The organism is Pseudoalteromonas sp. A757, assembly GCF_004103285.1.
Classification (GTDB): domain Bacteria; phylum Pseudomonadota; class Gammaproteobacteria; order Enterobacterales; family Alteromonadaceae; genus Pseudoalteromonas; species Pseudoalteromonas galatheae.
This window is the reverse complement of the sequence record NZ_QNQN01000064.1, coordinates 1-115,343: the sequence shown is the minus strand read 5'-3', so window position 1 is coordinate 115,343 and position 115,343 is coordinate 1. Positions and strand designations below refer to the sequence as shown.

101 protein-coding genes, 1 tRNA gene, 1 other RNA gene and 2 pseudogenes (1 of these 105 running past the window's edge) are annotated in these 115,343 nt (G+C 43.0%); 28 read left to right on the top strand and 77 right to left on the bottom strand.

What is annotated here, in order from left to right; all coding sequences use genetic code 11:
• The 8 genes from DRB05_RS08150 to DRB05_RS08115 form a co-directional block, all read right to left on the bottom strand.
• Positions 1-867, bottom strand: the start of a protein-coding gene (locus DRB05_RS08150) for a DEAD/DEAH box helicase (RefSeq protein WP_128726493.1). It extends 2,745 nt beyond the left edge of the window; 867 of the gene's 3,612 nt are visible here — the first part of the coding sequence; the start codon lies at positions 865-867; its stop codon lies beyond the left edge, outside the window.
• A 5-nt stretch (positions 868-872) separates the two neighbouring features.
• On the bottom strand, positions 873-1,862 hold the full coding sequence (locus tag DRB05_RS08145; protein ID WP_205125729.1) for a hypothetical protein: 990 nt from the start codon (positions 1,860-1,862) through the stop codon (positions 873-875).
• A 741-nt stretch (positions 1,863-2,603) separates the two neighbouring features.
• On the bottom strand, positions 2,604-3,197 hold the full coding sequence (cas6f, locus tag DRB05_RS08140; RefSeq protein ID WP_128726491.1) for a type I-F CRISPR-associated endoribonuclease Cas6/Csy4: 594 nt from the start codon (positions 3,195-3,197) through the stop codon (positions 2,604-2,606).
• Positions 3,194-4,216 carry a type I-F CRISPR-associated protein Csy3 gene (gene csy3 / locus DRB05_RS08135; protein WP_128726490.1) on the bottom strand — a complete coding sequence of 341 codons (1,023 nt, stop codon included), beginning with the start codon at positions 4,214-4,216 and terminating at the stop codon, positions 3,194-3,196. Before csy3 ends, cas6f begins: the two co-directional genes overlap by 4 nt.
• A complete protein-coding gene (locus DRB05_RS08130; protein WP_128726489.1) occupies positions 4,216-6,267 on the bottom strand; it encodes a type I-F CRISPR-associated protein Csy2 in 2,052 nt (683 codons plus the stop codon). The genes csy3 and DRB05_RS08130 overlap by 1 nt, the downstream gene beginning before the upstream one ends.
• A 3-nt stretch (positions 6,268-6,270) precedes the next feature.
• Positions 6,271-7,449: a TniQ family protein gene (locus tag DRB05_RS08125; RefSeq protein ID WP_128726488.1), complete on the bottom strand. Its 1,179-nt coding sequence runs from the start codon at positions 7,447-7,449 to the stop codon at positions 6,271-6,273.
• Between the two features lie 81 nt (positions 7,450-7,530).
• Positions 7,531-10,143: a restriction endonuclease gene (locus DRB05_RS08120; RefSeq protein ID WP_128726487.1), complete on the bottom strand. Its 2,613-nt coding sequence runs from the start codon at positions 10,141-10,143 to the stop codon at positions 7,531-7,533.
• 52 nt (positions 10,144-10,195) lie between these two features.
• Positions 10,196-10,507, bottom strand: a complete 312-nt coding sequence (locus DRB05_RS08115) for a helix-turn-helix transcriptional regulator (RefSeq protein WP_128726486.1) — start codon at positions 10,505-10,507, stop codon at positions 10,196-10,198.
• A gap of 202 nt (positions 10,508-10,709) precedes the next feature.
• Here DRB05_RS08115 and DRB05_RS08110 point away from each other — a divergent pair, with 202 nt between their 5' ends.
• Positions 10,710-12,329, top strand: coding sequence for a hypothetical protein (locus DRB05_RS08110; protein WP_128726485.1), 1,620 nt, complete (start codon positions 10,710-10,712; stop codon positions 12,327-12,329).
• Positions 12,330-12,358: 29 nt separating this feature from the next.
• On the opposite strand, the gene DRB05_RS08105 is transcribed toward DRB05_RS08110, so the two are convergent.
• From DRB05_RS08105 to DRB05_RS08080, 6 genes are all read right to left on the bottom strand, one after another.
• Positions 12,359-13,840 (bottom strand): hypothetical protein, encoded by a 1,482-nt coding sequence (locus tag DRB05_RS08105; protein WP_205125728.1) that lies wholly within the window; start codon positions 13,838-13,840, stop codon positions 12,359-12,361.
• Positions 13,841-13,967: 127 nt separating this feature from the next.
• Entirely contained in the window at positions 13,968-14,981 is a 1,014-nt protein-coding gene (locus tag DRB05_RS08100) for a TniB family NTP-binding protein (RefSeq protein WP_128726483.1), read from the bottom strand.
• Between the two features lie 2 nt (positions 14,982-14,983).
• Complete coding sequence (locus DRB05_RS08095) at positions 14,984-16,825, bottom strand: Mu transposase C-terminal domain-containing protein (RefSeq protein ID WP_128726482.1); 1,842 nt, start codon at positions 16,823-16,825, stop codon at positions 14,984-14,986.
• A complete protein-coding gene (locus DRB05_RS08090; protein WP_128726481.1) occupies positions 16,815-17,444 on the bottom strand; it encodes a TnsA endonuclease N-terminal domain-containing protein in 630 nt (209 codons plus the stop codon). Before DRB05_RS08090 ends, DRB05_RS08095 begins: the two co-directional genes overlap by 11 nt.
• Before the next feature lie 131 nt (positions 17,445-17,575).
• An RNA gene (ffs, locus tag DRB05_RS08085) (signal recognition particle sRNA small type) lies at positions 17,576-17,672 on the bottom strand.
• Positions 17,673-17,818: 146 nt separating this feature from the next.
• Positions 17,819-18,697: a DUF3014 domain-containing protein gene (locus DRB05_RS08080; RefSeq protein ID WP_128726480.1), complete on the bottom strand. Its 879-nt coding sequence runs from the start codon at positions 18,695-18,697 to the stop codon at positions 17,819-17,821.
• Between the two features lie 554 nt (positions 18,698-19,251).
• Between DRB05_RS08080 and DRB05_RS08075 the strand changes: the two genes are divergently transcribed.
• A complete protein-coding gene (locus DRB05_RS08075; protein WP_045964207.1) occupies positions 19,252-20,391 on the top strand; it encodes a patatin-like phospholipase family protein in 1,140 nt (379 codons plus the stop codon).
• 37 nt (positions 20,392-20,428) lie between these two features.
• Complete coding sequence (locus tag DRB05_RS08070) at positions 20,429-21,013, top strand: GNAT family protein (protein ID WP_128726479.1); 585 nt, start codon at positions 20,429-20,431, stop codon at positions 21,011-21,013.
• Positions 21,014-21,287: 274 nt separating this feature from the next.
• On the opposite strand, the gene DRB05_RS08065 is transcribed toward DRB05_RS08070, so the two are convergent.
• Positions 21,288-23,258 (bottom strand): monovalent cation:proton antiporter-2 (CPA2) family protein, encoded by a 1,971-nt coding sequence (locus DRB05_RS08065; RefSeq protein ID WP_128726478.1) that lies wholly within the window; start codon positions 23,256-23,258, stop codon positions 21,288-21,290.
• 152 nt (positions 23,259-23,410) lie between these two features.
• Between DRB05_RS08065 and DRB05_RS08060 the strand changes: the two genes are divergently transcribed.
• On the top strand, positions 23,411-24,307 hold the full coding sequence (locus DRB05_RS08060) for a GGDEF domain-containing protein (protein WP_128726477.1): 897 nt from the start codon (positions 23,411-23,413) through the stop codon (positions 24,305-24,307).
• Between the two features lie 33 nt (positions 24,308-24,340).
• Here the strand turns inward: DRB05_RS08060 and DRB05_RS08055 are convergent, their stop codons facing one another.
• The 19 genes from DRB05_RS08055 to rpsB all read right to left on the bottom strand — a co-directional run bounded on the left by DRB05_RS08055 (position 24,341) and on the right by rpsB (position 45,486).
• Positions 24,341-24,688 (bottom strand): hypothetical protein, encoded by a 348-nt coding sequence (locus DRB05_RS08055; RefSeq protein ID WP_128726476.1) that lies wholly within the window; start codon positions 24,686-24,688, stop codon positions 24,341-24,343.
• Positions 24,681-25,988 carry a tRNA lysidine(34) synthetase TilS gene (gene tilS / locus DRB05_RS08050; RefSeq protein WP_128726475.1) on the bottom strand — a complete coding sequence of 436 codons (1,308 nt, stop codon included), beginning with the start codon at positions 25,986-25,988 and terminating at the stop codon, positions 24,681-24,683. Before tilS ends, DRB05_RS08055 begins: the two co-directional genes overlap by 8 nt.
• 84 nt (positions 25,989-26,072) lie before the next feature.
• A complete protein-coding gene (accA, locus tag DRB05_RS08045; RefSeq protein ID WP_128726474.1) occupies positions 26,073-27,029 on the bottom strand; it encodes an acetyl-CoA carboxylase carboxyl transferase subunit alpha in 957 nt (318 codons plus the stop codon).
• A gap of 16 nt (positions 27,030-27,045) precedes the next feature.
• Complete coding sequence (gene dnaE / locus DRB05_RS08040; protein WP_128726473.1) at positions 27,046-30,537, bottom strand: DNA polymerase III subunit alpha; 3,492 nt, start codon at positions 30,535-30,537, stop codon at positions 27,046-27,048.
• Between the two features lie 2 nt (positions 30,538-30,539).
• Positions 30,540-31,133, bottom strand: a complete 594-nt coding sequence (rnhB, locus tag DRB05_RS08035; protein WP_128726472.1) for a ribonuclease HII — start codon at positions 31,131-31,133, stop codon at positions 30,540-30,542.
• Positions 31,123-32,277 carry a lipid-A-disaccharide synthase gene (gene lpxB / locus DRB05_RS08030; protein ID WP_010371362.1) on the bottom strand — a complete coding sequence of 385 codons (1,155 nt, stop codon included), beginning with the start codon at positions 32,275-32,277 and terminating at the stop codon, positions 31,123-31,125. The genes rnhB and lpxB overlap by 11 nt, the downstream gene beginning before the upstream one ends.
• A 72-nt stretch (positions 32,278-32,349) precedes the next feature.
• Positions 32,350-33,123, bottom strand: a complete 774-nt coding sequence (gene lpxA, locus DRB05_RS08025) for an acyl-ACP--UDP-N-acetylglucosamine O-acyltransferase (RefSeq protein WP_128726471.1) — start codon at positions 33,121-33,123, stop codon at positions 32,350-32,352.
• Entirely contained in the window at positions 33,123-33,575 is a 453-nt protein-coding gene (fabZ, locus tag DRB05_RS08020; RefSeq protein WP_010371351.1) for a 3-hydroxyacyl-ACP dehydratase FabZ, read from the bottom strand. Before fabZ ends, lpxA begins: the two co-directional genes overlap by 1 nt.
• Positions 33,576-33,585: 10 nt before the next feature.
• The gene (gene lpxD, locus DRB05_RS08015) at positions 33,586-34,629 is read right to left on the bottom strand and encodes a UDP-3-O-(3-hydroxymyristoyl)glucosamine N-acyltransferase (protein WP_128726470.1); all 1,044 of its coding nucleotides are present in this window, start codon (positions 34,627-34,629) and stop codon (positions 33,586-33,588) included.
• Positions 34,629-35,147 carry an OmpH family outer membrane protein gene (locus DRB05_RS08010; protein WP_128726469.1) on the bottom strand — a complete coding sequence of 173 codons (519 nt, stop codon included), beginning with the start codon at positions 35,145-35,147 and terminating at the stop codon, positions 34,629-34,631. Before DRB05_RS08010 ends, lpxD begins: the two co-directional genes overlap by 1 nt.
• An 11-nt stretch (positions 35,148-35,158) precedes the next feature.
• The gene (gene bamA, locus DRB05_RS08005; protein ID WP_128726468.1) at positions 35,159-37,630 is read right to left on the bottom strand and encodes an outer membrane protein assembly factor BamA; all 2,472 of its coding nucleotides are present in this window, start codon (positions 37,628-37,630) and stop codon (positions 35,159-35,161) included.
• 164 nt (positions 37,631-37,794) lie between these two features.
• A complete protein-coding gene (rseP, locus tag DRB05_RS08000; protein WP_128726467.1) occupies positions 37,795-39,147 on the bottom strand; it encodes a sigma E protease regulator RseP in 1,353 nt (450 codons plus the stop codon).
• A gap of 2 nt (positions 39,148-39,149) precedes the next feature.
• Positions 39,150-40,340: a 1-deoxy-D-xylulose-5-phosphate reductoisomerase gene (ispC, locus tag DRB05_RS07995; RefSeq protein WP_128726466.1), complete on the bottom strand. Its 1,191-nt coding sequence runs from the start codon at positions 40,338-40,340 to the stop codon at positions 39,150-39,152.
• Positions 40,337-41,203 (bottom strand): phosphatidate cytidylyltransferase, encoded by an 867-nt coding sequence (locus tag DRB05_RS07990; RefSeq protein ID WP_128726465.1) that lies wholly within the window; start codon positions 41,201-41,203, stop codon positions 40,337-40,339. The genes ispC and DRB05_RS07990 overlap by 4 nt, the downstream gene beginning before the upstream one ends.
• A 10-nt stretch (positions 41,204-41,213) precedes the next feature.
• On the bottom strand, positions 41,214-41,987 hold the full coding sequence (locus tag DRB05_RS07985; protein WP_128726464.1) for an isoprenyl transferase: 774 nt from the start codon (positions 41,985-41,987) through the stop codon (positions 41,214-41,216).
• 171 nt (positions 41,988-42,158) lie between these two features.
• Complete coding sequence (gene frr / locus DRB05_RS07980; RefSeq protein WP_010371327.1) at positions 42,159-42,716, bottom strand: ribosome recycling factor; 558 nt, start codon at positions 42,714-42,716, stop codon at positions 42,159-42,161.
• Positions 42,717-42,808: 92 nt separating this feature from the next.
• Positions 42,809-43,546: a UMP kinase gene (gene pyrH, locus DRB05_RS07975; RefSeq protein ID WP_010371324.1), complete on the bottom strand. Its 738-nt coding sequence runs from the start codon at positions 43,544-43,546 to the stop codon at positions 42,809-42,811.
• Between the two features lie 139 nt (positions 43,547-43,685).
• Entirely contained in the window at positions 43,686-44,537 is an 852-nt protein-coding gene (gene tsf / locus DRB05_RS07970; protein ID WP_102057110.1) for a translation elongation factor Ts, read from the bottom strand.
• A gap of 220 nt (positions 44,538-44,757) precedes the next feature.
• Positions 44,758-45,486 carry a 30S ribosomal protein S2 gene (rpsB, locus tag DRB05_RS07965; RefSeq protein ID WP_010371318.1) on the bottom strand — a complete coding sequence of 243 codons (729 nt, stop codon included), beginning with the start codon at positions 45,484-45,486 and terminating at the stop codon, positions 44,758-44,760.
• Between the two features lie 279 nt (positions 45,487-45,765).
• Between rpsB and map the strand changes: the two genes are divergently transcribed.
• Both map and DRB05_RS07955 read left to right on the top strand, forming a co-directional pair.
• Positions 45,766-46,557: a type I methionyl aminopeptidase gene (gene map, locus DRB05_RS07960; RefSeq protein ID WP_045964223.1), complete on the top strand. Its 792-nt coding sequence runs from the start codon at positions 45,766-45,768 to the stop codon at positions 46,555-46,557.
• 593 nt (positions 46,558-47,150) lie between these two features.
• Positions 47,151-47,798, top strand: coding sequence for a helix-turn-helix transcriptional regulator (locus tag DRB05_RS07955; protein WP_128726463.1), 648 nt, complete (start codon positions 47,151-47,153; stop codon positions 47,796-47,798).
• Positions 47,799-47,961: 163 nt separating this feature from the next.
• Here DRB05_RS07955 and DRB05_RS07950 read toward each other — a convergent pair whose 3' ends face one another.
• The 4 genes from DRB05_RS07950 to DRB05_RS07935 are packed head-to-tail and all read right to left on the bottom strand — an operon-like array spanning position 47,962 to position 52,929.
• Positions 47,962-49,452 (bottom strand): amino acid adenylation domain-containing protein, encoded by a 1,491-nt coding sequence (locus DRB05_RS07950; protein ID WP_128726462.1) that lies wholly within the window; start codon positions 49,450-49,452, stop codon positions 47,962-47,964.
• Positions 49,449-50,591, bottom strand: a complete 1,143-nt coding sequence (locus DRB05_RS07945) for an acyl-CoA dehydrogenase family protein (protein WP_128726461.1) — start codon at positions 50,589-50,591, stop codon at positions 49,449-49,451. Before DRB05_RS07945 ends, DRB05_RS07950 begins: the two co-directional genes overlap by 4 nt.
• Positions 50,592-50,635: 44 nt before the next feature.
• The gene (locus tag DRB05_RS07940) at positions 50,636-51,856 is read right to left on the bottom strand and encodes an NAD(P)/FAD-dependent oxidoreductase (protein WP_128726460.1); all 1,221 of its coding nucleotides are present in this window, start codon (positions 51,854-51,856) and stop codon (positions 50,636-50,638) included.
• Positions 51,856-52,929: an alpha/beta fold hydrolase gene (locus DRB05_RS07935; protein ID WP_161568678.1), complete on the bottom strand. Its 1,074-nt coding sequence runs from the start codon at positions 52,927-52,929 to the stop codon at positions 51,856-51,858. Before DRB05_RS07935 ends, DRB05_RS07940 begins: the two co-directional genes overlap by 1 nt.
• Positions 52,930-53,098: 169 nt before the next feature.
• Here DRB05_RS07935 and DRB05_RS07930 point away from each other — a divergent pair, with 169 nt between their 5' ends.
• Both DRB05_RS07930 and DRB05_RS07925 read left to right on the top strand, forming a co-directional pair.
• On the top strand, positions 53,099-53,419 hold the full coding sequence (locus DRB05_RS07930) for a 2Fe-2S iron-sulfur cluster-binding protein (RefSeq protein ID WP_128726458.1): 321 nt from the start codon (positions 53,099-53,101) through the stop codon (positions 53,417-53,419).
• A gap of 13 nt (positions 53,420-53,432) precedes the next feature.
• Positions 53,433-54,668: an FAD-dependent oxidoreductase gene (locus DRB05_RS07925; protein WP_128726457.1), complete on the top strand. Its 1,236-nt coding sequence runs from the start codon at positions 53,433-53,435 to the stop codon at positions 54,666-54,668.
• A gap of 52 nt (positions 54,669-54,720) precedes the next feature.
• Here the strand turns inward: DRB05_RS07925 and DRB05_RS07920 are convergent, their stop codons facing one another.
• The 5 genes from DRB05_RS07920 to DRB05_RS07900 all read right to left on the bottom strand — a co-directional run bounded on the left by DRB05_RS07920 (position 54,721) and on the right by DRB05_RS07900 (position 61,215).
• Positions 54,721-55,335, bottom strand: coding sequence for a TetR/AcrR family transcriptional regulator (locus DRB05_RS07920; RefSeq protein WP_128726456.1), 615 nt, complete (start codon positions 55,333-55,335; stop codon positions 54,721-54,723).
• Between the two features lie 28 nt (positions 55,336-55,363).
• Positions 55,364-56,149 (bottom strand): sulfite exporter TauE/SafE family protein, encoded by a 786-nt coding sequence (locus DRB05_RS07915; RefSeq protein WP_240036222.1) that lies wholly within the window; start codon positions 56,147-56,149, stop codon positions 55,364-55,366.
• Between the two features lie 230 nt (positions 56,150-56,379).
• The gene (locus DRB05_RS07910; RefSeq protein ID WP_128726454.1) at positions 56,380-56,982 is read right to left on the bottom strand and encodes a TetR/AcrR family transcriptional regulator; all 603 of its coding nucleotides are present in this window, start codon (positions 56,980-56,982) and stop codon (positions 56,380-56,382) included.
• Complete coding sequence (locus DRB05_RS07905) at positions 56,979-60,107, bottom strand: efflux RND transporter permease subunit (protein ID WP_128726453.1); 3,129 nt, start codon at positions 60,105-60,107, stop codon at positions 56,979-56,981. The genes DRB05_RS07910 and DRB05_RS07905 overlap by 4 nt, the downstream gene beginning before the upstream one ends.
• Positions 60,108-60,126: 19 nt before the next feature.
• Positions 60,127-61,215 (bottom strand): efflux RND transporter periplasmic adaptor subunit, encoded by a 1,089-nt coding sequence (locus DRB05_RS07900; protein ID WP_128726452.1) that lies wholly within the window; start codon positions 61,213-61,215, stop codon positions 60,127-60,129.
• 252 nt (positions 61,216-61,467) lie between these two features.
• Here DRB05_RS07900 and glnD point away from each other — a divergent pair, with 252 nt between their 5' ends.
• Both glnD and dapD read left to right on the top strand, forming a co-directional pair.
• The gene (gene glnD, locus DRB05_RS07895) at positions 61,468-64,086 is read left to right on the top strand and encodes a [protein-PII] uridylyltransferase (protein WP_128726451.1); all 2,619 of its coding nucleotides are present in this window, start codon (positions 61,468-61,470) and stop codon (positions 64,084-64,086) included.
• Between the two features lie 10 nt (positions 64,087-64,096).
• Positions 64,097-64,924 carry a 2,3,4,5-tetrahydropyridine-2,6-dicarboxylate N-succinyltransferase gene (gene dapD / locus DRB05_RS07890; RefSeq protein ID WP_128726450.1) on the top strand — a complete coding sequence of 276 codons (828 nt, stop codon included), beginning with the start codon at positions 64,097-64,099 and terminating at the stop codon, positions 64,922-64,924.
• A gap of 49 nt (positions 64,925-64,973) precedes the next feature.
• Here the strand turns inward: dapD and DRB05_RS07885 are convergent, their stop codons facing one another.
• From DRB05_RS07885 to rpoE, 11 genes are all read right to left on the bottom strand, one after another.
• Complete coding sequence (locus DRB05_RS07885) at positions 64,974-67,028, bottom strand: TonB-dependent receptor (RefSeq protein ID WP_128726449.1); 2,055 nt, start codon at positions 67,026-67,028, stop codon at positions 64,974-64,976.
• 346 nt (positions 67,029-67,374) lie between these two features.
• On the bottom strand, positions 67,375-68,109 hold the full coding sequence (gene pdxJ, locus DRB05_RS07875; protein ID WP_128726448.1) for a pyridoxine 5'-phosphate synthase: 735 nt from the start codon (positions 68,107-68,109) through the stop codon (positions 67,375-67,377).
• A gap of 93 nt (positions 68,110-68,202) precedes the next feature.
• Positions 68,203-68,895 (bottom strand): DNA repair protein RecO, encoded by a 693-nt coding sequence (recO, locus tag DRB05_RS07870; RefSeq protein ID WP_128726447.1) that lies wholly within the window; start codon positions 68,893-68,895, stop codon positions 68,203-68,205.
• Positions 68,896-69,795: a GTPase Era gene (era, locus tag DRB05_RS07865; protein ID WP_128726446.1), complete on the bottom strand. Its 900-nt coding sequence runs from the start codon at positions 69,793-69,795 to the stop codon at positions 68,896-68,898. It abuts the gene before it with no gap.
• Positions 69,785-70,462, bottom strand: coding sequence for a ribonuclease III (gene rnc, locus DRB05_RS07860; protein ID WP_010371291.1), 678 nt, complete (start codon positions 70,460-70,462; stop codon positions 69,785-69,787). The genes era and rnc overlap by 11 nt, the downstream gene beginning before the upstream one ends.
• Before the next feature lie 2 nt (positions 70,463-70,464).
• A complete protein-coding gene (lepB, locus tag DRB05_RS07855; RefSeq protein ID WP_010371286.1) occupies positions 70,465-71,400 on the bottom strand; it encodes a signal peptidase I in 936 nt (311 codons plus the stop codon).
• 12 nt (positions 71,401-71,412) lie between these two features.
• Complete coding sequence (gene lepA / locus DRB05_RS07850; protein WP_128726445.1) at positions 71,413-73,200, bottom strand: translation elongation factor 4; 1,788 nt, start codon at positions 73,198-73,200, stop codon at positions 71,413-71,415.
• A 59-nt stretch (positions 73,201-73,259) separates the two neighbouring features.
• Positions 73,260-73,718: a SoxR reducing system RseC family protein gene (locus DRB05_RS07845; RefSeq protein WP_128726444.1), complete on the bottom strand. Its 459-nt coding sequence runs from the start codon at positions 73,716-73,718 to the stop codon at positions 73,260-73,262.
• Positions 73,715-74,665 carry a MucB/RseB C-terminal domain-containing protein gene (locus DRB05_RS07840; RefSeq protein ID WP_128726443.1) on the bottom strand — a complete coding sequence of 317 codons (951 nt, stop codon included), beginning with the start codon at positions 74,663-74,665 and terminating at the stop codon, positions 73,715-73,717. The genes DRB05_RS07845 and DRB05_RS07840 overlap by 4 nt, the downstream gene beginning before the upstream one ends.
• Positions 74,666-75,274: an RseA family anti-sigma factor gene (locus DRB05_RS07835; RefSeq protein WP_128726442.1), complete on the bottom strand. Its 609-nt coding sequence runs from the start codon at positions 75,272-75,274 to the stop codon at positions 74,666-74,668.
• Position 75,275: 1 nt separating this feature from the next.
• Complete coding sequence (rpoE, locus tag DRB05_RS07830; RefSeq protein ID WP_010371267.1) at positions 75,276-75,857, bottom strand: RNA polymerase sigma factor RpoE; 582 nt, start codon at positions 75,855-75,857, stop codon at positions 75,276-75,278.
• Between the two features lie 296 nt (positions 75,858-76,153).
• On the opposite strand from rpoE, the gene nadB reads away from it, so the two are divergent.
• Positions 76,154-77,755 carry an L-aspartate oxidase gene (gene nadB / locus DRB05_RS07825; protein WP_128726441.1) on the top strand — a complete coding sequence of 534 codons (1,602 nt, stop codon included), beginning with the start codon at positions 76,154-76,156 and terminating at the stop codon, positions 77,753-77,755.
• A 56-nt stretch (positions 77,756-77,811) separates the two neighbouring features.
• Here the strand turns inward: nadB and DRB05_RS07820 are convergent, their stop codons facing one another.
• The gene (locus DRB05_RS07820) at positions 77,812-78,165 is read right to left on the bottom strand and encodes a protein YgfX (RefSeq protein ID WP_345789003.1); all 354 of its coding nucleotides are present in this window, start codon (positions 78,163-78,165) and stop codon (positions 77,812-77,814) included.
• Positions 78,166-78,205: 40 nt separating this feature from the next.
• Positions 78,206-78,457, bottom strand: a complete 252-nt coding sequence (locus DRB05_RS07815; protein ID WP_128726439.1) for a succinate dehydrogenase assembly factor 2 — start codon at positions 78,455-78,457, stop codon at positions 78,206-78,208.
• A gap of 160 nt (positions 78,458-78,617) precedes the next feature.
• On the opposite strand from DRB05_RS07815, the gene DRB05_RS07810 reads away from it, so the two are divergent.
• Together DRB05_RS07810 and DRB05_RS07805 are read left to right on the top strand one after the other, a co-directional pair.
• Positions 78,618-79,529 (top strand): transcriptional regulator, encoded by a 912-nt coding sequence (locus DRB05_RS07810; protein WP_128726438.1) that lies wholly within the window; start codon positions 78,618-78,620, stop codon positions 79,527-79,529.
• Positions 79,530-79,540: 11 nt separating this feature from the next.
• On the top strand, positions 79,541-80,026 hold the full coding sequence (locus DRB05_RS07805; RefSeq protein WP_010606755.1) for a peptidylprolyl isomerase: 486 nt from the start codon (positions 79,541-79,543) through the stop codon (positions 80,024-80,026).
• A gap of 32 nt (positions 80,027-80,058) precedes the next feature.
• On the opposite strand, the gene DRB05_RS07800 is transcribed toward DRB05_RS07805, so the two are convergent.
• The 3 genes from DRB05_RS07800 to DRB05_RS07790 are packed head-to-tail and all read right to left on the bottom strand — an operon-like array spanning position 80,059 to position 81,683.
• Positions 80,059-80,508, bottom strand: a complete 450-nt coding sequence (locus DRB05_RS07800; RefSeq protein WP_128726437.1) for a hypothetical protein — start codon at positions 80,506-80,508, stop codon at positions 80,059-80,061.
• A gap of 12 nt (positions 80,509-80,520) precedes the next feature.
• Positions 80,521-81,348: a DUF481 domain-containing protein gene (locus DRB05_RS07795; RefSeq protein ID WP_128726436.1), complete on the bottom strand. Its 828-nt coding sequence runs from the start codon at positions 81,346-81,348 to the stop codon at positions 80,521-80,523.
• Positions 81,349-81,365: 17 nt separating this feature from the next.
• Positions 81,366-81,683: a DUF440 family protein gene (locus DRB05_RS07790; RefSeq protein ID WP_128726435.1), complete on the bottom strand. Its 318-nt coding sequence runs from the start codon at positions 81,681-81,683 to the stop codon at positions 81,366-81,368.
• Between the two features lie 191 nt (positions 81,684-81,874).
• On the opposite strand from DRB05_RS07790, the gene DRB05_RS07785 reads away from it, so the two are divergent.
• From DRB05_RS07785 to DRB05_RS07770, 4 genes are all read left to right on the top strand, one after another.
• On the top strand, positions 81,875-82,672 hold the full coding sequence (locus DRB05_RS07785) for a crotonase/enoyl-CoA hydratase family protein (RefSeq protein ID WP_128726434.1): 798 nt from the start codon (positions 81,875-81,877) through the stop codon (positions 82,670-82,672).
• 115 nt (positions 82,673-82,787) lie between these two features.
• Entirely contained in the window at positions 82,788-83,156 is a 369-nt protein-coding gene (locus DRB05_RS07780) for a CidA/LrgA family protein (protein ID WP_128726433.1), read from the top strand.
• A gap of 1 nt (position 83,157) precedes the next feature.
• Positions 83,158-83,838 (top strand): LrgB family protein, encoded by a 681-nt coding sequence (locus DRB05_RS07775; protein WP_209319126.1) that lies wholly within the window; start codon positions 83,158-83,160, stop codon positions 83,836-83,838.
• A 17-nt stretch (positions 83,839-83,855) separates the two neighbouring features.
• On the top strand, positions 83,856-84,677 hold the full coding sequence (locus DRB05_RS07770) for a mechanosensitive ion channel domain-containing protein (RefSeq protein ID WP_128726431.1): 822 nt from the start codon (positions 83,856-83,858) through the stop codon (positions 84,675-84,677).
• Positions 84,678-84,711: 34 nt separating this feature from the next.
• Here the strand turns inward: DRB05_RS07770 and DRB05_RS07765 are convergent, their stop codons facing one another.
• Positions 84,712-85,608, bottom strand: coding sequence for a mechanosensitive ion channel domain-containing protein (locus DRB05_RS07765; protein ID WP_128726430.1), 897 nt, complete (start codon positions 85,606-85,608; stop codon positions 84,712-84,714).
• A gap of 201 nt (positions 85,609-85,809) precedes the next feature.
• Positions 85,810-87,188: pseudogene (cysS, locus tag DRB05_RS07760) on the bottom strand (cysteine--tRNA ligase).
• 199 nt (positions 87,189-87,387) lie between these two features.
• On the opposite strand from cysS, the gene DRB05_RS07755 reads away from it, so the two are divergent.
• Both DRB05_RS07755 and DRB05_RS07750 read left to right on the top strand, forming a co-directional pair.
• Entirely contained in the window at positions 87,388-87,882 is a 495-nt protein-coding gene (locus tag DRB05_RS07755; RefSeq protein WP_010371206.1) for a peptidylprolyl isomerase, read from the top strand.
• Positions 87,883-87,940: 58 nt separating this feature from the next.
• Entirely contained in the window at positions 87,941-88,666 is a 726-nt protein-coding gene (locus DRB05_RS07750; RefSeq protein ID WP_128726429.1) for a UDP-2,3-diacylglucosamine diphosphatase, read from the top strand.
• Positions 88,667-88,679: 13 nt separating this feature from the next.
• On the opposite strand, the gene miaE is transcribed toward DRB05_RS07750, so the two are convergent.
• Positions 88,680-89,462 (bottom strand): tRNA isopentenyl-2-thiomethyl-A-37 hydroxylase MiaE, encoded by a 783-nt coding sequence (gene miaE, locus DRB05_RS07745; RefSeq protein ID WP_128726428.1) that lies wholly within the window; start codon positions 89,460-89,462, stop codon positions 88,680-88,682.
• Positions 89,463-89,671: 209 nt separating this feature from the next.
• Here miaE and DRB05_RS07740 point away from each other — a divergent pair, with 209 nt between their 5' ends.
• Complete coding sequence (locus DRB05_RS07740) at positions 89,672-90,271, top strand: Yip1 family protein (protein ID WP_128726427.1); 600 nt, start codon at positions 89,672-89,674, stop codon at positions 90,269-90,271.
• Between the two features lie 202 nt (positions 90,272-90,473).
• Here the strand turns inward: DRB05_RS07740 and DRB05_RS07735 are convergent, their stop codons facing one another.
• The 8 genes from DRB05_RS07735 to pspA form a co-directional block, all read right to left on the bottom strand.
• Positions 90,474-90,818 carry a 4a-hydroxytetrahydrobiopterin dehydratase gene (locus DRB05_RS07735; RefSeq protein ID WP_128726426.1) on the bottom strand — a complete coding sequence of 115 codons (345 nt, stop codon included), beginning with the start codon at positions 90,816-90,818 and terminating at the stop codon, positions 90,474-90,476.
• A gap of 10 nt (positions 90,819-90,828) precedes the next feature.
• Entirely contained in the window at positions 90,829-91,626 is a 798-nt protein-coding gene (phhA, locus tag DRB05_RS07730; RefSeq protein WP_039497094.1) for a phenylalanine 4-monooxygenase, read from the bottom strand.
• A gap of 255 nt (positions 91,627-91,881) precedes the next feature.
• A complete protein-coding gene (locus DRB05_RS07725) occupies positions 91,882-93,060 on the bottom strand; it encodes an aminotransferase class V-fold PLP-dependent enzyme (RefSeq protein ID WP_039497091.1) in 1,179 nt (392 codons plus the stop codon).
• A gap of 190 nt (positions 93,061-93,250) precedes the next feature.
• Positions 93,251-94,273 carry a TIGR01620 family protein gene (locus DRB05_RS07720; protein ID WP_128726425.1) on the bottom strand — a complete coding sequence of 341 codons (1,023 nt, stop codon included), beginning with the start codon at positions 94,271-94,273 and terminating at the stop codon, positions 93,251-93,253.
• The gene (locus DRB05_RS07715) at positions 94,270-95,682 is read right to left on the bottom strand and encodes a YcjX family protein (protein ID WP_128726424.1); all 1,413 of its coding nucleotides are present in this window, start codon (positions 95,680-95,682) and stop codon (positions 94,270-94,272) included. The genes DRB05_RS07720 and DRB05_RS07715 overlap by 4 nt, the downstream gene beginning before the upstream one ends.
• 48 nt (positions 95,683-95,730) lie before the next feature.
• On the bottom strand, positions 95,731-96,132 hold the full coding sequence (gene pspC / locus DRB05_RS07710) for an envelope stress response membrane protein PspC (protein ID WP_128726423.1): 402 nt from the start codon (positions 96,130-96,132) through the stop codon (positions 95,731-95,733).
• The gene (pspB, locus tag DRB05_RS07705) at positions 96,129-96,362 is read right to left on the bottom strand and encodes an envelope stress response membrane protein PspB (protein WP_010371190.1); all 234 of its coding nucleotides are present in this window, start codon (positions 96,360-96,362) and stop codon (positions 96,129-96,131) included. Before pspB ends, pspC begins: the two co-directional genes overlap by 4 nt.
• A 77-nt stretch (positions 96,363-96,439) precedes the next feature.
• The gene (gene pspA / locus DRB05_RS07700; RefSeq protein WP_010371188.1) at positions 96,440-97,099 is read right to left on the bottom strand and encodes a phage shock protein PspA; all 660 of its coding nucleotides are present in this window, start codon (positions 97,097-97,099) and stop codon (positions 96,440-96,442) included.
• A gap of 183 nt (positions 97,100-97,282) precedes the next feature.
• Between pspA and pspF the strand changes: the two genes are divergently transcribed.
• The 8 genes from pspF (at position 97,283) to DRB05_RS07660 (ending at position 105,898) form a co-directional block, all read left to right on the top strand.
• On the top strand, positions 97,283-98,374 hold the full coding sequence (gene pspF / locus DRB05_RS07695) for a phage shock protein operon transcriptional activator (RefSeq protein ID WP_128726422.1): 1,092 nt from the start codon (positions 97,283-97,285) through the stop codon (positions 98,372-98,374).
• Between the two features lie 26 nt (positions 98,375-98,400).
• Positions 98,401-99,984 carry an ABC transporter substrate-binding protein gene (locus DRB05_RS07690; protein WP_240036226.1) on the top strand — a complete coding sequence of 528 codons (1,584 nt, stop codon included), beginning with the start codon at positions 98,401-98,403 and terminating at the stop codon, positions 99,982-99,984.
• 1 nt (position 99,985) lies between these two features.
• Entirely contained in the window at positions 99,986-101,020 is a 1,035-nt protein-coding gene (locus DRB05_RS07685; protein WP_128726420.1) for an ABC transporter permease subunit, read from the top strand.
• Complete coding sequence (locus DRB05_RS07680) at positions 101,007-101,900, top strand: ABC transporter permease subunit (RefSeq protein ID WP_128726419.1); 894 nt, start codon at positions 101,007-101,009, stop codon at positions 101,898-101,900. Before DRB05_RS07685 ends, DRB05_RS07680 begins: the two co-directional genes overlap by 14 nt.
• Complete coding sequence (locus DRB05_RS07675) at positions 101,900-102,907, top strand: oligopeptide/dipeptide ABC transporter ATP-binding protein (RefSeq protein WP_128726418.1); 1,008 nt, start codon at positions 101,900-101,902, stop codon at positions 102,905-102,907. The genes DRB05_RS07680 and DRB05_RS07675 overlap by 1 nt, the downstream gene beginning before the upstream one ends.
• The gene (locus DRB05_RS07670) at positions 102,892-103,653 is read left to right on the top strand and encodes an ATP-binding cassette domain-containing protein (RefSeq protein WP_128726417.1); all 762 of its coding nucleotides are present in this window, start codon (positions 102,892-102,894) and stop codon (positions 103,651-103,653) included. The genes DRB05_RS07675 and DRB05_RS07670 overlap by 16 nt, the downstream gene beginning before the upstream one ends.
• Before the next feature lie 19 nt (positions 103,654-103,672).
• A complete protein-coding gene (locus DRB05_RS07665) occupies positions 103,673-104,701 on the top strand; it encodes an AraC family transcriptional regulator (RefSeq protein ID WP_128726416.1) in 1,029 nt (342 codons plus the stop codon).
• A gap of 69 nt (positions 104,702-104,770) precedes the next feature.
• Positions 104,771-105,898: a nuclear transport factor 2 family protein gene (locus DRB05_RS07660; protein WP_128726415.1), complete on the top strand. Its 1,128-nt coding sequence runs from the start codon at positions 104,771-104,773 to the stop codon at positions 105,896-105,898.
• Between the two features lie 76 nt (positions 105,899-105,974).
• Here the strand turns inward: DRB05_RS07660 and DRB05_RS07655 are convergent, their stop codons facing one another.
• The 7 genes and pseudogenes from DRB05_RS07655 to DRB05_RS07625 form a co-directional block, all read right to left on the bottom strand.
• Entirely contained in the window at positions 105,975-107,885 is a 1,911-nt protein-coding gene (locus DRB05_RS07655) for a SurA N-terminal domain-containing protein (protein ID WP_128726414.1), read from the bottom strand.
• 173 nt (positions 107,886-108,058) lie between these two features.
• Positions 108,059-108,331: a nucleoid-associated protein HU-beta gene (gene hupB / locus DRB05_RS07650; RefSeq protein ID WP_125253533.1), complete on the bottom strand. Its 273-nt coding sequence runs from the start codon at positions 108,329-108,331 to the stop codon at positions 108,059-108,061.
• 216 nt (positions 108,332-108,547) lie between these two features.
• Positions 108,548-110,904 (bottom strand): annotated as a pseudogene (gene lon / locus DRB05_RS07645) (endopeptidase La).
• 421 nt (positions 110,905-111,325) lie between these two features.
• A complete protein-coding gene (gene clpX, locus DRB05_RS07640; protein WP_128726413.1) occupies positions 111,326-112,609 on the bottom strand; it encodes an ATP-dependent protease ATP-binding subunit ClpX in 1,284 nt (427 codons plus the stop codon).
• A gap of 122 nt (positions 112,610-112,731) precedes the next feature.
• A complete protein-coding gene (gene clpP / locus DRB05_RS07635) occupies positions 112,732-113,349 on the bottom strand; it encodes an ATP-dependent Clp endopeptidase proteolytic subunit ClpP (RefSeq protein WP_128726412.1) in 618 nt (205 codons plus the stop codon).
• Positions 113,350-113,681: 332 nt separating this feature from the next.
• Entirely contained in the window at positions 113,682-114,986 is a 1,305-nt protein-coding gene (tig, locus tag DRB05_RS07630; RefSeq protein WP_128726411.1) for a trigger factor, read from the bottom strand.
• Between the two features lie 277 nt (positions 114,987-115,263).
• Positions 115,264-115,340 (bottom strand) — tRNA-Pro (locus tag DRB05_RS07625).
• Between the last annotated feature and the right edge of the window lie 3 nt (positions 115,341-115,343).

Here is a 115,343-nt window from a genome sequence, read left to right as displayed (position 1 = left end):
GGAAGCCCACAAAATACCTCGACCATTGTGATATTGCGCTCTCGCCAACCTTTTTAAAGTGTCACTTTTCTTCGGGGATATTTCTGACAACCTTTCGACTGAATTGTATATAGTTGCCTTACTAAAATTTACCGCGACTTCGCATAACATCGAAATTAAGAGTGAAATATCGCTCCCCAGAGCTCTGTTACCCATTCGGCGCATTGCATCAAGCTTTTTCAACCCAACATTTAAACGAAGCTTGTCATTGACTCTTAAAGAATGTGAAATTAAACCTATAGTACGTACCAGCTCCACAGATATGTACCAAGAAAAAGCATCCTCTTCGTTTTCACTTAAAAGATTAGATGTCGCGCCTCTCTGTGTTAACTCAGATGAACTTTTCCAAAATGTGCTTACTGAGCCTATTACACCATCAAAATCACCTTGTAAAAAATGAGCGTATAAGCTCCATCCAGCACCCTCAGAAGTAACTTGCCTCAATAGTCCTGACGACATGGCTGGTAATCCACTAAGCTGATATGCAGCCCCTGCAAGTAGGCTTACTGGAACGTTTATATTTATCTCGTCACCGGATCTAGCCAACCACTCTAATAACTCAGCTGCTCTCTTATAGCTTCTAAAAGAGTCAAGTGAATTATCACCTTCTACCTCTCTGAATATGTCTGCAACATGTAGCAAATTATAGGCATGGTTTAGTAGTTTCAATGACTCACCTTCTCGCCATTTAATTACTTCTACTTCCCATGAAGTTTGAAGACAGCGAACGAACGACCTAGCTTGAAAAGGGGTTAACTCTCCTTTCTTTGCTAATTTATCACTAACAGATCTTGCAACTTCTAATCGTTTCGCATCTAAACGCGGCATAATTATTATTCCTCAACCCAGAGAGAAGCATACAAATCTGTGATTAACCGTTCACCATTCCTTAAAACAACTTCAGCAACTTGGAGATCATTACCTGCAAGATACTCCTTTGGAACCTCTTTAGATTCAATATGGCACTCTCCTTTCCTTCGCTTCTTACTTGCCTCCCCAACAATAAGAACCAGATCTGTTTTCGGTACAGTGATGGAATCAAAAGCTGAAAGCAACTTATCCATTGAAACAATAGTTTCGGCAAAACCCTCAGGATCAATTTCTTTTAATGCTATTTGAAGCTCCCTTAGACCATTTGGCGGATTTACTTCTTTATTTAACTCGGCCCACACACCTTTACCTTCTTCTCTCTCCTCTTTCCCTTTTTTCTTTGGCCCTAGCATTACATTATCGACAGCACTTTGGTTTAATTTCTTTCTCCATTTCGCCTCACCTGAAATTAAGCGAGCCACTTCCCCATTATCAACAATAGACACACCAATAAAATCTGTTCCTAAACGCCCTATAGTTTGACGCTTCTGATTTGGGTCTCTAACCAATGTGTATAGATATTTCTTAGCATCATCATGAAACCTAAATAAGAAAACAGGAACATTCCAATCATGATGACCAACAAAATCGTATCCTTCAGCTAACAAACCAGCCAAAACTTCACCAAAAAAGCCTTTCAATGTAGTAAGGTGCAATGACGTAGGATAACTAATAGCAGCTTGTTGCTCATCATCTGGGTGAAGGCTTATCCCCATAAAATCATGAAATACATTTCTTGCATCAAGATGCGCCGACTCAAAATATAACTTTAACGCAGAAAGTAACTTGTCATCGGCATCCTTTATTTGCTCCATTAATAAATGGCCATAACCTTTGCTAAAACTGGAGTTCTGCTCCAGCCACTCATCCAAACTGGGCGGAGGGCAATCATGAAGTGACACTAAACTTTCTTCCATACTTATTGTTTTGACATAAAAATTTTGTTGAGGCATTGAGTATGAGTAGCAATAAATCCAGAGTTCATCTTAGCTCTATAGCGAATATCGTGCCCATCCGTAAAACAGTTCAACAGGACCTTTCTAAAGTGGTAAACTAAGTCTTCTTATGAGATCATTTCTACTTTCATACCTACCTTTTTAACACCGTTCATGAAAAAATGCGATTATATTCTTCTACTGTAAAGTTTTGATTTTAATATCCTTGCATGTACTGCTCGAATCCTATCACTCATTTTCCCTACAACTTGAAAAACCCTATTAATAGGCGATAGAAATTAATAAATCAAACCTTTGCATTCAATTTTAAACATCAAAAAGCCCCGGTAAATTCTGGGGCTTTTTAGTTGGCCTCTGCCTTTTCGGCAGGTGTATGTCATACGATGTGGTTGTTTACTTCCAGACCTAATTTCAGCTACCTACTCGGCAGACAAGTATTATTCACGTTCCTTACTTAAATCTAACCAATCTCCAACTACCTATACGGTAGAGCGCTCCTGTTCAGATTCGAGTTGCTCAATTAGTTGATTTCCAGCTACCTATACGGCAGGTCACAACACCACGCTAAACTGGCGACGAATTTGTTTGATTTCCAGCTGCCTATTCGGCAGGTCACTATTAAAGTTAGCTTAAAACTCTATAAATTCCATACTATTAAACCTACTTTTAGCAAATAACCTTTGTTTTACTCTCTGCTCTTAACTCTTTGATATACAGCACTCCAAAAGCTATCGATATCTAAAAGGCTAGTAGCGGAACACTACCTTCGTACTCGTTGTTTGTTGCAAAACCATAGCTGTTATAGGTGCTTTGTATTGAGTCTGTTGGCTCTAACCTTAGATGCAGTACAAAGTCGTTTTGATTGCTTTTGCTGGCGATGGGTATTTTATGAAATGCACTAATTTCTGTGTCGGTTGGCACGTACTGTGGAATGTATTCTTCACCACGTGCTTCAGCTCTGCGTTTTGCGCGTGCCATTCGGCGGCGTTTTTCACCCATAGATAACTTACCTAAGCTTTGATCGCGGATAATCTGTACTTCAGGGACATCGACTGGTACTGGCTTTATGGCCGATATTTCAAACAGCTTGTCGTGGGCCATCATTTCAAAGTAGTTTTGCTGACTTAGGTTTTTAAGTGCGGTTTTATCTTCACTCACAAAAGCTATCTGATTGCCTAAGTGTTTGTCGGTCCATTTAGGAAAGCTTACGCCAATGTGGTTGCAGCTTCGTCTGTTCATAAAACCGTGCAATATGCCAATGCAGCGGCCTGCTAATAAGGTCACATCACAATTTTCTGGCAGGTAAGTAATGGTGAAATATGCTCTGCTCATTCTTTGGTCCTTTGGAATAACCCGCCTTTGATTAAAACTGCTGCTATGTAGTGAATATGGCTGGCTTGCTCTTGGTTTTTTAGCCCGTTTTGCTCCATTTCTTTTACGTATAGCGCGACTTTTTGTAGTAGTGAATAAAAGTCTAAACGGTTGCTTGGTGCGCGTCTGGCTATCACGTTTTTGTAGTCTGCCCCGTATTCGTGAATTCTTAACCGCTTGTTTGCGTCTTCATCGTACCAGTCATCAATCATTTGAATGGCAGCCCCTACCTTTTGAGAATGAAAACAGGCTGCGTCTTTACCCGCTACTTGGGTATAAGCGTAAGTTCTTGCTACGTCATCGTTTTCTGCGAATGATTGGCTTGGGTAAATCTCTTGCCCAAAGTAGGTGTCGAGCTTGGCGGTTACTTCTAAAAAGCAAAAACTATATGGGTCTTCTAGCCCTGTTTGGATCACTTCTGTGAGTGTATGCAGTGCATCTTCAGCCTCGCGCCATTTGCCATCCCAGCGTAAACGGTTGGCTTTGCTAATGCTGATAGGTTCAAACCCTTCGCCAATTATCTCTAAATCTACATTGGGTGATGTTTTGTTTCGCCATAGCCACTCGCACATGAGGATATTTTTGGCATAGCGCTTTGCCAACTCCCCAAAGCCACCGTGTTGCTTATAGGTGCTCATAAACCGCGTTAGCCAGTAACTTACTTTTGGCTCACCACATACGTTAGGTTCTAGGCTGTTTGCTTCTACTCTGAGTGAAAACCGGCAATAGAGTTGTTGCACGGTGGGCGGCACATAACAAAGCTCTATGGTGTGCGGATTACCAAAGGCTAAGTCTTGCGGAGCAAGTTCTTTGGGTGTGACTTCATTTTTATAGGCTTCGGCGAAGCCTGACTTTTGACCTCGGATCTTTTGCCGTTCAATTTGTAGTGGTTCAAAATCGCTTTCAGTCGTTTTATAAAAAAACACCGCCTTACCTGGGGAGAGCGAGCGGGTATATGAGAGCTGGCGCGGGAGTTTCATTAGTCGTACTCAAACTTGGCTTTTTTCATAAGCATAGATGCTTTTTTGCAATGCATGGCCCAAAACCCATGATTAAAAAAATGCCGAACGCCAGATAGCCGAACCGTGACCGCATCTACACATTCAAGCAACCCAATAACAGGCTCAACATAGCAATGTAACTGGGTGATTGAGCCTTGCCTTGGTTTTGGTTCTTCAAGAGCTAAGTAACCCAGTGCAGCTGGCCGCATAGTAGGTCGCAGCGTTAACTGCTCAGCCAGTTCCTCAAAACTGCTTACCTCGATCGAGGTTGGATAAAGCCACGAACCACCTTTAGGTAACGAGCGGATGCGCTCAAACAATGCCAGTGGTTTTGCATAGACTTGGCACCAATCAACTTGATCATATAACGATGGCGGATGGAGCGTGCCACCCGCATAGCGCGATGGAAATGCCGCTTTCAGCAGGTTTTCAGACAAGTCGTTGGCAACAGCTTGATTGTTGGTTTGCACCCTAAACACCAAGTCAAAACATATATCGCACTTAGGTATTTGCATAATTGCTGAACGAAGCGGCACACGCTTTTGACCGTCTTTTTTGAGTTTGTTGGGCTCTGGCAACTGCTTGTTGTTGTGCAATTGATACGAGCGAATATACACAGCCACACCAATCACATGTACGCCACTGCCTAACAGCTTTTGCAGCTTGCGTTGAAATTGATGCCCCAAACCTTCAAGCGCGGTGATTGACGGCATACCCATTAAGTAAGCATTCGGCATTGCCTCGGCGTTGTAGACTCGCAAATTCTGACAATGCACGTACTGAATATGCTCCGCCTCAAGCTCGTCCTCTTGGTTATTTTGATGCGATAGCACATAACTAAGTTGCGCTTTTAAGATAGGCATTAGTTCTGGGTGATAAGCGTAACTCTTTAAGTATTTAAGCCCATTCATTTGCCTGTTTAACTCTTGGCTTAAAACAAGCTCTAACTGCTTGTATTCTTGCGTAGCTAAAAGCTTTACTGGCTCTGGACCAGAGTCATTTATCGCTCCACTTTGCGCTAGTTTGATAAGCTTTTCTAACCATCCGTGAAGCGCTGTTCTTAACGTCTTTGTTGCAGCAATACGTGCCAAGCGCTTTTGCCTCAGCGTATTAAACGGCTTAGACTTTGATAGCACCAGCAAAGCCTCACTTACTGTTTTACTATTTAATGCCGCCACATTAAAAAGCCGTTGCTCGCCTTGGCTGTAGTAGTCGTTAACGGTTGTCACACAGTAAGTTTTGGCAAAGTATTTAAGCACGTTCACTCTACCACCCAATGCGCTTGGCAGCTCTCCCACATTTGCAGGTCGATTGTGTTCAATGATCCCGCGTTTAAGCAAACCGCTGCGCGTTGCCATTTGCAGCGCAGCTAAAACGGCATGACTTACAACGGGCGATACACTCAGGTAGTCATGTTCAATTGGAATGAGTAACTGAAGGGTGTAATTACTAATTTGCTCGGGCAGCTCTTCATGAGGGAGCTGCGCGGCTATTTGCTCACACACTGCAATCACATCTCTTTTTAGCAACCCTAGCTCTCTAAACTGCGCTACCCAAAAACCCTCTTGCTTTGCAAGCAGCTGCGCCAAACACATATATTCACCACGCCAAACAAAGCCAGTTAAAAACAACTTAGCATGATTAATTTTAGCGCTGTCGTGCGACCAGCCAAATTGCCTTGGATAACTGCTACTACTGACTACCCTAAGCCCATCATCAACCACTTGCGCCATTAGCCTTTGGTGGCTAACTCGAATATCGGGGTATTTTAAATTATGGGTGTGATACCACTTTACTTCATCAATACAGGTTTTAAGGTGTTGCTCATCGCGTAGCGCAGCTTTGGCACTACTCACACTCGCTAAATCTTTGATGTCTTTTCGCTTGTAGGTGAGGTTAATTAAAATCACCAGTGCTTGAGGTTCACTCCCTGTAATATCAACATGTTCAGAGTATGGTGCAAATGCGGCTCGTAGCGTTTGGGTAAGCTCTTTACTTGGCGTATTTTGTAGTAGTGTGTGCAGTTCCATTGATCACCATGGTGGTACAAATTGTTGTTGGTTATTAGGCATGTTCGGTGCAAAAGACTGCTGTAGTTCAATAACCTGCCTGAGGTAAAACACGTTATCGCTCGGCTTTAAAAACGTATTCTTTTTAGGTGGTTGAACTGCTGCTAAAAAGCCCTCTTCGTATAACCTAAACACTTGTTCGGTAATTGTGCCAAGAATTACTGCGGCATCGAGCATAGAGAGTAGTAGATCACCTAAGTTTGGGTGTTTTTTCTTAGGGTTTTGCTCTACAAGCTTGGTTAAAAATGCAATGATGGCCAACTGCACCGTGTTGTAGCCTTGCGAGCCAGCGCAGGCTAATTTGCTGTCTTTAAGCAAACTACCGAATACTTCATTAAATGGTGTGTGGTTAAACGGCCTAAGCTGTTTAACTTTCGCAAGTTCAGCGATGTTACTTAGTTCATCCGCAAAGCCACTGGGCCAGTTAGAAAAGAAGTTTACAAACAGCTCGCTAAAATCATGGTCATCACAGCTGATAGCTCGCCAATGACTAAACCAAGCCATAAGCCCAACGAGCTTTGCAACGGCGTTACCTGCAAGGGCATTTGCCAATTTCAAGTCTGCTTGGTTTGCTTTTGCAGCTGGCTTGATTACAGCACTACACTCACACTCTAAAAGCGCCTCAGACGCTCTGTAATCAATTTCAGCATCACATTGCCCACATATTCTAGTTAATTGCAGATTATGCTTATGACAGGCTTTATAGGCTCTTAAATGCCAAAGGTAAGGTATGTGCGCATCTTGCTTTAAACATTCGGTGCAAACAGGAATCCCAGACTTACGAAGCAACTGGCGAGGCACCAATAACCCACCACGAGAAACCGCCGTAATAGCACCAAACTGTGTATTACTACGGAGCCAACACAAGTTAAGCAGCTCAGACGCTTCAACCCCTGCTAACTGCGCGACCAACCGCAGCGCTCGAACCCGAAAATTACTCGATTGCGATGCTTTATACACATCAACCGATTGCAACTCATTTGGAAAAGCCCCTTCAAGCTCGTGATCTTGCGTTACCAACCAATCCCACAAAATATCGGCCATATCAGCAAAACCAAGATAACCATTGTCTTGTGACAAACGAAGCAAGTAGCTTTCAATGGTTTCATCTGGGTAAGGAGTTGTTTGAGAAAGGAATTGCATTTAAAACCTAAACTAAGGAAAACTTAGTTTAGGTTTAGCTGACGAAGCTTCATCAGTCAAAAAAGAAGAGAAAAAATAAAATCAGTAATCATAATCAATATTGTCATTGAACCCAATGGTTTCAACTGCCATTGCCGTCATTTGTAAAAGCTGCTTCATTCCTTGTCGTTTCTCACGGTCAGTCGTATTGATATCTATCATAGCCTCAAGAGTCGAGTAGTATGTTGGCTTAAACATATCCTCCGAACGCGCAAAAATATCAAAAAAAGCATTAATGTCATTTTGCTCAGCAAATAAACCAAAAGCTCCTTTCCAAAAGTCGAGGCCTAAATACTCCATGAACTGATAGTGATTTAATCTTCTTAAATGCTGCGCTACTAGACTTTCTTGAAACCTAAAATGCCCAAATGTTAACTCTTCCGTGGCAGTATTAAATTGTAAAATATCACAAGGCTCAATTAACTCTTCTAAGCAAGATTGGAGTGTTTTAGTATTGAGGTAATGATTCAACTCCTTTACTAAACCAGCTAAAGCCTGTTGAAACCTCAACTGCCTCGTTGAATGTACATGGAAAAGAAAAGCTAGCTTTTCAGCCACTAACATTAAGTTATCAGGTAAATTTTGTTGTCTGCTAATACCTTTAGCTTGATCATAAGTACCTGTTAGTAACTTAATGCGCTCTTCATAAATTTTACTTTCGCTTTGTGGTATGTTTATCCCGCTTTCAGCCAAATGACACACAATTGTGGCTAACAAAGGATTAGTAACTGTAGATTGAAGTGAACTACTTGACTCAACCTTTTTTATTAATTTATCCGCTATTTTCCGATCTGAACACCATGATCTAAAGAACTGATATAACTGTTCTTTCGTAAATGGTAAAAGGCTAATTCCTATAAATTCAATCTCATCTAAGTAGCTCATATTGGGTCTACTCGTAACTACTATTTGAAAACGAGAATAAACACTTGAGAAGGCTTTTATTGATTTGATGAGTACTGGTACTTCGCTATAAACTTCATCAAGTCCATCTAACAATAAAGGTGCCCTATCATTAAGAAATGTCTTTAGAATCTTAATATTCTCAACAGAAGAAATTACACCTTTGTACTCAAGAATTGCTTTTAACAATCCTTCAGCTAATTCTTCATCACTGAAATCTTTTTTAAGGTGTTTTTTTAATATATTTACGTTTTCTGCTAGTTCTATAAGAATACATTTCTTAGCCTGTAGTGTTTCACATTTGCTAGCATACAACTGCAATAAAGTGGTCTTTCCAAACCCAGCACCACCAAATATTGCAATGTTTTCACCAGAGTCGATAACTACTGACGGAGAGATCGAAATAGTACCTTCTCTTTCAGCAAGCCGTCTGTTTTCTGCAACCTGAGTGAAAGGGCTACCCTGGCCAAAAAGAACTTTTTGTATTAACCCGACTTTTTTCGCTTGAACAAGTAACTCTCGAACCTTAAAGTCATCTGTACCACCTTCATTAACCGATTCAAGCGCAGATTTATACTGCGAAATGGGATACGTCACTCTTTCTTCTATTATCTCTTTTGATATGGCAATTTTTATTTCAGGCTTGCTGACAGTCTTATGCTCAGTAGAAGCAACCTCATTGAACTTTTTGGCTATCAATGTACTAAGTTTAGGCGGCAAGTTCTTCGATGATGATTTCCGTAACAGCTCATCTATCTCGACGCTCCACAAATTATTCGCATTAGCAAAGTCGGAACGATTTAAAATACTTTGGATTTCATCCCGCGTCTCAGAATCAATTCTTTTTGAGTAGTAAGCATCATTACTTGCATCAAATATATCTTCTATTAATTCAGCTAACTCCTGCTGACTCTTTTTAAGGTCTTTCATCAAATCTTGATTTTCTGGAGATAGATAAAGCTGCTGTTGATTCAAATAAGCTTTGTAATAGGCTGAAAGGTTTTGTTCAGCAAGACTAAACCCTAACTTTTTTTCCATACAATCGTTAAAAGACTTAAAGTTCTCGAACGTTCCTTCTGTAAACGTCAAATCTCTTACTAGAAAATCCAAATTAGAGAGGAGCAATGAATTTTCTTTTCGCGAACCAAAAAAGAATTCAAGATCACACGCATAATCCGACAATGCTTGAGTTTTGTTTATAAAGAGAGCTTTTTTTAGAGCTGCATTCCCCTGTTCAGCTCTTGTATTGTCGGTAATAATGCATTCAATACCGTTTAGGTTCTTTATCAAATGTGGACAATGAGACATTAATAGCTTGATAATTTGAGGGCCTTCCAGAATATCAACCCCATGGCCTTGCGCAACTTGCTGTATCTCTTCCCTCAAACGGCTATTTAATTGCCCTGGTGTAGCTAATATTACTTTGTCAGGTCTTTTCCTACCGGCTTCAGGTATTTCCAATTCTCGATGTTTACACTGACTTAGTTGCAGTAGTAAATTGTTAATATCAACTTTTTCTTTTGTTCCTTTGTCAGAGTTTAGCTTTTTGGACTGTATTACTGTTAGCTCGTACTTACCAAATAAGTCATCTTTTTTAGCCGCTACAAGATCTACACCAAATTCATATGGCCCGCCATTAAAACTAACATATGTATATCCCAACGCTTTAAATATGGGCATCAAAATATCTTGTGTAAATGCATCTTCGCGAAGAGCATATAAGCTATCCAATAAGTTTTCCTGACTACTCATTTCCTCTAATCCCAACTTTTAAAACGAATATGAATTTAAGTTTTATGTTTCCCTATGCCGTTGAGCGTATCTTTTCTAGGTGCTCAATAATAGCATCTCTATCGCGCTTTTCTAATTGGCTAAATTTGATAATCAATTCAGCCAAATCATCTTCTTCACAATAAAAATAAGCCACAGGCACGCCCAACTCATCAGCAATACGCTTCATCGTAGTAAAGTCTGGTGCATGCTTACCTTTTTCGTACTGGTTCATTCTTGCGCTGGCCGTGTTGGGCTCCATACCTAAAGCAATGCCTAGCTGCTGTTGTGTGTAGCCAGCTGCTTTGCGGGCTTCTTTTAGGCGTAAAGGCGTTGGTGATTCCATGAGTACCTTAGCTACTAACTTCAATAGCTAAGATTCTCTTAGTATAGCGCCCACTTTGGTACTAAGGAATACTTAGTTTTAACTCATGTACTTTCATATACTTTTTTTGCTATATTTTTCATCAAATTATAGTGGGCACAAGGAATGAATAATGCTCGTATATGCACTCAACGAAAATAAACAGTTGGTCCATATTAGTGATGTGAAAAATGGCAAGGCTTGTAATTGTGTATGCCCTGAGTGCGAAAACAATCTTATTGCCCGTAATGCAGGACGTGTAAAAGCGCATTCTTTTGCTCATGAAGTTAAGGAATTAGAAACAAGAGAATGCCGTATGACGGCCCTGCACCTGTTTGCTCAACGGTTTGTTAAAGCGCAGTCATCAATTCTTCTACCTAGTCACGAAGTTGTTATTCAAAATCAAAAATTTATACAACCACCTAAAAGCATCAAAATAAACAGCGCCGAAATAGAGCTGAGCTTAGATAAATTTAGAATTGATGTTGCCTTATTCACTGAAATTGGCCCAATTTACATCGAAGTTAAAGTGAAAAGTCCCTGCACCGAAGAAAAACTAAACTTCTTCAAATCAAATGGACTGATGTCAATGGAGTATGATTTAGCTCCATACATTGGCACCAGTTTTGAGGTGGTAGAAGAAGCTTTATTAACCCCTGAAACAATTGCTGAGTGGATTTACCCTTGGATCGATACCGAGTTTGTAAGAGCGACACTTAAAGCCATAGAAGCACAAAAAGAAGCCGAAGAACGCCAAAGAAGGGCTGAGCGCCTCAAACAAGAGCAAGAAGCTGCCACAGCACTCAAAGCCGCAGAAGAAAGAAAAAAACGTGATGAACAAGAGTGTAAGGACCGCCGCGATAAACTTATTCATGCAATTGAAAACAACCTCAAAACGACTGAGTTACACGGCCATATTAAGCTTCCAAGCTATTCATATATGTTTAAAGCTTCAATCAATGGACAACGTTTTACTTTAAAAGCAGTCCCTTATGAGGGTAAGTTCGCGAGAGTGCAAAATATTCGAGTCTCTAAGATAGCAAAGACCTATGTAAGAGCTAACTGTGATCTGATAAAAAAGAACAACGAAACGAGAGAATTCAGCATAATATTCAGCCTAACTTCTAAAAAACCCAGAATAAAGCTGAAAACTCATGAAAAAGCTATCTGGGCCAAGCCTAATGAGATTACGTTCGACTATGAGTGGCTATCCGTACCTACTGATGAACATCGAAATGACTGGGCAGAACATGAAGCGATTAAGCTACAGCTGCAAGAATTCAGCAAACATGAAGTGAAAGCTAGAATTGAATTAGCAGCTAGCTACTACGCTAATCATGCTAGGTCCGGTTACTCGTATCAAGATTACACGCAATGGCAAAGTTGGTTACGTAAAAACAAGAATGTTCTCTCACCTAGTTTAGATGTCACGGCTTACCCAAAATATAAATCACTATCTAATAGCTTCGGGGCACAATGCCAGCTGTGGTGTTTTGGTCGTTGGCATATATTACTACTAGCCGAAATAGCGGAGATAGTTGACCAAACAAATATTGGAAGCCCAATAAACCCAAATTGGGTTTTTGAAAAACTCGTAGCTAAGTACCCATTGACTAACGAGTATTATGAGCTTCGTAATCTAGCTGAATCTGTAGGCTTACTCGACGAGGTCAAAAGGCTGATGGACCCAATAGAAATAATATATGGCACGTTAAATTCTTTCACCGCTAAAGGTGCTATTTACTCAAACAAAATAGAGTTAAGTCGCAACTACAACCTGAGAATACATGTACAGCCTGTTTGATCACGGACTACCAGAAATCATACTCCTAATCATCCATCTTCCTCCTTCTGATCAATTAACTTATCCGCCACTAATAGTTCATTCAATTGCTCAAAAACAAAGTGGTTACTTGCTAGCTCATCTACAAATTTAATCCATAGCCGAGCATGACTAACGACATTGCCTTTGCTTTTTTTATAAAGAGTACACAGTACCTCTTCAATTCCGCCAGCATTCAAGATTTGATTTATATTCCAAGTCTTATTAGCCAATATCCCCTCAAACAATTGCTCTAAGTCTTTGTCGGTAATAAATTGTGCATATGGGATTAAAATATTAATACCGTTCGTATATGCTGAATTGAAAGAGCCTGAATCGCAGAAATATTTCAAAGCTTGATCTTTCAAAGAAATATTTGGGGCTGACTTTAAGAGCTCATACGTATTTGAAAAACCATCAGCACCAATAATCACTTGAAATTTATCATTTATAAGAGATATTTTAGATGCAAGTTCAGGAACACCGTAAAACAATAGCCCTTCAAAATCCATTGCCGTAATACACTCTTCAATTCGAACTACAGTTGCTCTTTCAATACTCTCCCAAGCTTCAGTTCTGCTATTCAAAAAAGGGATTACTCTTCTCAGTAATTTATCATTTGCAGCCGCAAGCATGCTAGGTAATTTATCCCTTAGTGTTTCACGATAAAGTTCGGGGAATAACCGACTAATAGCGCCTAAAGCTGCTGATAATTTTTGCAACATTTCTGAGTCAAGGTCATTTTCATCTTTAAAGATTCGTTTCAAAAGGATTATTATGAGGTTTCTGGCACTGCTATCTCGCACTCTTCCTAAATACTTTGTCGACGAGAGTACGGTAAATGCTTTTTCTTCATCGCTTGGGAAAGATTCCTCATTTATTAAGCTAAACATATTTTCGACCACCACTTTTCCCCTAACCGGTGACTTTGTAAGCAAGTATGTTGCCGCTTGCACAATATAAGCTCGTGTAAGCTCTGGCGACGGGGTAAATTGATGTCCATCTATTGAAAATGTAGGGTGAGCGCAAACATTTCTGTCATCCTTTATACGCTCTAGATGTGATTTTTCAATATGGGAAATCAGCTCTAAATCATCACATGCAAACCTTAAGATATCCTTTTCAAAACCCAGCATGCTTGCATAATCGTTAGAGTTAATTGCCGTTAGCTTTTTTTCTATGGCTTTGGCGCTAGTATCATTATCAACTGAAAGCTCTTTTACTTTTTCTATCACATCGATGCAGATTGAAATCCATGTCGAGATAACAGCCGCTCTATATGCACCAGCTCTGTAGGCCACTACAGCCTCATAAAAATAATTTTTTACATGTCGGTTTCGTACTTTTTGAACCAAGTCGTCTAAGTCACTAAGTTGCACGGCCATCATATATCCCTTTAAATTATCTAGTATTTTTCTATAAAATAATATTGAAGACTTACCCGCTATTTGAACTATCAAATTCCCCTCAAGAAAAGCGAATCGACCTTTCATTAAGAGGTCTAGTAGTAATTTGCTCACATCAGTTTAGGCTTCCTGACATACCATTTCTTTTTAAACTTTTTGTGTACACCATGTGCGGTTTTGAGTGCCCCTAGTAAAGCCGGGATGCATAGCACTTTCACTTCTTCAACAACTGCACCAACGGTACTTTCTTACAAAACTGGGTATCTATAAATGGGTCTTCATCTTGAGGTCCATCGGGTTTAAACGTGGAATACTGTTCCACCTCACACCCCTCAATTTCATTAACACTCATCTCAAATACATTGTCGAGTTCTGGCCGCCATGCCTTAAACGCAGAACTTAAACATTGCTTGTTGAGCGTTGCTGCATCACAGATGAGTGCTTCAGTAAGTGCTGAGTCTAAGAAGTTTTTCAGCTTTCTAAGGCAGCCATTTGAAATGGCAAAAAGCGATAATGCAATATCCAAATCCTCAAAACGAGGCTTGTCTGAAAATGGCAGTCGATTTGCAAACCCTTTAAGAACACGAATAAATAGTTGAAGCTCTTTTTTCTCTGATATTTTAAAGTAAGGAATAAAGCGGCGAATAAAAATCCGTGATGACCACTGAGGCTCATCGGCTATTTGGTCTATCCAAGGCATGCCGACTAATACAATGGAGATCCCCGCTTTTTCATTGATATATTTAAACTGATTCGCAATGTCTCGGCGCTTTTTACCTAGATTGTTCTCAACAAGCTCTTGAAATTCATCAATAATAATTAGCTCAGTACCTGAGCGTTTTAGTTGCTCAACTAAACTTTCAGCCAACGCGATTTCATTGCCATGTTTAAGTCGTTTACTAGATTTAGCACCAAACTGTCCTAGGTCGTGTAGCAACTGCTTTAAAGTGGATTCAATTGATGGATTACTCGGTATGCGACTCAGCAGTACGGGGACTTTGCGCCGGCCATCAGCAAAGTGCGGAGGGTTGTTATCGTAATAGTGTTTAATCAATGCCGATTTACCACAGCCAGTATCACCACTTAACATCATGCATGGCTTTTCACCCGCAAGGTCGTGATGCAAACGCAGTTTGTCAAAATCATTTATGATGGTCTTTGGTATGGTGTATTCAATAAACACCTCTTTGAATTGATTGAGTTTTGCCTTTTTAGCCTCGGTCAGCATAACTAAAACGCCTCAAGATCTGAGACAAAGTCATCCCAACTATCATCGTCTTGTTTAAGCTTAGTTTCAGCGGGGATTGGTTCAGCTTGCTTTGTTTCAGACGTTTTAGTAATGGATTTGACTTGAGAATTATCTACGCCCTGCGCCCGAGCAATTGCTTTGGTGCCAGTGACTTTGGTTTTTGACCCTACGTTTTTAAGCTGTCGCGCTTCTTCTTTCACTCGCTCATCAATAAATTGCCGCGCCTTGGCAAGCCCCAATAGATCTACTTTGCCCTGAATATAGTCTCTGTGAAACTTAAGATGGATTTTATGCCTGATCAGAGACAAACCCATTGTATAGCCCTCTGAGTCAATGCTTGGCACTTTTATATAGTGCTCTAGCGCATCTAGGTAGACGTATACATACGACAGATCATCTGGGTTTATTTTTACCTTAACCTTTATACTCTTTTTGGGGCTGTATCGCTTGCGATATAAAGAGAGTTCGTCACTGTCGTAGTTAATATGTAGATTTTTAATGCCTCCTTTGCGCAATGTTTTCTCTTTCGCCATGCACATAACAACATCTAGCTTGTCTGTATCTTGCTCTGTTAGCTGAGCTGGAGGCAGTACAGCAAACCCTTTGTTCCAGTCTTCATAGGGAATATATCTAAATCTAGCATCAGCAGATTGATGATAAACATCAACAACCCACTTATGAAATAACATGGTAAAGGTACCAAAACGCAATATGGCATCTTTTTTCGGGTTATAATCATGCCTCGCGAGCATATTTGAGAATGTTTTACCGGGAAATGGCGAAAGCATCATTTCGTTAATGGTTTTAAAAAACTGCTCAACAAAGGGCTTCAGCCAAGGTTTGCCAACAGGGTTATAGCTAATATTTATCCCGACCTCTTCACAAGCAAGCTCTAATGACTGACACCAAAATTCGGCACCATTATCAACCACTAAAGTTTCTATCTTCCCACAACACGACCATTCATTTACGACTTCTGGATAGGTACTTTTAAGATAGCTTTTTGGCTTCATCGCATGACTTATCGCTCTGCGCACAGCATCGTAACCAGGACTCTGAAAACCAAGGTAAAAGCCAACAACGCAGTGGCTATAAACATCAATGAGCAAGGTTAAAGTTGGTCTTCCCAATGGCACATCAAGTTCATCGTCCAATAGAATGAGATCCAGTGGGGTATGGTCTATTTCAACACGCTCAAGCACTCTAGTGGGCCTTTTATGGCTCATCACTTTGTTGTATTCAATGTCGGCTAAGCGTTTACCATAGCGTTCAAGCATCACCTCATACTGAGGTAGGTTATCAATGCGGTTTTTAAACGCTTTATAGGTAAGTGGTTGTAGGGGTTCATCTAACACTTTTTCATTTTCTAAAACGATTTGGTCACAATAAAAACGGTGTGCTGATGCTACATTCGGGATTTCTTTCGTCAGATAACGTGTGAGGGCAATCTCAAAAAATTTGTCTGTATCGGTGCGGGCTTGGCGGTTGCCCTTGCGATGATGCTTTGGGATCAAAGCATGAATGTCTTCTTCGGCTTTGATATAGTCCGCGTGCCAACCAGCAACTGTACGCCACTTTGGTTTTTCTTGTCCTGGAAAATCAGGCATTTCAGCCAGTAGTGGTGCTAAGTTTTTCTGCGTCCAACCACCAACTAAACGCTGTTTAAGCCACTTGATATACTTAAGCCGAGCAAGTGTGGCATCTTGCACTTCCTTGGGTAATGACTCTAAATCACGAGGTTGAGGGTTAGGCTCTTCCGGCTTAGCGGTTTCAGCTAACTTTTTCGGTGCTTCTTCAAAGCTAAACTCGTCTTCAAACTCCATCAGCCCAAATCACCGACTCTAAAGTAAGTTCTGTGTTTAAGTCTGAATTAACACTGCCTAATGACAATAAGCGATAAACCGAGGCTAGCACCTCTCCAATGGAGGCTTTTAGGGTCATCACCAAATCTTGAATAGTGAGTTTTCGCCACTGATTAAGTAACTGAATAATGGAAAGCTGAAGCTCGGTTAAAGACTGAAATCCCGAATAACGATGAAGCAACTTTAAATTGTCTAAAGCTGGATAAACACGAATTTGCTTGTCGGTAACTAATATCAGCTCAATGCCTAATTGTTCTTTGGCAACCAGCTGTTTTTGCGCAAAGCGAGCTCTAAACTCAGGGTTCGCGATTTTACTGTAAGGCTTAACTTCAATATATTTTTGCGGCTTCTCATTATGATTAATCAAAAAGTCAGGCGTATAACGGCAAATTCTGCCCTCAAACTCATATTCAAACCCTAGTGGTTGTGCTTCAAAGGTTTTTATTTCACGAGAGTATTCAAAGTGAAAGCACGCGTCGAATTCTAAGGATGATTCAACTAAGCAAGTGGCTTTGTTCTTTTGACTTGCAAACTTATAGAGATTTTTAACTCTGGAGTGCTTTAGTTTACGCCTGATCATAACCATCACCGAATATGTGGGACAACTTAAAAGTAGGCTATGCAGGGTTATATTTCAATTTTTATGCGGGGTTTTACTACAAATTTGCAGACTTACACTTCAAACAACAACAATGGAGGTTTGGGTGGCAGTCTTACCAGCCACATCCCGGCACACAAGTCATACGCTGTGGCTGCTTCGTTCCCGACCTGACCAGATTCACGTACTATTGTTGCGAGAGGACCAATAAGACTACCATTGAGGGCCTTGTTTGGCGCGGGAAGAATTATCTCGAAGATTGCAGGGGGATGCAAGGGAAAAGTCAAAAAGCTTGGCTAACTGAGTGATGTTTAAACAGTTTGCCAAGCTTTTTTGGATTTTATGAGGCTGTGTGCTTATTTGTTCAACGCAATTTTAATTTCTTCTAGGCGCTTCTTCACTTTCTTCATGTTTTCAGGGCCCATTCTTAAAAACTGTTTTTGCGCTGGAGAAAGTTGCTCCCATTCTGCATAAGCATATTTATAGGTAACTGAGTCTTTTACCAAAGGCAGTGCGGTATCTGGAATGGGTGTTGCCAACAACTCGTCGATTGCGTCAGTTAACGTGCCGTTGAATGCATCTCCTTCGTAGCCTATTTCTTCGTATGCTTCTTCAAATAATGGTTTGTATTGGTGGTATAGTCTAACCACTTGCGCGGTACTCATGGTATCGAACATGGCGACATAAGGTGTGTAACGCTCGTAGCTGTTAGGATCGGTAATAATAATGTCGTCATCAATTACGCTAAAGTCATCTTGCGGCTTCACCACTGGTGAATGGTTTTCTGCCACTTTACCCTTTGCTAGGTTGTCTACATAAACTACCGTGCGGCGGATCACGTCATCGTCTGCCAGCAATTTTACCGCTTGATTAGAGAGATAATTCGATACCGCTTCTTTAATTTCTGTATCACTTTGTGAAAGCGGCGGTAGTGTTACTTCAGGTTCAACAGGTTCTACTTGCTCTGGCTCGATTTGCTCTCGTTGCGGTGGCAAGGTTACTTCAGGCTCAACCACTTGCTCAGGTGGTGTTTCTCTTGCGGTATTGACCAGTGGCGTTTCTGATTGTTCAGGCACAACAATATCTTGCTTTACCTTTTGGTTTTCCGTCGATGGGGTGTCTTTTTGTGCTAGCACAAATACAGCCACAATAATCAACGCTAGTACAACTACTGCGGCAAATAACAACTGGCTGTTAGAAGGTCTTTTATTACCTTCTTGATGATTCTCTGACATGGGGACTCCCTCTTCGTCATTGTTGATACGCGTTAATGTAAAACTATCACCAAATACTTGACTAATAACTTAATGCGCGCTGAAACCCTAAAAAAATGCGTTGTGGTGCAAACTCTGGCTACACCTTGTTCAAACATTTGATCTTAATAAAAATACTTGAGCACCGAACTTAAGTTCAGTACATTGAAGTTAAGCTAAATTGCCACTTTATTAAATACAAAATCGCGCCAATTAGCGACTAAATTAAATCGCTAGTTTGTTAAAATTTGTTTGTGCCACCATAGCGCTTTAGTGCTTAAATTTCAAAATAATAGCCTAATATATTGCGCGGGTATGTGCACTCAGACAACTTGGGTTTTAGCTAGGTTCAACTAGAATAAATAAAACAACCTATAAGCGGCTTAAGGGCAAAGTGGCACTTTACTACTAAAAATAACGCATTTACTGGAGTTATCAACTCTTTGCACCTAAAGCATTACAACATCAACAAAGATAAATAACGCATAAAAAGACCAAATTTAAATTAAGCAAATTTAACAGCAGGATGGCCTCTTTTGAGAAAGCACAGAACGAGTGATAAAAAAATTGCCTTACTACTGACTGGAGGTGGTGCAAGGGCCGCTTATCAAGTTGGGGTATTAAAGGCGCTTGCGCAAAGTATGCCTCGTACTTCTCCCCTCCCCTTTGAAATCATTACTGGCACCTCTGCCGGCGCAATTAACTCAGCGGGGATTGCCTGTTACGCATCTTGCTTTCACCTTGCGGTGAAAAAAGTGGAATATATTTGGAAGAACTTTAGCACCGATATGGTGTACAAAAGCTCGTTTACCGGTGCATACGGCCATTTATTTGCCAATATGATGCGCAGCTTTCAAGCGCAGTACCTTAATCAGCCACCAGCCAGCTTGTTAAATAACTCGCCACTTCGAAAGCTGCTGGCTAATGTGCTTGATTTAAATCGCATCGATCACAATCTACACCGCCATTATCTTGATGCCATCGCGATTACGGTTTCGAGCTATTCTACTGGTAAGTCTGTGGCGTTTTATCAGGCGAACAATGCTGAGCCTTGGCAGCGCTCAAAGCGCGAAGGTGTTCCGGGCACGATTTCGCTCGACTTACTCATGGCGAGTTCGGCTATACCAATGGTGTTTCCAAGCGTGCGCGTTAAGCATCATTACTATGGTGATGGCTCTATCCACCAGCTCTCCCCGCTAAGCCCTGCCATTCATTTAGGTGCGGATAAAATCTTTGTGATCGGTGTTGAGCAGCCTAAACTACCACAGCCGCTCGGTTATGAGCCGCATTTTCCGGGAATGTCTGTGGTCGCCGGTCACCTACTAGACAGTGTGTTTAGCGATACCTTAAATTCAGACATCGAACGGCTCGATCGCGTCAATCGCACGGTAAGTTTGCTACCGGCCAGAGAAAAGCACAAAGAGCTTAGGCGAGTAGATCATATGCTCATCAAGCCAACGGTTAATTTTAATGAAGTCGCAGATCATTATTACGAAGATATGCCATTGGCAATCAAGCTGTTGCTCAGAACCATGGGGGTTAAAAAGCATTCTCCGTCGAGTTTAACGAGTTACTTGCTGTTTGAGCGTACTTATACACAAAAACTCATCGAGCTTGGGTTTGAAGACGGCATGAACCGCTTGGACGAAATGAGAGAGTTTTTGGAACTCAAGTAAGATTTAAACCATACTCAAAATAAGGAAGTAGTAACGCATGTGGCCAACTGATAAACCACTGATAGGACAACATGTCACCCTTGAACCATTATCAACAACACATATTAACGCGCTACAACAGGCAGTAAAAGATGGTGAAGCTTGGAAGCTTTGGTATGCCAATGTTCCCAATCCAGACGATATGGAATGCTATGTTAACACTGCGATAAGTCAAGCATCTGAAGGCAACCTTGCCTATGCGGTAAGGCTAAATAGCAGCAACGAAATCGTGGGAACTACCCGCTATTACAATGCAGATACAGCCAACCGCCGTGCCATGCTAGGCTATACGTGGTACAGCGATAAAGTGCGTCGAACAGCGGTTAACACGGAGTGTAAGTTTTTGCTGTTACAGCAACTTTTTGAAGATTTTGACGCCATTGCCGTAGAGTTTAGAACTCACTTTTTTAATCATGCCTCTCGCAATGCCATTGAGCGGCTTGGCGCCAAGCTCGATGGTATCTTGCGTAACCACCAGATTGGTAGAAATGGCGAGCTGAGAGACACCGTGGTGTATTCGATTATCGCCTCGGAATGGCCCACCGTTAAGCAGCATTTATTGAGCAAGCTCGACAGGGAGTAAAAGCATAAAAGATCGCAGGGTGAACCTGCTCCTACTCTGTGTTGTAGGAGACGCTTTACGCGGCGAGCTGTAGCAACAAAAACAAAACGGAGCACAAGATCGCAGGGTGAACCTGCATCTACTCTGCGTTATAGGAGACGCTTTACGCGGCGAGCTGTAGCAACAAAAACAGAACGGAGCACAAGATCGCAGGGTGAACCTGCTCCTACTCTGCGTTATAGGAGACGCTTTACGCAGCGAGCTGTTAAAAAAGGCACAGATTTAAGAAATATTATTACGGTAGGCCATCGAGTAAAAACTGTTCCGCACGTTCAACGCGGCGGGGTTTCCCCTTTAAGAGTAAAACATCATTAGCGCGTAAAACGGTTTGCTCATCTGGCTGAGCAATTTCTTCGCCGTCGCGTCTTAGTGCAGTAATATCAACGCGCTTGACCTTGAGTTCAAGCTCAGCAATTGACTTGTTAACAGCAAACGCATTGTCAGGTAAAGCAATGGCATGCAAATACTCTAATCGCTCGCCAGTGACTTCATGCAGATCACTGCTGTCTCCAGCAAAAAAACCATGTAAATACGGATAACGATTTTCTCGCTCTTTACTGACGCGACGAAAAATCCTGCGCATTGGCACGCCAGACATGTACAGCACATGAGAAACTAACATCAAACTTGCCTCTAAAGTTTCTGGCACAACTTCTGCGACCCCCATGGCTTTTAACTGCTCCATATAGCTGTCATCTTTCATTCGTACCAAGATCTTCACTTCGTGGGTGCGCCGACGAATGGCATCAACAACTACTTGCGTTTGTTCAAAATCATCAAAAGTAATAATAACCAAGCGCGCTTTATCAATATTTGCTGATTTTAACAGCGTTTTTTGTGCCGCATGACCAAATAACACAGGCTCACCCGCAATTTGCGCGTCTTGTACAATTTGCGGGTTACGCTCTACCGCAATATAAGGAATAGCCTCTGGACGTAAAAATCGTGCAATGGTTTGACCAACACGCGCATAACCGAAAATTACAACATGATTTTTTAAATCAGCTGCGTTATAACCACTTGGAGCTTCCGGTTGCCAGTCTTTTTCTATCCCCAAGATATTGAGGAGATAAGCAGTTTTACTAATGAGATAAGGTGTTAGCGCCATAGACAACACGCCAAGGGTAATCAAAAACGACACTGCATTTTGATCCAACAACTGATGCTTACTGGCAAGCGCGAGTAATACAAAGCCAAACTCCCCCATTTGCCAGATCAAAATACCAGCGCCCCAAGCGTCTTTTTTACGCTCACCCATTAACTGCGCAACGCCAACGATGATCAACACTTTGATCACAAGTACAGCAGCAAGTGCTGCAACAATATAAACAAACTGGTCAAGCACATAAGGAATATTTAGCTGCATACCCACTGTGACAAAAAAGAGCCCCATTAAAATATCTCTAAATGGTCTAATTTCTGCCTCAAGCTGATGTCGATATTGGCTTTCTCCTAACATCATGCCCGCTAAAAATGCACCGAGTGCCATTGAGAGTCCAAACGCGTAAGTGAGCGAGCCCGCGCAAAGAGCAACGACCAAGGTAGACAAAACAAAGAGCTCGTCTGTTCTCACCAATGCGATTTCATTAAATATTCTTGGTAGTAACCACTTACCTATTGCCCATAAGACAAGACACACGACCGCACCCTTTGCAAACGCAAAAAACAGCGCCGATGCCAGCTCTGAGTTACTCGCAGAGGAAATAAGCGGAAATGCGATAAGCAGCGGCACAACGGCAATATCTTGGAATAACAATATACCGATACCGAGCTGACCATGACGTGTATTAAGCATCCCTAGTTCTTTTAATAGCTTGACCACCACCGCCGTAGAAGAGAGTGCAATGAGGCTCGCAATCACAAATGCCCCCTCCCACTCATATTGCATAAAACGCAACACTAGCATACCGATAATCGTGGTCACAATGACCTGTAGACTCCCCAGCCCGAATACCACGTTTCGCATCGCCATTAATTTTGGCACGGAAAATTCAAGTCCTAAACTGAACAGCAAGAATACTATCCCAAGCTCGGCCATAAAGTGAATTTCTTGGCTGTCACTCATCCATCCAATGCCGTGGCTGCCCGCAATTACTCCAGTGAGCAAATAAGCCAAAATAGGCGGCAAGCCAATCCGCTTAAAGGACCAGACTAAAATCACTGCACATAATAGCAAGGCAAAAACCTGCGCGAAGATACTTTGCAATCTGCCTCCTGAGCGAAAAATTGACGGGGAATAAAGGTGGATTTCTTTTTCTTTCTTTTAAATATAGCAAGCGTTTGTTTTTAAGCCAGTTTAAATTTTTGGCATAAAGTTCGCATAATAAACATGTATTGTTGTATTTAAGGGGAAGAAATATGGAAAATGTCCATATTTTGACACAGAGGTTGCCGACCAGAGGCGATTACTTGCCGTTCAATTCTGAACAGTATAGTACGCAAGGCGGTGAACACTACGCACGATTAGTCGACAAACTTCAGACAACGCTCAACATTAATGAGCTGTTGACTATTTACGCGGAGCATGTGGCAAGAATTTCAAAAATTTCGGGACTCCAGTTCCATTGCAGCCTTGGCGTCTTTCAAATGAAGGACTGCGATAGCCAATTTCCAGCCAGTACGTTTGATCTTGAGCTCGAAAAAGAGCACTTAGGACAGCTGGTGTATTTCAGTGAGTTTCCTTTTAGTGAAGCGATCAAGGCAAAACTATCAAAGTTACACGCTTGTTTAATTTACCCAATGCGTAATGCCTTGATGTACAACCGTGTATTGCAATTAGCAACCAAGGACTCACTAACTGGACTTTATAATCGCAGTCAATTTACTGACAATTTAGAAGAAAAGCTCGAGCGTTGTCGTCGTCAACATCGTAATTTTAGCCTAATGCTTTTAGATTTAGATAACTTTAAACAAGTGAACGATGTTCATGGTCATAAAGCTGGTGATGAAGTATTGGTTGAATTTGCGCGCATTTTGCAAACCTCAACGCGTGCGACAGACTCGGTATTTCGGTTCGGTGGCGATGAGTTTGCCATTTTGATTGACGATCCTGCGTTTACCACCAACAAAGTAATTGCAGAGAGAATAATGGAAACCGTAAGAAAATCGAGCATGTTGGCTAAATACACGGTGACCACAAGCATAGGCTTTACACTGGCATCGAGCCATGACACTGCTGACAATATATTTGCTCGTTCGGATAGCGGCCTATACCGCGCCAAAGCAGCCGGACGAAACTGCGCTCGCGCAGTATAAAAAACCACTTCCCCTTTTGCTCAGTGTTATGCGTTAACGCTGAGCACCTTTTCCTAAGTATAGATATGCCATCAGGGCAAGCGCCGCGCCGTTAAAAAATCCATTTATTACCCATGCAAGCGCAAGGAAATCGGGTAACTCTGAAAACATCACTGCAAGCATTGGCGCAAGTAGGCCAAGAATAAAATACATTCCGCCCTTACCATGCCAATACAGAAGTAAAAATACGATACTGATAATGCCAGATGCAGAAGCAAATACTTGATTCAGCCACACCACTTCACTCAGCATAAAGAGTACAATAAACACCACCACAGTGAACACCACCGCATAAGGCGACTTTTGCGCTAACTGTTGGCCAATCTTTTTACTTTCAGTCATCTTTTACTACCCAAATAATGCCAATGTCTTCAGCGTGCTCGGCACTCACAAACAGGCCGTTCACCGCAACCGGAGTATCATTGTAATAGACAACCGCAATAGAATCACGCTCCCAGCTTGGAACGTGCAAATCCTTTAGCCAATGTTTCAAGGTATTAGAGCCAGGTTTGCCCTGTGGTTTGATTTTATCTTTAAGTCTGCCGTAGCGAATGCTAACGATTTCGTCCAAGAAAGGTTTACGGATCCCCTTCCCCATTTGTATAGAAACAGGTGTACTTTTCCCGCTTAGTTCGTTGAGATTAACGGTCTCAATATCATGCTTTTGGCTAGTTTCTGTTACCCAATAAAGTGCATCACGATAACGCCTCACTGCACCTTGCTTAAAACGAATTTCAAGTTGACTGTCTTGGCGTGATGAAAATGCCTGCAGTACGATTTCATCCAACTGTTTTTGACTCGGCATCTCTATGCCCTGCTTTGAAAGCCACAGTCTGATGACATTATCTCTTCTCGCATGCGAAAGTTGCTGTAGTGCCGTAATATTCAACGCAGTCCGACAACAGCATTTTTTTAAGTCTTCTTCACTCACCTCATCAATTATGGCTTGTTGGCGCTGTAAAATATCAATACTACGCAGTGTGTTACCTACAAAACCATTGAATCGAGAGGTAAGTAACGGGATCACCTGATTGCGCAAAAAGTTGCGATCAAACGCATCGTCTGCATTGGACTCATCTGTAATATGCTCAAGACCAAACTGCTGTGCAAATGCTTCAATATCACTGCGACTAACGGCAAGTAACGGACGAATACAATCACGCCCAGATGGCAACTGAATTGTCGCTTTCATAGCTCCAAGCCCGAGTAACCCAGAGCCGCGCTTTAATCTCAGTAAGAAAGTTTCTACTTGGTCATCGGCATGTTGTCCAAGCACGATTGCAAAACCAGCTTTGGCCGCGTCATCTAACGCTTGATAGCGAGCTTCGCGTGCTTGCGCTTCGAGGCTAGTGCGGGCTTTCCGAGTAATGGCAACCTGTTTTGCAATAAAGGGAACATTAAGTGTTTCACAAAGTGATTGGCAAAATTGCTGCCACTGCGTAGCGTGCTGTGACAAGCCATGATTAACATAAACCGCCTGGAGTGCAACGTTATGCTTATTTGCATATTCTCGACAAAGATGGAGCAACACAACCGAATCCACACCGCCAGATAAAGCAATACACAACCCTTTGGCGTCAAGGCTGGAGCTCAATACTGTTAAACTTGACTCTACTTGTTGGTAAATCCGACTATTAATCATTTTTCTACAATCAATAAAAAAGCCGCTATATAGCGGCTTTTTAACTTAAATTAGCATTGATATCAATACGAGCAGAAACCCGTATTAACAATAACCAAATGACATCAGACGCTTATAACGCTGATCTAACATCTCTTCGGTGCCTAGCGCTTCAAGATCTGCCAAGTCACGCTTAAGCTGAACTTTTAGGTTTTTCGCCATCGCATCGTAGTTGCGGTGCGCGCCACCTAGCGGCTCTTCGATGATGTTATTGATAAGGTCTAGCTCTTTTACGCGAGAAGCTGATACGCCCATAGCTTCTGCTGCAAGTGACGCTTTGTCTGCACTCTTCCAAAGAATCGAAGCACACCCTTCAGGTGAAATTACAGAATAGGTGCTGTATTGCAGCATGTTCACTCTGTCACCAACTCCAATAGCTAATGCCCCACCAGAGCCACCTTCACCAATTACGGTACAAATAGTTGGTACTTTGAGCGCCGCCATCACCTTAAGATTACGTGCAATCGCTTCACTTTGACCGCGCTCTTCAGCGCCTACGCCCGGATAGGCTCCCGGAGTGTCGATAAAGGTGATGATTGGCATCTTAAAGCGTTCAGCCATTTCCATTAAGCGTAATGCTTTACGGTAACCTTCTGGCTTTGGCATACCAAAGTTACGCTTGATTTTTTCAGCCGTATCACGACCTTTTTGCTGACCGATAATCATTACTGGCTTGTCATCAAGTCGTGCAACACCACCAAGAATAGCCGGATCGTTAGCAAAAGTACGGTCGCCCGCGAACTCGTCAAACTCGGTAAAAATGCGTTCAATATAATCGCGAGTATATGGACGAAGCGGATGACGCGCTAATTGAGACACTTGCCAAGCGCCCAAGTCGTCAAAAATTTTCTTGGTTAGCTCAACATTTTTGTCTTTTAAGCGGCTGATCTCTTCTTCAAGGCTAAGATCTAAATCGCCAGAGCGGCTAACGTTTTGTAATTCTTTGATCTTTGCTTCCAATTCAGCGATTGGAAGTTCAAATTCAAGATAATTGAGGCTCATGCTCTAAACTACCTGTTTAGTTAAATTCTAATTCTAATTCCTGCGCCGCCAATAGTGATAAACGAGTTAAAAGCTCATCACTCGGCGTCACACACCATTGTGTTCCTAATGTTAACTCTGCTAATGCATCAGGACGCTGATATTTAATTTTTACCGGACACGTTCCAAATTTATATGGTTCTAGCACTTTTTTGAAATTATCAAAGAAGTTCGCGTCAATTTGAGCCATATTTAGCGTCATTTTTATTGCACTAATACGCTTTTCTCGCGCCTGAGCAATGGTAGAGATTTCTCTTGCGGTCATTGTAATGCCACCAGAGAAGTTATCAAAGCTGACCTGTCCAGATATTACCAAGATTTGGTTAATTTGCAGCATTTCTTGGTACATTTCAAACTGTTCAGGAAATAAGCGTACATCAATTCGGGCACTTTTGTCATCTAAAGTGATAAGTCCCCAACGCGCTCCTTTTTTGTTTATCAAGGTACGAGCATTGATAACCAGTCCCGCCGCGGTTGCTACCGTATCACGATTACCGGGTTGTAAGTCAACTAACTTGCCAGAGGTATAATATTTTAATTCTTTGCGATATTGATTAATTGGGTGACCAGTTAGGTAGAGACCTAACGTCTCTTTTTCCCCGTTTAACCATTCTTTATCGCTGAGCGGCGTGGCTTTGATAAAGGCTTGTTCAACCTCCTCTGGCTCAACCGCAAGCAAACCAAATAAGTCGCTCTGTCCAAGTGATTCAGCTTTGTGATGCTGCTCTGCCGACTTCATGGCATCCTTTAGGCTTGCCAGTAAAGTCGCACGCCCTGGCTGATCTCCATCAGGGCCAAGCTTATCAAGCGCTCCTGCGTATATTAGCTTTTCAATCACGCGTTTATTTAGGCGCTTTAAATCAACTCGCGCACAGAAGTCGAATAAATCTTTAAATTCTCCTCCCTTAGCTCGCGCTTCAAGAATAGCTTCAACAGGACCTTCACCTACGCCTTTTATCGCCCCTATACCATAGACGATCTCACCTTGACGATTTACAGTAAATTTATAAACACCGGCATTCACATCTGGTGGTAGCAGCGTCAACTTCATGTTTTCGCATTCATCGACCAAGGTTACGATTTTGTCGGTGTTATCCATATCCGCTGACATTACCGCCGCCATAAACTCGGCAGGGAAATGGGTTTTCATCCATAGCGTTTGGTAAGACACCAACGCGTAAGCAGCAGAGTGTGATTTGTTAAAGCCGTAACCCGCGAATTTCTCTACCAAGTCGAAGATTTTCATGGCAAGTTCGCCTTCGACGCCATTGTTTTTGGCACCATCTTCGAACGTTGCACGTTGCTTTGCCATTTCTTCTGGCTTTTTCTTACCCATTGCACGACGAAGCAAGTCTGCGCCGCCTAGGCTATAACCTGCAAGCACCTGCGCTATCTGCATTACCTGTTCTTGGTAAAGGATGATCCCGTAGGTCGGCTCCAGTATAGGTTGTAGGCTTTCGTGCTGATATTGCGCATCAGGATACGATACTTCCTCGCGACCATGCTTACGGTCGATAAAGTTATCTACCATGCCTGATTGCAACGGGCCTGGACGGAATAGTGCAACCAGTGCGATCATGTCTTCGAAACAGTCTGGCTTCAAGCGACGGATCAAGTCTTTCATACCACGAGATTCCAACTGGAATACCGCAGTTGTTTGTGCGTCTAGTAACACTTTAAAACTTGCGGGGTCATCCAGTGGGATGGCAGCAATATCAATCGGTTCACGACTTTCTCTGCCAAGGCGTTCGTTCGCCATGTCGAGCGCCCATTGCAAAATGGTTAGCGTTCTTAAACCGAGGAAGTCAAACTTAACCAGACCTGCAGTTTCTACGTCATTCTTATCAAACTGGGTAACTGGGAATTTACCTTCTTCGTCGCAATACAGTGCTGCAAAGTCGGTAATAGTGGTAGGCGAGATAACAACACCACCGGCGTGTTTACCCGCGTTACGTGTACAGCCTTCAAGAATACGACATTTATCGATCAGTTCACGGACTTCTTCATCACTGTCATAAGCTTCAGGCAAGCGAGGCTCAACATCAAACGCTTTGGCAAGTGTCATACCAGGGTCGCCAGGTACAAGCTTGGAAATCCTATCTACGAAGCCATAAGGGTGGCCAAGCACACGGCCGACGTCTCGAATTACCGCTTTTGCCGCCATCGTACCAAAAGTGATGATCTGAGATACTGCGTCACGACCGTAGAGTTTAGCTACGTGGTCAATTACCTCATCCCGCCTATCCATACAGAAGTCGACGTCAAAGTCTGGCATCGAAACCCGTTCTGGGTTAAGGAATCGTTCGAATAGGAGATCGAATTCAAGTGGGTCAAGATCTGTGATCTTAAGCGCATATGCCACCAAAGAGCCGGCACCGGAGCCACGACCAGGACCTACAGGGATGCCGTTATCCTTACTCCACTGAATGAACTCCATTACGATTAAGAAGTAACCTGGAAATCCCATTTGGTTAATAACGTCAAGCTCAACCTGCAGACGGTCGTCATACTCACCACGCTTTTCTTTGCGGTCATTTTCGTCAGGAAATAAAAACTGCAAACGTTCTTCTAGACCATCTTTCGACACTTTTACCAAGAAATCTTCAATCGCCAGATCGCCCGTTGGATAATCTGGTAGGAAATATGTGCCAAGCTGTACCGTCACGTTACAGCGTTTGGCGATTTCTACGGTGTTTTCTAAAGCTTCTGGAATGTCGCTAAAGAGCGCTTGCATTTGCTCAGAAGTCTTTAAATATTGCTCTTTAGAAAATCGCTTTGGTCTATTTTTATCTTCTAATGTGTAACCGTCGTGAATAGCAACGCGAATTTCATGGGCATCAAAGTCTTTTTCATGTAAAAACACCACTTCATTCGTCGCCACAACGGGTATATTACGCGCCGCCGCCACCTCCACAGCACCGTGGAGATATTCTTCTTCTTGTGCACGTGAGGTGCGTTGCAACTCGATATAAAAATGGTCGCTAAAATGCTGTTCGTAAAACGCTAGAGTCTCCTCAATGAGCTTAGGATTACCTTTTAAGATAGCTTTACCTAAGTCGCCATCTTTCGCGCCGGAAATAAGGATCAGCCCTTCTTTATATTTTGCTAGCCACTCTTTATCAATAACAGGACGATGGAATACATGGCCGCGAAGATAAGCATCGGAGATCAACAAAGTCAGGTTTTTATAACCCTGATTGTTCTTAGCGAGAACGAGAATTCGGCTTGGTTCATCAGGAAATTGATCTGACTTAAGCCAAAAGTCCGCTCCAATTATTGGCTTAATCCCTGCCCCGTGGGCGCCGCTATAAAAGCGCACCAAACCACATAAGTTCATTTGATCGGTGATGGCAAGCGCAGGCATTGCAAGCTCTTCGGCCCTTGCCACAATTGGTTTAGTCTTAGCTAGACCGTCCACCATTGAGAAGTCACTGTGTACACGCAAATGGACAAACTGCGGGGCTGGCATGCTTACTCCTTCTCGGCCAAAATTCGTTGCACAGGCTTAAAGCTTGTACGATGATGCGGAGTAACCCCGTGTGTTTCAAGTGCAGCAAAGTGGGCTTTGGTTGGATAGCCCTTGTGGCCTGCAAAACCAAACTCTGGATATTCCGCATCGAGTGCTAACATCTCATTGTCTCGGGTGACTTTCGCCAATATGGATGCCGCACTTATCTCGGCAACTAGGCTATCCCCTTTTACAACTGCGGTCGCCGAAACACTCAACTTAGGTAAACGATTCCCATCAACAAATACATGATTTGGTTGAATTTTCAATCCTTCAACTGCGCGTGTCATCGCCAACATCGTTGCGTGAAGAATATTCAAATCGTCAATTTCTGCAACTGACGCTCTAGCAATGCAGTAACATAATGCCTTTTCTTTTATTTCTTCTGCCAATGCATTGCGCTTTTTCTCTGACAGTTTTTTCGAGTCGGTTAACCCTATTATTGGTTTGGTTGGATCTAAAATGACGGCAGCGGTAACAACGTCACCCACCAACGGGCCACGTCCTACCTCGTCAACGCCTGCAATATACTGCACATCAGGACGTTCAATTTGCATCTATTAACTCCATTACAGCCTGAGCCGCTTGTTTGCTGGCATTTAGGCGAATGTTCTCATGTATCTCGTAAAACTTTCTAACAAGCTTACTATTATTGCCTTTTAACATCGGGAAAAGTGCATCAGCAAGTGCGTCAGGATTACACTCTGCCTGTAAAAACTCAGGCACAAGTGGTGCGTCGGCCAATAAATTCGGCAAGGCAAAGTATTTGATGTTAAAGGTAAAAAAGGTATTAAAAATCCAATAACTCTTAGGATTTAGCTTATACCCTACCACCATTGGCTTCTTATATAGCATCGCCTCAAGTGTGGCTGTACCCGAGGCCAATAAAACGGTATCCGCAGCTTGCATTGCCAGTGCTGACTGGCCGTCAAGCATAATCGGGTTCAATTCCGGCGCGACTTCGTTCAAGGCTTCCAAAAACTGTGCTCTGCGCTTTTCGTTTACCAAAGGCACGACTATTTTTAAGTTAGGAATTTTATCGACTAATTTTTTTGCGGTGGCGAGGTAAGTGCGGCTCAATAAGCCAACTTCAGAGCCCCGACTACCAGGAAGCAGTGCTAAAACCGTATCATCTTGACTTAAGTTCAGCTGTGCACGCGCACCTGCGGTATCCGGTTCAAGTGGAATTTCATCCGCCAGCGTATGACCCACAAATGTACAAGGCACTTCATGTTTATCATAAAAGGCTTTTTCGAACGGCAGCAAAGACAGCACTAGGTTAGTCGCTTCAGCAATCTTATGGATGCGCTTTTGACGCCACGCCCACACACTCGGGCTTACATACTGAATGGTTTTAATTCCTGCCGCTTTCAACGGTTTTTCAACACGCAAATTAAAATCCGGCGCATCAATACCGATGAATACATCAGGTGGATTATCAATAAAGTAGTTCACCAACTGCTTTTTAATTTTTAGCAAGCGAGGTAAGCGACCAAGCACTTCGACTAGTCCCATAACAGCCAGTTCATCCATGTCAAACAGGCTTTTACAACCCGCTTGTTGCATTTTAGGACCACCGATCCCGACAAAATTAGCATTGGGGTAATGCAGTTTTAGCGCATTTATCAGGCCAGCACCGAGTATATCGCCCGATAACTCTCCTGCGACCACGCCAATGGTGATATTTTTTTCGTTAGCCATTGTTATTTTTCAGTATAAAAAAACGCCATACAAAATGTATGGCGTAAGTATAACCTGTATTGCGGTTCAAGTTTAGCGGATCAAACCACGATTAGAAGTCGCAATAAAATCAATCATTTGCTGAACTGCTGTGAACTCAGAAGCATCCTCTTTTAACGCTTCTAACGCATCTTCCAAACGCAGTCCCTTACGGAATAACGTTTTGTATGCGCGTCTTGTTGCCATAATTTCATCAGACTCAAAGCCGCGACGCTTTAAGCCTTCGGTGTTAATTGCAACGGGCCTCGCTGGCGTGCCAGTCGTTGTAACAAAAGGCGGCACGTCTTGGTTCACACCCGAGTACATACCAATAAAGGCATGTGAACCCACTTTACAAAATTGGTGTACACCAGAATTACCCGCAAGGATAACCCAGTCACCAATATGTACATGTCCGGCTACACTCGCATTGTTAGCGAAAATCACATTGCTGCCAATGACTGCGTCGTGTGCCACATGGGTGTAAGCCATAAATAGGTTATTGCTACCAATTCGAGTGATCCCTTCGTCTTGAATTGTGCCACGATGGATAGTCGCACACTCACGAATAACGTTGTTATCACCAATAATTAGCTTGGTTGGTTCATCCTTGTACTTTTTATCTTGGCAGGCTTCCCCTACTGACGCGAATTGGAAAATGTGATTGCCTGAACCAATCTCAGATGGGCCTTTGATCACAACATGTGATTCAATTTTACAGTTATCACCAATGATTACGTCATTGCCAATATAACTATAAGGGCCTACAGAAACATTCTCGCCTAGACGCGCGCCTGATTCGATAATTGCGGTAGGATGAATAGCCATTAAAACTCTCTTCTAGCACACATAATTTCAGCTGAACACACAGTTTTGCCTTCTACTTTAGCTTCAGCACTGAATTTCCAGATATTACGGCGTTCTTTTTCGAACTTAACGTGCAAATGCATCGTGTCACCCGGTAGAACAGGTTGTTTGAAACGTGCATTATCAATCGCTGCAAATAAGTATAGTTCATTCTCGCTGCGATTCTCGACCGTTTTAAAACCAAGTAAACCTGTTGCCTGCGCCATCGCTTCTAGGATCAACACACCTGGGAAAATAGGTTGCTCTGGGAAGTGACCCGTGAAAATAGGCTCATTAATCGTCACGTTTTTAATCGCGTGAAGATATTCGCCAGGCTTAAAGTCTACCACTTTGTCAACAAGCAACATTGGGTAGCGGTGCGGAAGAAGTTTTAAAATCTCTTGGATATCAAAGCTGTTTAATTCGTTAGCCAAAATAGCTTCCTTATTCTACATCAGTATCTTTAAGCTGTGCTGTCAGCAGCTCAAGTGCCTTCAGGCGCGACTTAAAGTCAGATAAATTGCGTAAGTGTGCAATAGACTTACGCCACTCTTTATTCGTTTGGTGAGGTAAACCAGAAGAATAGATCCCTGGCTCAGTAATTCCTTTAGTAACCATGCTCATACCAGTAATGACAACCCCATCACAAACTTCGTTGTGACCATTGATTGCTGTCATGCCACCAATTTGGCAGTACTTGCCGATTTTGACACTGCCCGCCAGTACCGTGCAGCCTGCGATGGCTGTACCGTAACCAACTTCAACGTTATGGGCAATTTGGATCTGGTTATCTAAAATGACGTTGCTATGAATAATGGTGTCTTCTAGCGCACCTCTATCAATAGAAGTACTCGCGCCAACTTCGACACGGTCGCCAATAATTACGGTGCCAACTTGAGGGATTTTAACCCACTCGCCTTTCTCGTTGGCGTAGCCAAAACCATCACTTCCTATTACGGCACCTGACTGGAATAGACATTGTTCTCCTATCTGTACTTCATGATAGACGGTTACGTTTGCCCAGAGTTTAGTCTTTGCGCCTATTTTGGCATGTTTTCCAATGAAACAGCCCGGCCCTATCTCAACATCATCACCAATCACAGCACCATCTTCAATTACGGCATTCGCACCTACGCTGACGTTTTCACCAAGCGTTGCAGTATCTGAGATAACTGCTGTACGATGAATCCCTGATGCTGCGCTAGGTGTTGAATCTAGCTTCTGTGCAAGTTTTGCATAAGCTACATAAGGATCAGCGATAATGAGTTTATTACCGGCAAAATAGTCCGCGTCCTTTTCACTCAAGATCACGGCCCCCGCAGTCGTATCTTCAAGCTGACCACGGTATTTGCTGTTGGCTAAAAACGCGATTTGGTCGTCTTTTGCCTGTGCGAGAGTGGCGATATTTCGAATTGATTTATCGCCATCACCTTGCAGCTGAGCACCTAGATACTCAGCAAGTTGAGATAAGGTGTGAAGTTTTGTCATTACTTATTGCTAACCGCTTTTACCACATCGTCAGAAAGGTCGGCTACTTTATCAGGATTAAAGTAAATTGTCGTATCTTTTACTTTAACTTCGTCAAACTTACCTTTTTTAGCAACGGATTCAATCGCATCCACGATTAACTTTTGTACTTTTGCAAGTTCTTGGTTTTGACGTGCTTTAATTTCTTGCTCTAGTGGACGACCTTTTTCAGCAAGTGTCTTTTGCATGCCTTGGATCTTCTCACGAAGTGCTTCTTTTTGCTCTTCGCTCATTGTGGTCGCTTCGCGCTTGAACTTCTCCGCTTCAAAACGAATGTCACCCTGAATTTTTTCAAGCTCTTGACGACGCTCAGCAAACTCCGCTTGTAGCGTTTGTTCAATTTTCGCCATTTGTGGAATTTGCTTATACACTTCCTGCATATCTACGATGCCTACCTTGTGTGCAAATGCGCTACCCGAAGCACCCATCATTAGTGCAGCTGTCATGGCTAGTGTTGATGATTTAATAAATTTTTTCACAATAAAACTCCTTAGAATGTATTACTGATATTGAAGCTGATCGTCTTGGTATCGTCTTCTTCTTCTTTTTTGAGTGGGTATGCAAAACTGATCAGCATTGGACCCATTGGTGAAATCCACTGAATAGATAAACCCGTTGATACTCTGAATCTTGTAGGATCAGAGAAGTCAGAAAGTAGATTGTATTGATCTTCCGTCAAGTTGCTGTAGCGATCAACGTCAAATTCTGTGTCCCATACGTTCGCTGCATCTACGAAGAAACTGGTTCTTACAGAACTGGTGTTATCTTCGTCAAGGAACGGTGTTGGTACGATAAGCTCAAGACCTGCTAGCGCTTTCGCATTACCACCAATACGACCACCAAGACTTAGCGTATCAAACTCAGGGTCACCGCCGATACAGCTACCCGCAGTACCATCTGGTTTAGGTGTGCCCGGAATACACTTAGGCGCACGCTGCACCGCTCGAGGTAGGATTGTGTTTCGGTCGAAGCCGCGTAGTTCTTGCTCTGAAATACGGAAGAACTCTTGGAATGGCAATACTTGCTCAAACCCATTCGTCTCGCCATAACCATTACCATAGCCTAAACCTGCTCTCGCTGAGAATACCCAGCGATGGTCATTACTAATCGGCCAATAGAAGCGTGAGTCATAGTTAATTTTAAAGAAGTTCAAGTCAGAGTTTGGTGTAGTAATACTTAAATTCAAGCTTTGACGAGAACCTGCTGTTGGAAACATACCGCGGTTAATTGTTACACGAGACCAACCTGCACTTAACTCATATTTAGTAAAGTCATAATCTGCATCTGGATCGCTTTCGTTTAAGAAACTCTCACGAAGCACTCGTGTTTGCTCAAAGTCTGAAATTTGCGAAAGGCTTTCTTCTATCCAGCGAATACCAAAGTTAACACGGTTAATCGCATTAATTGGGAAACCAAAGTTAGTGCCGAGGCCATAGCTCGTCGACTTATAATCTACGATACCAAATTCACTCGCATCAAACTTGCTGTAGAAGACACTACTGCCTTGAGACACGCCATCAGGTGTAAAGTAAGGATCGGTATAAGACACACTATAACGCTCTGAACCACGCGAAGTGTTTATATTGAAAGCAACTTGGTTACCAGAACCTAGGAAGTTAGATTCACTGACACCGATGTTAAACTGAAGGCCCGCATAAGAACCATAAGCAACACCTGCTTGGAAACTACCAGCAGGCTGCTCTTTTACTTTGAAGTCAACATCAACCTGATCTTCAACGCCTGGGATTGGCTTGACTTCAAACTCCACCGATTCCATATATGGCAAACGTTGAATTTGCAGCTTTGACCGCTCTAAATTTTGATTAGACAACCATGCGCCTTCAAGCTGCGTCATTTCACGGCGTAATACTTCATCCGCTGTATTTTGGTTACCGTTAACTACGATTCGACGCACATACACGCGCTTACCAGGGTCTACCGATAGCGTTAGTTGTACTTCTTTATTTTCATCATCAATTTCAGGAACAGTACGCACTTCAGCGTTAGCATATCCAAAACGCGCCAAATAGCTTTTAATGAAATCTTCAGTTGCCGTCACCACGGAACCATTATACAGCTCACCGGCTCGAAGCGGCACGATTTCCTTAATCAAGTCTTCACGGCCTAGCAAGTCACCAATAAAGTCAAAACCTTTAACGGTATACTTTTCACCTTCAGTGATATTTGCCGTAACATAAACGGACTCACGCTCAGGGCTTACTGAAACCTGCGTTGAATCGATATTAAAACGTAGATAACCACGGTCTAAATAAAAACTGCGGATCTTTTCTAAATCGCCTTCAATGGTTTGCTTTTGGTAGCGGTCATTAGAAAGGAAGCGCCACCATGGTAAGTCCTGTTGAGACTCAATCAGGTTAAGCAGCTCTTCATCTGAGAACAGCTCATTACCAACAAGGTTTATTTGACGTACAGAGGCGGCATCGCCTTCTTCAAACTTCAGCATCAGTTTCACGCGGTTACGTGGCAGTTCAACAATGCTCACCTCAACCTTAGCGTTATATTTACCAATACTGTGGAAAAACTCCGTTAAACCTTTTTCAATACTATCAAGTACGGTCTTGTCCAACGGTTCGCCTTGGCGAATATTTTGCTGCTCTAAACTCTCGTTTAGCTGCTCGTCTTTGATGTCTTTGTTGCCATCAAATTCGATAGAGCTAATCGTTGGACGTTCTTTAACCTTAAAAATGATTTGATTGCCATCACGAAATACTGCGATGTTGTCAAAGTGGCCAGACTTATATAACGCCTTGATTGTGCGTGAAATGGTAAACTGATCGACATTGTCACCAACGTTGATCGGAATATGTGTCAATGCAGCGCCTAGTGCAACGCGCTGCAGCCCTTCTACTTTTAAATCTTCTACGATAAAGGAGTTTTGCCCTAAGGCAGCAAAACTAGCGCCCAGTAAACTGGTTACTGCAATGTGTTTTTTTATAGGCATTTTATTATCTTTATCCTTTACAACAATTTGGCGCGATACGCTAAGGCTCACTACATCACAACATTCAAACGTTACAGTTTTGTATTATGTTATCCGTTGTATGCTTGAACAATAATGCAAACATTTAAACTGCATATAATGTGCGCTTTTGAGCACCGCACGGCTTAAAGCCGAGAAACATCATTAAATAGTGCAAAAAACGTTAAGGCAAGAAGAAGCGCCGCTCCAATCTTAAACCCAAACTCTTGTGTCTTTTCAGAGACTGGTTTTCTGCGAATTAGTTCAATTAAGTAATACATTAAATGCCCACCATCTAAGACAGGGAGCGGTAATAAGTTAAAAACTCCTAAGTTTACGCTGATAAGCGCTAAGAAGCCTAAAAATGCAACTAACCCGTAACTAACACTATTTCCGGCACTCACCGCGATCCCCACAGGCCCGCTTAAGTTTTTAACCGAGACTTGGCCCGTGATTAAGTTGCCGATCATGTCGAAACTTAAGGCAATCAAGTCGTAAGTTTTACGAATGCCAAGCACCATACTATCTAGGATGCCGTATTGTCTAGTTTCAATATAACCATTTGGCCATTTTTCCATCACAGGCACAACGCCCAAATAGCCTTGTACGACACCTTCTGGTGAAGTTTTTGCCTGAGGTGTTACCGTTAGAGTTTGTGGTTGACCATCGCGCAGAATATCAATGCTTATGGCTTGATTTGCAGATTTTTGAACTCGGCTCACCAGCTGTTGCCACGATACCAATCTGTCACCATTTATCGCAACCAGCGTGTCTTCTACCTGTAAGCCACCTTTGTCAGCAGCTGCACCTTCTTCGATATAACCGAGCTGCAGCGTCAGCGGCGGCCTATATGGCGTAATGCCGACTGAGGTCAGTGGCGCTTCATCTTGCTTTTCTAGTTTCCAATCGCTCAAACGTAGCGTGCGAATCGCCAAACTACCTTTTTCATCTTGTACTTTGGCAACCAGAGATGGTTCACCTAAATGCGCCATCAATTCGAATGTGACGTCTTGCCATGAGTGCACTAGCTCATCATTCAGCGCAATGATGTGGTCGCCTGATTGAAATCCAGCATCCGCCGCGATACTCGTTGGGGCAACCTCACCAACAACAGGTTTTACTGATTGAACTCCTACCATATACATCACTGCCAACACGACAACCGCAAACAAAAAGTTGGCAATGGGGCCTGCTGCTACCACAGCGATACGAGAAAGTACTGGTTTATTATTGAAAGCAAGATGACGCTCTTGCTCTGACACATCATCAACGCGCTCATCGAGCATTTTGACATAACCGCCAAGTGGAATTGCGGCGATAACGTATTCAGTTTGATGTTTGTCATACCACTTAACTAAAGGCTTACCAAAACCGATAGAAAAACGTAAGACCTTAACTCCGGCTTTTCTGGCAACCCAAAAATGGCCATATTCATGAACGGTAACTAAAATACCTAAAGCAAGAACAAATGACCCTAAGTGCCAGAAAAATTCAAACATGGTTACCTCAATGTAGCGATAATTTGCTGTGCTCGATGGCGTGCCGTACGGTCTGTTTCCATAATCGACTCGACGGATTTTAATACGCTTAGCGTACTTTGCTCAAGCGTTAAAGCATTGACTCGATAGATATCGCAAAACCCAATTTTACCCTCTAAAAATGCCGCGACGGCAATTTCATTTGCAGCATTCACTGTTGTTGTTGCGGCCTGACCACTACGGCATGCATCAATCGCTAATTTGAGGTTGGGATAACGATTAAAATCTGGTTTGGTAAAAGTGAAATCAACAATCTGAGAAAAATCTAATGGCTCGACACCGGCGTCGATTCTTTCAGGATAGGCAAGCCCATATGCAATCGGCGTTCGCATATCTGGTTGTCCCATTTGTGCCAGCACCGAACCATCGCGATACTGCACCATAGAGTGGATCATACTTTGTGGGTGGATCACCACCTCAATATCGTCAGCTGAGCAGTTAAATAACCACTTAGCTTCAATAAACTCTAGTCCTTTATTCATCATAGTCGCAGAGTCGACAGAGATTTTTCTGCCCATAGACCAATTTGGGTGCGCAACCGCTTCTTCGACCGTTACTGATGCTAAGGAAGCCAATGAACGCTGTAAGAAAGGTCCGCCAGAGCCGGTTAATAAAATCTTACTAACACCGCTGTGACTTAAGTTTGAAGATTGTCCCGTTTGTATAGTCGTTGGTAGGCACTGATAAATGGCATTATGTTCACTGTCGATAGGGAGTAAAGTCGCACCATGCGCTTTTACTTTATCCATAAACAGCTGGCCACTCATTACTAACGACTCTTTGTTCGCTAGCAGCACTTTTTTACCCGCTTCGACTGCTGCTAAAGTCGGTAACAAACCCGCTGCACCAACGATTGCGGACATCACGATATCCACATCTACGTGACGAGCCATCTCAGCCATTGCTTCAACACCATGGAGTACTTCCGTAGTAGTGCCCGTCAAACGTTGAGAAAGTTGCTGAGCTGCCTGCTCAGAGCTCATAACCGCGTACTTGGGTCGATGACGTGAACAAAGCTCGGCCATTTTTTCCGCGTTTTGCCCTGCAACTAGGGCAAAAACACGATATTGTTCTTCATTGCGGCTGACGACGTCTAGCGTTGATAGTCCAATGGAGCCGGTCGCTCCTAGTACCACCAAGTTTTGCTCGCTCATAGCACAACCGTCCAAGCGTAGCAAAAAGCAAAAATGGGTGCCGCAGCCGTTAAGCTATCAATGCGATCTAGGATACCGCCGTGACCTGGCAAACAACGTCCTGAATCTTTAAGACCTACTTCGCGCTTAAACATACTTTCAAGCAAATCACCAACGGCAGAAAATAGCGCGATAATAATGGTCATTGCAGCGTAGACTGGCCACATATTGAGATCAATTGCGGCGAAGTGACAAAACACTAACACAAAAACAACTGCAGTGATCACGCCACCGACTAGACCTTCAATCGTTTTATTCGGGCTCACTTTAGGCATGAGCTTATGCTTACCTAAGTTTTTGCCAGCGAAGTAAGCACCTATATCAGCACTCCACACTATGCCCAAGACCACCATGATAAGGACTGAACCTATGTGCTCGCCATCTTCATATCCGGCGCTACGCATCACATTTAATGCAAGCCACAGCGGCACTAGTGTCAGTACACCTGCGATGGAGCGCATCATGATCCCTTCATTCCATGCACGCGCTGCTCGTGGATATTTAACCACCAAGAAAGTGGCAACCAACCACCACGCAAAAGCTAATGTAAATACATAATTAGCATCAGCGACTAAGCGCCCCTGCTGCCATAAATCCTGTATTGGCCAATGAGTGTTAAGCAATAGAATTAGCACTGCCATGACACCAACAAAAGTAAAACGCTGACGCTTTTGACAAAGGCCTGCAAGCGCCGACCACTCCCATGCACCAAGCAAAACGATTAGTGCGGCAATCGTACTAAACATTGCCAGCGGTGTATAAAACACCAAAAGTAGAGCCAGAGGTGCAAGCACCGCTGACGTTAGAATACGTTGTTTTAACAAATTTGAACCCTTAACTTGTTGCGTCTTTCTCTGCGAGGAGCTGCTTTATTTGCTCTCCTGTGCATCCGAAGCGTCGCTCTCTAGACACGTAACAAGCAATGGCTTCAGAGAATGCTTGCTCGTCAAAATCAGGCCAAAGCGTGTCGGTAAAATAGAGTTCGGCATACGCAGCTTGCCATAGCAAGAAGTTACTGATGCGGAAGTCGCCTCCCGTTCTGATCAGCAAGTCGAGATTCGCTTGATCGGCCATCGTCATCTGCTCTGTCAAGGCATCTTCGGTTATATCACTTGGTTGCAACTCGCCCTTCGCAACTTGTTTTGCGAGGTGTTGTGCTGCCTGTGTGATATCCCAACGTCCACCGTAATTTGCTGCAATGTTTAAGTTAAGCCCTGTATTGTCCTGGGTCAATGTTTGAGCTTCATGAACACGCTGTTGGAGGCTGTCAGGAAAACGAGAAAGATCGCCAATAATGGTTAGCTTTACGTTGTTCTTATGTAATTTTTTAACTTCTTTAGACAACACATAAATAAATAACTCCATTAATGTGCTGACTTCATCTTCTGGCCTACGCCAGTTTTCACTACTAAAGGCAAATAGCGTCAGAGAATCTATACCTAACTTGGAACAGAATTGTACAGCACTGCGAACCGCATCTACGCCCTTCTTGTGTCCGAAAGCGCGCGGACGCCTGCGAGCTTGAGCCCAACGACCGTTGCCATCCATTATTATCGCAACATGTTTTGGCAATGATTGCTGCGAAATAACCTCTGCTTTTAAAACCATAATTCCAATTTTAGTGAAAAAAAACGCCGCCTAGTATACCCTAGGCGGCGCTTCAAACCTAATAAATTTGTCAGTTTACCTAGCCCCAAAAACGCTAACTGCTCAGAAACAAAGCAGTATTTTCTGCAATACGTAAACAGTGCGTAAATATAAACACTAGGGTAAAGACATTTAGATTTCCATTAACTCAGCTTCTTTCGCGCTAAGCTGTGTATCCATTTCTTTGATGAACTTGTCAGTCAATTTTTGGATATCATCTTCAGCTTGACGTGCTTCGTCTTCAGAAATTTCTTTGTCTTTTAGCAATGACTTAATATCACCGTTTGCGTCACGGCGAATGTTACGTACAGCAACACGACCACCTTCGACCTCACCACGAACGATCTTGATAAGATCTTTACGACGCTCTTCAGTTAATGGAGGAAGTGGAACACGGATCACTGTACCTGCTGACATTGGGTTTAGACCTAAGTCAGAAGACATAATTGCCTTTTCTACCGCTTGTGCAAGCGATTTGTCGAATACGCTAATAGCCAGTGTACGAGAGTCTTCAGTCGTAACGTTTGCTACTTGGTTTAGCGGTGTATCTGCACCGTAGTAAGAAACAGAAATACCATCTAGTAACGCTGGGTGTGCACGACCTGTGCGGATTTTAGAAAGCTGGCTTCCAAGTGCAGCCACACTTTTTTTCATACGCTCTTGAGCGTCTTTTTTAATATCTTCGATCACAATACTTTCCTAGTCTGTTCTTGTTATGCCAGATTATACTCGCAATTTAGAGATTCGCTACTTAACTGCGAGTTGCTGAAATAGTCGTCAGATTATTCTGCTGCTTGAGAAGAGATAAGGGTACCTTCCTCTTCACCCATGATGACATTTTTCAATGCACCCGGTTTATTCATGTTGAATACGCTGATTGGCATATTGTGGTCACGTGCCAATGTAAATGCAGCTAAATCCATCACTTTCAATTCTTTGTCGATAACTTCGTTGTAAGTCAACGTACGGTATAGCGTAGCGTCTGGGTTTTTCACCGGATCGTCGCTAAATACCCCTTCAACCTTTGTGGCTTTAATCACGGTATCCGCTTCAATCTCGATACCGCGCAAACATGCTGCTGAGTCCGTGGTAAAGAATGGGTTGCCCGTACCTGCAGAGAAAATAACAACACGGCCAGATTTTAATAGGCTAATTGCTTCTGCCCAATTGTACGCATCACACACACCATTTAGCGGGATAGCAGACATCAAACGTGCGTTTACAAAAGCACGGTGCAGCGCATCACGCATCGCAAGACCATTCATGACGGTCGCCAGCATTCCCATATGGTCACCCACAACTCGGTTCATGCCCGCTTCTGCAAGTGAACCACCACGTAAGAAGTTACCGCCACCGATAACCAAACCCACTTCTACGTCGAGCTCTACTAACTCTTTGATTTCTTGTGCCATACGATCCAATACTTTTGGATCGATACCAAAGCCTTCATCTCCCATTAAAGCTTCACCACTAAGCTTTAAAAGAACGCGTCTAAAAACAGGTTTTTTATTGATAGTCATAATATCCGGGCCAATTAAAAGTGAGGTAAAAAATAACCGCGCTTATGCTAGACATAAATGCGCGGTTATTTTAGAGAATTTTCAGCAATGACGCAAAGCTAATGTCAGCTTTTACGTCATTAGGCATCACAATAAGTGATTACTGGCCTTTTGCTGCAGCGATTTGTGCTGCAACTTCTGCTGCGAAATCTTCTTCTTTCTTCTCGATACCTTCACCTACTTCTAGGCGAACGAATGAAGAAACAGATGCATTCTTCTCTTTAAGGTAGTCACCCACTGATTTCTTAGGTTCCATGATGAAAGCTTGACCAGTAAGAGAGATCTCACCAGTGAACTTCTTCATACGACCAACAACCATTTTCTCAGCGATTTCAGCTGGCTTACCTTCGTTCATTGCGATTTCAACTTGAACCGCTTTTTCTTTTTCAACTACTTCAGCAGGTACGTCTTCTGGGTTTAGGTAGTCTGGCTTAGAAGCAGCAACGTGCATTGCAACGTGCTTAAGTGTTTCTTCGTCAGCATCACCAGCTACAACAACACCGATACGCTCGCCGTGACGGTAAGCAACTAGCTTGTCACCTTGAATGTAAGAAACACGACGGATGTTCATGTTCTCACCGATTTTAGCTACTAGTGCAACACGAGTCTCTTCAAACTTAGCTTGTAAGTCTTCGATAGTTAGTTGCTCAGCTACAGCTGCGTCAGCAATTTCGTTAGCAAATGCAAGGAAGCTTGCATCTTTTGCTACGAAGTCAGTTTGACAGTTAACTTCTACTAGTGCAGCAAAACCTTCGCCTTGCTTGATGATGATTGTACCTTCAGCAGCGATGTTGCCTGCTTTTTTAGCAGCTTTAGCAGCACCACTTTTACGCATGTTTTCGATTGCTTGATCGATATCACCGCCAGTTTCTGTCAGTGCTTTTTTACAATCCATCATACCAGCGCCAGTGCGGTCACGAAGTTCTTTTACTAGGGCAGCAGTTACAGCCATTAGAATATCCTCAAATCTGAATTCAGTTCTTGATAAAACCAACCTTAGGTTGGCTGAATATCAAATCAAGTACAGCTCGCCTCAATTTGATAAAAATCCGTTATCTTTCAAGGTCTGCTTGGCAAACAACGGGATAAGCAGTTAATCGCTTATAAAGAATATCAAGTCTTCATCAATAATTTGATGAAGACTTGATGACAGCTAATACCTAATCAGGTAATTACTCAGCTTCAACGAAGTCGTCGTTTTCTGCTTGAGCAACGATGTTGCTTTCACGACCTTCAGTGATAGCAGTCGCTACTGCACCAGTGTATAGCTGGATTGCGCGGATAGCGTCGTCGTTACCTGGGATGATGAAATCAACACCATCTGGGTTAGAGTTAGTATCAACAACAGATACTACTGGGATACCTAGGTTGTTAGCTTCACGGATAGCGATGTGCTCGTGGTCAGCGTCGATAACGAAGATAGCGTCAGGAAGACCGCCCATATCTTTGATACCGCCAAGGCCTTTTTCAAGCTTTTGCATTTCACGAGTAAGCATTAGCGCTTCTTTCTTAGTAAGCTTCTCGAAAGTACCGTCTTGGCTTTGAGTCTCAAGCTCTTTAAGACGCTTGATTGATTGACGAACTGTTTTCCAGTTAGTCAACATACCACCTAACCAACGGTGATTTACGTAGAACTGCTCACTTTGGATAGCCGCTTCTTTAACTGCTTCGCTTGCAGCGCGCTTAGTACCTACGAAAAGGATTTTGCCTTTGTTAGATGCTACGTTCTGTAAGAACTTAAGTGCATCGTTGAACATAGGAACAGTTTTTTCTAGGTTGATGATATGAACGCGGTTACGTGCACCGAAGATGAACGGCTTCATCTTAGGGTTCCAGTAACGTGCTTGGTGACCGAAGTGAACACCAGCTTGAAGCATATCGCGCATTGAAACGTTTGCCATTGTATATTTCCTCTAAAAGTTAGGGTTAGGCCTCCACATATCCCATAGCACCAACACGAAGTTTTTATAACTGCATGCACCCAAGTGTATGTGTCGATATGTGTGTGTGTTAATATTAATAAGTGTGTTGCCTTAACTACAAACATTCATTCTCATCGTGTGAGGAAGAATTATTTGTAAAAAGACGGCGCGCTTTATACCATATATAAAGAATTAACTCAATCTTATGCGTAAAATTTGTGCATAATAAATGTTCATCTAAATTGACTTGGAGTCTAAATGAGTGCAGTGATCAAAACCCCTGAAGAAATCGAAAAAATGCGTGTTGCCGGGCGTTTAGCCGCGGAAGTACTGGAAATGATCGAGCCGTACGTTAAGCCAGGGGTGACCACCGACGAATTAAACACCATTTGTCACAATTACATTGTTGATGAGCAAGGCGCTGTTCCTGCACCGTTAAATTATCACGGCTTTCCGAAGTCTATTTGTACCTCAGTTAACCACGTTATTTGTCACGGAATCCCGAACGATAAACCGCTAAAAGAAGGCGACATTATCAATATCGACATCACTGTGATCAAAGATGGTTATCATGGTGATACGTCAAAAATGTTTTACGTCGGTACTCCAACGATCCAAGGTAAGCGCTTAAGCGAAATCACGCAAGAGAGTCTATACCTCGCGATAAAAATGGTAAAACCGGGCGTACGCTTGGGTGATATTGGTGCTGCAATTCAAAAGTATGCTGAAGGCTTTAACTACTCTATCGTGCGTGAATATTGTGGTCACGGTATTGGTAAAGAGTTCCATGAGGAGCCACAGGTAATGCACTACGGCAAGCCGGGCACTGGCGAAGTACTTAAAGCCGGCATGTGTTTGACTATCGAGCCTATGGTTAACGCAGGTAAGCGCCAATGTAAGTTACTAAAAGACGATTGGACTGTAGTCACTAAAGATCGTAGCCTCTCGGCACAGTGGGAACACACGCTGCTTGTCACCGATAACGGCGTTGAGATCTTGACGCTACGTAATGATGAGACGATTGACCGCGTTATTACGCATTCAGCATAATTGTAATGTGAATTTCAAAGCCAGCTGTTTAGCTGGCTATTTCCGTTAACATTAACGTTTTCCCACGACATCGCACACAAAACAGATCAGTAAGTTAGCCAAACCATTTGTACAATTTTTTACCAAAGTGATTTTGCATCACAGATATTCATGGGACATCCATATTCCGTCACTGTTAAAGTAATTCTGGTATAAATTACTCTATTGTCATCAAATCTACACTAAATAGCTATTAACATTAGTTATCAATTTAACTCGGCAATATTCAACGCTATTTCTGACGGCTATAATAGCCACGTAACATAGATTCTCTTCCTTACTCCAAACCCTTACCCCTTCAATTAAAAAACCCGTAAAAAACATTTAAAATCATAAATTTAACACCAATCACCTTTGATTTTCACGCTTGGCGTTCAAAGCAAAGCTAACGATGTTTTTTGAATCAACATTCAATGTAGTTAATCGCTACCCACTATAAATAATCAATTGATTAAATAATTTGACCATTGTGAAAAAAAAGACCATTATCACTTTAGGTAAACAAAAAACAAACATTGAATACAAAATGAAACAACCTGTTAAGGAAAGCAACAATGTCAAATACAAATAATGAGCTGATTGTCGTTACGTCCGCGATTGTGCAACTAAAAGCCGCTGCCAAATATAGAAACTTCAACCATGATACGTTCCAAAGTGTTATGTCATTCGCGAATACGGCGGGATTGTACATCGCTTTAATTAAGAAAAAAGAAAGAAGAATTATTTCAGATATGAACGTTTCTGCATGTAATCAATTAGTAAAAAAACTACAAAGTGCAATTTACGATGACGAGTTCGCACTGGAAGAGCTACGCAGTGTCTGCAGAACCAACAGTATATTGTCTGACGTTGCTCTATATGGGCAGGATGACCCCAGTGCTGCATTTATGTCTCTTGTCATTTTTCAAAATAGTCTGTCTAGTACACTGACACCCGCTTCATATCTGATTGACCTGATAACCCCCTACCTACACAAAGCCTATATCACTAGCTTAGAGCCTACATGGGCACAGAATCATCCGCTAGAGTCCCTTACAGCGAGAGAAAAAGAAGTGTACAACTGGATGTCGTCAGGAAAAACAAATAGAGAAATTGGACTTATACTTGGGATCAGTCAGTTTACAGTTAAAAACCATGTTGCTCGTATTCTTGAGAAGCTCAACGCACCTAACCGCTCGGCAGCCTTAGCCTTATGCAATTAATTGAACGATGAGTCCCACTAAAAACACTTAATGGGACTCTCTATAAGGGTCTACCAACCATTCATTACAGCAAGACAGGTATTGCTCACTTGAAGCCAGTAATATCTTTTAGCCATTCTCAGCAGCCCAAACGATTAAAAACATCGCCCGTAAAAAACCGATATTAAGCTAGCTCTTGACGAGCATACTTGCCATTTCGAGTTAACGGTAATTGAGACCAAACTTGAAGCCTATCAACCAGCATGTACTTTGGTAATAGTTTAGCACAATGCATTTTCAACTCTAACAGCGTCGGCGCTTTATCTTTAATGGTAATATGCGCGTGTAACTGCTTGTCTTCATTGAGAACAACAACACATTCTGCAACATGTTTATGCTTATTGATCGCATGCTCAACCTCACCTAAGTGAATACGGTAGCCCTTTACTTTCACCATATGATCTTCTCGGCCGTTATACATTAGTTCACCAAACTCATTGTAGTAGCCTAAGTCACCAGTGTTATAATATTGGTTTTCCTGAGCTGGTTTACCCCAATAACCAGCAAATACTGTAGGGCCTGATACACAGATGAACCCTCGCAAACCTTGCGCAAGTTCTTCACCAGTATTATTCCTGATTGTAATAATGCTATTGCTAGCTGAAAAGCCAATAGGTAGTAATTCTGGGACATTCTCACCTATTTCATAATAGGTGCAAACATTAGTCTCTGTTGGGCCATAAAAGTTATAAAGTCGAGCTTGGGGTAATGCTGCCCTTAATACTTTTAGCGCTTTAACCTCAAAGGCCTCTCCTGCAAAAATCACGGTCGTTAGCAACTTGCAACGCTCCGCGAAAAGCGGCTCAGCTTCGAGCATTAACTTAAGAGCGGTAGGTACTGAATACCAGACAGTGATCTGCTGCTGCTCTATAAAATCAATTAGCTGTTTTGGAACGTAACTTAGTAATTCAGACACGAGATGAACGCTAGCACCCGCCAATAAAGATACATAGATATCAAATACAGATAGATCGAAATGCCAAGGTGCATGATTGGCAAATCTATCCTGTTTACTGGGCATTAGTTTAGCCTTTGCCCAGTTAATAAATGCTAAGGCATTCTCATGAGTGATTTTCACTCCTTTCGGCGTTCCAGTTGAACCAGATGTATATAACATATAAGCGACATCTTGATAGTCGACTACCGCAGGGCTGTCTGTTGGAACAGCTTTCATAGCTTCGTTCCAACAGGTTAACGAAGCGATAAAGTCGGCAGTGCCATAGTATTCTTCGTTAAGGACAATCACCCGACACTGAATTGATACATCATGAGTGCATTGATCTAGCTGCTCAGCTGAGGTGATCAATACACTTAATTGACAATCGTTTCTTATTTCTTCAACACGCCTTATTGGGTTTGCCGGATCTATCGGTACATAAATCGCGCCAATATGAGTAACCGCAAGCATCGCAGCTAGTGCCCTACAGGACTTATCCACCCACAGGCCAATCCGATCACCAGACTTTACCCCCAAGCTACTCAAGTGGCCTGCGAAATGGAAGACAGCTTGGGATAATTCATCGTAATCCATACTTAATAGACCATCATGAACGGCTATTTTGTTTTCTCCGGCTGCGGACATTCCAGCTAGCAAAACCTCACTCAAATTTTTCATAACAAACCTAACCTATTACAAATTAGTTCACGTTGAATATCTGATGTACCAGAGAAAAGCACAGATCCAAGTGCATCTTTAATACTGCTATTCACTCCACCTTCGTCCAAATAACCAAGCGCTCCATGCACACGGATCACATCTAGCCCAGACTGTACAAAGGCTTCGCTGATGGCTAATTTGCTTGTCGCCACTGCTTTTGTATTGTCTACCTCTTTTGATTTTTGCCATGCAGCAAAATAAAGCAGCAACCTTGCACTTTGTAACCTAACCTCCATATCCGCGATACGGTGAGAAACAGCTTGAAACTTACTGATCGTCTTATCACCTTGTTTGCGCATATTTGCATACTCGATGCAAAGATCTAAATCGCGCTGCATCACGCCAATAAACAACGCAAATAAACAACAGCGCTCCCAATCCATTGAAGCTGCAAATATCCTAGCGCCTTGACCCTCATCACCGAGCACATATCGCTTATGTACCTTAACCTCATCAAAGAAAACTTGATTCAACTGAGCAGAGTTCAAACCCAGTTTTTTGTAGCTATTTCCAACTTCTATACCAGGTAAATCAGCGGGGATAACAAATGCAGTTTGTCCGAGATATCCAAACTTAGCGTTAGTCGTCGCATAGGCGATAAAATAATCAGCAACACTACCGTTAGTCACGTAAGACTTAGCGCCTTTGATGATGTAATAATCACCTTCTCGGCTCGCCGTTGTTGCTAACTTTGCTATGTCTGAACCTGCTTCAGCTTCCGAAATAGCATTCGCCGCGATTTTTTCTCCAGAGGTGAGTAGAGGTAATAACTCCCGCTTAATCGCTTCGCTTCCATGCTCATAAATTGGCATGACACAAGCAAAGGTATGTGCAGCACCGGCAAACAAAACGCCGGTATCCGCGCCGCCTTGTCCGAGTCCCTCCAGTACCTTTACTGTGGTTAAAATATCCAATCCCGATCCACAAGGTGAGTATTCACTATCAACAGGTAATCCAAAATAACCGAAGTCACCTAAAGATTTCCATAAATCGAGTGGAAACTCGCCCGGTTGATGGCTTGTAGATCGTAATTCTGACGAATAACTTAGAGCATGCTCAAATAGCGACAGCTGCGCCTCATTCCATTCAAAATTCATTTGTATTCCCCACTTATCCTATTTTTAATTATTGAACTTCAGTCTTAACTTGCCATCTGTTTACGGTCGTATTCTTCGATTGCATTTCTGAAAATAGCTGGCGCTTTCCAGTCCTTACAATCAAAACAACAACCGCCCAATAAGCGTATGACTTCATCCCTAAGATCAGGGTTTTGCATTTGATAGCCAAAGAAAATGGGGTAAATCCAAAAGTAGCGAATAAGATCTGCTGCGATTTGTTGACCTCCGTTGCTCCAATCTCGATAAGCGTAAAAAGGGGCTTTCCAGTCTTGACCATTAACAACCTGTTCAATCGCTTCAGCAGCTCTAATCCCTTCTTTCATTGCGAACGAAACACCGTAGGAGAAAATAGGGTCTAGGAATCTATGTGCGTCTCCAATGCAAAGCCAACCATCACCAACAAATGGTTCTATTCGGTAAGAAAAGTCAGCCATTGACTGAGACTCACCTTGACGTTCGGCATTTTTGAAGCGTCGCTTCAGCTCTGGGCTGATGTGCTCCATGCCCCATTCGATTGCATCATCTGGGTTTTTGCACTCTTTATAATAGAGATCCTTCGGTATAACGACTCCTAAGCTGTCCGTATCTGGAGAAATAGGAATGATCCAAGACCAATGATATTGCTTTGAATATAGGATGGTTGTATTGGTGGAAAACGGCGGTAAATCTCTTTCCACCCCTTTATAATGCGCAAATGAAGCAATTTGCTGAGAGAAGAATTCAATCTGGCGTTTTCCTGCAATGCCTTTTCTTGAAAGAAAGGTGTTTTGTCCACTCGCATCGACTAGCACCTTCGATCTTACTTGATGTTCAATGCCATCGGCTTTATACACAGCCCCAACAACCTTGTCACCTTCTCGAATAACATCAGTTACCATACCAAGTTGATATTCAACGCCGTGTTCAACCGCCTTTTGTTTGATCATATTGTCAAAATCGCTGCGACGCACTTGCCAAGTTGGCGCGAGAATTGGGATAAAGAACTCATTTTTTGATAATGAGCCTATAACGTTTACGCCGGGTTTGTCAGGAAATCCAGCAGCATCCATTGCATCTGCAAGGCCTAAGTCACGAATGATCTGCCCAGCATTACCAGTTAACGACTCACCGATGTGGAAACGAGGAAACTGCTCTTTTTCAATACATAAGACCGACATGCCTTTCTTACGGCATTCAATTCCACATAGGCTCCCAGCAGGCCCACTTCCAATTATTACAACGTCATAATGTGTAAATCCGTTCATTACATAGCCACCTTATTTAAGAAATCTTCAACTACCCAAACAAACTCTTCTGGTCGCTCTGACGCTGAGAAATGACCACAGCGAGACAAGCGTGTCACCGTTGCATTTTCGAGTTTTTCAGCTGCTTTTTCGCTCCACTCTGGAGGAATAATCTGATCATGATTACCAGCGATGAATAAAGTTGGTACCTTAACGCCGTCGAACGTGGTTGCCATTGATTTACGCGCATACTCGTCGAGGAATGAGTGATAAGCAGGTCTAGAAAGTACATCATTTAGTAGGTCTTCCAGCGCAGGAGTCATTTTTGGTGGATGGTAATATGCAGCAGCTAAAAACTGCTCAGGGTTTGAAGACATCTTCTTGAGATCTCCCCACCAACTATCAACGTCTTCCACCAAACCAAAGCCTGTACATACGAGCGCTTTCACCTTCTCCGGATAGCGGCGAGCTATTTCAGTCGCTATCATGCTGCCCGCGGAGTTAGCGACAAGTACCCATTCTTGCTCTTCTAATGTTTCTAAAAACTGTAATGTAAATTCCACATGATCTACATATGAAGGCGCATCGTTGCTACTTTGGCTTAGTCCAAATCCAGCTAAATCAAGCGCAATGGCATTGTGACGACCTTGTAATGAGCGTAGCGTTGAAGACCAAGATGTTGATGGGTTGCCAAGCGCTGGAAGCATAATCCACAATGGACCTTTACCTTTAACACGTAAGGTGTGCTGTTTGAATCCGTTACCGGTGTCTATCAACTCTCGCTGAATGCCATAACTCTCTTGTAAGCAAACCAAGCGCTCTAGCTCGGACACTTCAGCTGCACGCTCAGTTTCAACGATCCCTGATAGTGATTTAATCAGCATCGAAAGCGTCTTTATATTCTCAAAATGCACTGGTGTTATATTATTTTCAGGGATCTTTGCACCATACTTTTGATCAACATGTGCAAGCAAACGCACCATTGATAATGAGTTTAATATACCTAATTCAAGCAAGGGCGTATTTTCATCTAAATCGGGGGCGGCGCCTTCCAAAAGGTCGTTATTTATAAAATCGATCAGCTCTTTTTCCACTTTAATCTCCATTAATTTAAAAACAAGTCCCCACAAACAATATAGAAACAAGATAATAAAAAAATAGCTAAGTAGGACTATTAAATTAGTTAGATCGGACTATATGAAAAACCCCAGCAATGCGTAACTTATATATAACTAAATATCAAAACTAAAAAATGGAGTTATTATGCTAAAAATCACATTTGTACAGCACGACGGTTCAACAATAGATACTGAAGTTGAACCTGGAATGTCGATTATGCAGGCTGCAATAGAGAATCTAGTAGAAGGGATCGAGGGTGAATGCGGTGGCTCCGGAAGCTGCGCAACATGCCATTGTTATCTATCTGAACAATGGTCAGGTAAAGTCACGCAGCCTGATAATAATGAAAGCCAAATGCTTGAACTGGTGAACGACACAACCGCATTTAGTCGCCTTAGTTGCCAAGTAAAAATCACTCAAGAACACCATGGCTTGAGCGTTACCTTGCCTGAGTCTCAATACTAAAAAAGGAAAAATCATGAAAAGGTGTATCATCGTTGGAGGTGGCCATGCAGGGGCTGAGGCCGCTTTTGAACTGCGCAAAAGGAACTGGACGGGAGAAATTTTAATCCTCAGTTCGGAGAGCTATCTTCCATACCATCGCCCCCCTCTTTCCAAGACCTTCTTGACTGGTGAATCACCACTGAAACGACTTTACATTAAACCGCCGGCAGCCTATACAAAAGCAAATATTGATATTAAGTTAGAATCTTTTGTTGTCGATGTAATACCCGACGAAAACACCATCAAGCTCAGCTCAGGAGATACATTATCGTACGATAAACTGATCCTCTGTACAGGTGCTTCTCCAAGAAAACTAACACTGCCAGGTGCTGAGTTAGCAAACGTATTTTCGATCAGAACACTTGGTGATATCGAGCAGATCGCTAAGCAGGTAAATTACGAACAAAATAAAAAGAATATCGTTATGATTGGTGGTGGATATATAGGTTTAGAAACCGCTGCCTCGTTCAAAAAGTTGGGACATCAAGTTACTATTCTAGAGCGTAATGAACGCGTGTTAAACCGTATTGCAGCTGAGCCAATAGCGAGCTACGTAACCACCTTACATGCCTCCAAAGGCGTGACGATCCTCACCAATAAAGCAGTTGTATCATTAGCTGGAAATGGCAAAGTGGAGTCTGTTATCTGTGATGATGGGAGTAGTTTTCCAGCAGATTTGGTTGTTGTTGGGATTGGTGCTCATGCTAATTCAGATCTGGCAGATAAAGCAGGGTTAATTACAAAATGCGGCAGAGTGTTGGTCAACGACCAATGCCAAACTGCAGCACCTAATATTTATGCCGCGGGCGACTGCACCTTAGCTATAGAACCTTTCAGCGGTGAGGTAACTGCCATAGAATCCGTGCCTAATGCAGTTCAGCAAGCAAAAATAGCAGTAGCCAGTATTTGTGGAACAGCTCAGCCACAAAGGCAAGTGCCATGGTTTTGGTCTGATATCTATGATTGCAAACTACAAATTGCTGGGCTATATCAAGAGTATGACGCTGTAGTAGAGCGAGCATACAGTTCAGATAGCAAGAGTTACTGGTATGTAAAAGCTAACAAATTGATTGCTGTAACCTGCATTAATTGTCCAAGCGATTTCCAAGCTGCTAAGAAAATCTTAAGAGAAAATATAAATATTTCTCTACAGCGGTTATCGAATACAGCGACCCCTATTGCTATACAAGATACGCCGTTACACGCTTGATATTTTAAGTCTAACAATACTGGATGCTACCTTGCTGGCATCCAGAAAAGTATTACTTTGCGCCGTTTAAAAATAAGTTATAAATATAGTCTGCCCACTCTTTTCCAAAGATCTGACTATCATTAATATTCCAAACATTCGTTCTGATCTCATCAAGTAAAAAAGGAGAAATAATTAAAGAAACTAGGTTGAATGCAGCAAGCCCAGCTTTTTTTTCATCTTTAATAGAGGTCTCAGCAATAATAAGCTTAGGTAGTAATTCAGAAACCTTACCTGGAAAGGCATTAATAAAAGCATAACTTAGTGGTGTAGACTTAAACATGACTTCTTCTTTCAAGATAGAGACGACCGCTGGATTAAACTTCAAAATTTCGCTTACTGATATAATAAATTCATACAACGGTCTTTCTTCTTCTTCAATCTTCTCAAGTTTAGTGAGCAAAGGGGCCGATAAACTTTCAACTACTGAGATAAAAAGGTTCTCTTTACTGCCGAAATAATATTTAATCATCGCAGAGTTTAGCTGAGCTTCATTCGCAATGTCTCTTATTGTAATCTTACTATACGGCTTTTTATCCAGTAACGTTTTTCCAGCAATAATTAACTTGTTTCTTTGCCTGTTTTGCCTTTCACCGTCAACAGGACGACCTTTTTTTATATATTTCATAAGTTAATATCTTATTTTTATTATAAAACTAGTGATACTGTAGATAAATATGATAACTTGTTGAACCGACTTCAGCTGCAATTAATACAAGTAAAAAGCTAACTAGTTGCCCAACGCTAATTTTTGAGCAAACATATGCACCTAGTGGTGCGCCGACAACAACTACGGGAATGGCTGCTAAAAGATATCCTTGAATCTGATGATCAATAACATCTAAATACCACGCATTTATAACACTACCCAAAACCGAAGTAAAGGCCATCACTATTACAGACGTAGCTGTTGCTTTTTTCAAATCTGCGTTACAAAAAACAACCAAAAATGCGAATAATATTATATCTGAACCAGACCCCACCAGCCCACTGGCGATACCACCAATAAACGCAATGGCTGTGATATATCGCTTTTCTGGATTGATTGTTAAGCAAGTGCCTTGGTGGTGCATTTTACGTCTTATTCTGTAGATCATTGTGATCGCAAAACATAGAAGTAAAAAACTAAATATCGCCTTTACTATTGCGCCCTCAACTACCGGGGTAATCAAGATTAAACTAACCGCAACACCGACCGCCGACATAGGCAATGCGACTAAGACCTCTCGACCATAGAATGGGATCCCTCGGCATACAATAGTTAGCGCCGCCGCGGTCATCCCAAAACTCTGAATAGCCAATGAAAACACCTTAGCGGTATGAGGCTCAATGTTGAGTACTTTGGTCATGATGGGAAATGCGACAGCCCCACCACCAAGCGCAGTTCCACCAGCAACGAAAGAGCCAAATACCATAGTTAATGCAATCTGAAACTCATTCACAATTTGAAATAGTGCAGAGTTAAAGCCTTGTATCCAAATTAAAGACAAATAGACTAAGAGAGTAAAATACAAGGGCAAGAAACTTGCCCTATATAGCTTAGTTAAGTAAATCATATTTAAATTTAAAGGAGTTGGTATTTATTGAATAAACACTACACGATAAAATCAAATATAGAATAGTCAATTCGGACCATATTAGATAGATAATTATAAAAGCTCAAAAATTTAATTTAAAATTCAAATAAAACTAAAAATTCAGCTGTTATTTTTTCTGCTTCCGAACTTATCTGTTCATCTATATTCTCTATAGGTCGAGCCAAGATTGCGTTAAAAAAACTGGTGCTTTTCGCCCGGGAGATAATAAATTCAGCTGCATACGTTGGATCAACTTGCTTCAAGCAACCCGCTTTAATTTCTATCGCCAGTGAACTTGCGAGCTTAGATACCCCTTTATGAGGACCATATACTAAGAACGCCTCCCCAACCTCATCAAAGTACCCCGAATAATAAATAGCATTCCTAAGTAAGTTAACATACCAAGGATCCGTTATGAACGTTAGATATTCAGTCACTTTCGCGTTGATGAATTCATCCAACGTTTGATCTTCGGCCCGTGGCTCAAACATCTTTTCAATTTGCTTTTCGCACTCACTACTCAAAATCGCAACAAACAACTTTTCTTTCGTTTTATACCTAGAATAGATGGTTGGTTTGCTCACTTTCGCTTCTTTTGCAATATCATCCACAGAAACTCTATCCAGTCCATTTTCTATAAAAAGCCGAGTTGCTGCGTCTTTGATAGCTTTATCTTTCTTTTCTGCTCGAGTACTCAAATATTTTCTTCTCTTGGTGGTGTGAGCTGTTGCTCGTTAAAGTCGATCTGGCTCTCTGTATCTTGTGCTTTTTCTTTGCGTGTTAAGATTTCATACAAGACGGGGATCACGAATAAGGTTAATGGGGTCCCTATCCCTAAACCAAACGCAATTGCAGTCGCCATGGAGAAGAAGAGTACATCATTTGCGACGATAAGCGGTAGCAATCCAACTATAGTCGTTATTGAAGTAATCAAAATAGGCCTCATTCTGACGCTTGATGCCTCTACCAGAGCATCTCTGAACGAAATGTCACTGCGTTTACGCTCTATATCAGCTCGGTCAATCAATACAATTGCATTGTTGATGATTATGCCGGCCAATGCCAACAAACCTAAAATAACAATAAAACCGAACTCTCCACCCATCATTTTCAAACCGCTGCCAGCGCCGAATACAACCAAAGGTATTGTCAGCAATATAACAAAGGGTCGTCTGAATCCACCAAATTGAGAAATTAAAATCAACACTATGATACACAAAGCCAATGGAAAATTAGCAGCCAAAGCCGCTTTCCCTTTCTTAGAATCAGCAATGATCCCATCAAACTCAATCGAGTAGCCCTCTGGTAAATGCTTGTTTAACTCAGTGATCTGTTTTTGCATCTTCGGTGCGAGATCTTCTGGAGAGTATTTCAGGTTTCTCCCTTCAATTGTGACTGTAGGTACACCATCTTCTTTTTCAATCACGGGAAATCCTGTCTCGTAATTTATATTAATAAGTTGCTCCAGCGGTATAGGCTCCCCTGAAATGGGCGAAATAATGGTTTCCGCTTTTAAAGCCACTACATCTAAGTGTTCTGCACCTCGAAGAACCACAGGAACATTATCATCATCCTGCCTAGATACAGAAACAACCGTACCATTCAAAAACTGAGAAATAGTTGTCAGTACTTGAGCTTCGGAAATACCAGCTTGCTCGGCGAGTATTTTGTTAACACTGATATTCGCTCTCGTCGATAAATTGAACCAGTTTGACCAAATATGGATCATATCTGGGTACCCTTCAAATAGCTTTATCACTTGCTGCGAACCATTAAATACCTGAGCATAGTCCGGCCCTTTGTATTGCACTTGCAGTACGGTGGGATCCGAAGGTCCAGTAAACATACCTGACACTCTAAACTTTACATCAGGCAGTAAGATCCCTGCCACTTTTCTCAACTGTGTCAACGTCTCATCTACCGCTTCGCGTGACTTAACATCAATCAATAAAAAACCAACATTACTAGCAGGGTCTAAAGGGGCGAGAGAAAATATAAACCTAGGTCCTCCAAATCCAATATACGCCATCACATGATTAACGTGAGGAAACGCACCTTCATCACCTAATGCTTCTGTTAACTCTGTGATTGCGGCTTCAGTGACTAAGGTAGAGCTGCCAGCAGGTGTATTAACATAAGCCAATAGCTGATGGCGATCACTTGATGGGAAAAACTGTTTAGGTGTCGATGCGATTAGTTTTATACCTACGGCAAACAATGCGATAGCGCCGAAGATTACCCATTTTTTATGGTTTAGCGCGTAGACCAGTGTAGCTCGATACTTTATTTCTAATTTAGTAAAGACGGCGGTAATTGCCGTTTCCTTTGTCGGTTTATTGGAGACAAACAAATAGCACATAGTCGGTGTCACTGTCATGGCCAAAAGCCAGGAAATCCCCAAAGAAATCAATACAACAAGCGAGATATTACGTGTGAACTCGCCAGCACCATGCTCTGCCATCATCAAAGGAATAAACACAATCACAGTGGTAGCTGTGGAAGAAAGTAACGGTAGAGCAAGCTCTTTCCCAACTTCAGCAAGTGCTCGATATTTATCTTTATGTTCTTCATAGCGCCGTTTAAATTGCTCGGCAACGACAATCCCATTGTCGACCAGTAATCCAAGAGCAATCACCAAAGTCGCAAGGCTCATACGTTCCAACTGCATTTCAAACATTCCCATCACAGCAAGTGTCGCAAGCATTACACATGGAACGATAGCACCAACAATTAACCCCATTCGCACACCTAAAAACAGCATTACTACGGCAAGAACAATAAATAGGGTTTGCAAAACGTTTATAGATACCCCATACACCGCTTTTTCAACTTCGATGCTTTGCTTGGATACGATGTTAAGTGCGATTTCTGGTGATAAATTTTTGCGAATATCACTTAATGCTTCATCAAGACGTCTTGTATAGTTAATGACACTCTGTTCAGGCTGCATAACAACAGACAGCACGACGGCTCGTGAGCCGTCAAAGAAAGCGGCTTGCTGATAAGGACTTTTTGTGGTTTTTGTGACAGTAGCAACATCACCTAATGTAATAATACCATGTGGCGTTGTATTACTTTTATCGCGAATCAAAATGGGTAATCGCAGTAACTTGTCTTCCGTGTCTAAGCCCAGGTTCGCACTGACGAGAATCGAGTATTCGTTAGTATTAACAGCGCCAATGGCCTCATAATTATTGTTCTTTCTGATAATTTGCGAGACGACCCCTTTGGTCAATCCAAATGCCTCTAGGGCAGCATCGTTAAAATCAATGTAAAAAACCTCTTCGGGACTACCATGTAAACCAACGCGACGAGTACCTTCAATGAACACGAGCCTATCTCTGATACTTTGTGCAACATCATATATATCGTCTAGTGCCATTGATTTTGATGTCAGCGCAAAGGTCATCACCGCAACATCACCAAAGTCATCATTAACGATTGGTTTATGTGCACCTTGTGGTAGGCTGCGACTCGCAAACTCTACAGCTTCAGCCAGTTCATCCCATATTTGATCGAGTTTGCTATATTTATCTTCAACCTTGGCGTGAATAATCGACAGGCCATCCATCGATGAAGATCTCACTTCATCTAGCTCAGGTAACGTGACAATCGCAGCTTCTAGTGGTCTGGTTACTAGCCTTTCTACATCTTCCGCTTTCATATTTGGGAAACTTGTCGAGATCACCGCTTCTCTGATTATCACCTCAGGATCTTCTCTAGCAGGTAAACTAAAGAAGCTAAAAATACCAAAACACATTGCTAATAACACAGAAGTAAGTATCAAAGAACGTTGCTTATAAGCGAATACTGAAATGGACATAATTTAAGTCTCTCTTACGCTATGAATTGACTAATTCGACAACTTGCCCGTTCGCAAGTCCCTGCCCACCATGCATGACAATATTGCTATTTTCATCTAAGTCACCGCTAACAAATACCCGACCACTGCGGATCCGCTCGATAAGTACAACCTTCTTAAATACTGTTTGTGTTTTTGGATCTAGAAGCCAAACAAAATGATTATTGCGGGTATCGCGATAGAGTGCAGCAATGGGTATCGAATAGTTATTTCTAGCGTTTCTTATACTGAACGACACATTGACTGGCGCGCCTGGAACAACAAGATCCGTGAACTTATTATCCAATATGATAAGCGCCTCAATTAAGCCATTAGCACTGGCTTGACGATTGATACTCTTAATAACACCTGAGAGTAGGTTTTTCTCTAAGGTATACATAGATACCTGCTGACCTACCTTAATTTGATTAACGTGTTGATATGGGATCCGCGTTAGTACTTCCAATGTAGTATTGTCCGATTTCACAGACAAAACGGCTTGATTAGCTGAAACATGCTGGTTTTTTTGAGCGAACTTTCCTGTCACACTACCGTCGAAAGGCGCAATGATCTGCGTATCGGCCAAGCCTTTTTTAGCCGTATCTCGCTTAGCCTCCAGCAAGTTAACTTGGGCAAATGCACTATCAACCTTCAACTTCCAAAGGTCAACTTCGGTATCCGAAACCAAAGAGCGCTTGCTCAGCGCTTTTCTGCGCTCGAATTCAATCTTTGCATTTTCTAAATCGTATCTCGCCTGATTTAGACTCGCTTCGGCTTCTTTAAGAGCAAGTTTAGACGTAACAGAGTCTAGTCGAGAAAGCACATCACCTTTTGCAAAGCTATCTCCGATGTCCAAGTCTAACGATACGATTTTCCCTCTTCCTTCAAAGCTCAGCTCACCACGATCATGAGCTCGAACATACCCAAGATACGATTGCTCAATATAATCTTTGCCACGGTCAACTCGCGTAATACTCACCTGCGGCTTTTTCTCAGTATTTACCTTACTTGGTGCTGCACTTCCGCATCCTAGTGTCTGTAGAGTTAAAAAACCAGCTAAAACACAACTACTTATTCTAAATAAATACATAATCCATACCTCACCCTCGTAAGCAAATTCCCTATCGCAAATTGTGGGAAGATTTGCTGTAGCGACACGACTCAAATTTAACGAACACAAACTATACTATACGGTTTAGTTTAATTTGCAAATAGAACGTTTTTAAATTTTGTACAGGCAAATGAGCAAACTTTGATCATCTCTTTTTCGTCACTCGCAATTCTTATCTATTTAGTGTAAAACGGGGTTCTACTGATTTGCGCGCATGACACAGGATCCTAAGTGGCATTACCGAACAAAGTGAAGACGCTTCTCGATGAAGCACAAGAACTTACCGATTACCGTGATTGTCTTGCTTTTTTCTACAAATGGTTAAGCAATCAATTTGCCAAGCAACCCGTTAGAAATTTAATTAACTCTCGAGCCGAATTTATCGACCGGTTGTTGATTAAACTGTTTAATGAAACCGGATTGGCGCACCAACCAGACTTATCTCTCATCGCCGTAGGTGGTTATGGCCGCGGTGAATTGCATCCTTTCTCTGATATCGACTTTCTGGTGCTGACCAAATCGCCTCCCTGTGAAGAAGTAACCAGCTGTTTGGAGCGTTTTGTCACTTATCTATGGGATTTAGGTCTAGATATTGGTCATAGCGTAAGAACTCATGAACAAGTCCTAGAACAAAAACAAAATGACGTTCACTTTGCCACAAGTCTGCTAGAAAGCCGCCTAATTTGTGGTAACCACATTGAGTATGAACACCTCAAACGACATATCGTTGAAACCCCAATTTGGCAATCTAGTGACTTTTTTATCGCCAAGGTCAACGAGCAGAATATTCGCCATAAAAAATGCCACGGTACCGCCTATAACCTTGAGCCTAATATTAAAGAAAACCCCGGTGGCCTTCGCGATCTGCAAACCATTTTTTGGGTCGCTAAAAAGCACTTTCGCGCTGAAACTTTGGAAGAGTTGATCAATCACGGATACTTGACCCATGAAGAATATCAAGAGCTGTTAGAGTGCATAGAAAACCTGTGGAACATTCGCTTTGCGCTACACCTGGCTGCTGGTCGCAGTGAGAACCGTTTACTGTTTGACCATCAACCACATGCCGCTGAGCTCCTCGGTTTTGGCTCTGAGGGTAAAGCCTCGGTCGAGCGCATGATGAAACGCTTATTTAGGATCATGAGCCGAGTGCGCGAAATGAACCAGATGCTACTCTCCTATTTCGAACAAAGCATTCTTCCCGAGCAGTTGGAACAAGAAGCCGTGCCACTCGACAGAAACTTTGAGCGTATTGGCAATAAAATTCGCGTTAAAAATCCTTCGGTCTTTTTTCGTCGAGAGAATTTGTTTGTCCTCTTTGAGCATATTGCGGACAACCCTAAAATCACTCACATTGACCCAAGTACCATCCGTACCATGCGCCAAGTAAGACGCCGTTTATTAGGTGATCTACAAGATTACGCAGGCTGTCGTGATGCTTTTTTAAGGTTATTGAAACACCCCAACGGCATGGGCCGAGCGTTTACTCTGATGCACAAACACGGGATCATCGCCGCCTACTTACCGCAGTGGCGTAATATTTTTGGCCAAATGCAGTTCGACCTATTTCACGCGTATACAGTGGATGAACATACCCATAAGCTCATCAATAACATCTACCGCTATTTCGATAAAGAGCATATTAGCGAGTTCCCTATTTGTTCTGAGATTGTTGCCCGCATGGACAAGCCAGAACTACTTTACTTAGCTGGGATCTTTCACGATATTGCCAAAGGTCGAGGTGGCGACCATTCCGAGCTTGGCGCAGTTGACGCCATGGCATTTACCAAAATGCACGGCTTTACGTCGTCGGATGCGAAGCTTGTCGCATGGCTGGTGCAAAATCACCTACTGATGTCTGTCACAGCCCAGCGTAAAGATATTAACGACCCCGATGTTATTGCTGAATTTGCACAAAAAGTGAAAAACGAGCGTCAGCTAGATTATCTCTATTGCTTAACGGTTGCCGACATTCGTGCAACCAACGACAACCTCTGGAACGACTGGAAAAACACCCTCTTACGCGAACTGTATTTGCATACTCAGCGGGCACTACGCTTGGGCCTTGAAAATCCAATGGATATGCGCGATCAGATCCGTGATAAGAAACGCCAAGCCAAGCAACGGCTGATTAATTTAGGTTACTTCGAAGAGTACATTGACCTTATTTGGTCACGCTTTAAGGCTAACTATTTTACTGCTTTTAGCGAACAGCAGATCTCTTGGCATACTGAGCATCTATTAAAATCTGATGACTTAAGTCAGCCAAGTGTGATCGTCTCTGACAAGCCTATGCATGGCGGGACGCAAGTATTCGTATACAGTCCTTATGAATCGGCGCTATTCGCCAAACTAGTCAGTGTAATTGGCTCTAAAAAAGCACAGATCCAGCATGCTCAGGTCATGACCACAAAAGATGGCTATGTTGTCTTTAGCTTTGTTATCCTAGAAGTGAATGGCGATCCGCTCAGCACCAGTCGTGCAGCGGGGATCAGAAGAGGTTTAGAGACGCTCCTAAAAGATCCAAAAAAGAAAATCAGAGTAAAAAAGAATCGCTCACAGAAGTTTAAAGATTTTAATATTAGGCCAAAAATTATCTTACGCCCTCATGCTAGAGCAAACCGTAGCCTTATTGAAATTCAGGCCATTGATATTCCGGGGTTGCTGACTAAAATTGCTGAGGTATTTCAGGCCTATTCACTACATATTCATGCCGCGCGCATTACAACCGTCGGCGAACGCGCAGAAGACTTTTTCGTCGTCTCAAACAAAGATTACAAGGCACTAGATGAAGTCCAAAAAGCCGAGCTTCACCGTGCTCTACTCAAGAAATTAAATGCTGAAACAGATTAACGAGGAATTTATGTCTGATTTAAAAACGACTATTGAAACCGCATGGGAAAACCGCGATACCATCACCCCAACCACGGTATCAGACGAAGTAAAACAAGCGATTGTCAACGCGTTAGAAATGCTAGATTCAGGTGCGGCGCGTGTTGCGGAAAAAGTTAGCGGTGAGTGGGTTGTACATCAATGGTTGAAAAAGGCGGTGCTGCTGTCTTTTAGAATTCGTGACAACCAACCAATGAGCGATGGTGTTAACCAGTTTTATGACAAAGTACCATTAAAATTCTCAGACTACACGCCAGAGCAGTTCCAACAAGGTGGTATGCGCGTGGTACCAAACGCGGTAGCACGTCAGGGCAGCTTTGTCGGTAAGAACGTGGTACTTATGCCGTCCTACGTTAATATTGGTGCATATGTTGATGAAGGCACTATGGTAGACACTTGGGCAACCGTAGGCTCTTGTGCACAGATCGGTAAAAACGTACACCTATCTGGCGGTGTGGGCATTGGTGGCGTATTAGAGCCGTTACAAGCCAATCCAACGATTATTGAAGATAACTGTTTCATCGGTGCGCGTTCTGAAATCGTCGAAGGTGTGATTGTTGAAGAAGGTGCGGTCATCTCCATGGGTGTCTATATTTCACAAAGCACTCGTATTTATGACCGTGAGACTGGTGAAATCCATTATGGTCGTGTGCCAGCCGGTGCTGTGGTAGTGCCAGGTTCACTCCCAAGTAAAGATGGATCTCATAGCCTGTATGCAGCAATTATTGTGAAAAAAGTAGATCAGCAAACTCGCGAAAAAGTTGGGATCAATGCACTACTTCGCTCACTAGACGACTAATTGTCACGACAGTTTCGAAAAGGGAGCTTTCTGCTCCCTTTTTCATGTGTTACCAGCGGTAGTCCAATGACACTAGAATGTTTCTTGGTCTTCCTGGAAAGTACCTTTCACCACTAAATGAAGTGTAATCGGCACGCTCAGCGTAGCGTTCGTCGGTTAGATTTTTCACTCTCATCGTCAACGCCAAATGCGGATTTACCTGCCACTTTCCTCGTAAGCTCAGTACATCGTGACCAGAATAACGATGAAGATTTTCGGGGTCAGTAAAATACTCTCCTACATGATGCCAAGCTAAAGACCAACTGAGGTTATCTAGTGCTTGCCAGTATAATTGGGCGTTAAAGATGTTCCTTGGTGCTGAATCTAGATCGTTGCCATTAATATTGATACCACTAAGAATATTATCTTGTTCATAGGTATGCTTAGCATGGGTTGCGGCGAGATCTAGTTGCCAATGTGCTGAGAATGAATAACTCAGCTCCAACTCCACACCTCGGTGCCTTGAGCGACCATCGTTGATATAGAAAAAGTCACTATCTCGGAAGATCAAATTTTCTTTTTTCATATCATAAATCGCGATCTGATAACCAAGACTATCTGCTCTCCCCTTTAGTCCAAGCTCGATATTATCCGCCTTTTCCTCCTCTAGCGAGGCTTTTAACTGCACTCGCTGCAATTGGTAAAGCTCAGCAGTTTGTGGCGCACGATAACCTTGAGACACGTTAGCATAGGCAATATGTCGCTCAGTGAACGCATAGCTTAGGCCAAATTTTGGTGAAAAATAAGCAAAGCTATCTTTGCCACTGGCTGGGCGACTATAACGACATCCTCCCATTGCACATACTGAGCCATCTTCTTTAGTACGCCCAGTAGGCAAAAAGTTGCGATAATCGTATCTCATTGACTCAAAACGAGCGCCCAGTTCAACTAACCAGTTACCTTGTCGCCAACTGAGATTTGCAAAAGGCGCGAGTTGCATCGCATCTACTTCATAGTCGTAATGCTTTCCTGTGGGAATAGTTGAACGCAAAAATGCAGAGCCTTCAGTCGGCGTAGGCTGATACTGCAACATCTCGCCTTGGGTATACTCCGTATCCATTCCCCAATCTAGTTGTATTGAGTCACTTAATTCAGTGTGTATAAGCGTTTGCAGCCCCACACCAGTTTGACCATTTTCTTCAAACGGCTTACCCGGTAAGAAATGCTTAACAAATTCCATCTCTTGCCAGCGAACATAAGGTTTTATCAGCACGGTGTTGCTTTCGTCAAAGTACCCGGTTATTTCTGTCCAAGCTCTAAATGACTTCGCCTTTCTAAATGCTTCAGGGTTTTCGTTTTGCTTCGCCAATTGCTTATTTTTATAACTATCCACTCCTGTTACATAACCCGCAGTTTGCTGATCTAGGTGGGTGTATGTCATTCCAGATACGACACCAATCTTCTCGCCTTCATATTGGTGTTTGACGCTCAACTTTTGTTGCTTAACGCTTTCATCGTCACGATAACCCGTATCTTTTGTAAGGGTTAACGCGGCGCCCAAGCCAAGGGCTTTTTCGCCAGCTTGTATCCGAGTTCGGCTATAACCATAGGAGCCGATGTCTAGTGCAACTCTAGGTGCTTTTTGAATATTATTTGAAGTGATCACATTAACCACTCCGTGCACCGCATTAGAGCCATACAACACGCTATTTGGCCCTTTTAGCACTTCAATACGCTCTGCCGCTTCATAGTGCGATTCAAATAGTTCATTGATATTACAAAAACCTGCGGCTCTGAGTGCAATACCATCTTCAGCCATTAAAATGCCGCCACATGCGCCTGCACCAGATAGCACTTGTGAGCGCAATGCAGGTAGATACTCTTGACCATTACCATGTTGTATATTTGCACCAGCAACAAGCCTCAACGCTTTTTCGATATGCGTGACGCCTATGTCATCTAACTGAGCTTCCGTGAGCAAAGAGAGGCTTACGGGGCGCTCTCCTACCGTCTCAGCTAACCTGGATGCCGTAGTAGTGATGACTTCAAATTCGTTGTTCTCTGTCGCTTCGCTAAGTTGTGGTGCAAGGGCACAACTTGCAAAGACCAACACCATTTTTTTCATTTTGATACCTATTGTATTAGGGCCTGTTGATCTTTGCTGTTTGATTTTTGTTCTCCTGAGTGTGTTTTGGTCGCGACGCTCGACTTGCCGCCTAGTAATCTAGGCAAAAGTTGAGCAACAATGAACAAAGCGCACTCAGGTGAACCCAAAGGGCAGCGCTTGATTAGCATTTCTACTGTGTTCTCGCCTGACTCACATAGAATAACTATGCTACGCAGGCTCTGCCTTGTACAAATACCAATCAAACTGCTGCAAAAACAAACTTGAAAGGTAAACAGGCCCTAACTCGATTACAAGGCAAAAAGAAAGGGCTACACAGCCCTTTCGTTTTCTTTACCACTAAGCGTTATGCCTGTCTTGCCTCTAACATCAAACGTTTCATATCTCGTACAGCCTTTTCCAGCCCATCAATTGCCGCTCGAGCAACAATAGCATGACCGATGTTAAGTTCGTAGATTTCTGGCATTTGTGCAATCGGTTTAACATTATGGTAATGCAAACCATGGCCGGCGTTGACGATAAGGCCTAGGCCATGAGCATACTGAACGCCTTCACGAATGCGTTCAAGCTCCGCGGTCATTTCGGTGTCGCTCTCAGCATCCGCATAAGCACCAGTGTGGATCTCAATGTAAGGCGCACCGGTTTGCTTTGCAGCATCTAGCTGCTTTTTGTCCGCGTCGATGAACAAGCTTACTTTGATACCTGCATCAGCTAGACGCTGAGTTGCCGCTGTGATCCTATCTAGATTACCCGCAACGTCTAAGCCACCTTCCGTCGTTAACTCTTCGCGTTTTTCTGGCACTAAGCAAACATATTCTGGTTTTACTTCGCAAGCGATGTCGAGCATTTCATCAGTTACTGCGATTTCTAGATTCATACGTGTTTGGATGGTTTTTGCCATCACGTAAACATCACGATCTTGAATATGGCGACGGTCTTCACGCAAGTGAATCGTAATGCCATCAGCACCTGCGTGCTCAGCTACTGCTGCTGCATGTGCAGGATCTGGATAGCTAGTGCCACGCGCCTGACGAAGTGTTGCAATATGGTCTACGTTGACGCCGAGTAAAATATCTTTCATCGTTTATCCCTTGATAATATGACGTAGCAAGTGGTTAATCCACTTATTACTGCGATACCAATTTTTCGATTTATAATTTTGATCAAATTGGTATTATTTCTTTGAAACAAATAGTTCTCTACTTTTCAGCCCTTGCTTACCAACTAGCGGTGCCATTAACCTTCGTGTTAATTGCTTAGCCGCCCTCCTCACCGCAAGGTCTTGGAAATCTTGATTGGCAATAGCCAACAACATACTGCCCGGTATCGTATCAGGTTCACGACCGACTGCAATAAAACCATACTCAGATATATACTTATACGCGGTTTTTGGCTTCACTGGATTACCTTCTGCGTCAAACTCCAGTTCCACACCAAACCCAAGTTCACCCAATAATTGCAACTCAAAGCTGCGTAAGATAGGCTCGACATCTTCATCTTGGGCCAAACGCATTAAATGTAACTGATAGAGCGCAAAGATCTGCTCTAGCGGTTCGTTAGTTGGTACTACGCGTTGCGTTAGCTCATTGAGATACAAGCCACAATATAACTGCCGCCCAACGAGTTGGACTTGGTTGTCCGTGGGTTCAAAACGATTTACGTATTTAAAGTCGTATCTGCCTGCATATTGCAGTAAAAGTAATGAAAATGGCCGCAACTGGGCATTATGTTTGAGGGATTGCTTGCCCTTTACTCGGGCAAGCATTTTGAGTTGTCCAACGCCTTCGACCAGTACGTCAAGCAGTACCTGAGAATCGCTGTAAGGTCTGCGATGTAACAGATAGGCTCGTCGAAAGTCGCTATCCAATCAGTCTTCTCCGTACCCTAAGCTACGAAGAGCACGTTCGTCATCAGCCCAGCCAGATTTCACTTTAACCCAGCATTCGAGATAGACTTTGTTGTCTAGCATGTTTTCAAGATCTTTACGCGCTTCGCGGCCGATCACTTTAAGCTTTTCGCCTCTGTTGCCGATCACCATGCGTTTTTGCGATTCGCGCTCAACAAGGATCAACGCGTTGATCTGCCAAACGCCATTGTCTTGCCACTTAAACTGCTCGATCTCAACCGTCACCGAGTACGGTAGTTCATCGCCCATAAAGCGCATCAGTTTCTCACGCACGATCTCTGCCGCCATAAAACGCATTGAGCGATCGGTAACGTAATCTTCAGGGAAATAGAATTCACATGCAGGTAAACGCTTGTGCACTTCTTCTCTGATCATATCAACGTTCTTACCTTGCTTCGCAGAGATAGGTACGATCCCGATAAAATCCCCCTGCTCACTCAACCACTGAATATGCGGCATCAACAAGTCTTTATCTTTTACCTGATCGGTTTTATTCATCACCACCAAGATAGGACGGCCGCTGTCTTTAACTTTAGCCAGTACCATTTCGTCATCAGGCGTCCAATGCGTCCCTTCTACAACGAAAATAACCAATTCAACGTCGCCGATTGAGCTTGATGCTGCTCGGTTCATTAACCGGTTAATTGCACGTTTTTCTTCAATATGAAGTCCTGGCGTATCAACGTACACCGCTTGATAGTTACCCTCTGTATGGATCCCCATGATGCGGTGACGAGTAGTTTGTGGTTTACGCGAGGTAATACTTACCTTTTGCTCAACCAATTTATTTAATAGTGTCGATTTCCCTACGTTAGGTCTACCGACAATGGCAATCATGCCGCAATGTGTATCAAGCGTCATTCTTTAATATCTTAAGCGCTTTTTCGGCAGCTTTTTGCTCAGCTTTACGTCGCGAGCTGCCTACTGAAATTATACTTTCCATCCCTTCCACTATACATTCGACCGTGAATGTTTGGTTGTGAGCTTGCCCTTTGGTATCTATTACAGTGTAGCCCGGTAAAGGTAATTTTCGAGCTTGTAGATACTCCTGCAGCAGCGTCTTCGGGTCTTTTTGATTATGACCAGGTGAAATCGCAGTTAAGCGTGATTCGTACCAACTTAGTACCAAATCTCTGCACACGTCGATGTCAGAGTCTAAGAAAACAGCACCAATTATGGCTTCTACTGCATCTGCGAGCGTTGACTCACGGCGAAAACCGCCGCTCTTTAGCTCACCTGGACCTAGGCGCAGATAATCACCCAGCGCGAATTCCACACCGAATTCCGCCAGCGTTTGACCACGCACTAACGTTGAGCGCATGCGGCTTAAATCACCTTCACGCGCTTTTGGAAACTTGTGATACAAAGCATTTGCAATCACAAAGCTTAAAATAGAGTCGCCCAAAAATTCGAGACGCTCGTTGTGCTGGCCTTTGTGACTGCGATGCGTCAAAGCCTGCTCAAGCAGCGCCTTATCAGAGAAGTTGTACCCTATTTTATTATAAAGTTCTTCTACGTTTCTTTTCATTTTTACTGAATACTACCTAGGCGTTCAAAACGAACACCAGTTGGAACCCACCCTGGCAAAATGCTGTCTGGGCCATTATCAAAATCAAAACTTAACCAAATAAATACCGCTCTTCCAACCAAGTTTTCATCAGGTACAAAACCCCACATACGGCTATCTTGGCTGTTATTACGGTTATCACCCATCGCAAAATAACTTCCCTCTGGTACAACCCACTCATCGCGGCGAGTACCTGGTTGTTGATAGTAGCGATCTGTTAACTCTAACACTTCAGGATTAATTAAAATATCATGTTCTACATTTGGCAAATGCTCTGTTAGACGCACTAACTGCATTGGGCCTTGCGTAAATTCGTCACGATTTACAATGTCTACATCAATCTTGTTATATTCGCCACACGTTAAGCCATTCGCTTCGCTCTGCCCGTCTTCACACTTAGGCTTAATGTAAAGCTGACGATTGCGATAAACAATGTGGTCACCCGGTAAACCAACAATACGCTTGATGAAATCAATACGCTCGTCTAGCGGAAACTTGAACACTGCAATATCACCGCGCTCTGGCGTGCCCGTTTCAACGATTTTGCTACGCCACACAGGATCTTTAATCCCGTAAGCATACTTTTCCACTAGAATAAAATCGCCATCCAATAAGGTTGGCATCATTGAGCCTGATGGAATTTGAAACGGTTCAAAAATAAACGAACGGAAAATCGTGATCGCGGCAATCATAGGAAAAATTGATTTCGCGTTTTCAACAATGGCAGGTTCAGGTGCGATTTCCGCAATGATATCGGCATCCAACTGAGTGTCAGACGCACCTTGCGCAATAGCAAGCCTAGCTTGTCTTTTTGGTGCATACACCAAATGATCGATCAACCAAATAAGGCCTGAACCGACCGTGAGTAGCACCAATAAAATTGAAAAATAACCTGCCATTTGTATTTCCTGTTACTTACCTACTTTCAATATTGCTAAGAATGCGTCTTGTGGCACTTCAACGTTACCAAGTTGCTTCATACGCTTCTTACCTTCTTTTTGCTTTTGCAGTAGCTTTTTCTTACGGCTCACGTCACCACCATAACATTTTGCGATTACGTTTTTACGTAACTGCTTAACTGTACTACGCGCAATAACGTGATTACCAATTGCAGCTTGAATAGCAATATCAAACATTTGGCGAGGGATCAATTCTCGCAGCGCTTCAGCTAACTGACGGCCACGCGTTTGTGAACCATCGCGGTGAACAATTATTGCAAGCGCATCAACGCGATCGCCATTGATCAGAATATCCACACGCACCATGTCTGATGCTTCAAAACGCTTGAAGTTGTAGTCAAGTGATGCAAAACCTCGGCTGGTCGACTTCAGCTTATCAAAGAAGTCCATCACTACTTCTGACATTGGCAATTCATAGGTTAACGCTACTTGCTTACCGTGATAGGTCATCTTGGTTTGCACACCACGTTTTTCAACACACAGCGTAATAACGTTACCTAAATATTCTTGAGGAACGAGAATATTTGCTTCAACAATTGGTTCGCGAATTTCAATAATGTCGTTTACTGGCGGTAAATCCGATGGATTATCGATTTTCACCACACCGTGCTTAGTTTCTACTTCATAGATTACCGTTGGTGCCGTGGTAATAAGATCCATATCATATTCACGTTCAAGGCGTTCTTGAATGATCTCCATATGAAGCATACCAAGGAAGCCACAACGGAAACCAAAACCCAGTGCCGTCGAGTTTTCAGGCTCGAAGAATAATGATGCATCGTTTAGGCTTAATTTGTTTAGTGCATCGCGGAAGTTTTCATAATCATCAGATGAAATTGGGAACATTCCCGCATATACCTGAGGTTTTACCTTCTGGAAACCAGGCAAACGGTCTGTTGCGGAATCGCGAGCCATAGTAATGGTATCACCAACAGGTGCGCCATGAATATCTTTGATACCTGCGATAACAAAACCTACTTCACCCGTTTTCAACACTCCGGTATTGGTCTGCTTTGGTGTAAAGATACCAACCTTGTCTACTTGGTGAGCTTGCTCTGTAGACATAATCTTGATCTTCTCGCCCGCTCTCAATTCACCGTTTTTAATCCGCACCAATGAAACTACGCCTTGGTACGGGTCAAACCATGAATCGATAATCAGTGCTTGTAGTGGCGCATTTGGCTCACCTTCTGGCGGCGGAATATCACGTACGATCACTTCAAGTACTTCATCAATGCCGATACCTGTTTTAGCGCTACAACGCACCGCTTCTAATGCTTCAATACCGACGATATCTTCAATTTCTTCTGCTACGCGAAGCGGATCGGCCTGTGGTAAGTCAATTTTGTTCAAAACTGGAATAACTTCCAAGTCCATCTCAAGTGCTGTGTAACAGTTCGCTAGCGTTTGTGCTTCAACACCTTGACCTGCGTCAACCACTAATAGCGCACCTTCACAAGCGGCAAGAGAGCGCGAAACTTCATAAGTGAAGTCAACGTGTCCTGGAGTGTCGATAAAGTTTAGCTGATACGTTTCGCCATCTTTTGCTTGGTAGTTAAGAGTTACACTCTGTGCTTTGATGGTAATGCCACGCTCACGTTCGATGTCCATCGAATCCAGTACCTGCTGCTGCATTTCGCGGTCTGTTAAACCTCCACAAACTTGGATTAAGCGGTCTGATAGCGTCGATTTTCCATGGTCAATGTGGGCAATAATAGAAAAGTTACGGATATGCTTCATATACTGGATTCAATACTTCTGTTAGTCACAAATAGAGATTAAGGGCTCGATTTTACATTTTATTTAGTACAATCACCATCTATTTGCGTTATTGGTAGGCTAATTGGGTAAATTTTTATCACTTTTACCTGATGTTTGAGCTTATCCCCTTGAACTCTGGCGAAAAATAAACCTAATGCTGCACTCATAAATGCGAAGAGGATCTGTAAAGGTTCATTAAGACCCAGCACGAGGGCCGCGATAAACATGCCTGCAAAAGCAAAAAGTAATGGCATCATGTAAACATAAAACGCATGTTTCACCACATTAGAGTCGTCTAATGCCAACTTAATTTTTTGACCAATTTCGACAGGTTCCGTCAAATCTACAGGGAATTGTTTTTTGTGGGTGCCAAAGAGTTTGGCGAATACTTGGGAGCCGCATTTGCCATTACAGCCTTCACAAGCAGATTTTGCCTGTGCTTCTAAAAAGACAGTTGCGCCTTTTATAGCGGCAACTGTCAGAGTTTGTTCTATCATAAAGGTCTTTTCACAGACTCAGCGATTGCTTTTGCGGTCATTGCTGGAATATTTCCAACTACAGATACATCAAATGCACCTGTGTTGTGTACGTACACTGTTGTCGCACCTGACGAGAGCGCGCCACTTGGGCGCTGACCCGGTAAAGGACGTTGTACAAATACCGAAATATCAACAAGGCCGTCGGAAAACAAGTAGTAGTCTGCCAGCTCATTGTTTAAATCTAACTTATGTCTGTCGGATTTTAGCAGCTCAAAGCCTTGAGGTAACCAACCAATTTGCCAGTTGTTTTTTGTGCCGTTCTCAAGTGTCTTTAATAACCCTGAAACAGCTTCAGGAAACTGCTTTTGTGACAGTTCTAACAATTGCTCAGCTGGGGCTTCTGTCACGCTGATATGGGTAAGCTGAAGCTGTTCTAGTAACTCGCCTTGTTGGTTTACATAAGCGGATTTTAGTAACAGAGATGACTCTGTATCGATCCACAACCAGTAGTTGTACTTAGCGTCGTCCTTTGCTTCTAGTCTGACAAGCTGAGCAGGTCTATCAACAATCCGACCTTTGCCACCTAAGACAAAATCATAGCTTTCTTTGAGGCTGTCGATATTTTTGAATAAAACTTCGGGAATAGGACCTGCTATCGAGTCTGTTTGGATGGTGTAAGGCTCTGACTTTGGCTCAAAATAAGTCACTTTGTCACCAACGCGTATCATTTCAAGACCAGCACCATTGAGCAAACTTAAAAGCTCAAATTCAGTTCCGTTTTGGTTGCCATGAAGCCAACGGTAAGGCTCCATAGATTTTCCTTTCACCACCACAAACGACGCATCAAAATTCCTTTGATGCACCGCCTCGGCCATATCTTTTAGCAGTTGCTTGGCTGATACGCTTTCATTTGCCCACAGCCAACTAGAGAAAAATACACTTACTACAACTAACAGTGCTCTCATTTATTGCTCTTTTTCCTCTTGCTTTTCAGCGGTGTTGTTTTCACCAGATTGCTGCAGCGCATACGCCATGCGAGATTGTCTTTGGTGCTCTAAAACCAATGCACCAATGCGCTGTTGCTGTAACTCTCTAATGCCTTTAGCCGCTGATTCAAGCGCAGGCTCAGTTGATAAGCTCACAGGAGAAACACCTCCGGCAAAAGGAGTAGATTGTAACTGTAACGTCTCACCTGCAGGTATAGTTGCGTCTGTACTTAACGTATTAACACCTAGTACAGCGAATAGCGACACGCTTGCTGCAATAGCCACTTGTGCAAATGGCTTACGCCAAGCGCTTAGCTCAATCACATTGCTCTTAGGCGTCGTTTCTTTCACTTGCTCGGACGGCTCACTATATGTTTGCTCTTGTTCAAGTGCCGCTGCAAAGCTGCTGGTGATATCGATGCAAGGTGTGTCTTGCTTTTGACTACGCATTACATCACCAATCAAGGCATACCGAGCAAACTTTTGTTCGTCTAAACGAACATCAGTTTCAGCGTTGAGTGACAGATCACCGTCAAAGATTTGCGATGTCATTAAATCTTCTGTCACTTGTTTTTCAGCTTGTGCCATATTAAGACTCACCTATTAATGGGTTCAAATTGTTATCTATCGCTTCCCTTGCGCGAAAAATTCTCGAACGAACTGTACCAACCGGACAATCCATAATGACAGCTATTTCTTCGTAGCTCATGCCTTCAATTTCACGCAAAGTAATTGCGGTTTTTAAGTCATCAGGCAAGCGCTCGATAGTTTTGAAAATCACTGCTTTCACTTCGTCGCTTAACAATAGATTTTCCGGTGAAGCATTCGATCTTAATTGGTCTGCACCATCATAAAACTCTGCTTCTTCCGCATCTACGTCGTTTGCTGGCGGCTTTCGACCGAGCGCCACCAAATAATTTTTTGAACAGTTAACCGCGATTCTATACAACCAAGTATAAAATGCGCTCTCGCCCCTAAAGTTAGGTAACGCTCGATAAGCTTTAATGAACGTTTCCTGTGCCACATCTGCCACATCGCCTTGATTCGCTACATAACGAGAAATCAGCGCTGCGACTTTGTTTTGATACTTGGCAACTAACAGGTTGAATGCGTTTTTATCTCCCTGTTGAACGCGTTTAACTATATCTAGATCTAAATCCTGCTCGCTCATTCGAGCCGGTACTCCTCTTTTTGCTTTTCTAAATCGTATCTAGTTGCCATCATTCACAGCTACTCTGACTTAGTACTGAATAAAAAGTTCTGTTTTTTTGTATTTTTTTTTAAAATAAACGAATTCATCCATCTTTGCGTACTATTTCTTGGCTGCTTTTTAGCATTATTCCATTAGCAGTCACACAAAATGTTCTAAATGATTCTCATTAAACGGAACAAACTCTCTGCCTTCTATGATAGCAGATGTGGTATAAATAGCAGAATTAAACGCAAAAACAGTAAAGATCTTCGAATATGAAAAATACGACTCACCACAATACTGATGTAGTCATTATTGGCAGTGGCGCTGCAGGGCTCTCTCTTGCGCTCTCTTTAGCAAACCACTGTAAAGTTACTGTAATAAGCAAAGGAGCATTAAAAGAGGGTTCCACGCTTTATGCTCAAGGTGGCATTGCCGCAGTATTCGATAAGAAAAATGACAGTATTGAATCTCATGTCGAAGACACGCTTGCGGCGGGAGCTGGTTTATGTGACCGCGATGCGGTGCACTATACCGCATCAAATGCAAAAAATTGCTTGAAGTGGCTGATTGAACAAGGCGTACCATTTGATATGGAAGTGGATAGCAAAGGCAAAGAACGTTTTCATTTAACCCGCGAAGGTGGGCATTCACATCGCCGTATATTGCACGCAGCTGATGCAACAGGTAAAGCCGTTCAAACCACATTAATTAGCCAAGTACAGTTACACCCAAAAATTAATATACTAGAGCAATACAATGCTATCGATCTCATTAAAGATAAACATGGTGACTCCGGCGATATTAAAGGTGTTTACGTCTACAATCGCAAAGCAGATAGAGTTGAGAGTATCTCGGCCAAGTTTGTCGCTTTAGCGACTGGCGGCGCAAGTAAAGTTTACTTATATACCTCAAATCCAGATGTTTCTTCTGGTGACGGCATCGCAATGGCGTGGCGCGCGGGTTGCCGGGTAGCAAACATGGAGTTTAACCAATTTCACCCGACCAGCTTATACCATCCTGAGCTACAAAACTTTTTAATAACCGAAGCCATGCGTGGTGAAGGCGCTCTGCTTAAACGTCCTGACGGCACACGTTTTATGCCTGATTTCGATGAGCGCGAAGAGCTCGCCCCTCGCGATGTAGTCGCCCGTGCCATTGACTATGAGATGAAACGATTGGGTGCAAATTGTGTCTATCTGGATATCTCTCATAAAGACAAAGAGTTCATCATTGAGCATTTCCCTACGATTTATGCTAAGTGCTTAAGTGTTGGTTTGGATATCACTAAAGAGCCAATCCCCGTAGTACCGGCGGCGCATTATACTTGCGGTGGTGTGATGACTGACTTTAACGGTCGTACTGACATCGACAATCTATATGCAATCGGCGAAGTGGCTTACACAGGTCTACATGGCGCAAACCGCATGGCGAGTAACTCATTATTAGAATGCATTGTGTTTGCTCACGCTGCCGCAAAAGATATTTTAGCTAAAATTGATAAACGCCCTGAGCCATCTACGTTACCAGATTGGGACGAAAGCCGTGTCAGCGACTCGGATGAAGAAGTTGTGATCACCCACAATTGGCATGAACTTAGATTGTTTATGTGGGATTATGTTGGCATTGTTCGCTCAACTAAACGGTTAGAACGTGCGCTACGCCGTGTTGAGTTATTGCAGCAAGAGATCCACGATTATTATGCCAACTTTAGAGTAAGTAACAACCTGCTTGAATTACGTAACTTAGTACAAGTAGCTGAACTTATTATTCGCAGCGCGTTAGAACGTAAAGAAAGTCGCGGACTTCACTACACCATTGACTTCCCAGACATGGCTGAAAACCCCACCCCCACCGTTTTGTCACCGACAAAATAATAATATTTGAATGTAGAGCATGTGCTGATTTTTATCGCCATGCTCTCTTCATGTTTTTAATTCGCTTGAAGTGCAGTGCGACAAAGTAAACGCCAGTCCGCTTCAGGTATTGCCCGCCGAATCAAAAATATCTGCTGCTTAGCTTGGTTCGAAGCCATGATGTTTAGCGCAATTTGACTGTCAAACCATATGGTGGCACCAATAAGCTGCCCTTTGAAATTTATCGTTTGCGACTGTATTTCAACAAAGTTTTCCTTCGGGAGCATGAGTACAGTACCCGCCCTTGGCGTACGAGATAGAACTGTTCGCCAACTGCAATAACCAGTAACGGCAGACACGATTGCGACTAACCACGACAGCATCGGAAACAGAAGAAAAAGGATAAAAGCGAGACAAGAAAAAAGAACCACAAAGAAGGTGTGGTTCTGAAGATTGTGTTGAAAGTCGATTCTATACGCGGATCCGATCAAGGATTAACTTCACCATACGTTTTAGCTCTGGATCTGGACATTCTTCATGACCCATAAACCAAGCAAATAAATCTGGATCCTCACAGGTAACTAGACGCTGAAACACGTACTTACCTTCGTCGGAAAGCGCGTCATAAGCCTGCTCAACAAACGGCCCCAAAATAACGTCCAGCTCTAACATGCCACGACGGCAAGCCCATTTAACTCGAGCTTTAGGCAGTAACTCAACCATAAACTGATTAACCCCTCATAAACTATTGAGAAAATTATACCCACTGCGCAGGACATATGCCATAAAACTTATAGAAATGGCACATTGAAATCACCCGTCCCTATCTCCACTTATGATTTTACGGTAACATTACGAAAACACTTTAATAGGGATCAACATTATGTCAATTGCTCGTGCTTATGCGCTTCCGTTCAAAGTTATTCGCATTTCAGGACAAGATAAACTTAGCTATTTGCACGGTCAGGTTACTCAAGACATCAACCTTATCAAAGAAGACAATTTTATGTGGTCTGGGCATTGCAGTCCTAAAGGCAAGCTTTGGTCTGTGTCGCGCTTAACTCAATATCAAGGCGACTATTTGATGCTTGCAGGTGTCGCTGAAGCTGAAGCATCACTTCGTGAGCTAAAAAAGTACGGCGTTTTTGCTAAAGTTGATATAGATTTTGCTGACTGCCAAGTCTTTGGCTTAATCACTCAAGACAGTGAAGCGCTTGTCAAAGCTTTTGGTGTTGAGATTTCGTCTGACGCAAGTGCTGTTGATGTTACCAACGGCAAACTGTTAAAACTCACAGACGAGCGCTTTGCTTTCATCGCTTTCGATGGTGCAAGTTTACCCGCGGACGTAGAACAACAAAGCAATCCAGCTCCCTTTATTGCGGCCAGCATTTTAGCAGGAGAGCCAAGTCTTGATGCTGATCACGTGGATGAATTTGTGCCACAAATGGTTAACCTTCAAGCCCTTAAGGGGATCAGCTTTAAGAAAGGTTGCTATACTGGTCAAGAAACCGTAGCTCGAATGCGCTACCTTGGTAAAAACAAGCGTGCTATGTACATAGTGACAGGCAACACCGCAGAGCGCATTGAGGAAGCTGACATTGAACTGCAGATTGAAGACAACTGGCGTCGTGGTGGCAAAGTTATTCAACAAACCTTTGATGCTAACAGCGGCCGTTATTACGCGCTGGCTGTGATGCCAAATGACACACCACAAGACGCGGTGCTAAGAGCAAAAAATTCACCAGAGGTGAGCCTTACTATTCAACCTCTACCTTATTCTTTAGAAGACAACTAACGGGATCTTATATGATTATTGGCCCTAACTCGGTAGTGACAATCCACTACTCAGTTCAAGACAAAGACAACAATACGATTGATAGCACATTTGATGATGAGCCAGTGATAGCGATGCTTGGCTCAGGCTATCTGATCCCAGGTCTTGATGATGCCCTACAAGGCAAACAAGCTGGTGACACTTTCAGCGTAACCATAGAGCCACAAGAAGGCTATGGTGAACGCTTTGACGAACTGACTCAGGCGGTTCCTAAATCTATGTTTGAAGGCATGGAAATCGAAGTGGGTATGCAATTTAGAGCTACCACCGACGAAGGCGACCAAATCGTTGTGATCATCGGTATCGAAGATGAAGAAGTCATTGTTGACGCGAATCACCCACTTTCTGGGATCACACTGAATTTTGACGTTGAAGTGCTTGAAGTACGTGAAGCGACAGCTGAAGAAGTTGCCCACGGCCATGTTCATGGCGAAGGTGGTTGTGGCCACGACCACTAAGAATTAGTCGAACGACCAATAGAAAGCGCTGATCATTCAGCGCTTTTTTCTTGTTTAAGTTTACTTTCCATAGCCGAAACCAAATTTTCTTGGTCATTGGTGCCTAAACGATATTTAGTTCCGTCCTTCATCACCACTTCAAGCGCCTTAAACCCAGCAACTGTGTATACCCAACCGTCTGTGCTGATCCGCATACCAATGCCATGGCGTAAAGAATTAGTCACAGGTTGAACATAGTCGATATCGTCAAACTTTAAGGTCATTTTGGCAACTGAAGGTCCAAACCACCAGCTTAACGTTTGTCGCTCTTGGTTCACTTGAATAGTTAAGCCATAAAAGATAAAGGCAACAATCGCTAGGATCACCAAAAAGCTAACAAAAGCGAGATTGCTACCTGTTAGAAAAATTGCCAATACGGTAAAACTGGCGATAAAGGCTAGAAACAACCATATAACCCATGCAAATTGTGTATTTTTATACATCGATAGTCTTCTTTAATCAAAGCTGTAAACTAATGTAGCACCAAGCTCGGTGTCTACTTTTTCTTTTTCATCTTCTGGCTGCGAGTTATAACGGTAAATAAACGCAAATTTCAACGCAATACCGCCTATCACTTGTGTTACTAGTGCAGATTCGGCAAACAGTCTCGAGTTTAAACCTGATAGTGAGCGCTCAAAACTGATATCTTGATTAAAGCGGGTGCGCTTTGAAACGTTTCTTTCCCATTGCAATGCCATCCGCAAAAGCTGGCCTTTTTCCGTTCTATCCTCTTCCGCTTCAAGCTCGACTTCATTATCCAGACGGGAGATGGACATACCTGGACCTATGTCAATATCTACCGTGTTCTTTCGTCCTTCGTATACACGGTTGCCATAACCTAGCGCAAATGTCGTGGTGTATTCCTTGCCATTGAATCTATCACGCTCGTAGTCACCATACATAAAGAACGAGGCGTTATCATCCCCTAACTTGTAGTTCCCTTGCGCTGAGCCAAAGTAACGCGACGCTGAGACATCTTCGACATCCGCTTCCGTATCCTGCTCGCGGCGATAAAGGCCATTAAATTTAAATTGATTACGCCACTTGGGGAAATCTTGGTAAAGATTACTTTTAAACTTAAATGACGTATTTTGCGTATTACCTTTGTTGACGATAAAGCCAAATTCAACGTCACCGTAAAGCATTTCACCCTTGTGTTTTTGATGAATTTCATCATCGGGCATTTTGCCATATTCGTGAAAATCTTCGAATGGATCCGTAGCTTGGCTTGGTTGCGAAACCAAGCCAATTGCAAGTAAGGCGAAAGTTCTAAAAAATGGCACTGACAACTACTTTCCGGTTATTGCTTCCAAATGATATGACAAAACGGCGCATCTAAATCTCTGCTAATTAGAATTTTTGCGTACACCTGATCCGAGTCATCAAACTCGATACCAACCAGAACCTGAATGAAGTGTTCCGGTTCCGCTTCTTGTTCATACGCGGTTATGTTCGACCAACTATCATCCGGCTCACTTTCTTCAATGAAGCCACGATCTTCGCGATGTTCGTTGAACATATTAATATCGTGTTCTTCAAGATTATCAGGAGCCAACTCAAGGAAGATATCATATGCTTGGTGAGTGGCTTCTTCGATGCTACAAAGTCTTGCTGTCATGGACGCTAGCCTATTGTTTTAAAGTTGGCGCAATAATAGCAAAATGAGGTAAAACATAAATACATAGTCGCGATAATCAAACAGAAAATAACGCTAAATGACGAACAAATTATCGTTAAAAGTTGAATGTTACGTCGCTTTTAAGTTATTACTCTAAAACTACCGCATAAAACCGCAGGGAGCATCTCATCATGATTTTATTTTCCGAAGCAAACAACGTCGCATTTGTGACCTTATCTCGACCAGAAAAACAAAACGCGCTGTCTGTTGAAATGTTTGTTGGTTTAGATGACGCGATAAAGAAAATTAGAAAAAATAAATCAATTAGAGCTGTTGTGATCCAAGGTGAAGGCGCACATTTTTGTGCAGGTCTAGATGTAAAAAGCGTGCTTAACAAACCTTCTGGGATCATCAAGCTACTTAAAAAGTGGTTACCCGGCAATGCTAACTTAGTACAAAGAGTCGTACTTGGCTGGCAAGCTTTGCCTGTTCCTGTTATAGCCAAGATCACGGGCAACTGTTTAGGTGGAGGCTGTCATATTGCATTAGGTGCAGATATTCGTTTAGCCGACAGCAGTGCGCAGTTTGCCATTATGGAAGCCAAATGGGGACTTTGCCCTGATATGGGCGGCAGCTTGCTTTTGCCTACCACAATGAACAAGGATAAGGCACTGCTGATGACAATCCATGCACAGCGAATAGACGCCCAGCAAGCACTAAAGGATGGTCTCATTACCGAGCTCTGTGATGATGTTGACGCTAGACTCTCAGAACTACTCACTCAATTTACCGCACGCTCGCCAGATGCCATTGCAGCAATAAAAAAAGTGTATAATCGAGCCTACAACCAACCCGCCCGTAAACTGCTATGGTTAGAAACTTGGTCACAAATTAAATTGCTCGCGGCTAAAAATACCAAAATTGCAATGAAAAATGCCTCTCTAGCAGATGAGAATAAAAAGCCATTTTTGCCTCGCATGAAATGGTAACGCTTGATTGAATGCCTATTTGCCCAAAAGTATAATGGCCATCGCAATACGAAGGCGTACAATTAACCGTCAACATACATGCTAGAGCCACTGTAGCGCTGAGGATTTACATTTAATGGTACACAGAGCGAAGTTGATATTACGATTTACACTAGGCTTTGCCATCATTTTGGCGTGCCTCTTCAGCGCTAAATGGATAATTCAGCTTAGTGATTTACAGATCCCAGCCGCCCTACTTGGCATGGTGTTTCTTGTTATACTCCTTGTAACAAAAGTCATTAAAGTAGAATGGTTAGCCCCCGCAGCTGAGCCCATTTTAAAATATATGGCGCTGTTTTTTATTCCAGCGGGAGTGGGCTTGGTAGAACATCTTAGTTTGTTTCAATCCCACTGGCTTATGCTACTGTTATTGCTAATTGGTGTACCAACAATAAGTCTTATATTGTTAAGCCCTATCGTTAAGAGCATCAAGTTTCGTGATTAATATGATTATGGCGTCAGCGCTCACCGTCCTGTTATTTTTTAGTGCTCGCAAACTATATCAGCGCATCTCCGTACCGATATTAAACCCTGTGCTGATCTGCATTTTGGCCATTTCGGCATGTCTGCTACTCACGAAGTTCGACTACAAGGTATATCAACAAGCAACGCTACCAATTCATTACCTGTTAGAGCCAGCAGTAGTTGCACTCGCCTACCCCTTGTATAAACAATTTCACCAAATTAAACCGGTATTTTTTGCTCTATGCTTAACTAGTTGGTTGGGTGTTTCACTGTCTACGTTAAGCGCTTTTCTTATTTGCCAGTTTTTTGCAGCCGATCCGCAGCTTTCAGCTTCAATGGCGGCTCTGTCGGTTACAACACCAATCACCCTACTCATTAGTGATTATCTCGGGGGGATCCCCGCTATTGCAGCGATTATGGTGATATTGATTGGTGTATTTGGTGGTGTGTTTGGACTACATATTTTGCACTGGTGTAAAGTCGAACCTATGCAAGCGAAAGGCACAGCGCTTGGTGTTGTCTGCCATGCCATCGGCACAGCCACAGCGATAGAACATCATCCCTTGGCTGGTGCTTTTGCTTCAGCGGCAATGACAATTACCGCCATGATAACTGCACTTTGGGTGCCTTTGTTTTATCATTGGTTAGCTACTCTAATTTAATAACTCGGGATACGACTGTGATCAATCAAGAAATCGAGCAAATAGAACACTATTACAACATTATTCGAGAGTATCTGGTGACGTACAGCTTCCAACTACTCGCTGCGATATTCATTTTCCTTCTCGGTTTGTGGTTAGCAAGAAAGCTGTCTAAAGCGACTGAAAACTTGATGCTAAAACACAATATCGATCCTGCTTTAACCAACTTTATTGGCAATGTGATCAAAGTGCTGATTATTGCCATGTTTGTGATTATTTCTCTTGGCAAGGTTGGCATCAGTATCACACCATTTGTCGCCGCCATCGGGGCTGCGTCTCTAGGTGCTGGTCTTGCGCTACAAGGGATGCTGGCAAACTACGGCGCAGGGCTTGCAATCATCGCTACCCGCCCATTTGTGATTGGCGATACCATCAGTATCAAAGGTGTTAACGGCCAAGTTAAAATGATTGAGCTTGGACATACCACGCTCATCAACGAAGACAAGGTAGAGATCACTATTCCCAATAAACATGTGGTGGGAGAAATTCTCCATAACTCGTTTGCAAACTCTCTGGTTAAAGGTGAAATAGGGATAGCCTATGATGCTGATCACCAAGGCGCATTAACACTTATCAATCAGGTACTCGCTGATAATACTAAAGTCAGTCAAGACCCTAAGCCTCAAGTCGGGATTGAGGAGTTTGCCGACAGCGCAGTGATATTGAGCTACCGCTACTGGGTGCCTACGACTTCACTTATCGAAACTAAATTAGAAGTGAATAAAGCGGTGTTTGCCGCGATTAAAAATGCGGAAATCGAAATTCCATTCCCGCAACGAGTGGTTAAAGTCATTCAGTGAGCAAACGGCTAGTACCCTAGCCATTATTCTACCCTCAGTTTTCATCAGGCTTTTCCATAGAAAAGCCACTGCGCAAATGAAGATCGCGCTGTGGAAACGGGATCTCGATTTGATATTTTCGAAAGGCATCATCAATAGCCCAAAGGTAATCTGAAACCAGTGCTGTTGGCCGCTTTACCTGCTCAGGTTGCACCCAAACCCCTAACGTGAAATTCAAGCTACTATCACCAAACCCGGTCATCCATACCGTTGCTTCTCGCCCCGGCGTATTCAAGGTGTATTGGACATTTTTGGCCGCTTCCAATGCGGCACGCTCCACTTTCTCTTTGTCGCTACCGTAGGCTACTGAAAAAGGAATACGGAAACGACGATATTTGTCCGACATTGTCCAATTGGTAATTGTATTTGACACCATTTCCGAGTTTGGAATAAGCAGGTCGACGTTGTCATTTGTACGGATCCAAGTTGAGCGCATGTGAATGGCTATAACTTCCCCCACCACCCCGTTGGTCAGCTCAACAAAGTCCCCAACTTTGACGGTTTTCTCTAGCAGTAACACAAGGCCAGAAACAAAGTTATTCACGAGACCTTGTAGCCCCAAACCAATCCCAACGCCAAGTGCACTGGCCACAAGCGCCAGCTCAGTTATCTCAAAACCTAAGGCGGTCAGAGCAATAATAAGACCAATAAATAACACGATGTAGTGAATGATCCTGCCTATCACATAGGCGGAAGTATGCTGGATCACCCCTTGTCTTGAAGCGAGACGATTAAATGCTAGTCGCAGGATCTTAGAGATCACCAAAGTCGCAACGATCACAGCGATAAAGGAGAGTGCCTCTCCCACCTCTAGTGAAAATTTACCTAATGAAAATAGCTTTTGGTCAAGCCACGGAATATCTACGTCTATATCTATTGGTGCTTTTATCATGGTTCTATTTTTTGTTATCTCGTGAAGTTAAGTGTGTCTGCCATTTTTATTCATTACAAGTTTTTATATCTACTTTGCTCCTTCAAATTGAGCAAGTATTAAGAGTACTTAGTATTAGCTCTTCACTTGTGGATAAAAGGCAATAAAAAAGCCCTCACAGTGTTGTGAAGGCTTTTTTATTTTACATATACGCCATTTTTATTAAGCTTTACGCCAAGTCGTTTTACCCGCGCTATCTTCTAACACAACGCCTAAGGCAGTTAGCGCATCACGCGCCTCATCCGCTGCGGCCCAATCTTTATTTTCGCGAGCGCTGCGACGCTTTTCAATCAATGCTTCGATTTGCGCTACTTCGTCGTCGTCTTGCTCACCTTGTAAGAAAGATTCAGGCTCTTGCTGTGCAATACCCAAGATTTCCGCCAGTTTCACAAGAATAAATGCGTGCTCACCAGCGGCTTTTGCGTCACTATCTTTTAAGCGGTTCACTTCTTTTGATAATTCAAAAATCACTGGCAGTGCTTCTGGCGTGTTGAAGTCGTCGTTCATTGCTGTCTCAAAACGTTCAGCGTAAGCATTACCTTTCAGTTCGACTTCCACTAGCTCAACGCCACGTAGCGCAGTGTAAATACGCTCAAGCGACGAACGTGCTTGTTCAAGGTTTTCTTGTGAGTAGTTTAGCTGGCTACGATAGTGACCATTGATCAAGAAATAGCGTACTGTTTCTCTATCAAAGGCTTTAAGCACTTCACGTACGGTAAAGAAATTGCCAAGAGACTTAGACATTTTCTCTTTGTTAACTTGTACCATACCGGTGTGGATCCAAGTGTTCACATAACGGCCGTTATTTGCGCAGCAAGATTGAGCGATCTCATTTTCATGGTGCGGGAATTGCAGATCTGACCCCCCACGTGAATATCAAAAAATTCACCCAAATGCTTTGAACTCATTGCGCTACATTCAATGTGCCAACCTGGACGACCTTCGCCCCACGGAGATTGCCATGCAGGCTCACCCGCTTTGGCTTTTTTCCACAATACAAAGTCGAGTGGATCATCTTTGTCTTGCGCTACTTCAACGCGCGCACCCGCTTTTAGCATTTCTAAATCTTGCTGAGATAACTGACCATATTGCTCAAACGTTGAGACATCAAACAATACATCCCCGTCCTTCGCAACGTAAGCATGGCCTTTTTCAATCAAGCGCGCGATCATCTCGATGATTTCGTCCATATGCCCTGTTACTGTCGGCTCAATATCCGCAGGTAACATGTTCAATGCGGTAAAGTCTTCATGCATGGCTTTAGTCATACGAACCGTTAGGTCATTAATCGACTCGTTGTTTTCCGCGGCGCGTTTAATGATTTTGTCATCCACATCAGTAATATTACGCACATATGTGACGTCATAACCTAAATAACGTAAATAACGGTTCATTACGTCAAATGAAACATAAGTGCGTGCGTGTCCTACATGACAGAAATCATAGATAGTGATACCACACACGTACATATCAACCTTGCCTTCTTTGAGCGGTTTAAAAGGGGCTTTTTGGCGAGTGAGTGTGTTGAAAATCTGCAACATGTAGTTTTCTTCCTAAGTACGGTTCATTTTTTAACAAAAGTGCTTTTAATCATACCACCTGCATAGCAGCGTCTCTAGATTTTAATAACGAATTACAGCAGTTTTTTGATTTTTTACGCAGATTTTCAAGGAATGCTTTTTCACAAAAGCCCAGTTGATATAAAATAGGCTTTTATCATTCAACACGATGGACACTAACATGGTTGTTTTAGAAACAAATCACGGCGAAATTCGTATTAATCTTTTCGCTGACAAAGCGCCTGAAACGGTAGCTAACTTCCTAAACTACGTAAACAGCGAGTTTTATAACGGTACTATTTTCCACCGTGTAATCGACGGCTTTATGGTTCAAGGTGGCGGATTCGCATCGGGTATGGAACAAAAACCAGTTGAAGCGCCGATCAAAAACGAAGCAAACAACGGTGTTGCAAACAAAGTGGGTACCCTAGCAATGGCACGTACGCCAGATCCACACTCTGCAACTGCACAATTTTTTATCAATGTTAACGACAATGACTTCCTTAACTTCTCTAGTGAAACATCGCAAGGTTGGGGTTACTGTGTATTCGGTGAAGTTGTTGAAGGCATGGACGTAGTAAATAAGATTAAAGGTGTTGCTACTGGTTCTTCTGGTTTCCACCAAGACGTACCGCTTGAAGATGTGATCATCGAAAAAGCATACGTTGCTGAGTAATATACTACTTTTTATTCAAGGCCAGTATTTATGCTGGCCTTATTAGTTTTGAGGTCCCATGGGTAAAACCTATTTTATCGCCGACTTGCATTTAACCGAGCACCGCACCGATATCACCAACGCTTTTTTCGCTTTTCTCGACCATCATATGACCGCTGATGTCGACGCTTTATATATTCTTGGTGATTTTTTTGAAGTGTGGATTGGAGACGATGAAAAAGACCCCTACGCCCTAAGTATTGCACAAAAACTGCGAAGCTTGAGTCACCTTGGCATTCAAGTCTTTTTTATTCACGGTAACCGTGACTTTTTAATCAAACAAGCCTTTGCTGACGAATGCCAAATGACTTTGCTCCCTGAACAAGCGGTGATAGATCTATACGGCACACCAACGGTGATTTTGCACGGCGACGAAATGTGTACACAAGATGAAGCCTATCAAAAGTTTCGTAAGAAGAGCCGCGGTTGGTGGTGGCCAAGACTGATGCTTGCTATGCCACTTTGGTATCGTCGCAGAGTCGCTGCAAATGCAAGACGTAAGAGCATTGAAAACCAAAAAGGCAAGCCCCTCGAGATTTTAGATGTCACCGAAGAAGCGGTGGCAGACATGTTCGCAAAACATGGCGTAAACAATATGATCCACGGCCACACCCACAGACCAAAAGTGCACACCTACCCAGATGGCAAGGTACGTACTGTACTTGGCGATTGGTATTCACAAAGCTCATATATCGTCGTTGACGAAAGCGGTAAACAGCAGCTCCTTTGCCATCCTTTTGAATAAATGTAGTGCTTAATTAAATAGGCGCACCTGAGTGAAACTTGAAATCGGGGTCCGGTGAGCTGATAAGCTCGTTTTCCACTTGCTGAAATAGTTGAACACGCCCAGCTACATCACAGCGCTTAGGATCGGTTGCGTTGGCAACTTGATGCGCTAAATCAATATAGTCTTGGTAATGTCTGGCTTCTGAGCGCAATAGCGACACATAAAACTTAGCAATTTCTTGATCTAAGTGTGGCGCAAGTTTAGCGAAACGTTCACATGAACGAGCCTCAATGTAAGCACCAATGATCAGTTTATCAACCAAGGCTGCGGGTTCATAAGTGCGAATGTGTTTGATCATTCCAGACGCATAGCGAGATGCTTGTACGTACTCAACAGGAATATCACGTGCCCTTATGATTTCTAGCACCTGTTCAAAGTGATGTAGCTCTTCTTTAATAAGCCTCACCATCTTACTCAAAATATCTTGATTGTAAGCATATTCAGGTCGTGCAGTTAGCTCACCTATCAATTCATTTTTACTGCCTGAAAACTCGCCATCACCAACACTGCGATAAATAAAATCTTCGTAAGGTTGCAACCAACTTAACAGTGTTTTTGCAGACGCATCATCTATTGCATATTTGCGAATTAAGAAGGCCGCGCTTTGTGCCGCTTTTAGCTCACAATGCATATGATCGATAAGCAATAATGGTAAGTGCTCGCTTTGCTTTGCTTTTTCAATCCAAGCTTGCGGGGTTTCACAACCCAAAAACTGGTTAATAGGCGTAAGTAAATCTGTGTACTTTTCTAACATAACAACAAAAGACTAATGTGTTTGCGCCATTTTATCATAACTTCTCGCTGCAAGGTGCACCACAAGGCTATTCCCCAAGAAGTTTTAGATCATTCTGAAAATAGTAATATTGCTATTCAACTACATTTTCTTGACAAAAATTAACTCATCTCTCATAACTTAATTGAATTGTACAAAAATAGTACAAACCTATATTTGAGGGGCTAACTATGATCTTTAATCATCTATGGGGCTTATATGCTCACCCGCACGAAGAGTGGCAAACAATTGATAACCGTCACGAAAGCATGTTTTACAGTTTGTCACATATCGCACTAATTGCACTTATTCCCAGTATTATGGGCTACTATTCTTCCGTTTACTTAGGCTGGAGTGTAGGCACCGGAGAAGCAGTCTATTTAACTCATGAGTCGGCACTCTTGATTGGCGTTGCTATGTATTGTGCGCTCATCGCTGGTGTATTTATTTTGGCATATCTGGCGCATTGGATGGCTATTACCTTTGGCTCTACACCAACTTACACTCAAACACTTGAGCTTTCTGCCTACACCGCAACTCCGATGTTTATGTCAGCTTTTGCAGCGTTTTATCCTGAACTTTGGTTTGTGGTTTCAGTTGGCATGGTAGCACTTGCTTATTCGGTTTACCTGCTGTACACCGGTGTGCCCATTTTGATGCATATTCCAGAAGAGCGTGGCTTTATTTATGCAAGCTCAGTGGTTACTTGTGGTCTTGTGTTGCTGGTTATCATCCTTGCCGCTACCGCGATTTTGTGGACAAATGGCATCATTAGCCCAACTTTCACTTAATAGCCAACTTTCGGTCAGAGTGATATTACGCGCTTGAGCTTAGGTATTTTAGCGAATTAAATAATTTTAATTTTCCATCTCACGCAAAACGGTGTTCAGATAGCACCGTTTTTTACAAGAGCATTCGCTATATCAGCTCCAGCTGAACAAAAAAGGCGCAGTACCTAAGCGGAGCTGCGCCTTTTCTACCAACTGGCTAAGATTATAGCGCCTCGAATACTTCGTCCGTTTTAGCGGCACAAATAAAATCGTTCTTGTGCAGACCTTTAATTGAATGGCTCCACCAAGTCACGGTCACTTTACCCCACTCGGTAAGCAAGCCTGGATGATGGCCTTCTTCTTCAGCCATATCGCCCACCTTGTTTGTGAACGCAATTGCTTGTTTAAAGTTTTTAAACTTGTAAACACGCTCAAGTTGCATAATATCATCGCGTACTTCAGGTACCCAATCAGGGATCTGTTTGATTAGAACCGCTAGTTCTTCATCTGATACTTTAGGCGCATCCGCACGACACGCTTCACATTTTTGTGCACTTAAATCAGACATTGATAATTCCTTAACTTGCTAGTTTTTCTTTTGGCGGAAACTTAGGTTCAAATAACCCTAGCTCTTTTGCTTGTTCAACCAGCGACATGATATCCATTTTAGAGATTTCAAATAAGTCGTTGATTGAGTTAATTGTATAGTAAACAGGTTGCATAATGTCGATGCGATAAGGTGTACGTAACACATCTAACACGTTAAGCGGATTAATTTCTGGTTTGTCAGAGTAGACATATTGAGTCTCACCTGGACTTGACAGCACACCGCCACCATAAATACGCAGACCTTGCTCTGTTTGCATCAAACCGAATTCGACGGTAAACCAGTATAAGCGTGCAAGGTATACACGGTCTTTCTTCTCCGCGGCGTAACCTAGCTGACCATACTTGTGTGTAAACTCGGCGAATGCTGGATTCGTTAGCATTGCACAATGGCCAAAAATCTCATGGAAGATATCTGGTTCTTGCAGGTAATCAAACTCTTCTCTTGAGCGAATAAAGGTCGCTACAGGAAACTGCTTGTTGGCAAGCAATCGAAAGAACTCATCAAAATCAATCAGTGCCGGCACTGGCGCTACCTGCCAACCCGTTTCTTTCGCTAGTGCTTCGTTTAACTCACTTAGTTGTGGAATGCGGTCTTTTGGTAAGTTAATTTTCTCAAGGCCTGCCAAATATTCATCACAAGCTTTGCCTTCGATACACGCTAGCTGACGTGCAACTAACTCTGACCAAATTTGATTCTCTTCATCTGTCCAAGCAATAACACCATTTTCATCTGGCTGCTTAGATACATATTTACTTGCTTTAGCCATTTTACATTCTCACTTACTTCACCCCGAGTTGATGATCTTGCAATTTCAATTGCTGTCCTGTTGATGATTCGGAGCGCTTCAACTTGTGACTTTGATACTAAGTAAAAGTGAAGGAAAGTTTAATAGTGAGCACGTTTATCACATTTCGCACAACAAGCACTTTCGTAAACAATAAAATACACTCGCGTAAAATTAATATTACACACATAGTAAAAAGGGGCTAAACCCAGCCCCTTTGTAAAAATTAAATTACAGTTATATTTTGTTAAACGCCTGCTTCAGATCGTCAATAATATCTTCTACGTCTTCAAGCCCCACTGAAATCCGAATTAGTCCATCAGAAATTCCCGCAGCTAACCTTTCCTCTTGTGTATAAGGAGAGTGTGTCATTGATGCCGGATGTTGAATGAGCGTTTCTGGGTCACCTAAGCTTACCGCTAACGTACACAGCTCTGTCGCATTGATAAATTGTTCCCCCTGCTCTAGCGAGCCGTTGATTTCAAAAGCAATTACCCCACCTGCTCCTTTCATCTGTTCACCAAGAAATTGGTAACCAGGATGCGAAGGTAAACCTGGGTAGTAGACTTTATTCACTTTAGGGTGCGCTTCTAGGAACTCTGCTACCGTTTGTGCGCTTTGACAGTGACGTTGTACACGCAAAGCTAAAGTTTTCAACCCTCGATTGATTAACCAGGCATCATGAGGACTGATTGTAGCGCCAATATCTTTTAACACGGTTAATTTGATAAGCTCTATGTGCTCTTTTGAACCGCACACGAGTCCTGCTACCACATCCCCATGACCATTTAGATACTTGGTTGCGCTGTGCACAATAAGATCAGCGCCATAATTCACAGGCTTTTGTAAAAGCGGTGTCATAAAGGTATTGTCAACGACAAACAAGAGCTCATGCTGTTTCGCGATCTCCCCTAACATTTTCAGGTCTAATACCGTCATGTTGGGATTGATCGGCGTTTCGGCAAACAATAGTTTTGTATTTTCCTGTACCGCATCACGTAGCGCTTGCTCATCGGTTAAGTCAATAAATGACACCTCAATACCAAATTTAGGCAACATATGCGCAAATAGTGCGAAGCTACAGCCATACAATGCGCTTGATGCAATCATATGATCGCCTTGCTGTAAAAAGCTCAGCACCGATGCAGACACGGCCCCCATGCCAGTGGCGGTCGCCGCAGCATCTTCCATTCCCTCAAGTCGAGCGACTTTTTCTTCTAGCTCTCGCGTCGTAGGGTTGCCTAAGCGAGTATAGATATAACCGGGCTCTTCACCAGCGAACCGTGCGGCTCCTTGCGCTGCATCTTTAAAGTGGAATGTTGAGGTTTGATACAAAGGAGCGGTTAACGCCCCATGTGGGTCATCAAAATGATTGGGTCCGTGAATACACTGACTGTCATCTCTTAATTTTTTCATACTTGCCTGCTGATTTTATTATTGCCAATCAAATAAACATGGTAGTGAATTAATTAGCGTCGTTTTTGTGTAATAATCAATATGTAGGGCAGTTTAGAAAAATAGACAAGCATGCCAGATGGGGAGACGGCTAGTTCACTTATTGTGACTAGCCAGTTTTACTTAAAGAGGTGTATAAAATTGTTGCCGTTTAATCTTTTTTGCTACGCCTTAATAGCACATCTACAACTGAGCTAATCGCATTTTTCAAAAGACTTTGTTTGTGCTCCAAACGTGGCAATGGTCGACAAAGTTCCATCGCCTTGTAGCCCAAGCGGGCTGTAAATATCCCAGCACTTAGACCCTGTGCCGAACGGGTAGAAAGCTTGCCAAGTAATTCAGCCCCCACACTGGTCGCAGCAAGGTCGCTTACCAGTTCACTTGCGCCAACAAATACCATTTGCTTCAACAACATTTTATACAAGGTGATGCGGCTGCGATACGCTAATCGAATACCATAATGTTTGCTGATCTTTTCCACCAGCACGACTCCGCGCCAAAGCACCGCCAGCATATCCACAAGTGCAAGTGGACTTAAAGCAACTAAGAGCGCCGATGTTGTCGCATGCTCCTGAATTAGTTTTTTAGCTTCAGCATCTTGACCTCGGAGCAAAGTTTTTTCATATAAAGTGATGACTTCTTTGTCTGTGTGGTGAGGCTGTAATGCCTCTTCAAATACGGCAACCTTTTGTTCTGAATGCGCTTTTAATAGTGGCGCAAGCCAAGCTCGCGCCTCGCCAATTTGATCACTTTGTAATAAGCGCTGGGCATCATGTTTAATTTGCTGATGTTGTTTAAGCTTGCTAAGTGCGATGACTTCCGAAAATAAGAACTTAAATAGTGCAAGTAAACCAAGAGACAACACCGTGGTGTATAGACTAAACAGCAGAATATTTTGATCATAGCTCTCTATCAAGGTCAGTGCTGCTTCAACAATGATAAGTACTAATAGCGCAAGCAAAAAGCACTGCTTAAATCCAAATCGCCAAGGCGATTCGTAGATACGTTCAATTTTCGGTAACTCGGGTTCAGGCACAGTATCAAGGCTTTCACTCACAATCAGCTCATTGCCGAGAACTTTACCTTCTCCACCCAGTTGAGACTCACCTTGGCTTTCAGTGTCGATGTTTAAGCGCCTACCCGAACCTTGGTAAGATTTTGTCTGATCTGTCATCTTAATTTATCTCCAATTAAGAACTGCAAAGCATGATCAAGCCTGATATGCGATAAGTTTCCTTGCCTCGCGGGTAGCGGCTCAAACGCTAGAAACTCAAACCCACTTTGGGGCCAAGCCTGCGCCTTTGGAACGTGATCAGGTGGAGTTGGTGGCACATAATTAATAAACTGCTGCTCGCCGACTGGCTTGCCGTAAATACATTGCACATGTTGCGCCCCCTCTTTCACCGCTCTCGACTCAACACTTCTCACCGAAGAGAGAGACATCGTGTCCACGGTTACCCCGTTGAAGCGAAGCTCATTGGCGCTGTCCACCAACATTTCATTTAACAACCTTGTCAAATTGGTCTGCTGCTCGTTCAAGACGCCATCACATTTGTTGGCGGCAAATAGCACCTTATCTATTTTTGGGTTAAATAAACGAGACAAAAAGCCACTTTTACCATGAGAAAACATGGCGAGGATCTGCTTTAACGCAACTTCTTGCTCTTTCAATGTGTCATAGCCATCACTTAAGCTACCCAATAAGTCGACTAACACGACTTGGCGGTCAAACTGGCAAAAGTAATCTTTGTAAAATGGCGCCACTACTTGCTTTTTATAGGCTTCAAAACGCTCCACAAGCTGTTGATATTGTGAATGCTCAGTAATGTCGTTTGGGTGAACTTGCACAGGGAAAAACAACAATATCGGCGCTCCCTCAAGGTCACCCGGGATCAACGCTCGACCGGGTTGCAAGTTAGATAAACGAGTGTCCCGCTGCAACTGCGCTAAAAGCGCATGGTAACTTTGTGCAAGCATTTTCAGCTTACTTTCATCCACCGCTTCAGTACCATCAAACTGCTCGAGTAGCTGTAAAAACGTTTGTGTAAATGGCTGATATTTAGGCTTATTCAATAATGCAAATTGCTGCTCACACCACTCGGGAAAAGTCATTTTAAGTAGCGGCAAGTCCATTAACCATTCACCTGGGTAATCATATAGTTCAAGGTATAGTGTATGAGTTTGCGCTAAGTGTTGTTTGAGTCCGCGTTCACTATGATACCTAAACGCCAATGTTAAGGTATTGATACGTTTGGTTGACGCAGGCCATGTTGGCGGCTCTTCCAACAAACAAGTTATTGCTTGCTGATAGTCAAAAGTGGGTACCGCCAGTGCCTTCTGTGGCTCAGGACGACACGCAACAAGACGCCCTTCACTCACGACATCTAAAAACGGTAAGTTGTCGGTGCTCGTTTGGGTAGTCAGATGCTTGATAAGCGCCGTGATAAATGCGGTTTTCCCGCTGCCACTAAAACCGGTTACAGCAAGCTTTATATGCTTATCAAAAGAGCGGTGGAGCGTTTTTTTGGCTTGTTGTTTTAATTTATCTAAGGAAGATGGGGTTCGAAAACGTGACGTAGTCATAAGTAGAAAAGTGCCCCTCAAGAAAATGCCAAGGCGGCCAATACCGCCTTATAGCTTGTCAATTTCTCTGCTAACCGTAAATTCAGGTGAAGTTACGTAGCGTTCCATGTTTTGAATGCGACCATCAAGTCGTGATAGCCTGTCTTTTAGGTCATAAAGTGCCTGTCTTGGCGGTTCACCTTTTTGCCACACCTTAAACTTCACTGATACCTTATCTTCATCTTTCGCATCAGGTGAACGATTTGGCATCGTTTCACGCTTATCTAAAATAAACCAGCAAGCCACATACACCACGATAAATAATGGACCACCAGATAATAGCACAGCTGTGATGAATAAGATCCGAACAAGCCATAACTCCATGTTGAAATAATCACTAAGACCAGCGCATACTCCAGCTACCTTGCCACGACTTGGGTCACGATATAGCTCTCGCTTTAGTCTACTCATAACTTGCGTCTCCATTGTGGTGACTCTTGATCAAGTAAAGCTTCTAACGTTTCAACACGATCTGCCATTTTTTCTGCCTTGCTGGCTAATTCGATAAGCTGACGATGCTCGTGCTCACTTAACCCTTGGCTTACCTGCTTTTTGCTACGGTAGTGTAAAATCAACCAAAGTGGTGCCACGATGACCATAAAAATAATCAACGGAGCCATCAAAACTTCTGCGTCAAACATAATCTTCTCCTGCCTTCAACCTGGCTGTTATTATTGTAGTTGGTTAGCACCTACCCTGACAGTAGGTGCGATTATTTTCACTTTTCAGCCATTTTCTTTTTCAGCTGTTCAAGCTCATCGTCAATCTTTTCATTCTTTTGCAGATCAGCAATCTCATCCGCTAAAGATTTCTTACCTAAATCGTAAGATTCGATTTGTGACTCTAGGCCATCGATTTTGCTCTCATAACGCTCAAAGCGATTTAGTGCATCATCTACTTTACTGCTGTCTAGTGCCTTTTTCACCTCTAAACGAGATTCAGCTGAACGCTGGCGCAGTACTATCGCTTTTTGGCGCGCTTTTGCGTCGGCCAGTTTATCTTGTAATGTACTGACTTCTTGCTGTAGCTTTTCAATGTGCGTGTCTACATGCTCTAGCTCTTTTTCAAGGGCTGCAACATCCTCCGCAGACTTTTGCTTTTCAAGTAAAGCAGCACGTGCTAAATCTTCACGCTCTTTACTTAGTGCAAGCTCTGCTTTGGTTTGCCAATCATCTACCTGTGCTTTTAGCTGATCTAGACGGCGTGTTAACTCCTTTTTCTCAGCAAGTGTTTTTGCTGAGGTCGATCTTACTTCGACTAGTGTATCTTCCATTTCTTGGATAATTAGGCGAACCATTTTTTCTGGGTCTTCGGCTTTATCCAAAATAGCATTGATATTAGAATTCACTATGTCTGCAAAACGAGAAAAAATTCCCATAGTGGTTACCTCTTTGGTTAATAGCTAAATTGCTTACTGTCTATGTATCAAATAGCTTGCCAACTTTAACAAATTTAAAAACACAATAAAATCATAAGGTTATTTTATTTTTAAAAGTCCTTTAGTTATCCCTTTTTTTGAAATACACTAGTTATTAGTAAAAACCACTAAGAGTTAGGCAATATGAGCCGGTTTCGCCAACAGGATAATTTATTAGGCCAATCTGACAGCTTTTTAGCTGTGCTAGACAAGGTTTCACAGCTCGCTCCTTTAGAAAAGCCCGTGCTTATTATTGGCGAGCGTGGCACAGGTAAAGAGTTAATTGCAGCACGTTTGCATTATCTCTCAGAGCGGTGGGATCAGGAATACGTCAAACTAAACTGCGCAGCCCTAAACGAAAACCTCTTAGAGAGCGAGTTATTTGGTCACGAGAGCGGTGCCTTTACTGGTGCAAGCAAGCGCCATGAAGGTCGATTTGAACGCGCTAACAGTGGCACACTGTTTTTAGATGAGTTAGCCAATACTTCTGCAATGGTGCAAGAAAAGCTCTTGCGTGTAATTGAATACGGCGAGTTCGAGCGAGTTGGCGGCAAGCAAACCGTAAAAGTAGATACTCGACTGGTATGCGCTACCAATGAAGATCTCCCCACTCTCGCCGATGCAGGAGAGTTCAGACACGACTTATTAGACCGCCTCGCATTTGACGTCATCACCTTACCGCCATTAAGAGCAAGAAAAGAAGACATCTTATTATTGGCCGAGCATTTTGCGATAAATATGGCTCGGGATTTAGGATGGGAGTTATTTAGCGGCTTTACCCGTAAAGCCATCGAAAAGCTGCTTGATTACCCGTGGCCCGGTAATATCCGTGAGCTCAAGAATGTAGTTGAACGTAGTTTATACCGTCATGGCAACGACCAAATTCCGGTTCATGATATTGTGTTTGACCCCTTTGCAAGCCCATTTAGGCCGAGTCAACGGATCAAAGCGCCAAATGCCCAGCCAACAACTTCAACCACTCATACAGTTGAGCCTTTACCTGTGGCACAACCGAGTAATGAACAGCGGGCAGATACAACCCTCGAATTTGACTTCCCTTGTGATTTAAAATCGCTTTCCAACGACTATGAAATCACAATGCTACAAAAAGCGCTTGAATTTAGTCAATTTAATCAAAAGAAAACTGCACAAAACCTTGGTTTGACGTATCATCAACTGAGAGGTTATTTGAAAAAATACAACCTACTGGACCAAAACCAAAAACAAGAGGCATAGTGGTGCGTAAATTGTTTTTTGGTGTGCTGTGTACCGCTTTATTTGGCTGTACAGATCAGGCGCCAAATAAAGTGAATGATAAGTCACAAGGCTTAGTATATTGTGCAGAAGCGAACCCTGTGTCATTTAATCCACAAGTGACCACAACAGGGTCTACGATTGATATTATTGCCAATCAGCTTTATGACACCTTGATCAGTATTGATCCTGAAAGCGGCGAATTCTTACCAGAATTGGCAACGTCTTGGCAGGTCAGCGAAGACGGTAAATCTTTCACTTTTACGCTGAGGGACGATGTCCAATTTCACGATACCCTCTACTTCACACCAACAAGAAAAATGAATGCCGATGATGTGGTATTCTCATTTAACCGTTTATTTGATGTTTACAATCCGTACCACTTTGTTGGTGATGCAAATTATCCTTATTTTCAAAGTATTGGACTCGACCAACTGATCCGCCAAGTGAAAAAAGTGGATGAACATACCGTTCGCTTTGATCTGTTCAATGCGGAAAGTAGCTTTTTATCCAATATCGCCACCGACTTCGCTGTCATTCTTTCAAAAGAATACGCCGATCAGCTTATAGAACTTGAACACAAACAAGACTTTGATCAAAAGCCCGTCGGCACAGGTCCGTATAAGTACCGTGAATTTTTACGTGATAACCTGATCCGATATTATCGCCATGAGGATTACTGGAAACACCCGGTACATATGGAACAATTGGTCTACGACATCACCACCAATGGCACTAGCCGCATTGCGAAAATGCTAACTAAAGAATGTGATATTACGGCGCACCCCAGTGCCACACAACTCACCGTGCTTGAACAAAGAAAAGACATAGAAGTTGAAAAGGCCGCTAATCTGAATATAGGTTACTGGGCATTCAACACCGAAAAGCCACCGTTTGATAATCCGCTGGTCCGAAAAGCGCTAGCGCACAGCATAGATTTTGAAAAAATCATGCAAGCGGTATTTTACAACAATGGGATTTTAGCCCGCTCGATGCTTCCCCCTTCTTCATGGGCGTTTGAAGCGCAGCAAAAAATGCCAACATATGACCCTGAAAAAGCCAAAGAGTATTTGAAACAAGCCGGTCTTGAGGGTGGTTTTTCCATGACCTTATGGGCCATGCCGGTGTCGAGAATTTACAATCCTAACGCGCGGAAAATGGCAGAGCTTATTCAACGTGATTTACGTGATATTGGCGTCAATGCCAGAATCGTCGAGTACGAATGGAATACCTTTATCGAACGTGTTGGCCGCCATGAGCACGATAGCGTGTTACTAGGCTGGGCAGCAGATACCCCTGATCCAGATAATTTCTTCAGCCCATTATTGAGCTGTACTGCGACATTTAGTGGCAAAAACCCATCCAACTGGTGTAATCCGGAGTTTGACTTAGTGCTCACTCAAGCACTAGACACCAACGATATGGAAGAAAGAAAATACTATTATCAGCAGGCACAAAAAATGGTCATTGAACAACTGCCTCTTGTTCCAATTGCTCACGGGCTACGGTTCCAAGCAACCAGCTCTGATATCAAAGGCGTCTCACTTCGTCCATTTGGTGGTATTTCACTCGCTGAGGCAAGGAGAGACTAACATGTTTGCAAAATATGCTTATCGACGACTGAGCTTGCTTTGCTTTATGTTGTTTACCCTAACGATATTTACTTTCGCCCTCAATTACCTGTTTCCAGGTGAATTAGTCACCAACTTCAGTGGTGAAGTCAACTCAAGCTATGCCCAAACGCAGGCGCTAGTTGAAAAATACCGTATTGAAGAAAATATCTTTGTGCAATATGGCGCATTTATGGCTCGTATGTTTGAGGGCGATTGGGGTTTATCTTTGTCGTCAGGCCAACCTGTTCTTTCTCATGTACAACACCTATTTCCGGCAACGCTTGAGTTGTGTTTATATGCTTTGACGGTTGCGGTCATTATTGGTGTACCAAGTGGGGTAATAGCCAGCGCTTATCATAAAAAGTGGCCAGATAAGCTCATTAACTCATTAAGCTTGATGGGGTTTTCCATTCCAGTTTTTTGGTTAGCACTGCTGCTTATTATGGCATTTTGTCTGGGCCTTGGGCTTTTCCCCATGTCCGGTAGAATAGGCTTACTTTATGAAATACAGCCCGTTACTCATTTTATTCTGATTGATATTTATCTTGAAGGGTTTCCCTATGGTGGTGCCGCATTTTGGGATGCACTTCATCATTTAGCGCTGCCAACCGTTGTGCTGGCTATGTACCCAACGACAGTTTTAATCCGCTTTACTCGCGACTCTATGCTCGAAGTCCTCGACCAAAACTATATTAAAACAGCTAGAGCAAAAGGCCTTAATCGCAGCCAGCTGATCATCCACCACGCGCTGAGAAATGCGCTGCTGCCAGTGATAAAACAAATTGGCCTCCAGTTTAGCACCCTCATCACACTTGCGATGATCACAGAGGTGATATTCTCTTGGCCTGGGATCGGTCGATGGTTAATTGAAAGCATCTATCAACGTGATTACCCAGCTATCCAAGGGGGACTGCTCGCAGTGTCTTTCTTTGTTATCATTGCCAACATGTTGTCTGATTTTATTCACTCGATACTCGATCCGCTCGCAAGGAATCAGGCTCATGGCAAAGTTTAACTTATTTACCGAAGAGTCTAACCGCTCACCTTTATTTAGGCTATGGCGTAAATTCCGCTCAAACCACATTGCACTAGTGGGTTTGTGGCTGTTTGTTGCCTTGACGGTATTGGCTTTAACAGCGCCGCTGATCGCGCCCTATGGTGTTAACCAGCAGCATGCTGATGCTCTGTTGCTGCCACCTTCTTGGCATGATGATGGCGATGTGCGCTTTATACTCGGTACAGATGATTTGGGACGAGACATCTTATCTCGCCTAATGAACGGGGCGACCTACACGTTTGGTTTATCTATCATTGCGGCCTTAGTTACCACGGCACTCGGCGTCGTACTTGGTACGCTTGCTGGCGCTAGTCGAGGCTTAAAATCCAGCTTTCTTAATCACTTATTGGATATTACGCTCGCCATTCCTTCGTTACTGCTGGCCATTATCATCATTGCTATATTAGGGCCAGGTTTGATGAATACGGTGTGGGCGATTATCTTCGCGTTACTGCCACAATACATCCACTCGATAAGAAACTTAGTGGTCACTGAGCTGAGTAAAGACTATATCATTGCCTTTAAGCTTGATGGTGCAACACGCTGGAAACTGCTCGTCCGTGGCATACTGCCTAACATTTACGAGCATATCGTGGTTATCTTCACCATGGCGCTGTCGACTGCTATTTTGGATATTGCGGCACTTGGTTTCTTAAAGCTCGGTGCGCAGCCTCCATCTACTGAATGGGGTGCTATCCTACAAGAAAACTTAAGTTTAATTTATCTCGCGCCTTGGACTGTAGGCCTCCCAGGTGTATTACTCTTTTTGGCGGTACTGTCCACCAACTTGGTTGGTGATGGGCTCCGTGAAGCGCTGAAACAACGTAAGGCAGATTAATGCAATTACTAGACATTAAGAACCTCACCATTGAACTACATACAGAAGACGGCGTTATTCGCGCAGTTGATAAGGTCAACCTTAGCCTTAAAGAAGGCGAAGTACATGCGCTTGTCGGTGAGTCAGGCTCTGGTAAAAGTCTAATCGCCAAAGCCATTGTGGGGGTACTCAATCAGCGCTGGACGGTAACCGCAGACCGCATGCACTGGCGTGGTGTTGACCTTATGCGTTTATCTTCAGAAAAGCGCAGAAAGCTCGTCAGCCAAGACATTGCGATGATTTACCAAGAGCCAAGTCGAAGCCTTGACCCAACCGCCACTATTTTCGATCAAGTCGCGGAGTCTATCCCCGATAGCGTCTTAAAAGGTGGTTTTTTTGGTCGTAGAAAAGCTCGAAAAGAAAAGGTCCGAGCACTCTTGCACAAAGCTGGGATCCGAGACGATAAAAAGATCTGCAGCAGTTACCCACATGAGCTTTCAGAAGGAATGTGTCAAAAGATCATGATTGCGATGGCCATAGCCAGAAGCCCTCAACTACTGATAGCCGATGAGCCCACCACTGCACTTGAGAGCACCGCTCGCGCGCAAGTATTTCGATTGCTCAAAGCATTAAATCAACTTAAGAACATGTCGATATTAATGATTTCACATGAGTTGGAAGAAATCTCAGACTGGTCCCATGCAATGCATGTACTCTACTGCGGGCAGATGGTTGAAGCAGGTCCTACTCAGGCTATTTTTAAACAGCCATTACACCCCTATACCCAAGCGCTGGTTAAGAGTTTGCCTGACTTTGGTCAAGGACTCGGCCATAAAGAAGCATTTTATGCCTTAAAAGGGACTATTCCCCCTTTACAACACTTACCCATAGGATGTCGCTTGGGACCTAGATGCCCTCAAGCACAAAAAGAATGTGTCGTCACGCCAAGGCAAAGTCGCTCGCATGGTCATAGTTATGCTTGCCACTTCCCGTTAATTAAGGTGAAGCAAAAATGCAACCCGTCTTAAAAGTACAGTCTTTAAACAAGTCCTACACTTCTCGCCAAGGGCTGTTCAGACGCCGCTCGTTGCAGGTGCTCAGAGATGTGTCGTTTGCGCTTGCTCCCGGACAAACCCTCGCAATCATAGGCGAGACCGGCTCTGGTAAAAGTACGCTCGCCAAAGTACTTGCCGGCGCCGATATGGCCGACTCTGGACAAATATTACTGAATGGCCAAATTGTAGAAGACGCTGGTATTCGCAATCATGACTGCCGTACTATTCGCCTGATCTTTCAAGACCCAACTCGCTCGCTCAACCCGGGTCTCACTATTGGGGATATGCTTGATGATTGCCTGCAATACAATACTGAACTCACCGAAGAGCAGCGCTATAAGAAAATCCGTATCACACTCAGTCGCGTCGGGCTACTTGGCGAGCACATAGACTATTATCCTCATATGTTTAGTGGCGGACAATTACAGCGAGTTGCCTTAGCGAGAGCCCTTATTTTGGACCCTAAAGTACTGGTGTTAGATGAAGCGTTGTCATCATTAGACCCATCCGTACGCGCTCAGACCGTGAACCTCCTGCTGGAATTACAAGCAGCAACGGGACTTGCGTACGTACTTATCACACATCATTTGAGTTTGGTTCGTCATATGAGTGATGAGATTTTGGTGCTAAATCGTGGCAAAGTCGTCGAATATGGCGAAACCGAGCGTGTGTTCAATACACCAAAATCTAAAACCATGCAGAAACTGCTATCAGCTTAATTTAGCGAGGGAATGAGAAATGGATTTTAGTGCCCATCTGTTATTTTTCTTCTCACTTGTTGGAGTATTTAACGGCTTTATTCTCAGCGCCCTACTGCTAATAAAATTTCAGGAGGCGAAGGCACTGCGCTGGGTGTCGGTGCTCCTCATTTTACTTTGTATTCGAATTGGTAAATCAGTCCTTTTTTACTTTAACCCAGAGCTAGATAAAACGATTCTGCAAATAGGTTTGAGTGCCTACTTTTTGCTTGGCCCCTGCCTGCTTAATTTTGTACTTGCAAGCTACAGTAAAACCAAAAATCGTTATCTAACAATACACTTTTTGGTATTAAGCGGTTTTATTATTGGATTTGGTATATTTATGCCCTATCAGCTTCACCCTGAAATTTGGCAAACGTGGGGTTACAAAGGCACATCTTATTTTTGGCTGGGTTACTTATTGATAAGTTCTTATACTTTTTACCGCCTAACAACTCCTAAAAAAGCCAGTGGCAACGCTGAGTTTCATCTATCTTTGGTTGTGATCTGCGGTTGCTGGCTCATTTGGGCCGCGTATTTCTTTTCGTCATTCACTTCTTACATCACAGGAGCACTCACGTTCAGCTTTGTGCTCTATTTAAGCATCCTTTTCGCACCCAAATTACTACGAAAACCAACGGCTAATGAAAAGAAATATGCCAATACGCACATAAGCGACGATGAGTACAATCAGCTCATAGCCAAACTGGAGTCGCTAATGTCAGAAAGCAAGCTATTTACTGAACCGGATTTAACGCTACCCCGATTAGCCAAACGATTAGGCACGAGCCACAACAAATTATCGCAAATAGTAAATCGCCACTATCATTGTAACTTTAAACAATATCTCAATGGCTTGAGAGTGGAATATGCGAAACACTTGCTTTCGAGCACCAACATGCCGCTGGAACACCTTGCACTGGAGTGTGGTTTTAATTCTGCATCCACATTTTTTGCCGCATTTAAGAAGCTCACGGGGTACTCTCCAAATAGCTTTAAGCACTCCGAGAACATACTCTCAGACTCCTAAAACATACTCTAGGTGACTGCTTTAATTAAATAAGTTTATGTTTCTTCTGAGTCATTACAGGAGAAACTTATGACCCTATCAAAACTAGTATCATTGTTATTTTTACTACTTATCCAAACCAGCATCGCCATCGCTTTTGAGGATGAGACCGCTAAAATTACCGCTACACTAAACCACTACATCAGAGGCACCGCAAATAACCAGCCTGAAATGATAAGAAAAGCGTTTCATCCCGATGCGATGCTTATTTTAGAAAAGTCAGACCAAGCGATGTGGCAAGTCCCGTTGAAAGAGTATTTGAGTTGGTATAAAGGCTCGAAAAAAGACACTGGCAGGCGCGCCAAAATTCTAAATATCAGCGTGAATGACCACCTTGCACAGGCTAAAATCCGTATTGATATATTGAAGTCAAACATGCAGTACATCGATCACCTACTCCTAAAGAAAATAGCTGGCACATGGAAAATCATCGGTAAATCGGCGCAGCAAACCACGCTAACTTCCGAGCAAGTAACGAACTTGGGTCGCCGAGTGCTCATTGTCGCATCAAGCAAGGCCTTTCACGGCGATAGTCAGCTGCCAGCTGGCACGAGCTTCGAAGAGCTACTCAGTGCCTATGACGTATTTACTCAAGCAGGGCTAGTCGTTGATTTCGTCAGCACACAAGGTGGCGCGTTAAACCTGAGCTATATAAATACTTCAAATGGCGAACATAAAAAGTACCTTTACCAACCTGACTATATGTATGCGCTCAGCAGCACGATGCGTCCAGCTGAAGTCGATCCAAGCCAATATAGGGCAATCTATTATGTTGGCGGCAGCAATGCCATGTATGAAGTAGCGGAAAATCCGACTCTACAGCGTATTGCTATGCATATATATGAACAAAACCAAGGTGTTGTTGCCGCAGTATGCCATGGCACAGCTGGTATCGTTAATTTACGCTTGAAAAATGGCGAGTATCTCATCAAAGGAAAACAAATCACCGGTTATCCTACTGCTTTTGAGAACCCAGATAGAGCCTATTTCAAGCATTTTCCTTTTCAAATTCAACCTAAAGTGGAAGAGCTCGGAGGGAATTTTGTGTATGGAGAGCGGGATGCATCTTTTATTAAGGTAGATAGCCGTATAGTGACAGGGCAGAACTATCAGTCTTCACTGGCGGTTGCAAGCACTGTACTTGAGCATATTCAATAATACCAATATCCCTGCGCTTAAGTAGCACAAGGTATAAAAAAGGCGCCGTGTTGGCGCCTTTTTTATCTAAAAACGATTATTGCTGCTCTGTGACCTGTAGCTGTGGTCTTTTTACTTCAGACTTAGCTTCAAGTGCTGCTAGTAGCTCAAGGTAGTTTTTATTTGCGTAGGAAGCAGTGATTGACTGCTTCTGCTGCGGATCAACCTTGTCGTCAACTGCAGGTGTAGTTACGGACTTAAGAACCACAAATGCCGAGTCGCCATTACCAAGTTCTACAAGTGCAGATTCTGTCTCTGCTACACCTGGCTGAGGTAATTTAAATGCTTCAGCTGCAATAGCTGGTGGTACATCGTAGCTGCGACGCTTAAGCTCAGTCACGCTCTTCACTTCGATGCTTTGCTCTTTAGCTATCTCAGCTAACGTAGAACCACCTTGTAGTTGCTCAAATAGCGACAGTGCTTTCTCTGCAATTAATGTTGAAGCTTTTTCATTACTCAACTGCGTTTCGATCTGCGTGCTGACTTCCTCTAGTGGCTTAGTCGCAGCCGCTTTATGCTCAGCAACACGAACCACTACGATATGCTCTGGTGCAACTTCTAACACTTCTGAGTTTACGCGGTCTTCTAACAGCTCTGGCGTGAAGATAGTATTGCTTATCGCTGGTGAATTCAGTGGCTCAGGAAGCGCATTACGGCTTACTAGTTCAGTTGATTTAATTTCAACGCCAGCGGCTTCAGCAGCGTCTTGTAGTGAGTCAGCCATTTCAAAAGCAAGTTCTGCTACACGGGTTTGCTTTTGATAAAACGCATCAATCTTGGCTGCTTTTTCAAGCTCTGCACGAAGGTCGTCTTTTACGTCTTCAAAAGACTGAGCTTGTTGGCGCTGAATGTCTGTGAGCTTGATAATATGGAAACCAAACTCAGATTCAACCACTTCAGATACATCACCTACCGCGGCAAGCGCAAATGCAGCATCTTCAAACGCAGGATCCATCATGTCTCTTTCAATCCAATCTAAATCACCGCCAAGCTCAGCACTCACCACGTCGTCAGATTTTTCTTCTGCAACGACGGCAAAATCAGCACCGTTATTCAATTCAGCCAGAATTTCATCTGCTTTTTGCTTTGCGGCTTCAGCATCTTCGCTTGCATCAACAAGAATGTGTGACACGCGGCGTCTTTCAGGCTCAAGGTATTGGTTTTTTTGCTCTTCGTAATATGTTTTTAACGCTTCTTCAGTAACCGGCTCTGCTGGCTCTAGATCTTCGGCTTTTAACTCAATATAGTTAACCGCCACCAATTCTGGAGCCTGGAACTGAGTTTGATTCAAGTCGTAGTAGTTCTGAATCTCTTCATCTGAAACCGACACTTCATCTTTTACCAACTCTTTGCTTAATACCGCGTAGTCGATAGCGCGAGTCTGTTGCTGAAGCGCAATAGATTGCTGAAGTTCGTTTTTCAGTACAAAATCAGTGCCTGCCACCGCTGAGATTAGCTGTGCACGAGTCATCTCGTCACGAAGGTATTCACGGAAGCTATCTGGCTGGAAGTTCATTTGACGAATGACTTGTAAATAACGGTCGTTACTGAACTCTCCACCAATTTGAAAATATGGCATTTCAACAATCGCTTTTTTAACCTGCTCATCGCTCACACGAAGACCAAGCTCTTTAGCTAGTTGAGTTTGTAATTCTTGTTGTACTAATTGGTCGACAACACCTTGGCGAATTTGCGCCATATAATTAGGATCGGCTGCAATCTGTGCAAAGTATTCGCCAAACTGTTGCTCTAGTCGTGCACGTTCATTTGAGTAAGCACGAGAAAACTTAGTTTGTGAAATCTTTACTCCGTTCACTTCTGCGACAGGCTGCTCTGTGGTTTGACCTAGGTAACCACCGATCCCTGCTAACGCAAAAGATAAGATGACTAAACCTAATACGATTTTAGCCGCCGGGCCTTGCGAGCCTTCTCTGATCTTTTCAAGCATTTATTGTTTCTCTTATCTAAGTCAAAGCACCTAAGCACTTTGTGTTTGCTAGATTTGGGTTAAGCATTACACCAATCAGATTAGTGATGGTATAAAAAAAGCGTATCTTAGCAGATACGCCTTTTATCTTGAAGCAGTTCGCGATGACTCTGCATCGCCTAATTCAAATTAAATTAGTTTACTGCGTCTTTAAGCGCTTTACCCGCTTTGAAAGATGGGATGTTAGCTGCTGCGATTTGAATAGTCTCACCAGTTTGTGGGTTACGACCAGAACGTGCAGCGCGCTCGCGCACTGAGAAAGTACCAAAACCTACCAGTGCAACAGAGTCACCTTCTTTTAGTGCACCTGTTACAGACTCAATGAATGAATCTAGCGCACGACCAGCAGCCGCTTTAGAAATGTCAGCATCAGCTGCGATTTGATCGATTAATTGAGATTTATTCACAATATCATCCTCTTCCATATTTATTGTCAAAAGTTACTTTTTACTGAGAACTTTTGCTATTCATTTAGAGACATCACAGCGACTCTCTAATTCTCGAAATCTTTGTCAAGCCTAGTAATTACGGGGCTTCCGAACCAGTAGGCTTGAATACAGTGCCTAACTTAACACACCTTTTAGATTTGAAAAGCCTTTTCACTCAATTTTTTGGCTTTTTTCTTAGTTTTTTTGCGATTCCACGCTAAAACTGTCTATTGGGTGCGCTAACGCCAGTGATAATACCTCATCAATCCATGACACGGCATGAATATCAAGCCCTTCAAGTACATTCTCAGGAATTTCTTTTAAGTCACGCTCGTTCTTTTTCGGTATTAAAACTCGTTTAATTCCACCGCGATGAGCCGCCAATAATTTCTCTTTCAGACCGCCGATAGGCAGAACTTCGCCACGCAAGGTAATTTCACCTGTCATCGCGACATCTGCACGTACTGGATTACCAGTAAGGCTCGATACCAAACCAGTAACCATCGCAATACCGGCACTTGGTCCATCTTTCGGTGTCGCGCCTTCTGGAACGTGAACATGAATATCACGTTTCTCGTAGAAATCGTCATTTATGCGTAGTTTGTCAGCTCGGTTGCGCACCACGGTCATTGCCGCTTGAATTGACTCTTGCATCACATCGCCCAAGGAGCCGGTGTAAGCGAGTTTGCCTTTACCTGGTACTGCAGCACACTCGATAGTGAGTAAGTCACCCCCTACTTCCGTCCATGCAAGACCGGTAACTTGGCCAACTCTATCACCGTCTTCCGCCTTTCCGTAATCGTGACGTTGTACACCTAAGAAGTCTTCAAGATTTTCTTGATTAATCACAACTTGCTTAACGTTTTTGTCGAGCAAGATGTTCTTAACCGCTTTTCGGCACAACTTAGACACTTCGCGCTCTAGATTACGTACGCCCGCTTCACGCGTGTAATAGCGAATAATGCCAATGATCGCGCTGTCTTCTATATTGATTTCAGATTCTTTTAATCCATTGCGTTTAACTTGCTTTGGAATTAAGTGCTGCTTAGCAATATTCAGCTTTTCGTCCTCGGTATAGCCAGAAAGACGAATGACTTCCATACGGTCTAACAATGGACCCGGAATGTTAAAACTGTTAGAGGTTGCAACAAACATAACATCAGACAGATCGTAGTCCACTTCTAAATAGTGGTCTGCAAAGTTGCTATTTTGCTCTGGGTCTAACACTTCCAGTAGAGCTGAAGCAGGATCGCCGCGCATATCCGATGACATCTTATCGATTTCATCTAATAAGAAAAGCGGGTTCTTCACGCCAACTTTCGACATGCTTTGGATCAGTTTACCCGGCATTGAGCCAATATAAGTTCTTCTGTGGCCGCGAATTTCAGCCTCATCGCGCACGCCACCAAGCGCCATACGTACATACTTACGGCCAGTCGAACGCGCGATAGATTGCCCTAAACTGGTTTTACCAACCCCGGGGGGCCAACTAAGCATAAAATAGGACCTTTTAGCTTATTAGTGCGCTGCTGCACCGCTAAATATTCGATAATGCGGTCTTTCACTTTCTCGAGACCATAATGATCGGCATCTAGAATCTTTTGCGCACCTGCTAGGTCTTTTTTCACCTTAGAGCGCTTTTTCCAAGGCACATTGATCATGGTCTCAATATATGAGCGCACAACCGTCGCTTCAGCAGACATAGGTGACATCATTTTAAGTTTATTTAGCTCTGAAAGCGCTTTTTCTTCCGCCTCCTTCGGCATATTCGCTTCGCTAACACGCTTTTTCAGGGCTTCAAATTCGTCAGGTACATCATCCAGCTCGCCAAGTTCTTTCTGAATCGCTTTCATTTGTTCATTCAGATAGTACTCGCGTTGGGATTTCTCCATTTGCTTTTTAACACGTGAGCGGATCTTTTTCTCTACTTGAAGTAAGTCGATCTCGCCTTCCATCAACGCCATCAAATACTCAAGACGCTCAGTCACATCGTTAATTTCTAGCACCTTTTGTTTTTCAGGTACTTTAATTGGCATATGAGCAGCCATCGTATCAGCTAGACGTGCAGCCTCATCGATACCCGATACTGACGTTAAGACCTCTGGTGGGATCTTTTTATTTAGCTTCACATAGCCTTCAAATTGGCTAATTGCACTGCGAACTAATATGTCTTGCTCTTGCTCATCTACATCCTCGGATGGAATATACTGAGCTTGCGCCAGAAAATATTCGTCTGTAATTAGAAACTCATCGATTTTTGCGCGCTGAGTACCTTCAACCAGCACTTTCACTGTACCATCAGGTAGTTTGAGTAACTGTAGTACCGTTGCAATGGTACCAGTCTGATAGACATCATCAGTCCTTGGGTCATCAACTGAGGCGTCTTTCTGCGCAACTAAAAAGATTTGCTTGTCATTGTCCATCGCTGCTTCTAGGCATTTTATTGATTTTTCTCGGCCTACAAACAGCGGGATCACCATATGCGGATACACCACTACATCACGTAGCGCTAGCACTGGAATTTCTACTCGATCCATTCTTTCAAGCGTCATTATGTTCTCTTCGCACTTCAATTAATTTGGGAATACTGAGCTATATGGGGATAACGCAGATAAAGTTCAATAGTTTATAGTAATCCGCATCAAGTAGAGATCAATTCAGGGCAAAAAACCACGAGAGAGAAATACAAATATGGACCATTAAGTAATCTACTTTAAGACAAGAAAGCGCCATGAGCACCACTAAAAATTATTATTTAGTCTTACAAAAAGAGAAATCTTTAATGCTATTCGTAAATAGGTTTGATCTCTCAAATCAGTTACTTATCAACCCAGATTAATATCTCTTTGCAGGTTTAAACGAGAAAGCTTACCCGTTTAAGAGCTTTTCACTTTAATAGTAAATCGGTTTCTATCTGATGTGGACTAAGAAATAAAAAGGAGCACTAGGCTCCTTTTTCAATCATATATTGAGCTATTCAGACGCCGCTTTTTCTTTACCGTTATTCTCGTAAATCATAATCGGATCTGATTCGCCTTTGATCACTGTTTCATCAATGACGACTTTACTCACTTCTTCAAGTGAAGGAAGCTCATACATAGTATCGAGTAATACGCCTTCGACAATTGATCGTAGGCCACGGGCACCCGTCTTACGCTCCATTGCCTTATGAGCAATCGCTCTTAGCGCATCTTCACGGAATTCAAGGTCAACACCTTCCATCTTAAATAGCGCCGCGTATTGCTTAGTGAGTGCATTTTTCGGCTCATTTAAGATTTCAATTAATGCGTCTTCGTCCAGCTCGGTCAAAGTCGCAACAACTGGCAAACGACCAATAAATTCTGGAATTAAGCCGTACTTAACTAAATCTTCAGGCTCTACGTCTTTGAACGTTTCGCTTAATGAGCGCTCAAAGTCCTTAGATTTAACTTCAGCACCAAACCCAATCCCCGTATTTTTTGTACTGCGCTGCTCAATGACCTTATCGAGACCTGCAAACGCACCACCACAAATAAACAAGATCTTAGAAGTATCTACTTGTAAAAATTCTTGTTGCGGGTGCTTTCTGCCGCCTTGTGGTGGAACAGATGCAACCGTGCCTTCAATCAGCTTTAATAGTGCTTGTTGTACACCTTCGCCTGACACATCACGGGTAATTGATGGGTTGTCAGATTTTCTTGAAATTTTGTCGATTTCGTCAATGTAAACAATACCACGTTGTGCTTTCTCAACGTCGTAATCACATTTTTGCAGAAGCTTTTGAATGATGTTTTCAACATCTTCACCCACATAACCAGCTTCGGTTAATGTCGTTGCATCTGCCATTGTGAATGGAACGTCAAGTAAACGTGCAAGCGTTTCTGCTAGAAGGGTTTTACCACTACCCGTTGGACCAATTAGTAGAATATTACTCTTGCCAAGTTCTACATCACCTTTTCCGCCTTGGTTACGCAGGCGCTTATAATGATTATAAACCGCAACAGACAAGACCTTTTTAGCATGGTCTTGACCTATCACATAGTCATCTAAGTGATTTCTGATCTCTTTTGGCACGGGTAATTTATCAGACGCGTCATGCTTAGGCGCAATATCTTTGATTTCTTCCCTAATAATGTCGTTACAAAGTTCAACGCACTCGTCACATATATAGACAGATGGACCGGCAATTAACTTACGAACTTCATGCTGGCTCTTACCGCAAAATGAGCAGTAGAGTAGCTTGCTATTCTTATCGCCGTCTGTTGGAGTGTCTGACATTCAGCTACCTCATTCAATTGCTGTTATCTTTAGATAACATCGTATTTCTTTTAACTATACCAAAGAAATTTGGCTTTGGCACAGTAGAAGCCGATGAATTCAACTCATCGGCTAATTCATAATCACTTCAGCTCTCGACGAGAGTGAACCGCATCAATCAAGCCATACTCTAACGCTTGATCTGCAGTCATAAAGTTGTCTCGATCTGTGTCACGCGCAACCACATCATAAGGTTGACCGGTGTGATCCGCCATTAAGCGATTCAATTTTTCTTTGATCGCCAAGATTTCACGGGCATGAATTTCAAAGTCAGAAGCCTGACCTTGGAAACCACCTAAAGGTTGGTGGATCATCACACGCGAGTTCGGCAAGCAATAACGTTTACCTTTAGCACCGCCAGATAGCAAAAATGCGCCCATACTCGCAGCTTGACCAACACAAACCGTACTAACGTCAGGCTTGATAAAATTCATCGTGTCGTAGATTGACATACCAGCGGTCACAGAACCACCTGGCGAATTGATATACAAGAATATATCTTTGTCTGGGCTTTCCGATTCCAAGAACAGCATCTGCGCCACAATTAAATTGGCCATGTGGTCTTCGACTTGACCAGTTAAGAAAATAATACGGTCTTTTAACAGTCGTGAGTAAATATCATAAGAACGCTCACCTTTAGCCGTTTGCTCCACGACCATAGGTACTAACGCATTGATTGGATCGATCATACCATCATTCATGTTTTTTATTCCTTATTAGCACAGAATCTATTGCCTATTCGCTGCAACTTTATTGGACTTAGCGCGGCCCATAAAAACATTCTGTGATAGGTGTTTAGGCTAATACTTTTTTGAGCGAATTGAAACGAGTAGATATAACTGTATCAGTCATACTCAATGAAACCTGACTCGTAAAATAAGTATAGCTAATAAAATAAGCCATGCCTCAAGATATAAGCACTTAATGCTTCAATATCAAGGCTTAAAAACAAAAATGGCCCGAATTCTCTATTAGAGTAACTCGAGCCATTTAAACTTCAGCTTAGCTGTAAGTCAATGATTTGTTCAAGGACTTATTGAGCAGCCTGTGGATTCATGATGTCGTCGAATGACTTTTCAACATCAGAAACAGATGCAGCTGCAAGCACAGCTTCAACAGCTAGCTCTTCCATTGCTACATTGCGCATTTGCTGCATAAGCTGGTCGTTAGCTTTGTAGTATGCAACTACTTCGCTTGGATCTTCGTACGCAGAAGCAACAGTCTCGATTAATTCTTCAACTTTTGCATCGTCAGCTTTGATGTCGTTCGCTTTGATTACTTCACCTAGAAGTAAGCCAGTCTTAACGCGCGTTACCGCTTGCTCGTGGAAAAGCTCAGCTGGTAGCTCAGGCATGTTTTGTGCGTTGCCGCCAAAACGCTGTGCAGCCTGTTGACGAAGTGCGTCGATCTCTTGGTCGACTAGTGCTTTAGGCACTTCAACTTCGTTAGTTTCTAGAAGACCTTTGATCGCTTGATCTTTCACGTTAGCTTTAACCGCTTGGTTCAGCTCACGTTCCATGTTCTTCTTAACTTCTTCTTTAAGTGCGTCAACACCGCCTTCAGCAACACCAAACTTAGTTGCGAACTCGTCAGTTAATTCAGGAAGTTCTTGAACTTCAACTTTCTTCACAGTGATAGTGAATTGAGCCGCTTTACCTTTTAGGTTCTCAGCATGGTAATCTTCAGGGAAAGTTACGTCAGAAACTACTTCTTCACCTGCTTTTTTACCAACGATACCGTCTTCGAAGCCTGGGATCATACGACCTTGACCAAGCTCTAGAGGGAAGTCTTCAGCTTTTCCGCCTTCGAACTCTTCACCGTCAATTGTACCAACGAAATCAACCGTTACACGGTCTTTTTCGCCAGCTGCAGCATCACTCTCAGTCCAAGAAGCGTGTTGCTTACGAAGCGTTTCAAGCATGTTAGCAAGATCTTCGTCAGTTACTGAAACTGCTGGTTTCTCAACTGCAATTTTTTCTAGATCTTTAAGCTCAACTTCTGGATATACTTCAAAAGTTGCATCAAATTCTAGATCTTTACCTGCTTCTAGAGATTTAGGAGCAAAGCTAGGTGCGCCAGCTGGGTTGATTTTCTCAGCAATGATTGCCTCGATATAGTTACGCTGCATAAGATCGCCAGCAACTTCTTGACGTACAGCTGCGCCGTAACGCTTAGTGATGATTGACACTGGAACTTTACCAGGGCGGAAGCCATCGATACGCTGTGTTTTTGACAGTTGTTGTAGGCGTTTTTTAACTTCAGTCTCAACGTTCTCTGCAGGAACGGTGATGGTCAGACGGCGCTCAAGGCCTTGAGTCGTCTCAACAGAAACTTGCATGATTTACCTCAATCTTCATTTTTGGGCGACAAAGCGCCTTCCTTACTAACAAGACAACCATCATGCTTTTTATGGGCCTTCGGCTAAACTGCCAAACTCTCCGTTGCATGTGACGCTTGTTGCCTGCCCTACGGGCACTACGTTAATTAATAGACGCGGCATTATAACCTATTCAACGACGGAGTCGAGCAATCAGGTTAAATAATTAGGCATATTGGTGCTAATTGATTAAAAGTTAGTAAATTTGAAATAAATGACTGAGATACTGGGGAGAAAGTGGTCGGCGATGCAGGATTTGAACCTGCGACCCCTTGGACCCAAACCAAGTGCGCTACCAAGCTGCGCTAATCGCCGACT

What these genes read in the sequence shown, in the direction of transcription:
- DRB05_RS07675 (WP_128726418.1), top strand. Translation starts at nt 101,900, where the DNA reads ATGCAATTACTAGACATTAAGAACCTCACCATTGAACTACATACAGAA.
- DRB05_RS07765 (WP_128726430.1), bottom strand. Translation starts at nt 85,608, where the DNA reads ATGATAAAAGCACCAATAGATATAGACGTAGATATTCCGTGGCTTGAC.
- pdxJ (WP_128726448.1), bottom strand. Translation starts at nt 68,109, where the DNA reads ATGAAAGATATTTTACTCGGCGTCAACGTAGACCATATTGCAACACTT.
- accA (WP_128726474.1), bottom strand. Translation starts at nt 27,029, where the DNA reads ATGAGCCTCAATTATCTTGAATTTGAACTTCCAATCGCTGAATTGGAA.
- DRB05_RS07805 (WP_010606755.1), top strand. Translation starts at nt 79,541, where the DNA reads ATGATTATTGGCCCTAACTCGGTAGTGACAATCCACTACTCAGTTCAA.
- miaE (WP_128726428.1), bottom strand. Translation starts at nt 89,462, where the DNA reads ATGTTAGAAAAGTACACAGATTTACTTACGCCTATTAACCAGTTTTTG.
- DRB05_RS07720 (WP_128726425.1), bottom strand. Translation starts at nt 94,273, where the DNA reads ATGACAGATCAGACAAAATCTTACCAAGGTTCGGGTAGGCGCTTAAAC.
- DRB05_RS07740 (WP_128726427.1), top strand. Translation starts at nt 89,672, where the DNA reads ATGATCTTTAATCATCTATGGGGCTTATATGCTCACCCGCACGAAGAG.
- clpP (WP_128726412.1), bottom strand. Translation starts at nt 113,349, where the DNA reads ATGAATGATGGTATGATCGATCCAATCAATGCGTTAGTACCTATGGTC.
- DRB05_RS07735 (WP_128726426.1), bottom strand. Translation starts at nt 90,818, where the DNA reads ATGTCTGATTTAAGTGCACAAAAATGTGAAGCGTGTCGTGCGGATGCG.
- ispC (WP_128726466.1), bottom strand. Translation starts at nt 40,340, where the DNA reads ATGAGCGAGCAAAACTTGGTGGTACTAGGAGCGACCGGCTCCATTGGA.
- nadB (WP_128726441.1), top strand. Translation starts at nt 76,154, where the DNA reads ATGAAAAATACGACTCACCACAATACTGATGTAGTCATTATTGGCAGT.
- lepA (WP_128726445.1), bottom strand. Translation starts at nt 73,200, where the DNA reads ATGAAGCATATCCGTAACTTTTCTATTATTGCCCACATTGACCATGGA.
- DRB05_RS07775 (WP_209319126.1), top strand. Translation starts at nt 83,158, where the DNA reads ATGATTATGGCGTCAGCGCTCACCGTCCTGTTATTTTTTAGTGCTCGC.
- pspC (WP_128726423.1), bottom strand. Translation starts at nt 96,132, where the DNA reads ATGAGTAGACTAAAGCGAGAGCTATATCGTGACCCAAGTCGTGGCAAG.
- DRB05_RS08055 (WP_128726476.1), bottom strand. Translation starts at nt 24,688, where the DNA reads ATGACTGAAAGTAAAAAGATTGGCCAACAGTTAGCGCAAAAGTCGCCT.
- phhA (WP_039497094.1), bottom strand. Translation starts at nt 91,626, where the DNA reads ATGGCTAAAGCAAGTAAATATGTATCTAAGCAGCCAGATGAAAATGGT.
- DRB05_RS08130 (WP_128726489.1), bottom strand. Translation starts at nt 6,267, where the DNA reads ATGGAACTGCACACACTACTACAAAATACGCCAAGTAAAGAGCTTACC.
- DRB05_RS07925 (WP_128726457.1), top strand. Translation starts at nt 53,433, where the DNA reads ATGAAAAGGTGTATCATCGTTGGAGGTGGCCATGCAGGGGCTGAGGCC.
- DRB05_RS08145 (WP_205125729.1), bottom strand. Translation starts at nt 1,862, where the DNA reads ATGCCTCAACAAAATTTTTATGTCAAAACAATAAGTATGGAAGAAAGT.
- DRB05_RS07800 (WP_128726437.1), bottom strand. Translation starts at nt 80,508, where the DNA reads ATGTATAAAAATACACAATTTGCATGGGTTATATGGTTGTTTCTAGCC.
- DRB05_RS08070 (WP_128726479.1), top strand. Translation starts at nt 20,429, where the DNA reads ATGTGGCCAACTGATAAACCACTGATAGGACAACATGTCACCCTTGAA.
- dapD (WP_128726450.1), top strand. Translation starts at nt 64,097, where the DNA reads ATGTCTGATTTAAAAACGACTATTGAAACCGCATGGGAAAACCGCGAT.
- tilS (WP_128726475.1), bottom strand. Translation starts at nt 25,988, where the DNA reads ATGATTAATAGTCGGATTTACCAACAAGTAGAGTCAAGTTTAACAGTA.
- DRB05_RS07905 (WP_128726453.1), bottom strand. Translation starts at nt 60,107, where the DNA reads ATGTCCATTTCAGTATTCGCTTATAAGCAACGTTCTTTGATACTTACT.
- DRB05_RS07945 (WP_128726461.1), bottom strand. Translation starts at nt 50,591, where the DNA reads ATGAATTTTGAATGGAATGAGGCGCAGCTGTCGCTATTTGAGCATGCT.
- DRB05_RS07940 (WP_128726460.1), bottom strand. Translation starts at nt 51,856, where the DNA reads ATGAACGGATTTACACATTATGACGTTGTAATAATTGGAAGTGGGCCT.
- DRB05_RS08060 (WP_128726477.1), top strand. Translation starts at nt 23,411, where the DNA reads ATGGAAAATGTCCATATTTTGACACAGAGGTTGCCGACCAGAGGCGAT.
- map (WP_045964223.1), top strand. Translation starts at nt 45,766, where the DNA reads ATGAGTGCAGTGATCAAAACCCCTGAAGAAATCGAAAAAATGCGTGTT.
- DRB05_RS07955 (WP_128726463.1), top strand. Translation starts at nt 47,151, where the DNA reads ATGTCAAATACAAATAATGAGCTGATTGTCGTTACGTCCGCGATTGTG.
- pyrH (WP_010371324.1), bottom strand. Translation starts at nt 43,546, where the DNA reads ATGACTATCAATAAAAAACCTGTTTTTAGACGCGTTCTTTTAAAGCTT.
- DRB05_RS07815 (WP_128726439.1), bottom strand. Translation starts at nt 78,457, where the DNA reads ATGGTTGAGTTACTGCCTAAAGCTCGAGTTAAATGGGCTTGCCGTCGT.
- bamA (WP_128726468.1), bottom strand. Translation starts at nt 37,630, where the DNA reads ATGCCTATAAAAAAACACATTGCAGTAACCAGTTTACTGGGCGCTAGT.
- lpxD (WP_128726470.1), bottom strand. Translation starts at nt 34,629, where the DNA reads ATGACAAAACTTCACACCTTATCTCAACTTGCTGAGTATCTAGGTGCT.
- dnaE (WP_128726473.1), bottom strand. Translation starts at nt 30,537, where the DNA reads ATGCCAGCCCCGCAGTTTGTCCATTTGCGTGTACACAGTGACTTCTCA.
- DRB05_RS07785 (WP_128726434.1), top strand. Translation starts at nt 81,875, where the DNA reads ATGATTTTATTTTCCGAAGCAAACAACGTCGCATTTGTGACCTTATCT.
- DRB05_RS08090 (WP_128726481.1), bottom strand. Translation starts at nt 17,444, where the DNA reads ATGATCAGGCGTAAACTAAAGCACTCCAGAGTTAAAAATCTCTATAAG.
- DRB05_RS07780 (WP_128726433.1), top strand. Translation starts at nt 82,788, where the DNA reads ATGGTACACAGAGCGAAGTTGATATTACGATTTACACTAGGCTTTGCC.
- pspB (WP_010371190.1), bottom strand. Translation starts at nt 96,362, where the DNA reads ATGTTTGACGCAGAAGTTTTGATGGCTCCGTTGATTATTTTTATGGTC.
- DRB05_RS08125 (WP_128726488.1), bottom strand. Translation starts at nt 7,449, where the DNA reads ATGCAATTCCTTTCTCAAACAACTCCTTACCCAGATGAAACCATTGAA.
- DRB05_RS07920 (WP_128726456.1), bottom strand. Translation starts at nt 55,335, where the DNA reads ATGAAATATATAAAAAAAGGTCGTCCTGTTGACGGTGAAAGGCAAAAC.
- DRB05_RS08115 (WP_128726486.1), bottom strand. Translation starts at nt 10,507, where the DNA reads ATGGAATCACCAACGCCTTTACGCCTAAAAGAAGCCCGCAAAGCAGCT.
- clpX (WP_128726413.1), bottom strand. Translation starts at nt 112,609, where the DNA reads ATGTCAGACACTCCAACAGACGGCGATAAGAATAGCAAGCTACTCTAC.
- DRB05_RS07655 (WP_128726414.1), bottom strand. Translation starts at nt 107,885, where the DNA reads ATGCTTGAAAAGATCAGAGAAGGCTCGCAAGGCCCGGCGGCTAAAATC.
- rseP (WP_128726467.1), bottom strand. Translation starts at nt 39,147, where the DNA reads ATGTTTGAATTTTTCTGGCACTTAGGGTCATTTGTTCTTGCTTTAGGT.
- DRB05_RS07685 (WP_128726420.1), top strand. Translation starts at nt 99,986, where the DNA reads ATGTTTGCAAAATATGCTTATCGACGACTGAGCTTGCTTTGCTTTATG.
- era (WP_128726446.1), bottom strand. Translation starts at nt 69,795, where the DNA reads ATGACGCTTGATACACATTGCGGCATGATTGCCATTGTCGGTAGACCT.
- DRB05_RS07950 (WP_128726462.1), bottom strand. Translation starts at nt 49,452, where the DNA reads ATGAAAAATTTGAGTGAGGTTTTGCTAGCTGGAATGTCCGCAGCCGGA.
- DRB05_RS07930 (WP_128726458.1), top strand. Translation starts at nt 53,099, where the DNA reads ATGCTAAAAATCACATTTGTACAGCACGACGGTTCAACAATAGATACT.
- lpxA (WP_128726471.1), bottom strand. Translation starts at nt 33,123, where the DNA reads ATGGCTATTCATCCTACCGCAATTATCGAATCAGGCGCGCGTCTAGGC.
- DRB05_RS07835 (WP_128726442.1), bottom strand. Translation starts at nt 75,274, where the DNA reads ATGGCACAAGCTGAAAAACAAGTGACAGAAGATTTAATGACATCGCAA.
- DRB05_RS07845 (WP_128726444.1), bottom strand. Translation starts at nt 73,718, where the DNA reads ATGATAGAACAAACTCTGACAGTTGCCGCTATAAAAGGCGCAACTGTC.
- lpxB (WP_010371362.1), bottom strand. Translation starts at nt 32,277, where the DNA reads ATGGCTAACGAAAAAAATATCACCATTGGCGTGGTCGCAGGAGAGTTA.
- DRB05_RS07885 (WP_128726449.1), bottom strand. Translation starts at nt 67,028, where the DNA reads ATGAAAAAAATGGTGTTGGTCTTTGCAAGTTGTGCCCTTGCACCACAA.
- DRB05_RS08080 (WP_128726480.1), bottom strand. Translation starts at nt 18,697, where the DNA reads ATGTCAGAGAATCATCAAGAAGGTAATAAAAGACCTTCTAACAGCCAG.
- pspF (WP_128726422.1), top strand. Translation starts at nt 97,283, where the DNA reads ATGAGCCGGTTTCGCCAACAGGATAATTTATTAGGCCAATCTGACAGC.
- DRB05_RS07810 (WP_128726438.1), top strand. Translation starts at nt 78,618, where the DNA reads ATGTCAATTGCTCGTGCTTATGCGCTTCCGTTCAAAGTTATTCGCATT.
- lepB (WP_010371286.1), bottom strand. Translation starts at nt 71,400, where the DNA reads ATGGCAGGTTATTTTTCAATTTTATTGGTGCTACTCACGGTCGGTTCA.
- DRB05_RS07755 (WP_010371206.1), top strand. Translation starts at nt 87,388, where the DNA reads ATGGTTGTTTTAGAAACAAATCACGGCGAAATTCGTATTAATCTTTTC.
- pspA (WP_010371188.1), bottom strand. Translation starts at nt 97,099, where the DNA reads ATGGGAATTTTTTCTCGTTTTGCAGACATAGTGAATTCTAATATCAAT.
- DRB05_RS07725 (WP_039497091.1), bottom strand. Translation starts at nt 93,060, where the DNA reads ATGAAAAAATTAAGAGATGACAGTCAGTGTATTCACGGACCCAATCAT.
- DRB05_RS08120 (WP_128726487.1), bottom strand. Translation starts at nt 10,143, where the DNA reads ATGAGTAGTCAGGAAAACTTATTGGATAGCTTATATGCTCTTCGCGAA.
- tig (WP_128726411.1), bottom strand. Translation starts at nt 114,986, where the DNA reads ATGCAAGTTTCTGTTGAGACGACTCAAGGCCTTGAGCGCCGTCTGACC.
- DRB05_RS07715 (WP_128726424.1), bottom strand. Translation starts at nt 95,682, where the DNA reads ATGACTACGTCACGTTTTCGAACCCCATCTTCCTTAGATAAATTAAAA.
- DRB05_RS07750 (WP_128726429.1), top strand. Translation starts at nt 87,941, where the DNA reads ATGGGTAAAACCTATTTTATCGCCGACTTGCATTTAACCGAGCACCGC.
- tsf (WP_102057110.1), bottom strand. Translation starts at nt 44,537, where the DNA reads ATGGCTGTAACTGCTGCCCTAGTAAAAGAACTTCGTGACCGCACTGGC.
- DRB05_RS07665 (WP_128726416.1), top strand. Translation starts at nt 103,673, where the DNA reads ATGGATTTTAGTGCCCATCTGTTATTTTTCTTCTCACTTGTTGGAGTA.
- DRB05_RS07900 (WP_128726452.1), bottom strand. Translation starts at nt 61,215, where the DNA reads ATGTATTTATTTAGAATAAGTAGTTGTGTTTTAGCTGGTTTTTTAACT.
- rnhB (WP_128726472.1), bottom strand. Translation starts at nt 31,133, where the DNA reads ATGCAAATTGAACGTCCTGATGTGCAGTATATTGCAGGCGTTGACGAG.
- rpoE (WP_010371267.1), bottom strand. Translation starts at nt 75,857, where the DNA reads ATGAGCGAGCAGGATTTAGATCTAGATATAGTTAAACGCGTTCAACAG.
- rpsB (WP_010371318.1), bottom strand. Translation starts at nt 45,486, where the DNA reads ATGGCAAACGTTTCAATGCGCGATATGCTTCAAGCTGGTGTTCACTTC.
- rnc (WP_010371291.1), bottom strand. Translation starts at nt 70,462, where the DNA reads ATGAAAAGAAACGTAGAAGAACTTTATAATAAAATAGGGTACAACTTC.
- DRB05_RS08095 (WP_128726482.1), bottom strand. Translation starts at nt 16,825, where the DNA reads ATGGAGTTTGAAGACGAGTTTAGCTTTGAAGAAGCACCGAAAAAGTTA.
- DRB05_RS07985 (WP_128726464.1), bottom strand. Translation starts at nt 41,987, where the DNA reads ATGGTTTTAAAAGCAGAGGTTATTTCGCAGCAATCATTGCCAAAACAT.
- DRB05_RS07840 (WP_128726443.1), bottom strand. Translation starts at nt 74,665, where the DNA reads ATGAGAGCACTGTTAGTTGTAGTAAGTGTATTTTTCTCTAGTTGGCTG.
- DRB05_RS07790 (WP_128726435.1), bottom strand. Translation starts at nt 81,683, where the DNA reads ATGACAGCAAGACTTTGTAGCATCGAAGAAGCCACTCACCAAGCATAT.
- DRB05_RS08100 (WP_128726483.1), bottom strand. Translation starts at nt 14,981, where the DNA reads ATGCTGACCGAGGCTAAAAAGGCAAAACTCAATCAATTCAAAGAGGTG.
- cas6f (WP_128726491.1), bottom strand. Translation starts at nt 3,197, where the DNA reads ATGAGCAGAGCATATTTCACCATTACTTACCTGCCAGAAAATTGTGAT.
- DRB05_RS07660 (WP_128726415.1), top strand. Translation starts at nt 104,771, where the DNA reads ATGACCCTATCAAAACTAGTATCATTGTTATTTTTACTACTTATCCAA.
- csy3 (WP_128726490.1), bottom strand. Translation starts at nt 4,216, where the DNA reads ATGAAACTCCCGCGCCAGCTCTCATATACCCGCTCGCTCTCCCCAGGT.
- DRB05_RS07680 (WP_128726419.1), top strand. Translation starts at nt 101,007, where the DNA reads ATGGCAAAGTTTAACTTATTTACCGAAGAGTCTAACCGCTCACCTTTA.
- DRB05_RS08105 (WP_205125728.1), bottom strand. Translation starts at nt 13,840, where the DNA reads ATGAAAGGTCGATTCGCTTTTCTTGAGGGGAATTTGATAGTTCAAATA.
- DRB05_RS07670 (WP_128726417.1), top strand. Translation starts at nt 102,892, where the DNA reads ATGCAACCCGTCTTAAAAGTACAGTCTTTAAACAAGTCCTACACTTCT.